A 115343-nucleotide genomic window follows, 5' to 3' on the forward strand; every position below is an offset into this window, starting at 1 on the left:
CTGCTTGGGGGTTGTATGAGTCTGGGTGCAATTGCCGGAGGAGCAGATGACCGAATCGTAAAGCTTTTCAGGGCTTTTGGTGAAAGTCTGGGGATCGGATTTCAATTGCAGGACGATCTGATGGATGCTTTTCCTCCCGAAGGTTTTGGGAAACAGGTAGGTGGTGATATTCTGGTAAATAAGAAAACCTTTCTTGTACTTAAAGCCCTTGAATTGGCAGAAGGGAAAGAAAAGACTGAGCTTGAATTTTTACTTTCTACCCCTGAAGATCATCCCGATAAAGTAGAAAAGGTCTTGACTATCTTCCGTAAGCTGGACATAGAAAATCATACCGCTATCCTGATCAAAAAGTACTTTGATGAAGCTCGAACCATGAGTAAAGAATTAGGCGATTTGACTGATTTTGAAGCCTTAAAAGAATATTTGCAGAGTATTTTCAAGCGCAAGCTCTAGTCCTTTATACAGAATATAAGCCTTTATTCCCACCTGATTTTTTGTGATAGGTTTAAATACTTATTGATTTCGGTAATATTACTGGATTGTTTTATTTGATGATTAAAATATTCCAGTAGCTTATGCCATATGAATACATTCTCTATGCTCCAGTTGCCCTGGTCATTTTTATCCTGACCATTGGTCTTAGTATTTGGGCATTATTGAATGAAGATTTTAAGGACAAACTTTTGCTCATTCCCTATGACATGCTCATGTATAAGGAGTACTGGAGGTTGTTGACAAGTGGTTTTATCCATGGAAACCCCCTCCACCTAAGCATGAATATTGTCAGTTTTTATTTCTTTGCTTTCATTCTGGAACATAGAATAGGACATTGGCAGTTTCTTGTGTTATATATCCTGGGAATGCTTATCAGTAATATAGCAACCAGCATTCGCTATAAGAACGATACTTCTTTTGAAGGGAGTTTAGGAGCATCAGGAGCTATTAGTGCCATTATCCTGAGTGCAGTCATCGTTAATCCTTACTTAAATTTTGGCCTACCTATTCTGACTGATCTATTCCCGGTTCTACAACTGCCTGGATATATTATTGCCATTATTTTCCTGATTTACAGTTTGGCCAACAGCTTTAGAACCACTCAAATGCAAATCAATCATGTTGCGCATTTCTGGGGAGCCTTTAGTGGGATTTTCTTGACTTTTATGATTAAACCCAAGGTTGTTGATATTCTCCACGGCTTTATCACCATGATGTAAAAAAGGCGCGGCCGCATCAGAAGATACGGCCGCTGTATATAATAAAACCGGGTAGAATTATTACTCAAGGAATAGTCGCTGAGCAGTCATTACCTCTCCACTATAGAGGTGTACATAGTACAGGCCTCTTCCCCATTTCTCCACATTTAACTGCAGCATACCGGAACGCTCATCGGAACCAGGTTTGTGTACATAGATGAGTTGTCCTACGTGATTGAGGATTCTAATCTCATCAACCTGAGAACCGGAGGTCCAGTCAAGGTTTAATTCATTGGCAACAGGATTCGGATATGCATTGAGGTAAACCGCATCAGTATCTTCTACTTTCAGCTCAGCTACCTGACTATATGCATGACTTCCATCTATGTCCACCATTTTGATACGATAGTAAACCGTATTGTACTCAAGGAGGGTAACATTCTCATCCAGATACTGATAAGCTCTTGGAGTGAGGCTGTTTCCTGCTGAAGCACTGATGCCTACTTGCTCGAAAGTTCCACCATCAGCAGAGCGCTCGATTTCGAAATACTTGCTGTTTACTTCCTGGCTGGTTGTCCAGATAAGTTTTGCATCCGGCCCGTTTTGTTCAACGGATAAACTGCTAACCAAATCAGCTGGACGATTAATAGGATTGGTGAATACTGTGATATAAACAGTTGCTCTTGAGCAACCCTGAGGATCACAGGCTTCATATACAAACTTATCCATACCCGTAAATCCAGGTGCAGGTGTATAAGAGAATAGGCCATTCTTCACATTGAAAGAATTCATCATTCCACTGAGAGGTGGTTCAACGAGATTATAAATAGCATTTCCTCCATTCGTATTTACGTCATTTATGGCTACACTCCAACGAACCTCCTGGGTCATACCGGTTACTACAGCATCATCCATAGCAATCGGTTGTCCATTGAGACCTGTATTGCTGGATCTTACATGTAGGATTACTTTGCCGATATCATATTTGGCAGGATTTCCATTGTCGAGGATTTTGTAAGAGAATTCATCTCTTCCTATAAATCCTCTGGCGGGTGTATATGTAACACTTCCATTATCATTGTAAACTACGCTGCCATGTAGCGGAGCCTGATTTGGTTCAGGATTGCTGAGAGGATTGCCGTTTACATCGAAATCATTGTTTGCTACAAAAAGATCGACTGACTTATTTTCCTCTACAGCCATTACATCAGCATTGGCTATCGGAGCAGCATTCTCTGTGAGATTTCCTTCTGCCAGTACTTCAATGAATACAATAGCTTCAGAACAGATAGGAGGACAGAGGTTGATGTTGCAAACTCTGTAAGTAAACTCATCTTCTCCTATGAATCCTGGATTAGGAATATAGGTATAAGAACCATCGGCAGCTATTGTTACTGTTCCATCAGAGGGTCCGTTAACCAGAACTGTATCTACTTCGAGGGTTCCTCCAAATGGGTCAGTATCATTGGTCAGTACATTGCCCGTTACACTGCTGTCTTGAACGACATTGTTGAAGTCATCCAAAGCCAGTGGACCTGGACACTGAGTTACCTGTGCCTGAACACCATTTGTGTTGAGGTCTCCACATACATTCAAGCCGATCAGGGCATCTACATCAGAAATAGTGCTAGTACCAAATATGATTGAACTCAAGTCGACATAGTCGGGGCTTGAAGGATTCGTATCAATCACCATTGAATGCATGGTGTAAACACCAATTTGAGAAGCCTGGAAGCTCGGACTTAAACTACTATCGATGACTACATTGCCAGGCAGGCTAGTCAGGAAGTAAACCACTGTGAATCCAGGAGGAACTACTTCTGTTCCATCCAACTCTGCAGTAATGTTTGCTGCGGTACCTACTATACAAATCTCAAGGCAGGTATCTCTCAATACCAGGTTTCCTGCATTTGCGCTACAATTAAATAAGTAGGTGCCTGCATCCCAGCTCAGGTCAGATACTCCAGAAGTAAAGGTATTCAAGATAGTTTCTCCTGTAGCTGGATCCGGATCAGAATCAATATTGTCATCGCTTCCCTGATCCTGGCGAGAGATTACAAAACCGCTCGGAAGGCTGGAAGAAACAAATCTTATACTATAATCTCCTCCACGAGCTGCAAACTCATAGAGGCCGTTGGGATCTGTTGTTTCTGTAGCGACTACTGCGCCACTGGCATCGAGCAACTCAACGTTTACTCCGGAGATTCCATTCTCTCCAATATCCTGTATGCCATTTCTATTTGCATCTTCAAACACATAGTCTCCAATGATGGCGCAGGCCTGGAAATTGACCTGAGCAGTATCAGAACTGCTACATCCATTGGTAGTATCCGTTACGACGAGGGTATATACACCATTTGCTGAAACAAATGGGCTTTGTGCGTTTGAAGTAAATCCAGCAGGACCTGTCCAGGAGAAACTTACACTATCTGTGGTGGTCGCGCCAATCAGTTGTACTGAATCAGCACAAACTACATTTACAACACTTGCTTCCACATCTTCTGGTATGGCAATGTCTTCCAATACATTGGTAGTTACTACTGTTGAACATCCTGTTGCAGGATTGGTAACTGTCAGGATATAGGTTCCTGCCTGAGTAGCGTTTGGATTCTGAGCGGTTGAAGTAAATCCATTTGGACCTGCCCATGAATATGCTGCATTTGGAGTGGAAGACGATCCTGTGAGCTGTACGCTTTGTACCGCACAGGTCAGCGTTCCACCTGTTGCAGAAGCATCCGGTAGGTTAATATCTTCTGTTACCTGGGCAGTATCGATTGATATACATCCATTCACAGGATTTACAATCGTCAGGATATAAGTTCCGGCTGTATTTACTGTGGGGTTTTGTGCCCTGGAGGTAAATCCGTTTGGCCCTGCCCAGAAGTAACTCACACCAGCTGTCGAAGAATTCCCCTGAAGTTGTACAGTATTTTGGGTACAAGTCAGGGTGGCTCCGGTTGCTTGAGCACCCGGAAGAGCACGGTCTTCGATCACAATCACATCCAGACTGGCAGTACATCCATTTACAGGATTTGTTACCGTAAGGGTATAAGTTCCTGCGGCAGATACTGTCGGATTTTGATCCGTGGAAGTAAATCCATTAGGACCGCTCCAACTGTAGCTTACGCCAGGCGTTGTAGAGTTTCCGCTCAATTGTGCTGTAGGACTGATACAGTTGATTGTGTCCGTAGCTGCACTAATATTGGGAGCGGTAATATCTTCTGTTACGGTCGCAGTTGCTGAAGAGCTACATCCTGTAGCAGGATTTATAACCGTTACAACATAAGCTCCTGCTGCACTTACGACAGGGTTTTGATCTGTTGAAGTAAAACCATTTGGACCTGTCCAGCTAAAGTTAACTCCATTTGTACCTGAACTCGCTCCAATTTGGACGTTTGTCAGAACACAAGTCAATTGTCCACCGTTAACCTGAACGCCGGGAGCAGCCGTGCTATCCAAAACGATTGCCGTGGCAGATGCTGTACAACCATTTGTAGGATTAGTTACTGTCAGCATATATGAGCCAGCAGCATTTACGCTTGGATTTTGCTGCGTTGAGCTAAAACCATTAGGCCCTGTCCAGCTATATGTTACCCCAGCAGTGGTAGAATTCCCACCTAGCTGTACATTAGGATTATCACAAGTGATGGCTCCTCCGGTCGCACTTACATCCGGTACATCCGCATCCTGAATGACCTGTGCTGTTGCAACAGATTCACATCCATTGTTAGGATCAATAACTGTCAGGTTATAAGTCCCCGGGGAATTTACAATTGGGTTCTGTTGTGAAGAACCAAAGCCATTAGGGCCGGTCCATCTAAACAGGACACCTGCAGTACCCGAATTGCCACTGATCTGGATGCTGGGATTATTACAGCTTAGGGTTCCTCCGATAGCAGTCGCACCGGGAGGAGTCAAATTCTCATCAACAGTAGCCGTATCCAAAGAAGTACAACCACTAATAGTATTGGTAACTAATAAGATATAACTACCGGGCAGGCTTACCTGAGGATCTTCATCTGTAGAAGTGAATCCATTAGGTCCTGTCCAACTATAGCTTACGCCAAATACTCCTGCAGAACCGTTCAGAGTAACTGTTGGGAAATCGCAATTGATTGTGCCACCAACAGCTAAAGCACCAGGCTCTGCAGTATCTTCTATAACAATTGCTGTTGCGGTAGAAGTACAGCCGCTAGCCGGATTTGTAACAGTCAATACATAAGTTCCTGAATCTGCAACCAGGGGACTTTGGATACTAGCAGTAAATCCATTAGGTCCTGTCCAGCTAAACTGAACACCTGGAAAAGGAGAATCTCCCATGATTTGAACGGCGCGATTTATACAAGAGGTGATAACATTTCCAATTGCTGTCGCTCCCGGAACGCTTGTATTCATATTTACCGTAGTCGAAGCGGATGAGCTACAACCATTGGCTGGATTTGTAACGATGAGCGTATACGTACCGGCAACACTCACTACTGGATTGGAAATACTGGAGGTAAATCCATTAGGTCCAGTCCAGCTATAGGTAATTCCAGTAGTCTGTGAATTTCCAACTAATTGAACCGTATTATTAATACAGGTGATGTCTCCTCCTGTAACTGTTACACCGGGGAGATTTGCATCTTCATCAACCAGAGCTGTATCCGAGGCAGTACAGATACCGGAAGCATCCGTTACTGTTAAGGTGTAAACCCCTGCGGTAGATACGCTTGGATTTTGTTGTGTGGAAGTGAATCCGCCAGGTCCAGCCCAACTATATGTTACGCCAGCTGCGGTGCTTGAACCACTGAGTTGAACGTTGCTCACTGTACAAGTGATCGTTCCTCCACTAGCTAAGGCATCAACATTTCCTCCCGATCCTTGTACCATGGCTGTATCAGTTGCGGTACATCCACTTTGAGGATTGGTAACAGTCAGGGTATAAGTTCCTGCCAGATTGACGATAGGGTTTTGTTGATTTGAAGTAAACCCATTAGGACCTGTCCAGGAATAGCTAACTCCAGCAGTCGTTGAACTTCCGCTGAGTTGCAAATTGCTTGTTCCACAATTTAGGTTCCCGCCTGTAGCAACAGCAACAGGAAGAGAAGTGTCTTCGCTTACCAGGGCAGTATCAGCACCGGTACAAACTCCTCCTGCCGCAGAGACAGTCAAGGTGTATATACCTGCTACACTTACACTTGGATTCTGTTGGGCAGAAGTGAAGCCATTAGGTCCTGTCCAGCTATAGCTTACTCCGCTGGAAGTACTGCTGCCGGAAAGCTGCACATTTGGACTGCTACAACTAATTGTGCCACCCATGGCAGTTGCATCCACGTTTCCTCCTGTTCCGCTTACCAGAGCGGTATCAGAAGAAGTACATCCATTTTGAGGATTGCTTACGGTCAGGGTATAAACGCCATTCGCAGAAACGCTTGGGTTTTGCTGATTAGAGGTAAAACCATTAGGACCCGTCCAGGAATAACTTACTCCCGCAGTATTAGAAGAGCCGGTAAGTTGAGCTGTTCCAGAAGTACAATTCAAAATGCCTCCACTTGCCATTGCTCCCGGAGGACTCACATCTTCCGAGACCAGGGCTGTATCCGATACGCTACAAAATCCACTTGCATCTGTTACAGTCAGGGTATAAATACCGGCTGTAGAAACTGTGGGGTTCTGCTGAGTAGAGCTAAAACCATTAGGTCCGCTCCAGTTATATCTAAGGCCAGTACCACTAGCTATTCCGTTCAACTGAACATTTGGATTGCTACAAGTAATACTACCACCATTTGCTATTGCTGTGATATTGTTTCCACTTCCACTTACTAAAGCAGTATCTGATGCGGTACATCCATTGGTTGTGTCTGTGATAACCAGGGTATAAATGCCTGGATCTGTTGCTGAAGGACCGGGGGAAGTAGAAGAAAATCCGTTAGGACCTGTCCAGTTATATAAGACAGATGCCGGAGTAACGATTGCTGAAAGATGTGCAGGGCCAGAAGCACAAGATACATGACCTCCATGGGCTTCAACCGTAGGATCTTTCTTTAACTCTAGTACACCAATCTGATCGCTTGATTGGCAACCTGTACGAGGATCGGTTACAGTAAGTACAAAGGTGCCTTCGTGGTAGGTGTAGGGATTTTGCTGATTTGAAGAATAGTTCCAGGGACCTGTCCATGAATAGGTAACGCCCGCAGTTGGGGAGCTTCCCATAAGTTGTACGCTATCCACTACACAGGTAATGATTCCTCCTCCTGATGCTGTGGCGCCAGGTAAAGGATTGACAGTTTTCGTGACTACATTGCTGGAATACCAGCTTGTACAGGTGGATCTTTTCGCCCTCCTTCTATACTCGGTGGTTTCGAGAATAGTACCGGGATTGTACCCCCGATTTATGGCTCCACTTATATCTGTCCATGCTCCTCCAGCAGTTCTGGACTGCCATTGGTACATGATATATCCTCCAGAGCCGCCATAGGCACTATTGGAATTGGAGATCCAGGTAGGATTGTAGCTTCCGCATTTTGTCTGATTCCCGGAAATATATCCTGCGCTACCGATATTGTAGCATTGGGAATAAGAAGCATTTGGAAACATAAACCCAAATAGACCCAGAAAAATAAGGCTTAGCTTGAAGCTGGACCTTATTGGAACGGAACTGGAAATTTGGAGCTTGGTTCTAAATAAACTAGGTAGAGTATAAAAGGTCATGTAAGAACTATTTTAACGCCAAATGATCCGGATGATTAAACCGGAAACAAGTAAACCTGGAGGCACGTATGCCTTCAAGTCATATCAATCGTGTTTGAATGGATTTGGGTTAAAAAAAAGGTGATCAAATACCCCTTCACAAATATTGTCAGATATTTTAGATATATCAAATATTTGAAAGAATTTAATTTCCCTATTATTCACATACATAAAACATGCCTAAATTGCCCCAAAATCAATAAAAATCTGGCTTTTTGTGTGCTTAGCTAAAATTAGTGTTTGAGTGGTGAAGGAAAATTTTTCGAACCAGAAAAGCGAAGTATTAGTTAAGTTTAATGAATACCATACAATTGTGAACCTTGAAGTACAAAAGTCTTAAATCCTGCGTCAATGATCTGGAAAAAAATGGTCACTTGATGCGAATAAAAGAAGAAATCGATCCCTATCTGGAAATGGCAGAAATACAGCGAAGGCTGTATGAAGTTCGTGGACCTGCCGTACTTTTCGAAAATGTAAAAGGAAGTCCTTTCCCTGCAGTCTGTAACTTATTTGGTACAGCTGAGCGATCAAACTTCATTTTTCGATCGACAATTAAACAGGTGAAACGTATCGTTGCAGCAAAAGCAGATCCCAAAAGTCTTCTGGCTTATCCCTGGGCCTTACCGGCTATTGGACTGGCGGCAAGTAAAGCTCTTCCGCTGAAATCCTGGTTCAAGGCTCCGGTGCTGCATGGGCAAACTCAATTGGATAAGTTGCCTCAACTGCATTCCTGGCCAATGGATGGAGGGGCTTATATAACCTTGCCCCAGGTTTATACTGAAGATCCGGATGCTCCTGGTGTTATGAAGTCAAATGTGGGGATGTACAGGATACAGATTTCAGGGAATGAGTTTATCCCGAATGAAGAACTAGGACTTCACTATCAGATTCATCGAGGGATAGGGGTTCATCATAGTCGAGCTGCTGCAAAAGGAGAAAGACTTAAGGTAAGTATATTCGTTGGGGGGCCACCAGCACACAGCTTTGGCGCGGTAATGCCTTTGCCTGAGGGGCTTTCTGAATTGATGTTCTCCGGCATGTTTGCCGGGCGGAATTTTCGCTATACCCGTAGAAATGGACATACTCTGTCTTCAGATGCAGACTTTTGTATAGTAGGGAGTATAGATCCTACAGAAACCAAAGGCGAAGGACCATTTGGAGATCACTTGGGTTACTATAGCCTTAAACATGATTTTCCTTTGATGAAAGTAGAAGCTGTCTATCATAGAAAGGATGCCATTTGGCCATTCACTGTAGTAGGCAGGCCTCCACAAGAAGATACCAGCTTTGGCGCACTTATTCACGAGGTAACTGAAGCCATGGTTCCGGTTTCTGTACCCGGACTCTCTGCTATGCATGCGGTAGATGCAGCAGGAGTGCATCCCTTGCTTCTTGCTATAGGACATGAAAGATATGTGCCTTATAAAAGCCGGGAACCCCAGGAAATCCTGACCGTCGCAAATGCCGTTCTCGGATTTGGTCAGGCTTCTTTAGCTAAATATCTTTTAATAGCAGCTAAGGAAGATAAGCCGAATCTGGACATTCACGATATCCCCGCTTTTCTGCAACATATCCTTGAAAGGATCGATCTGCGAAGAGACCTCCACTTTCAAACCCGAACTACTATGGATACTCTGGATTATTCGGGGATGGGCTTAAATCAAGGTTCGAAATTGGTGATAGCAGCTGCAGGTGAAAAGAAACGGAAACTTGGAAGTAATTTGCCTCAAAACTTTAGCTTACCCTCTTCCTTCTCTGATCCCCGTATCGTTATGCCTGGGATATTAGCTGTGAAAAGTGGAGCTTTTAGCAGCTATGAAGAAGCAGCCGTTGAAATGAAAAAGCTGGAAACCCATTTAGCTAATGTAGGAGAGATAGAGGGCCTTCCGCTGATTGTGGTTGTGGACGATAGCGAATTTACAGCAGCCAAACTCAACAATTTTCTCTGGGTTTGTTTTACCCGCTCCAATCCATCCCACGATATTTATGGAGTCAATCAATCCTTTATCCATAAACATTGGGGCTGTGATAATAACCTTATCATTGATGCTAGAATAAAGCCTCATCACGCTCCCCCTTTGATCGAAGATCCTGAAATCAGCCGAAAAGTAGATCAATTAGCTACTAAGGGAGGTCCATTTGAGGGTATTTTTTAAAGAAAATACCGGTTTTCCATGATTTTTTCAAGAAAAGGGAAAATTCGGAGAAAAGCCTTAAACAGAGTTCCAAAAAATAGGCTACTCGTTTTCTATAGTAGAGCATCTGAAAATCGATGGCTTATCCTCCTTTTTGGCTTTCTTATTCGGTCTTCTGAGTCATTGAGGTGATATTTTTACTTGGAATCCCATTTTTTTTCAATTCTCCGAAAAGAAATTCTTATGCGAAATATCTGGATTTTGTCTTTTTATTTTTCCCTCATTTTTATCCAAACAGCCTTCCAAAATACTTCATTTTTTTTACTTCATTTTTGAGCTATATCGAAAGGAGATATCCATGTTTTTCGAATGTATGCTTCAATGTATAATCTCAAAATGAGGAATATACACATGTGGAATATACCTCTTGTGAGAATGCTCGAATTCAGGGGGGGGGTAGTATCTTGGATAAATATTTATTATACTGATAATCAATGTTTTGTGCGTATTTTTATTTATATCTGTATTCCGTAGGAAGTAGTAGATCATTTTATGAAAAACAGGCCGAAATATTCGATTTTAGAATTAAATATGTGAGATTTTGGCCGGGCTTGTAAATTTCTTCCGCCCTGCGGGCTATTTGAAAATATATAGCGTAAATCGTAATATTGTGTATATCACATTATATAATTTTCGAACCAAATCATTTACTCCTGACTATGGAAAGGCAGGTTAATAAACCAGCATGGAATGCTCCTTCATTTGAGGAAAGTTTGCTTAGACTGAGAACTGTTCACTGGCATCAACAGGACTTTGTACGAAAGAGGTATAAACTTAAACCCGATGAATTCAATATCATCTTGCATTTGTTGAAAAACAAGGAGCAGAGAATGAGAGATCTGGGAGACAGATTTCAAATCAAACTAAGTACACTGACCAGCATGGTTGATAAAATTGAGCAAGCGAGATATGTCAAGAGGCAAAACTCTACCCAGGACCGCAGAGTAGTATATCTTCAATTGACTGAAAAAGGGAAAAGATTGTGCGATAACTATTTTACGTACTTAAAAGAAATCTCCTCCCAAATGAGAAAGGTGTTGAATGAAGATCAGCTCAGTGTATTTATAGAAGGTACCAAACGCCTCGAAGAATCTATCAAGTTATCCGGAGGTTTCTAACAGATAGAAGCCGGTAATCCTAGAAATTAAAAGCCGTGAACGATTATACGCTCGAAAGCAGTTTAAGCCTATTGCATCAAATTTTTAGAAACCGCAAATCCTTCATAGAAAAGAAGTATAAGATCAATGCCTTTGAAATGGACCTGATCATATTTCTGGAGTTTGTTGGGGTAGAGAAAATGAAAGAAATCGCTGAATATTTCAGGATGAAACTTTCTACCCTAACCAATGCGATAGATAAATCAGAACAAAAAGGTATTCTAAAAAGAAACTATTCCAGAACGGACCGCCGGATTGTCAAGCTAAAAGTGACTGCCAAAGGAAGGCGTCTGTATCAACAGTATCAGGAAGATCTTAAATTGATCGCGTCCCGGATGACTGAGAATTGGAGTGATAAAGAAATCGCTGATTTTGAAAGCTGCCTGAAAAGTATGCAAGACCTGGAGTATGAGATTGAGTAAGTGAATTTATCCCTTTTAGGCTATATTTCCTTTCCAAGCTTACCAATACACTTTGTCCCGCTCTCAATAACATGAAGAAAGCATTGAATTGTGATCTCTTGAGCAGTAGGTGTGTTACATAATCACTGCTTCATCGACTAGTTGTATCCTGCGAGTTCTCAATTGTAAGGTCTGGAAAGCAATTCAATATTTCCCCCTCCAGAACCTTAAAAAGATGTTCTTCTTTCCTGGATCAATCCTGATGCTACCTTCGACTTGATTTATTCGGTCCTCAAACTTCGCACAGGATTGATAGATGCTGCTTTAAGGATAGTCATGCTGGTGACGAATAGGCCCAGGAAACAAATGAATAGCGCTGGCAGGAAGACTGAGGAAAACCCAACAGAGATGTGATAGTTAAATGCTGCTGAGAGCATGGTTTCAGTCAGAAATGATCCTCCCAGAGCTCCTAAAATGGCTGAAATGCATAAGATGAGTGCAAATTCACGATTGATTAATGCAAGGATGTTTCCCATACTTGCCCCTAATACTTTTCGAACACCAATTTCCTTTATTCTCCTGGCTACATTAAGGCTGGCTAATGAAAAGATCCCCGATATAGATAAAATGATTCCTAAAAGGGAAAGGAAAAGGAAGATTTTTCCAAAAACTGTATTTCCATACTTAAGATCCTTAAGTATGATGTCATGCTGATACCTGCTTTCAAAAGGTATGTTGGGGAAATGTTTGTGCCAGCTTCTTTTCAATTGCGAATGGACTTCAGTCAGGTCATTAGCTTGTGTCCTGACCACCATCATCTTATAGTCGGCAGGATCTGAAAGGTAAAATATATAAGGCTCATCCATTTTTGCCTCGTCGGGATTCTCAAAGTGGTTATTGATAATCCCTACAATTTGTCTGTTGGTCTCTTGAAACTTTAGGGGTTGAGAAAAAGGATCTTTCATGCCCGTTTTCTCCAAAAAAGCTTCATTAACTAATAATGCCGTTTCTTTATCATATATGCTGTTTGTCTTTAAGCTCCTACCCTTTATCAGCTCAAAACCCATAGTTTCTACAAAATTTTCGCCTACATCCATTACCCGCACATCAAAGGGCTGGCTTCCTATTTCCACATGACTTTGCCAGGAGCTACCTATATTAGAAACAGTAGCTCCTACACTCTCTACCTTGGTAGATGTAATGATATCATTTGCTATGATTTCTAATTGTCTTTCCTCCTGAATAGGGAGGGTGATGATCTGATCTATGGGATACCCATAATCTATGTTTTCCTGAAACTGGATATTCTGAAAGAACATTATGCTTGCAATGAAAAAGATGACAGTTAAAGAAAACTGAGAACTAATTAAAATTCTATTCACCCAATTCGTTCCTTTTAGCTTGATAGAGCCTTTAAGTAAATCGGTGGGATGAAGGCGACTATTGTATAAAGCAGGATAAATTCCGGCTATCAAGGCGGCCAAAAATATGAGGATAATTAAGCTGATGAATAAGTTGAGTCCATTTAGGTCTTCTAATCCATAATTGAGATTCACTAAGCTGATGAATTCGGCTACAATCCAATAGGAAAATATCAGGCCGATGAGCAAGGAAATTATCATCGTTAGCCAGGTTTCAGCCAGAAACTGCCCCAAAATTTGATGTCGCATAGCACCTACGGATTTTCGGACTCCGATTTCCTTAAATCGTTTGCCTGTCATGGCTATAGAGGTATTTGTGAGGTTGAAACACGCGATGAGCAAAATCATCAGGGCCATAATCCCCAGAATGAGTAAGGGTAAGGGTCCATTCCTGAGAACAACATACCCACTACCTATCGCTTCGTCATTAAAGTCTGAATGGAAAGCTTCCAATTGATAAGCTTTAACCTCTACCTCTTTCATCGCTTGATTGCGAACAGCGATATATTTATTCAATTGCTCACTGAGCTGTGGAGCCATGTCATTAGAAACCAATTTTAGAAAAGTAGAGGGCTCCTGCTTGATAGACCAATCATTGGCTTGCAGGTCATATAAATCAAGGTAATTTTCAAAGGCTAGCAAGGCCTCAAAAACAAAGCTGCTATTGTCCGGTATTTTGTCTAAAATACCTCCTACCGTCAAGTCGATTTTTTTATTGTTTTGGAAATGAATGGTCAAGACTTGGCCCATAGCCGATGCATCTCCAAATAATTTCTGAGCAAGTTCATAAGAGAGGAAAATGCTATTTCGATCTTTAAAGTTTTTGGGATTTCCACTCAACAATGGAAAGTCAAATAGATCAAAGAAGCTCCTGTCAGCAAAGCTAATTCTCTCTCTAAAGCTATTGCCTTCTTCCGTCATTATATTTCCTCCGTCAAAAATATATCGGCAATACTGCTCAATTCCTGAAAGCTCTGCTGCTGCCTCGGAGGCCAAAGGGATGGGGGAATTAATGCTTTCTAGTCTGTTAGCTGTTTTAGTCTCAATATGCTTATGGATTTTAAAAACCCGATCCATCTTTTCGACATCATGGAAATCGTCAAATTCGGTATTGTAGGCAAGAAATAAATACGCACAAATACAGCAAGCCAGGGAGATGCCAAGCCCCATGGTATTGATGAAATAAGTGAATTTGTTTTTGGCGAAATGCCGAAACGCGATTTTTAGATAGGTTTTGTACATGGCAATGTGGAGGGGATAAATCTGTTGGACATTAATCAATGCAAATGGCCTGAGATAGAGAATTACCTGATACCAGTAATTGAGTATAGCCTTTGTACGAGTCGAATTTTCTAGCTTATAGCAGAACATTTCGTACAAATCGCCTTCTACCTCTTCGACTAGTTCCTCTTTTAGAAACCAGAGAAGGAATCTTTTCGCATACTTCGGAGGTTCAGCTTGATTTGATTTCGTTTTAGGATCCATGCTTATTCAATTACCCCATTGTAAATTATCGATAGTCAAAGGTGGATACCGTTTCCACAGAGATAATTTGAAATCCCGTGAGAGGATCAAGGCTTCTTGCCCTAAAGCTGTAATCGTATAAACTCTTTTTCTCCTTCCGCCCCTTTTTGCAGTAGCTCCACCTACTTCAGAGTTTAAAAAACCTTTCTTTTCCAATCTATTTAGGGTTGAATGCATAGCTCCAACTGATATGCTTCTTCCCATTTCCTCCTTTAGCTCTTTGACTAGGTTGAATGCATATGCTTCCTGACCAAGAATTCCTACTAGCAGAAGAGCTGTTTCTTCAAATTCTCCTAAACGTTTCATTTCTATTTATTCTATTTTGTAGAACAAATATAAATAGAAATTTTTTGATTTGCCTTATATGCATGTTTGCAAGGCATGAAGAGTGCCTAAGTATCCCCTATTTTGAGCCTTATAAATCGAGTATGCATTTTTCAAATAGATGTACTCTATATTTTAATTTATCTCATAAAAGCTGAGCATAATCCTGATTCAGGGGAGTTCAATTATGCAGCTTTAGGTATCATACAAGCTAAAAAGCCTGAATACTCAAAGTATTCAGGCTTTTTGCATTCAAATGCTGCTCACAAGGGCTTGAAAGTCGCTGATAGCGGAGTATTATCCTGGGCTAAGGAAATATTGTTGATAATACATTTAAGGATAAAAAAATATCAGAATAATTAATCCGTTTTAAGGGATACAAATTTCGGCAATGTATATTTAGAAGAATTTTGGTATATTTATGACGTTGAATTGAATAATTTATTCTTTTTTGAATAAAATATATTACGGAAATATGTAGTATATACGATTTCGTTGAATATTTTAGATTAAATTATTATTCAACAATTTAGTTCATTGATAGACAACTATTTAGAAGGAAACACAAGCTTTCTAGTCAAATTTAAACCGAATAGCGTCTGGCTTTCATAAACTGGTTTTTTATGTTGTGATCTATTTTCATAACATGAATTAGAAATCTGGCTATGCTCAGATTTTTAATGTGAGACATATTACGCTATTTGGGAATGCAAAAGAAAAATAATAGTCCATTAATTGGTATATTATATAAATAGAAATTTACAATTGTTTTGGTAATTAGGAATTTTTGAACGATATTTGTTTTGATAATAGTAAATTCAGCAAACAGTTATATTCTGTGAATGGATAAGTCAACCTAAGTAAAACAACCTAAGAATCACATTTAGTATGAAAACATAAGCTGTAATTGAATAAGTTTAATCCTAATGAATACTGTGAGTAAATTGTTTTCAGAGCCGAGCGCTATCCGATTGGAGCGCACGCTGAAAGAGCTGGTCCTAGCCTTTAACAACCAGCGCCTTGACATTCTTAACCGCTACAAAGTTGGTGAACTCGAAGTCGATATCATTCGTTTTCTGGAGGAGCACGAACAAAAGAAAATGAAAGAAGTCGGAGATTACTTTAAAATCAAACTGAGTACACTGACTAGCACCATCGATAAACTCGAAAAAAATCGACTGGTCAAAAGAAAAAGTTCTAAGGAGGACAGAAGGGTAATTTATATTAAACCTACCCCCAAAGGACAGGCATTGCTAAATGATTTGGTCAATTCCACGCATGATGTCGCAGAACAAGTGATACATGGCATTAAAGGACCAGAGTATGATGCTGCAATAAAAGTGCTTGACAAAACCCTTGATCTTATGAAAAAGTAGGGTTCTCTTTGGCGGATTCTATTCCCCCTTGAGTTTTTAAAAATTTAAGATTTATGCTTGAATGCTTGATCCCAATCTGGATCGGGCATTTTTTTTTATCCTTTATTTCTCCAGAATGAAACATTTAGGGAGTGCCTTGAGAATACCTATATAGGGAACGTAATTATATTTCGGACTTTCCCTTTAATAGAAAAAAAATCTGTAATTTGTTGAAAATTAAGGATAATGGACATTTTGTTATTAAATACAACTACCAACATCCTCTGGGGCTTAGCTGTCATAGCTGGCATAGCTTTATTGGCCCTCCTGTATTTCGTTCCTGTGGGCTTATGGATCACCGCTCAATTCTCTGGAGTACGGATAGGGATTTCCCAGTTGATTGGGATGAGGCTGAGAAGGGTACAACCGAAGGCAATCGTTGATGAACTTATAAAAGCGAATAAAGCCAATCTAAGTGATGTTCGCTTCAATGCTCTGGAGGCCCACTACCTGGCCAAAGGAAATATTAATCTGGTTATTGATGCATTGATATCTGCAAAATTTGCAGGTATTCCACTGACATTTGAACAGGCAACCGCTATTGACCTTGCTGGTCGAGATGTGCTGGAAGCTGTAAAGGATTCGGTAAATCCTAAAGTAATAGATTCGCCTGCGGTAGAGGCTGTGGCAAAAGATGGAATCCAGTTGATTGTTAAAAGCCGGATTACCGTGAGGGCTCAGTTGAATAAACTGGTAGGAGGAGCTGGAGAAGAAACGGTTGTTGCTCGGGTAGGGCAGGGGATTGTTGCAGCCATTGGTTCTGCAGAGTCTCATGAAGATATCCTCGAAGACCCAACCGTGATTTCTGAGTACATCATGAACCAGGGCTTTACCGCTGGTACGGCTTATCAGGTACTCTCTATTGATATCGCAGATATTGACATTGGTCGCAGTATTGGTGCGAAACTGAAGGCAGAAGAAGCTGATGCTGATCTTCAGGTTGCAAGAGCCAAAGCGGAAGAGAAGCGCGCAGATGCTGTGGCAGAGGAACAATATTATAAAGCACGAGTTCAGGAAATGAGAGCTAAACTCATAGAAGCCGAATCGCAGGTGCCTCTTGCAATTGCAGAAGCATTTCGATTAGGAAACCTAGGGGTTATGGACTATTACAAGTTGGAAAACCTGGATGCTGATACCAAAATGAGAAGATCATTCTCCGACCTTGAATCCGAATCTCAAGTAGATCCAAATGATAAGCCGGACACTCCTAAATCCTAGCTTCCTTTACGGATTGATTTTCCCTCTTCTATTCTTGCTACAACCAATAGAGCTACAGGCTCAGGAAATTGGCTACAATGAAGCTAAAATTGTCTTTGGTGATCAGAAGATTCTGAAGTTTAGAAAGTACTCTCTCGAGCTCCTGGATGAAAGTAAAGAAGAGTTACGGCTATTAGCCAAGATGATCAATACTACACCCGGATTGGTGAAAGACAATCTCCTCGTAATTCAAATCTTTAGTTGCGAAAAGGAACTCAATGTAAAACCGTATCTGGGGGTTTGCAGAGGACAGGTGATTGTTGACTATTTGGAACAACAAATTGGTATGCCCCGAAAGAAATGTCTCATTCAGGATGGAGGGCCAAATAGCTATGATAAGGAATGTCTGGCAGGGAGTGGAGCAAATATTTACCTCAAGCCTGGTTGGAAAGGCTAGGGGAGGAGACCTGGTCATTATTCGCTTTTTCTTTTTCCAATTTAATCAGGAATCTTTCTTCCAGCTATTCTTTTTCCCTTTCTGAGACTTTCAGAAAGGTCCCCTTTTCCAGCATCTTCAAGCTGATACTTGCATAATGGGTTGCATCGACCTCTATGACATCTCTTGGGCCCCTGAAATAAGGGTCTATTCATAGATCTCAATAAATAGTAGGAATATTAGCGCATGGCCGCCTTGGAAAAGCTGTAATAATGAAAGTGGCTTCAAAGCTGTTTAGGGCAAGATGTTAGACTTGCTCGCCTGATTGTGATTCTTATAGAATTCTAATTTTCAAAACCACATATTATTTTTATTTAGCGACAAAATGGGCAGGTGGAACCTATAAAAAACATGAGCCCTCTCGAGTATACGAGAGGGCTCATGTCTAAATATCAAATAAATTCGGATTGTATATGTATCCTGAATTTGCTTTTACTCCTGCAGCGCTGATCTTTCAACTCATAAGTTCAGATTCAACCCTAACTAATTTCATCAGGAGCCTGCCTCAGCTTCAGCTTCTTTCTTCTTGGAAGCTTTAGCTTTTTTGGGACTTTCCTCCCTGAGACCTTTAGCAACTAATACTTTGTGCTTGATCTCTTCCATAAGCTCGGGATTATCACCAAGGATATCTTTTACCTTATCCCTGCCTTGTCCAAGCTTGCTTCCATCGTAGCTAAACCAGGAACCTGCTTTTCCTACAATGTCGAGTTCGACAGCAAGGTCAAGCACTTCGCCTTCATGCGAAACTCCTTTACCAAACATGATGTCAAATTCAGCAATACGGAAAGGAGGAGAAACTTTGTTCTTGACAACTTTTACCTTCACACGGTTTCCGATGCTATCTGTACCATCTTTGATCTGAGCGATCCTTCTGATATCCAGTCTAACGGATGAGTAGAATTTGAGTGCATTACCACCGGTAGTGGTTTCGGGATTTCCGAACATAACTCCGATTTTCTCCCTCAACTGGTTAATGAAAATACATACACAGTTAGTTTTGGAGATGGCTGCAGTCAGTTTTCTAAGGGCTTGAGACATCAAACGAGCCTGAAGTCCCATTTTGGATTCTCCCATTTCTCCTTCAATCTCTGCCTTGGGAGTAAGAGCAGCTACTGAGTCAATGACGATAATGTCAATTGCACTGGAGCGAATGAGGTATTCTGTGATCTCTAATGCCTGCTCACCATAATCCGGCTGAGAAACATAGAGGTTTTCTGTATCGATTCCGAGTTTTTCCGCATAAGTACGGTCAAAGGCATGTTCTGCATCTATAAATGCAGCTAATCCTCCATTCTTTTGAGCTTCTGCTATCATGTGCATAGCCAAAGTCGTCTTACCGGAAGATTCTGGTCCGTAGATCTCAACGATACGTCCACGGGGAATTCCGCCTATACCGAGAGCGATATCCAGGTTCAAAGAACCTGTTGAGAGAGCAGCGACATCCACGATTGGGTCATCGCTAAGTTTCATTACTACTCCTTTGCCGTAGGTTTTTTCCAGTTTATCTACGGTCATCTGGAGTGATTTCAGCTTATCTGACATTGCATTTTGCGCCATTGCTTTGCTGTTAAAAGGGTTGAAAACTGATTAGGTTGAAATTGGTTGAAATTTCTTTTGATCTGAGTCTTTTCAGATCTTTGTGTTTCCAGGTAGCAAGGATTTATTAAAAATCCTTTCAGGTGCTTTATATTATGACTGTATTACTAAAGTACTTCAGCCGATAATATTCTGATCGTATCCTTAGGTACATTGTAGGTGCTGGTAGGCATTTTAGAGATATCCATAACGATATCCATTCCTTCAAGTACTTTCCCAAAAAGGGTATAAGTAAAGTCCAGATGAGGTGTTCCTCCCATTTGCATATATAATTGCTTTTGCTTGATGGGATAGGAGAAATCAGTGAAATTCTCTTTTTGGAGAAAATCCTGGAAACTTCCTGAAAAACTACTATCAGCAAGGCTTTGCTGGAATTTCGTATAAAAATTCCCTCTTCTGAATCCCGTTCCCACAGTTTCCATCGTATCAAGAACTGCTGCATTAACTGTTTTTCCTGTAACGATATAAAACTGACTCCCTGCCGACTTTCGCTCTTCATTCTCCTCATCAGATTTCCTCGCAGCGCCTATCATACCTCGGGTGTGTACTAACTCTTCTCTAAATTCAGCATCGAGTTCATAACCGGGGCCTGCTTCCCTGGAAGTATCTATACCTCCATTTCGATAGCGAGGATCACCACTCTGGATCATAAAATCATAAATGATTCTATTAAAACTAAGACTATCAAAGAACCCACTCCTTGCCAGTTTTAAAAAATTGGCCTTATGCCTGGGAGTTTCGTCGAATAGTTTCACATGGATATCCCCGAGATCGGTATGAAGGATGACATCCGCCTTTTCCGTGGGTGCTTTTGTCTCAGGGCTCTTTTCCCCACAGGCAATGAGGCTAAACCCTATCATCAAATAACAAAAGTAGCGGGGACATTTATCCAAAATGCTAACTACTTGTGCAAATAAAGAAATAAAATCCATAATTCCTAGCAAAAATCTGCAATTATGTTATTTTTATTAGTATGTTCTACGTATTTTTTAGCCAGACGCAATTATTTTTAGGAAAAGAGGGATTCGTCGCGCTCTAGCATTAATATCGAGTTTTGGGATACTATATAATACTTTTCCCCTTCATAGACGACTTCATAGGCTCCTTTCTGTAAGAATATCGCAAGATCTCCCTCTTTCGCCTGAAGGGGTATATATTTAGTAGGATCTTCAATCGCTTTCCATGCTTCATCCTCCGTAGGAACAGGAATCGGATAACCCGGCCCAACTTTCATCACGTATCCACTACGAACTTTCTCTTTTTCCAACACCCCCGGAGGTAAATAAAGTCCGGTTTCTGTTTTCTCCTGGGCAGAGCGGGGTTTTATAAGAATGCGATCCCCAATGATCACAAGTTTATTAAGTCCTTTTGATTCTTTATTATTCATTTCTGCTAAGGCAAAGAAAAAATTATCCTTTGACAAAGATAACAAAGCTGAGGACAAAGGAAGAAGAAATCCAATGTTTGGAATTTCTGAAAATGCCAGGCTGAAGAAGGCTATATATGCTTAATTCTATAAGCTCCCCTGTCTAAAGTGTTATGCATGCAGCATATATTTCACGAAATACAAAGAAATGAATGAAAAAACTCTATATTGAGAGTAAGGCATTGATTAACAGTTGATTACAAGGGGTTTTCTTGTCGGATGTTATCGATTTTATTTTGTCCGGCCAACGACAATCCCGCTTTTTTTGGATTTTTTTTAAACCTATAGCCTATGCATTCGTTCTTATAAATGTATAGGAAGTCGGATTGTATTTTGAATAATTATTCAAAATCAACAAAAACTTAGCGTTTTCTATTGCTTTATGACTAATTGTTAATATCTTTAGTCATTAGAAGTTCTTAAATCATACTTTTAGCTACTTGTTTAAATAACTTGAATAAAGTTCTGGCATTTTTAAATACTTGTATTAAATTTGCGTTATAACACAGAGTTTTATTAAATTCGTAGTTAATATAAGTCTTCGGACTTCACCAAATTAAGAAAATACGTCCTTCGGGATTTTAAGATATTGTGTTTTCATGGTTGTGCTGTAGGGACGGCTCTTATTGAGCCGCTCCCTATTCTTTTTTGGTGAAAATCTTACCTTTCAAGCCATATATAATTTTATTAGATCAATTACGTTTTCTTTGGAAAATACGGCCCGATTTTTGATCTTGTGGCTTCTGCCTTTTCAACCTTTCGTATTTCGTACAGAATGCTTTTGTAGTCCTGGACCATTTCTATAGCTGAAATGTACACCAGGATGATTGATCGTAAAAAATTTAGGAAAATCCCTATGATTGGTTTTAACAGAACATTAATTGTTCTGACCATCTTCTGTATGTCCTGGCAGACTTCTCTCCTTGCTCAAGATGCTGACTTAAATGATATTCATACACGTCGGTATCTTGAGGATATAGCTTACCAACAACGTGTGGATCAGATAGAAGCGTTTATTTATCGCAAGAAACTGAGTGGCATGGATGGTGAGAATATATCTGGGCGCGGTGTGTTAACTATACCTGTCGTCGTGCATATTATGCACAAGCCTAGCGACACCGTACCTAATAATTCCAGTTCCAACATTACAGACGACAGGGTAGTTCAGGCCATTGCTGACCTGAACGAGCTCTTTTCGAACTCTTCAACTTTTGGGGGATCTCCCCAATATACTGATGCAGGTATCTCCAGTGTGGATACAGAAATTCAATTCTGTCTGGCGGAATTTGATCCCCAGGGAAATCCTAGCACGGGAATTACGCGCACAGCTACTGACCTAAGTGATCTCAAAAGAGATGATGCTTGTCCCGGTCAGATTATTAATCAGGATGAATGCCTGAAATCTTTGAGCTTCTGGAATTCAAATGATTACCTCAATTTATGGGTAGTCAATAGCATTTGTACAAGTGCTAGCGGACTGAATGCAGAGTGTGGCCTGACTGGTTATTCCTATAGTGCTGCTGCACATGGACAGACCTATGATGGGCCCGTATTGATTTCAAGTGTTATGGGCGCTGCTTCTGAAGATGCTGCCTATGTCGCACATGAAGTTGGGCATTATCTCAATCTGCTGGATACATACTATGACCCTCCAGGTCCCAAACCACCCTGCACCAACAACAACTGTTTGTTGGATGGAGATAAGATTTGTGATACTCCTCCTGATTCAGATCCGGCCGCAGCTTCCTGCTTTGCAAATGAGCGTGTGAACTCCTGTTCGACGGATCTCGATGATCAAAGTGCCAACAATCCTTTTTCAACAGATGTCCAGGATATGTATGAAAATTACATGGACAATGCTGATGCGGGATGTCGCAACACGTTTACAGCCGGACAAAAAGACCGGATGAGGATCACCCTCTTAGGGGTGCGTTCCAGCCTGCTTAGTTCCAATGGTTGTGATCTTAGTATTACAAATGCTGCATTGGTAGCCGTAGAAAACCCGGGCGATATCTCCTGTGAGGCAAATTTGAGTCCTCGCGTAAGAGTAGCTAATACGGGTAGCAATGTGATCGGCTCTATCCTTTTCAGTGCGTTTCTGAACAATAATAATATTGGCTCATACACTTGGACAGGGAATCTCCCTGCAGGTGATACCCTGGGCATTACCCTCAATCCTTCCAGCCCGATAGCCGGAAGAAATGATCTGAGGATTGTAATTGATGAGGTGAATGGAAGTGCAGATCAGGATGAGCGGGATAATTTCTGGATCATGAATTTTATAAACGCCAATCATGGCCCGCTGATTCAGGAATTTCCATACTGTGTAGATTTTGAGGATCCAATTACGATAGAAGATTGGTTACCCGGAGATCTGGACGGAATCATTGGATTTGATTCTTTTGATGGATCAGTCTGTACAAATGCGGGAAACAATAGTTTACGCTACAATACAAATGGCCTCTGGAATAATGGTTCTGGACCGGTTGCTTCAGCAGGAGGGACTCGTGATTTCTTCATTGGGCCTCAGTTTGATTTGACAGGATATGAATCAGCATATATGGAATTTGATGTTGCCTTTAAGGAGTATCGCATAGAGAAAGCTCTGGCGCTGCGAGTTTGGGCGATTGATGATTGTGGGAATGCATATAACCTGATGTATGAAAAAAATCAGCAGGCCCTCCAAACTTCAAGTACTCCTTATGATCCTTTCATCCTTGGATGGGAACCCGCTTCCTGTGCTGACTGGCGAAGAGAGAGTATCTCTCTGGATGCTTTCACAGGAAAGGTGATAAGAATTGTTTTTGATGTGGTTCTGGAATCTGATTTTAGTCAAAACTTCTATCTGGATAATATTTGCCTGGATGCGATAAAAACTCAACGTTTTTGCACACTCCCTGAAAATATTCCTGATACACCTGGAAATTATGTTGCAACAGATGTCTGTACAGATGCTGAAGGATGGGTGCATTTTATCAAAAATGCAGCTGCCCAGCCTCGGACCACAGAAAATCTTTTATTGCTTTCCATCAAAAATCCTGAGGCTCTAGGGGTAGAACTTATCCCGGAACAGGTAAGAGTAAGTATTGCTCCGGAGCACGGAAGCAGTGCATATGATATGAGTGATGCTGATTATGCAGAAAATATGCATGGTTGGTTTGTGGGAAGTCGATATTTCCACATAGATACTAAGCATATACCATCTAGTCCCTTAGAGATAAGAAGCTATTACTCCGGAAAGGATTTTGAAGACCTCAATTTGAGTTTGGATAGCGAACGCAAAATGGAGGACGATCGTCGCTTGTCAATTTTTACCATTGGACCTACGGCTAATGCAAATCCTGAAGAAGGTCATGCTTCTGTAAATAATGATGTATTTAGAGCTTATCGTAAAGGACCAGAGGCTTCGGCTGAGACCTGGAAATGGGTAGACCATGGTAGGTACAGATCCGCCAGCTTCTTAGTGGAAGAACTCGGATTTGGGGGAATTGGTAGTGGAGGCGAAGGCCTTGGCTATGGCCCAGGATATCCGGTCGCTTTCAAGAACTTCTATTTCACCCAAAACCTGGGGAGTGTAGAATTGAAGTGGACCCTGAGTAAAGAAATAAATACAAAATTATTAGAGATATATCGTGCTGATGTGAATGGAAATGAGGAGAAGCTGCAGGAATTTCAGGCAGCAGGTGATAGCGATACGGAAACTAGCTATAACTATACGGATATACCCAATACAGACGAACCTGTGAAATACTACGTCAAAGTAGTTCACAATGACGAACTCGAGATTCTTTCAGAAACGATTACAGCTGGCCTTAACAGAGGCGATTTTGTAAAAGTTTATCCCAATCCTTCCAATGGTAAATTCAGTTTGGATGTGGTTGCTGAGGAAAATGATAAGATAGAGTTTATCGTATTAAATGCCTCCTGGCAGAGGTTGTATCACTTAGCATGGCCTTTCAATGGTTCCAATCCGGAAATCGATATATCCCACCTGCCTCCCGGAGTGTATTTTTATGATGTTTTGATTAGGGAAGAACGTTATATGGGAAAAATAGTATTGATGCCAGGAAAATAGAACTAGTATTGCTTTAACAATTGTTCAAGTTTCTTTCTTGACAATCCTTCTTGCATTCTTACATTTCCAGGGGAACCATTAGCTCTCATTTTTCATGTGGTACGTTATTTCTTATTAATTTGAATGTCGTTTATTTTCTTATTGGAGAAATTATTCATTCAAAGAAGAAAATTACATGTAATTAAATAAGAAATAGGTCTGCGCAGCTAATAAATTAATCTATGCACGGTAACTCTACAGTTCTGTATCGTATCATCCGTACCCTCTCTTTAGGTCTGATTATCCTTTTGATCACGTCCGGTAAGGCACGTGCTACGCACGCAATGGGCTCTGATCTTACATACCGTTGTTTGGGTGGAGATACATATGAAATCACCTTGACTATCTATAGGGACTGTGTAGGGTCTGCCTTGACACCGACCCAAAATATTGAAATTCAATCGGCCAGTTGTGGAGTTCCAAACTTTATTACCAGAGCCAACCGGGTGAGTATTGTAGAACTTTCTCCCCTTTGCCCGGCTCAGCAACCTTTGAGTACCTGTAATGGAGGCCCCCTGCCTGGTGTAGAGGAACATAAATATTCCTTTATTTATACTTTCCCTCAACAATGTACTGACTGGCAGATAAGCTGGCAATTGTGCTGTAGAAACTTTGCGATCACAAACTCTGTGATCAATACCAATACCAGGATGTACATCGAGTCTTTCCTCGATAACTCCAGCGTTACTTGTAATAGTTCTCCTACCTTCACCGTACCTCCCGTACCTTATCTTTGTGATGGAGAATTATTTTTTTACAACAATGGGGCAGTAGATCCAGATGGAGATTCTCTGGCTTTCGAATTGATCGACCCTTATGATTATATCTTTGGCGTTCCAACGATCATTCCATATCAGCCGGGTTTCAGTGCGACAGTACCCATGGCGACAGCCCCTGTCAATAACTTTAACTTCGATACCCAATCCGGCCAGATTTCCTTTACGCCTAATGGCCTGCAACAGGGAATCGTGGCTCTGTTGGTGAAAGAATACCGCAAAGGAATTCTCATTGGAACTACAATGCGGGACCTGCAAATGGTTGTAATTAATTGTTTCAACCAGGCGCCTACCATCACCCCTCCTTTTAATATAACGGGAGGACAATACAATGGTAATACCTTTTCTGTTTGTGCAGGGAGTACCCTGGAATTTGACCTGGTTGCGACAGACCCGGATCAATTTAATATCCTGACCTTTACTTCAACCCTGGCTCAGGCTATTCCGGGTGCAACAATAACTGTCGCAGGTACCAACCCTCTGCGAATTAATTTTAGCTGGCCGACCAGCATTGCTGATTTAGGCAACTACTTTTTTACCTCTACGATAGAGGACGATGGATGTCCTATAACAGCAAAATTGGTCATCGGTGCCAATATCATAGTTCAGGAAGGGGAAGTACTTCCTACGCAAGAACGAAAGATTTGTCCGGTAACTACGCAGAATATTCAGCTTACCAGTTCTATTCCCAACAATGGAGGAACTTATAGCTGGTCGCCAACTACGGGTCTTTCCAATCCTAATATCAGAAACCCGATAGCATCTGTAGATAGCTCGGCAACCTATACCGTTACTTATACTCCTGCATTTGGATGTCCGATCATAGAGCCTTTTGAAATTACTTCTGAAGGAACCCTGGAGGTGGATACTGATTCCCTCAGATTATGTCTGGGAGATTCCGCTCAATTGCAGGCTTCATTTAGGTTAAATGGTCCACCTGTTCCCGTTACTTTTTCCTGGGAACCGCTTGGAGCGATCAATGATCCTACTTTGAGAAACCCAACCGTTTCTCCTACTCAGACAACGATGTACTATGTCACAGCTTCTACCTTGACCTGTGATTTTACAGACTCTGTCCTGGTGATTGTAGATTCATTGCCGCAATTGAATCCCATCGCAGATGAAAGCATTTGTGAAGGAGACTCGGTGCAACTTCAGGCGACAGGATCTAATGTAGGACAGGCCGTTTACAGATGGAATCCGGTGATTGGATTGAGTGATCCTAATATCGCAGATCCTATTGCCAGTCCTATATCGACAACTACCTATCGAGTAATTGCAGATAATACCTGTTCTTCGGATACCCAATTTGTTACGGTAACGGTTTTTGATCCTTTATTTGCCACGACTTCTATAGTTGATGTGAGTTGCACTGGAGGATCTGATGGATCGGTTACAGCCGTATTGAATGGGGGAGGAGGTAACCCGACCTTTAACTGGCAACCTGGTGGAGCCAATAGTCAGAGAATTGACAATTTACCCGCAGGAACCTATACCTTGTTTGTATCGGATCAGGCAAATTGTAGAGATACCATTGTAAGCACGGTTGCTGAACCAAGTCCCGTCGTGATCAGTCTGGTAGATTCTATGGACATTGCCTGTACGGGTGATTTTAGTGGGATGATTGAAATTGCCGCAAGCGGAGGAACGCCGGATTATGAATACAGCATCGATGGAACCACCTGGTTCTCATCCGGGGTATTTATGAGTCTGGGTGCTGGGTCTTATACCTTCCAGGCCAGAGATGCCAATGATTGTATTGCGAACTTTGGTCCGGTTGTTTTAACTGAGCCGGCTTTGCCAGTTCTGGGAGTTCTGGTAAATCGAATCAATACGGATTGTATAACCTCGGCAGGGGAAATCACCCTGGGAGGAAGCGGAGGAGTTGGACCTTACACCTTCTCCCTGGATGGAATGATCTATACCGCTGATAGTACCTTTACGGGCTTACCTCCGGGTGCTTACCTGGGATGGGTACAGGACAGTCGGGGATGTACGGATACAATATCTGCAATTATTCAGGACATAGCTGATCCTTTCCTTCAAGTTGACTCGATAAGACAAGTTACTTGCTTCGGTGGAAATGATGGTTTTATAAGTGTGGTCGCCGGTGGAGGGATTCCTGCTTACCAATACGCAATCAATGGTGGCCCATTAGGAAATGCTACAAGCTTTCCCAACCTCGTTGCCGGTATCTATACTATTCGTTTGATTGATGCTAATAATTGTGAGTTCACCATTTCAGTTGAAATTTCCCAACCGGATTCTTTAATTCTTGATTTGGGGCTAAAGGAAGATATCGATTGTAATGGAAATAATAATGGATCTATCCGACTGAATGCTAGTGGAGGAACCATTCCTTATGAATTCAATATTAATGGGGGAACCTTTAATTCATCGGATCTCTTTGAAAACTTAAATGCAGGTACTTATAATCTGACGGTAAGAGATGATAATGCCTGTACAGCTGACCTTTCTGTAGATATTCTCGAGCCATTGCCCCTTCAGTTTGGAGGTCAGGGTAGAGATGTCTTGTGTTTTGGAGAAAGCTCAGGAGAAGTAAACTTGAATGCGAGTGGAGGTACTCAACCCTATCAATTCTCATTTGACAATATCAATTTCATCCAGCAGGACAGTTTTAGGAACCTACCTGCAGGATCATATGACTATTATATCAGAGATGATAATGGTTGTAAAGATAGCTTAAGCATTACCTTGACAGAGCCAACAGAGGTAGTTGCAACTTTGGTTGAAGCCGTGGATTTGCTATGTTTTGATGTGCCTTCCGGTAGCATTGAAATTGCTGCGAGTGGTGGTACGGCTCCCTATACTTATTCGAGAAACGCAGGTCAGACCTATGTAGTCTCTCCCTTATTCACCGAGTTAGGCGTTGGGAACTATACCTTATTAGCCAGGGATAACAATGGCTGTGTGGCAGAAGTGACTGCAGACCTTCAACAACCCCCGGATTTAGCGGGAGATGTAATGAAGCAGGACATTACCTGTTTTGGAGATAGTAATGGTGTGGCGGAAGCACTTGTTCAGGGGGGTACCCTGGGATACTCTTTCGAGTGGTCAACTGGAGCTACAGGTCCTCGTGTTCAGAACCTCGGACCGGGCAACTACATTGTGGCTGTTACTGATATGAATGGTTGCCAGATATCTCTAAGTACAGAGATATTCGAACCCCCTCTTCTGGAGTTTGATACCGCAATGATCGAAGACGTAACCTGCTTCGATGGAACGGATGGACGCCTGGAAGTAAGTGTGACGGGTGGTTTGCCTCCCTATAATTTTGATTGGTCTAATGGAGGTACGGATTCTATTCAAATGAATATCCCGGCAGGAGATTATACCCTGATGGTGTCTGATTCTAATAACTGTACCATCGACACCCTCCTGGTCGTCGCTCAGCCTGAACCGATTGTAATCAATCTGGTTGATGCAGAAGATTCCTTCTGTGATTTACCTAATGGTTCGATTACAATTATTGCTGAAGGAGGTACACCCGAGTATCAATACACCTGGTTGACATCTCCCCCAATACAGGGCAATATGCTGGTAGATGTATACGGAAGTCCTACAGCAGGACCTTATACCATGTTGGTGGTTGACGATAATGGCTGTAGAGATTCTGCAACCTTCGAAATAGATGCCCTCCCTGTTCCTATAGCAGATTTTACGACAGATTTTGCACCCCTGGATAGCATTATCATTCCCGGTACCATGGGAGTTAATTTTATAAACCTTTCTCAAAATGCAACATCCTATCTATGGGACTTTGGTGATGGGGGAGGTTCTACAGAAGAGAATCCCAATCATGTCTACGAATCAGAAGGAACCTATACGGTAACCTTGATTGCATATGATGATAATCTCGCTTGTCCGGATACCGCAAGCCTGACATTTACCCTCTTGCCTCCGGGCGCGATTTATGTCCCCAATGCCTTCTCTCCTAATGATGATGGAATAAATGACAACTTTTTTCCTAAAGGTGTAGGAGTAGTTCGGATGAAAATGGATATTTTTGACCGCTGGGGGAAACACCTGACGACCCTAAACAGTCTGGGAGATAGATGGCCTGGTACCAATGCAAATGGAAATCCTGTACAGGAAGGCGTGTATGTTTGGTATATTGAAGCTACCTTGAACGATGGGACTGTGTTTCGAAGGGCAGGTACAGTGACCCTCTTCAGGTAAGCTGATCATATGAAAAAACCCATAGATGCCTTCAAAAGGCATTATTCATCCAAAGAAGAGTTTGAAAGCTTTGATCGAGATGGGGATCATGGGGACGACAATCTCCATGAACACTATACCCTCATTGCTCAAAGTGGGCAAAAACCTGTTCGTGTAGATAAATTTCTGGCGAACCTTCTGCCCTTTACCTCACGTTCTCGCATCAAGAATGCCTCTCGTGCTGGCTCTATCAGTGTCAATGATCAGGAGGTGAAAGTATCTTATAAAGTAAAGCCCGGAGATACGGTAAAATTGATGTTGCCCTATCCTCCGAATCCCAAATTGGAGCCGGAAAATATTCCTTTGGATATCCGATACGAAGATGATTCCTTTATCATTTTGCATAAACCTCCCAAAATGGTCTGTCATCCCAGCTTTGGCCACCGAACGGGGACTTTGGTACATGGGCTTATCTATTACTTTGAGAACCTTCCGGTTTCGCCTAAAGAAAAAGAACATACCCGACCCGGTCTGGTGCATAGGCTGGATCGGGATACCAGTGGCATCATGGTGATTGCCAAGGAGGAATATGCCATGGCTCACCTTTCCAAACAATTCTTTGACCGCACATCCGATCGAACCTATCAAGCCCTTGTTTGGGGAGACGTGAAAGAAGATGAAGGAAGGATTGAGACCCATATCGGGCGACACCCCAAAAAGAGAAAATTGTGGTTTGCTTTTCCTGATGGAAGCGAAGGGAAACATGCAGTTACTCATTACAAAGTGCTGGAGCGCTATGGCATTGCTACTTTGGTCGAATGCAAACTGGAGACCGGTCGCACCCATCAGATCCGTGTACACATGAAATACCTGGGGCACACCCTTTTCATGGACATAGAATATGGGGGAGATAAAATTCTCAAAGGACCCCAGACCAAAAAGTATCAACAATTTATTCGAAACTGTTTTGATATCCTCTCACGGCAGGGACTCCATGCCAAAACCTTGAGTATTGATCATCCCTATAAAAAAGAGCGGATGCACTTCGAAAGTGAGCTTCCAGAAGACATGCAGGGAGTGATCAATAAACTACGTGCCTGGAGCCAAAACTCAACATTATAGGACGGGCTTCACTGTTTAAACACGAATTTTTAATTTTTTTTGCTACTATTTTTCTACTCGAAATGGTTTACGTAATCGATTTCGCTCTGGAAAGCTTGATTTTCAACTAAATAGCAGCTTGACACGCATTGAAAAATAAGCGAACTTTAAAGCTGTAGTTAGTATTTATATAGCAATTTTTGAGGAAAGTAGAGGTGCACGTGGTATTTTGCCTGTGTACCTCACCTTTTTTTTATTATGAATGTTTTTGCAAGCAAGAAGAGACCCAAGCTTCTCAAAAAATTAGCGAATACTACTTATGATCTGCTGGTGATAGGAGGAGGTGCAACTGGCTCCGGGATCGCTTTGGATGCTGCTTCAAGAGGGCTGAGTACGGCTCTGATTGACAAACAGGATTTTGCCGCAGGTACAAGCAGCCGTTCTACCAAACTCATTCATGGAGGTTTACGCTATCTCAAGCAATTTGAAGTTGCTTTGGTTAGAGAAGTCGGGAGAGAAAGAGCCATTGTACATAAACTGGCCCCTCATCTGGTAGTGTCTGAAAAGATGCTCCTTCCCTTGATCAAAGGTGGGACTTATGGAAAGCTTGCAACTTCTTTGGGCTTGATGGTTTATGATGTATTGGCTGGGGTAGAAAGTGTAGACCAGCGTGTGATGCTGAGCAAGGAAGAAAGCCAGGAATTGGAGCCTTTGTTGAATGAAGAATTGCTGGAAGGTTCCGGTTTTTATGCAGAATACAGAACAGATGATGCACGCCTGAGCCTGGAAGTGTTAAAGACCGCTGCCCTATACGGAGCTCATTCTGCCAACTATGTGGAGGCAAATGATTTCGTCTACGAAGATAAATTGGTTTGCGGTGCCAATTGTACGGATCTGCTTACCGGAGAAAGCTTTGAAATAAAGGCTAAGCAAGTAGTGAATGCAGCCGGGCCCTGGGTGGATGAGCTAAGAGAGAAAAACAATTCTTTGGAAGGCAAACATTTATTCCTCTCAAAAGGGGTGCATATCGTTTTGCCACACGAGAAATTTCCGATAAAAAATTCTATCTATTTTGATGTGCCCGACGGAAGGATGCTATTTGCCATTCCCCGTGGAAAGATCACTTATCTGGGGACGACTGATACTCCTTACAAAGGAAACAAGGAAAACCCTCGTACCTACAAGGAGGATGTAGAATATCTCATCAATGGACTTACCCATGTTTTCCCATCCATTCAGTTGAAAGTGGAGGATGTGATTTCCAGCTGGGCAGGTCTGAGGCCGCTGATCCACGAAGAAGGGAAATCAGCCTCCGAAATTTCGCGTAAGGATGAGATTTTTATTTCCGATTCAAATCTGGTTTCCATAGCTGGAGGAAAACTCACCGGCTATCGGAAAATGGCTGAAAGGGTAGTGGATGAAGTAGCTGATCGCTTGAAAAGGAAGTATAAAATAAAAAGTAAGAAATGTAAAACCCACAAGATCATCATTTCAGGTGGAGGTTATTCCAGTGATGAAGAGGTGAAATCTTATATAGAAAAGATTAGCGATCGTCTGGAATCCTTCAATTTTGATGTGTATGTTGCAGGGTATTTGGTCCACAATTATGGGAAACAAACAGATCGTATAATTGACCACTTTATCGAGCAGGAAAATCATACAGAGTTTGGACTTATTTCTTCAGAATTGTGGTACGGATTGAATTTTGAAATGGTAAACGCTGCTATGGATTTCTTTAGCAGAAGAACTGGAAGACTATATTTTAACATACAAAGCATAAAAGATCATAAAGAAGCACTTCTTGCTATAATGAGAGATCATCTTGGCTGGTCAGAAGAAAGATACCAGCAAGAACTCAAATGGGTTGATCAGGCGGTTGAAGAAGCTTCACATTTCCCCCCCGAACCCCAAACAACCTGAAATTCTCTCTAAAAGTCTTGTCAATTATCAAGAACAATTGGCGAGTGATTTTTAGATAGGATTGATAATTTAGCCCCGAGAATAAAGAAAAAACCGATTCGGTCTTTTTCTCGTTTGGGCATTTTTTTTGTCAGTAAAAAAGAATTCTAGCATACAATCCAAATATGAGTGGTAAATCGGTCGTAAAAAAACCTTCCTATTCTCCCGGCAACCTGATTTCATGGAGCCGTGATCAACAAACGTTTAATTTTTCTTGTGACAAAGGGGTTATTCTGCAGGTAATTGTCCTGGGAGATGATATGATTCGTTTCCGTTTCCAAACCCAGGGTTATATAGAAAAGGATTTTTCCTATGCCATTGATCCGGCTTTTGAACAGAGGCCTACAGAGATCCTGGCGGAGGAAAAGACTCAATATGTCGAATTGAAGACCTCTTTGCTGAAAGTGCAGGTTCACAAATCTGGCCTGAGGCATACTGTCAAAGATAAAAAAGGAAACATCCTCATGGATGACGACAAAGGCTTTCACTGGGAGGAAGATTCTTATGGAAGTGATATCGTAATGATGAGTAAGGTTTCGCACGAAGATGAGTATTATTTTGGCCTGGGAGATAAAAGCTGTGCCCTCAATCTTAGAGGGGAGCGCTTGAACAACTGGGCGACAGACAGTTTTGGCTATGGTCCGGAAACTGATCCGCTATATCGGGCGATTCCCTTTTACTTCAGCCTTTTTGATGGAAGGTCTTATGGAATCTTTTTCGACAATAGCTTTAGGTCCTATTTTGATTTTGCTGCCGAAAGGGAGGACGCTACCAGTTTTTGGGCGCATGGAGGAGAGATGAACTATTATTTCATCTATGGGCCTGAAATGATGCAGGTAGCAGAAAGATATACCGACCTGACAGGAAGACCCGAATTGCCCCCATTGTGGGCTTTAGGCTTTCATCAATGTAAGTGGAGTTATTATCCGGAAGCAGAGGTAAAATCTATTGCAGAAGAGTTTAGAAGCAGAAAAATTCCCTGTGATGCCATCTATCTCGATATCGACTATATGGATGGATATCGATGCTTTACCTGGAATCTGGATCATTTCCCCGATCCCCCCCGCATGATCGCTGAGTTGAAGGAACAGGGATTCGAAACGGTAGTCATGATCGATCCGGGAATCAAAGTTGACCCGGATTACTTTGTATACAAAGAAGGAATAGAAAATGATTATTTCGCCAGACGCATGGACGGTCCTTACCTCAAAGGAAAAGTCTGGCCGGGCGATTGTTATTTCCCGGATTATACTCGTCCGGAAGTGCGGGAATGGTGGGGAGGTCTTTACAAAGATCTGATCCGTAAAGTGGGGATCAGTGGATTCTGGAATGATATGAATGAACCTGCATTCTTTGGGGTGGATAGTAAAACCGCGCCTATGGATGCTCGATTTGATTATGACGGACATCCCGGTAGCCATAGAAAGGCACACAATATTTATGGCATGCAGATGTCTCGTGCTTCTTATGACGGTATCAAAGAACTGAGTTACCCCAAACGTCCTTTTCTGATTACCAGAGCTACCTATTCCGGAGGGCAACGTTTTGCTTCCGTTTGGACGGGTGATAATAATGCTACCTGGGAGCATTTGCAATTAGCCAATACTCAATCTCAGCGAATGAGTATTTCAGGATTCTCATTCATAGGTTCTGATATCGGAGGCTTCAACGGCGTTCCTGATGGAGAACTATTCACTCGCTGGGTACAGGTGGGCATGTTCCATCCTTTATTCCGGGTTCACTCCATCGGCTTCAATGATGTAGGAGATGATGAAATCGATGAAGAGGTTCTTGAGAAAAATAAAGCCAGTGAGCTGAACAGAGATCAGGAACCCTGGTCTTTTGGAGAACCCTATACTGCGGCAGTCAAGAAAGCCATTGAATTGCGCTACAAACTGCTTCCATATCTTTATACAGCATTCTATCAATATAGCAGCAAAGGAACTCCCATTCTGAGACCTGGTTCATTTCTGGATCAACATGATCCCGAAACCCTCGACCGCATGGAAGAATTTTGCTTTGGAGATCATATCCTGGCTTGTCCTATTTCGGAGAAAGGGGCCGAAGGTCGATATCTCTACTTACCCAAAGGTCAGTGGTATTGTTACCGCTCTGAAAAGCCCATTTTGGGAGAGCAGGAGATTTGGACAGATACGGCTTTGGATGAAATTCCGATGTACATTCGGGCAGGTGCAGTCATCCCAACGGCTCCCGTCATGCAGTATAGCAGCGAGAAAAAGATTGAGGTGCTTTCTCTGCATGTATATTATAAGAATGGTAAGGAAAGTAGTCAGCTGTATGCTGATGCAAATGAAGGCTATGATTATCAGGAAGGTGGCTATACCCTTCGAAACTTTCATACCAAGGGAGGCACGCTTTCTTTTGGTTTGAAACAGGAGATTGAAGGGAACTTTAAACCAGACTATGATAAGTTTAAAGTAGTTTTCCATGGCCTTCCGTTCAAAGCTGATAAGTGTATGGTGGATGGAAAGCCTGTAGAAATCAGCTTCACACCATTTACTACGGATGTGATCGTTGACCGCGACTTTACACAAATCGAAATCGCATAAATGAGTAGGGACAGAATATCATCTGTCCCTACCATTAGCTCTATATAAGTTATACAGGGGTCAGCCTTTTAAGCTGACCCATTTTTTATTCATACTTAAGGGCCTTGACCGGATCAGAAACCGCAGCCAAATAGGCTTGATGACTTACCGTAATCAAAGCAATAGTCAAGGCGATCATAGCTGCCATTACAAATGGCATCCAGGGCATATCGATTTGATAGGAGAAACCCGATAGCCAATTTCTCGCCAGTAGGAGAGAAGCAGGCCATGCAATGATATTTGCCAGCAGGACCAATCGGAGAAAGTCGCTGGAAAGCATTTGCATCAATTGTGGGATAGAAGCTCCCAGGACTTTGCGAATCCCAATTTCCTTGGTTCTTTGCTCTGCCGTAAATGCTGCCAATCCATAAAGCCCCATACAGGAAATGATAATAGCGAGAATGGTCAGGTAGAGAAACATGGTCCCAAAGTTTTTTTGCTGTTCAAAGAGTTCTCCAAAATCAGCATTTAGAAATGAATACCTGAAAGGATGAGAGGGCTCAAATTTGCTCCAGGTACTTTCAATATTTGCAATGGTTTCAGACATATTCTCCGGAGCGATCTTTATGGATGCCCAGAAAAGCCTATTGCGGGTAGACAAGACCATGGGCTTAATCTCCATATTGAATCCTTCAATATGAAAATCCTTTACCACACCTATGATCGGACCATAATTATTCTCTCCCGGAAAACCCAATTTTTTATTCAAGGGATCGCTAAGGCCGTATTTCTCTATAGCTGTCTCATTCAGGATATAGCGGGTGATTGAATCTGTATCCAATTCTTTTCTGAATGTCTCACCTTCCACCAATTCCAGGCCTAAGGTTTCTATAAAATTGTAATCCACTTCAAGATTCCATAGGGGCAAATGATCTTCGGTATTTTCGACATTGTACATATTCTGATTGGCACTCTGTCCCGGTAAGTAGGTAGAACGAGCTACATGCAGGACATTTGGTATTTGCTCAAATTCACTTACATAATCATCAAAGCTCGCTTCCATCTTATCTGTTTGAATAGGAGCGATCAGTACCTGATCCCCTTCAAATCCCAGATCTTTGTTTTGCATAAAGGAGATTTGAAGAAAAATAATACTCATGCCGATGATGAGGATGATGGAAGCCGCAAACTGAACAACTACCAGGCTCTTGCGGAAAAGGGCTCCTTCTTTGGTTTTGCTTAAGTCTCCTTTCAGAATCTTTATGGGTTGGAAGCCTGAGAGGAAAAGGGCGGGATAACTACCAGAGAAAAGTCCATAGATCAGGGTGACGATCAATGCAAATCCGAGGGTAGCCATAAAACCATCTCCCAACAGTTCTAAATCCGTATCCATTACCTGGTTGAAACCCGGAAGGAAGAATTCAACCATGATGAAGGCAATAAAAAGAGCCATGATGCTCTGGATGACCGATTCAATTAGAAATTGGGAGATCAACATGCCACGACTGGCACCTGATACTTTTCTAATGCCCACTTCCTTGGCTCTTTTGGAAGATCTAGCAGTGGAAAGGTTCATGAAATTGATGCCCGCAATCAGGAGTACGAGAAAGGCAATTGCTATGAAGGCATATACATAAATTGCATCTCCATTCTGTTCAATTTCCCATTCTCTGGCCGAGTGGAGGTGAATGCTTTCGATAGGGTGCATTTCATATTCGAAACTATTACCCTCCGCCATAAAATCTTCTATGGGCATTTGAATAAATTGCTCAACTTCCGGTCCCATATAGCCCATGAAAGTTTCTGCTGCCTTAGCGAGGAAATCATCAGGATTAGTCCCTTCCTGCAGTTTGACATAGGTATAATTATTATTGCTGGACCATTGATTGCGAATGCCATTATTGGAGATGAAGAAATTGAAATGGAAATGGGATTTTCCATTTGGCTCTTTAACAACTCCCCGGACAATGTAATCCGATCTGTCATCATAGCGAATCACCTTTCCCATAGGATTCTCAGAATCAAAGAATTTTTGTGCGGTTTCTTCCGTAAGTACAATCGCATTATCTTCTTTCAAGGCAGTTTCAGGATCACCATGGACAAATTCATAATTGAAAACCGTAAAGAACAAGGAATCTGCACGTGTTCCTTCTTCGATGTAGATTTTCTTCTCTTGCTCATAGGCCAGTAAAATTTCCTGATCGATGGGGCGAATTCTAGCCGCTGTGATCACTTCCGGAAATTCTGTTCGGAGAGAATTAGCCATAGGACTACAGGATACGGGAGCATCTATATTCATGCCCATCATATTGGCTTTTATCCCAAAACGATAAATCCGCTGGTAGTCATTTACATGCTTTTCGTAGCTGGTCTCATCTTTCACGTACAGAAAAACGATGATACTGACCATCAGTCCCAATGCGAGGCCTATGATATTAATTGCGGAATAGGCTTTATTTTTTAGAAGGGTTCGGAGGGCAACCTTCACATAATTCTTAAACATTGTGGAAGCTATTTAAGGTGAAAAGGTAGAGACAGAATAAAATCTGTCCCTACTGAAATGTGGTGAAATTATTATTCGTATTTCAGGGCTTTAACCGGATCAGATACGGCAGCCAGATAAGCTTGATGACTTACTGTAACCATAGCGATCAGCAAAGCGGCCAATGCTGCCAGGATGAAAGGCAGCCAGGGCATGTCGATTTGATAGGAGAATCCCGATAGCCAATTTCTCGCAAGCAAAAGGGAGGCAGGCCAGGCAATGATATTGGCCAGCAAAACCAGTTTCAAAAAATCACTGGACAGCATCTGCATGAGTTGAGGGATGGAAGCACCCAGAACTTTGCGTATGCCAATCTCCTTGGTCTTTTGTTCAGCAGTAAAAGCCGCCAATCCATAGAGTCCCATGCAGGAAATGATGATGGCCAGGATGGTTAAATAAAGGAACATGGTTCCAAAATTCTCCTGTTGCTCGAAGAGAGAACCAAAGCTTGCATCTAAAAAGGTGTAGCGGAAAGGATGAGAAGGCTCTACTGTCGTCCAGACTTTTTCTACTGAAGCTATCGTCTCACTCATATTTTCAGACTCCAACTTGAAGGAAGTCCACCAAAGATTGGAGCGAGTAGAAAGGATCATAGGTTTGATGTCGGAAGTAAATCCTTCAATGTGAAAATCCTTTACCACTCCTATCACCTTGCCATACTTTTTCTGACCATTGTCGAAAGGATTAACGACTCGTTTTCCTATAGGATTTTCTATGTTAAAACTTCTTACTGCAGCTTCATTAAAGATATAGGTTGTTGTTGAGTCATCTTCCAGTTCTTTTCGGAAGGCTTCCCCATCTGCCATTTCTAGTCCCAGGGTTTCAATAAAACCATAATCCACTTCCATATTCCATAAGGGAAGTTGTTCCTTTCGCCCTTCCAACTCAAACATATTCTGATTGGGGGTATCTCCGGGTAAATAAGAAGATCTCGCAACACCCAAAACCCCAGGAATCTTCTCAAATTGCCCTTTAACATCCTCGAAGGTTTCTGCCACCTTATTCGTCTGTATTGGAACTACCATTACCTGATCTCCTTCAAATCCCAGATTTTTATTATGCATAAAAGAGATTTGGAGGAAAATGACACTCATACCGATGATGAGGATAATGGAAGCAGCAAATTGAACCACAACCAGGGCTTTTCTAAAAAAGGCTCCTTCTTTGGTTTTGGTCATATCACCTTTCAAAATCTTGATTGGCTGAAAGCCGGAAAGAAATAGGGCTGGATAACTACCGGAGAATAATCCATAAATCAAGGTAACCAATAAGGCAAAACCCAGGGTAGTCCCAAAACTTTCGTTTAGTAGCACAAGGTCAGTATTCATCACCTGGTTGAAACCTGGTAAAAAGAATTCGACCATGATAAAAGCCAAAAACAGGGCAATGATGCTTTGGAGGATGGACTCAATCAAAAATTGAATTACCAACATAGCTCTACTGGCTCCGGAGACTTTTCGGATCCCTACTTCTTTCGCTCGTTTTGAAGAACGGGCGGTAGAAAGGTTCATGAAGTTGATACCTGCAATGAGCAAAACCAGAATAGCAACAGCAATAAATACATAGATATACATGATATCACTGTTTTGCTTAAGCTCCCAGTCTCTATGAGAGTGGAGGTGGATACTGGCAATGCTATGCATGTCATATTCAAAGCTATTCCCTCCCTCCAGAAATTCCTCCATGGTGATTTGTAGAAATTGCTCGACATTGGGCTTTATATAGCCCGTGAACTTTTCAGACATTTTATCTCGAAAAGCTATCTGATCAACTTCGGGCCTCAGCTTCACATAGGTATAAAAATTGTTGCTGATCCAGACGGGTTGTAGGTCATTCTGCGGAATGAAAAAGTCGAAATGAAAATGGCTTTTCCCTTCTGGTTCGGCAACTATCCCTGCCACGATGTAATCCTGGCGATCATCATAGCGAATGATCTTACCCATAGGATTTTCGTCCCCAAAGAATTTACGCGCAGTTTCTTCTGTGAGAACCATAGAATTGTCGTCCTTCAGGGCCGCCTCAGGATCTCCATGAAGGAAGGTGTAGTCAAAAATCTGAAAGAAAAAACTATCGGCTCTTGTACCATCCTGGATATAGATTTTCTTGTCTTCATGGGCCAGCATGATCTCCTGGCGCATGGGACGAGTTCGTGTAGCAGTAATAACTTCTGGAAATTCAGTTCGCAAGGAGTTGGCCATGGGATTACAGGATACCGGAGCATCCATATCCAGGCCCATCAGACTTGCTTTGATCCCTATGCGGTAGATTTGATCATAGTCCTTGATATGCTTCTCATAGCTGGTTTCATCTTGTACATAGAGGAAAACGATGATACTCACCATGAGTCCCAGGGCCAGGCCCAGGATATTTATCGCGGAATATGCTTTATTTTTGGTAAGGTTGCGAAAAGCTACCTTAAGATAATTTTTTAGCATGTTTGACTGTTGAAATAATCAGAGTAAAAGTTCAAGTTCAGGTGCAAGGATCAAGTTCAATTGAGCTTTGGAGCTATCAATCAGTTGAACTTGCTCTTGAAATTTGATCTTGCACTTTATATCGCCTGGGCCTTGGTCGCATTGCGCTCAGATACAATCTGGCCATCCAGTAAATTCACAATACGGCTGGAATAACTTGCATCATTGGCGGAGTGTGTAACCATGATGATGGTAGTTCCGGCTTCATTCAATTCGCAGAGGAGCTCCATGACTTCATTACCATTGGAACTATCCAGATTTCCCGTAGGCTCATCCGCCAGGATAACTTCAGGATTGGTTACCAAAGCTCTGGCTACCGCTACTCTTTGTTGCTGACCTCCCGAAAGTTGCTGAGGAAAATGATTGGAACGATGAGCAATACCTATTCTTTCCAAAATCTCATTTACTTTTTCCTTTCTTTCCTTTGCAGAAATCTTGTTGTAAATGAGAGGAAGCTCGACATTTTCAAAAACTGTCAGTTCGTCAATGAGGTTGAAGTTCTGAAAGACAAATCCGAAATGTTTTTTACGGACTTTTGATCTTTCTCTTTCGCTAAGGTTGGCCATTTCTTCACCAAGGAACCCATAGGAGCCTTTTTCTGGCTTGTCCAAAAGTCCAAGGATGTTGAGCATAGTAGATTTTCCACAACCCGAAGGTCCCATTACGGATACAAATTCGCCTTTTGAAATCTCGATACTGATCTCATTGAGGGCAGTAGTTTCGATTTCGTCGGTTCTGTAGATTTTGCTCAGGGCTTTTAAAGTAATCATATCAATGTTGAATTATTGGCTAAGGATGATCTTTTCATATTCTTTATAGGCTTCATAGGAGGAAGTGATTATTTCTTCACCTTCCTCAAGTCCTTCAAGAACCTCATAGTAACTGGGGTTCATGCGTCCGATACGTATTGTTCTTTTATATGCTTCTTTCTTTTGGGGCCCGACGACATATACAAACTGTCCTCCGGAACTATGGAAATAAGCCCCCCGAGGAATTTTGACGGCCATACTGGCTTCAGATAATTCAAGCCTGACCTGTACAGATAGGCCTGTCCGTATGGCTTCAGGTGCTTTTTCTACAAAAAGGAGGTCAATCTCAAAGTTGCCGGCTATCACCTCTGGGAGAACTTTTTTAACTTCTAATTCAACCAGATTTCCATCAAAGGAAAATCGAGCCCTTTGTCCAGGCTTTACCTGACTCAGATAAAATTCATTTACCTGTCCTTTTACTTTATATCCTTTGAGGACATCTATTTTAGCTATGGTTTGATTAGGGGAAAAAGATTCTCCTATGACTGGATCGAAGGAGGAAAGTCTACCACTAACAGGCGCTCTCACTTGCAGACGTTCCATATTTTCATGGATGACTTCCAGGTTTCTTTCCATGAGTACCAATGAACGATTGATTCGTCTGAGCTGCACTTCATTATTCTTACCGGTTACATTTACATTGTCCTGAAGGAAATCTTTTTTCTTCAGGCGGTATTCGTAATCCCCCTGGCTATCGAGAAAGTCATTCTCCGGAATGACGCCTCCCTCAAAAAGCTGAGTGTCTACCTGAAAGTCTCGCTCATCATTTTGGAGTTGATACTGGATATCGATCAGAGATTCCTGCAGGTTCCTCTGATCTTTATCCAAAGCCAGTTTCAGATTTTGGAGATTGTTCATCTGTTCTACAATAGCAGTCTCTTGGGTCATATATCCCAGCATCACAGAAGGATTGGCGAGTTTCAGAAGGGGAGTACCGGCCTTCACGACGACACCGTCCTCAATGAAGACCTTTTCAACGGTACCCCCTTCGGGTGTATTGACCAGGACGGAACTGATCGGTTCTAATGTTCCGTCAATTAATATGATATCTTGAAATTCTGCACGCTCGGCTGTGCGAATCGAGATGCCGGAGGAATCGAGATTTAGCTTATAAACCTTCTCACTCATGGCTGAGTATCCCCAGGCTGAAAGGGCCAGTACCATCAGGCCTCCCAGGAGATAGAAAGTCTTGCGCTGACTCCATTTTTTCTTTTCGATCTTTTTATCCATGTATCAGGTTTGTTTGTCTACTGGCTTGTGCCAATGACAATTAGAAGTACCAAGGACATACCAAAAGATTTTTTTTCGCTAAATGATTGAAATGCAACCATCTGAGGTTTGTATCGTCTTTCCTTTGTGTTCGCTATCGGACAATCGGGTGACCGATACCGGACAATTTGCAGTTTTTTAAGTGCGCTTTTAGATACGTCAAATGAAGAAAACTACTGCCACCATTTTGGTCATCGATGATGATGACGATGTTTTGTTGTCAGCCGAATTATTGCTGAAGCGAAACTACACCCGTATTCTCACGGACTCGCATCCGCGTGACCTTAACCGACTGATTTCCACCGAGAAACCGGATTTGATATTGCTCGATATGAACTATCGTGTCGGCTTTAATGATGGGGAAGAAGGCCTCTATTGGTTGAGCCATATTCATGATATAAATCCTGAAATTCCGGTGATCCTAATGACCGCTTATGGGGAGGTTGAACTGGCTGTTCAGGCTTTGAAAATGGGAGCCAATGATTTCATTTTAAAGCCCTGGAAAAACGAGCAGCTTCTGGAGAAAATTGAGAAAGCTTTGGAACAATCAGCTTCAAATAGTTCTCGATTGAAGAAAAAAAATAAAAATTTTCAGGAGCAAAGCCAGGAAGAATTTCGCTTTGTGATTGGGGAGTCTGATGCTATGAAAGAAGTCATGCAGGTAGTCGGAAAAGTGAGTGCAACTACTGCCAATGTACTGCTTCTCGGAGAGAGCGGAACGGGCAAGCAACACATTGCCCGGAAGATTCATGCGATGTCAGAACGAAAGGATAAAGCCTTTGTCCATGTGGATCTGGGTTCTCTTTCTGAAACCCTCTTTGAAAGCGAATTATTTGGTCATCGAAGAGGAGCTTTCACAGATGCAAAAGAAGATAAAAAAGGCCGCTTTGAAATGGCAGCCGGGGGCACCATATTCCTGGATGAAATTGGGAATTTACCCCTTAACCTCCAGGCAAAATTATTAGGTGTATTGCAGGATCGGAAAGTAAGCAGGATCGGGGAAGGGGAGGAAAGAAAGGTCGATGCGCGATTCATTTTTGCAACCAATGCACCCCTTGCTCAATGGGTCGATGAAGGTAAATTTCGCGAAGACTTGATGTATCGCATCAATACCATAGAAGTATCCCTGCCACCTTTGCGAGAGCGAAAGGATGATATTCGAGAATTCATCAAATACTACGTAAGATTTTATGCTGCCAAATATGATAAAGTAGGCTTGAAAGTAGAGAAAGGCGCTTGTCAATTGCTGAAAACCCATAATTGGCCTGGCAATATCCGTGAGCTGCAACATGCCATCGAAAGAGCAGTAATTATGTCTGAAGGGGATGAGATAAAGGTCAAGGATTTTAAACTGAAAAAAACAGCCTCGGGAAATGGAAGTATGGACTTGGAAAACTTAAACATTCAGGACATTGAAAAACTCCTGATTGATAAAGCCCTTTCCAAACATAGGGGGAATATCAGTAAGGCAGCCAAAGACCTGGGGCTGACACGCGCAGCACTCTACAGGCGCATGGAAAAATACAATCTCTAATTCGCTTTTTGTGATAAAACGATTCTCCATTCAGATCATCATACGGGTCATCATGCTCTTGGCAAGTTGTCTGGTACTGGCCTATTTTTATTCGAGTGGCTATTGGTTTAGCCTGGCAGGTTTGATGATCCTGATCGCTATACAGGTTTACACCCTCAATGATTATGTCAATGATACCAATCATTCCCTTTCCAAATTTCTGGATGCCCTGAAAAGTGAGGATTATTCTGTCTACTTTTCTCCATCTTCCAAAGGGAGTTCTTTCACCGAACTATATCGTGACTTTAACACCATCATTTCCATTTATAAAAAGAATAAAGTAGAGAAGGACGCCCAGCACAAGCATTTCCAGCAAATCCTGGAATACATACGACTCGGAGTGATTTCGATCAATCAGGAAGATCTGGAGGAAGAGCAGAGCATTCATGAGATCCTCTTTTTCAATACAGCTGCGGGCGAAATTTTGGGACAACCCAAGCATAAATACTGGCACAGACTGGAGAGACAAGTACCCTGGTTTGGCAAAGAAATCAGGCAATTGAAGGATGGTGGCAAGAAATTGCTGGACTTGGAAATGGGAGGGGAAAGGAAACAACTTTCCCTCAATGTGATCAAGGTCCGATTTATGGAGAAAGCCAATTTGATTATCAGTTTTCAAGACATCAATTCGGAAATTGAGCAAAAGGAAATAGAAGCCTGGCACAATGTGATCCGGGTATTGGCGCATGAAATGATGAATTCTTTTACTCCCGTAAGCTCTCTGGCCTCTACCATCAAATCCATGACGGAAAATGGCAATGGAAGGCTCATCGAGATGGATCATATCAATGAGGAAGCTATTCGGGATATCAATCTGGCTGCCAGCACAATCAATAAACGCTCAGAAGGCCTGATGGAATTTGTCAATGACTATCGAACCATTTCTCAGGTTCCGGTTCCGCGGATTGAGCCGGTCAATGTAAAAGAATTTCTGAAGGGCATTTATTTCCTGATGAAACCGAGCCTGAAGGAAAAATCCATCACCCTCATTCCTGCCAAAGTGCCCCCCAAAGCAACTTTGTACATAGATGAAAAAATGATCGAGCAGGTTCTGATCAACCTTATCGGGAATAGTATTCATGCCCTTTCCCATAAAGCCGATCGCTGTATCAAATTTAGTTATGAATTGAAACCGGGGCAGAGCATATTGAGCATAGAAGACAATGGGAAAGGAATTCCGGATGAGATCCTCAAGCAGGTATTTATCCCATTTTTTACTACCCGTAAAGATGGATCCGGTATCGGTCTGAGTTTATCCAAGACCATCATGCGCCAACACAAAGGACATTTGTTGATCAATTCTCAGGAAGGCCAGTTTACCCAGATTTCCCTGGTGTTTAATAATCCGGATTTTAGCTAAGCTTTCTCGCCATCATAAAAAAACTGCCATCCCAGCCTTAAACTAAGAGCCAGGATGAAATTTTTAACATAGAGACCAGGATTTATCTAATCCGATACTCAATCAAGCCCTCCAGGACATAGCGTTTTACTCCATCTGAATGGATGAGCACCTTGCCTTTAGCGGTAGTTCCCCACTTTAGTTTCCCATTCTTTTTGAAGTTTTTGAGTTTGGTTTTTTCTTTGATGTCAGGGGTATGGCCAACGAAAGGTCTGACCCAGAGCACCCTTTGTTTGTCTTCAGTAGGTTTGGTGGAAGGGTCATGGACAGAAAGTAAAGTGGCATCCGAATTCTTTAGATCTCCCTTGGTATTCAGGCCATAACCGACCACGGTAACATAGTGTCCGCCCGTTCTGTGGAATTCCTTTTTCTCTGCTTCATATCGTCCCCAAAGAAGAATGCAGATAGATTTAGGGTTGATGACTCGTTTTTTAAAAGCTTCAACATCCAGGGATTCCTGATTTGGCTTATAGGTCAGATAATCCAGATTTTTAAGGGAATTATGATCCGATGTCGCACTTATATGCTCAATGTATGCACCCTCCAATTTATAGCCTTTTTCTTCGATATAGCGCTTCACGGATCTGGTCATATCAAGCATGCTTGTTCCTCCTCCGAAAGCATCCATATAATCCTCACTTCCCAAAAGCTTAACCATCTCAATCTGTGAGTTTTTGTGCGCCAGTTTCGGATAGCCATTTTTGATCAAATACATCATACTATTGGAAACGGCGGTCGGCCCACAAAAGGAATTACTGGCAAACTCCAATTCCTTTTTCTGCTTCTTGGTGAATTTTCGTGAGTTTTTGTATTCCTCGATCTTGGGCATGTGCTGCCATATGTCTTCGGTTTCCTCAAACTTCCCGCTATAAAAATCGGGGGCATGAATGACTCCTTTTTCTGCAGAAATTTCTATATCTACCAATCTAACACCTTCTGTTTTTTTGAGGGCATCTCTTTGGGCCTTGAAACTATACCATACGAGATTACTCCAGAAAGACTCTTTGGGTGATTTACCTCCATTTTTATAGCTTCGGTAAATGGCCATGAAGTACTTTTTCCCTTTGTAGCTATATTTTTCATAGTCCATCATCCGTAGCCCACTTTTCCGCTTTTTTCTCCTATCACTATTGAAACTTTCCCATTTATCATAAGAAACCAATTGGGTAGATTTATCAGCTCCTTTGCTATAAATTGCCAGAAACTGAAACTTCGCATCCCTGGTTTTGAAGGGATCCATATCTGTGAGAAAGGCCTTCTTGTTTTTATATTTTTTTGCCTGACTAAATAAATCTGAGCGATTTTTGAATTTGTGGATGTACTGCTCTCGTTTCCCTTTGGCAAAAAGACCGATGTAGATTCGTTTACCATTTCGGTTGAGCATAGATTCAATATCATCCAGATAGTAGCCTTTCTTTGCTTCTTCTTCGAAGAGCTTGACAAATTCATTCCATCCTGATCTGCTTATGATTTTACTATGGACTTTGGTTTTCATCCAAATGCCCCAAAAGCGACCAGATTTGCCTTTTTTGACATGCTTGCCTTCAAAATCAGTCAATTGATAGCCTTTGGATCGTAGTTCTTTGTGCTTGGCGATAAAACTATCCCAACTGGCATTGTTCCAGTAAGTAACGGGAACGCTTACTTCCCGAAAGACGCCGGAAAAAGAAACTTGTGAAAAGCTGAGGGAAGAGCAAAGGAGGATAAAGAATAAAGAGAGTAAGCTGCGTTTCATGTAAATATTTATCTATTTAAAACTTAGTAAAATTTTTCGTTTGATGTAGATGGACAATTTTGAACCGTCAAAAAAATCACTTGAATTTCCTCTAGGGAAGCAGAAGGCCGTATTTATGCTCAATTCATGGCTTTCAGCTTTGAGCAATTCCCTGTAACTTATCCGGATGTTTAAAGATTTCTTTGCATGGGAAAGATTCTAAAAGAACCACTACTACACTTCCTGATTGTAGGTGCCTGCCTCTTTTTACTATACGAATGCAGCAATAAAAATACATCGGCTAATCGAGCTCAGATTATTCTTACGAATGCTGATCTGGAGCAGATGATTACAGCCTATGAAAATAATTGGAGCCAGGTCCCGGATACTCAGACTCTGAGAGGGCTGGTGGATGAGCATGTGCGGGGGGAAATCATGTATCAGGAAGCCTTACATCTTGGTCTTGAACACAATGATGAGATCATCAAAAGACGACTTCGTCAGAAGTATGAGTTTTTAGTAAAAGACCTGTCCAGTATTCAACAGCCTGAAACAGAAGAACTGGAACGATTTTATGAGGAGCATGCAGAATCCTATCAGTCTGCTCGAAAGATGAGTTTTTCCCACATCTACTTTAGCCCGGACAAAAGAAAAGAACCTCTGCTAGATGCACAGAAGCTATTGAAAGAGGTATCGAATAAAGACGTGAAGCCTGAAGCTTATGGAGATGATTTTCATTTGCAGCAGTTTTATGCTTCTCGCGACTATCGGGAGATTGTTCAGAATTATGGCAAGCAGTTTAGCGATACCCTTTTTAGCCAATCATCCACAGGTTGGCAAAAGCCTATCCTTTCTGGATATGGGGTACATCTTGTACATATTTCTTCCATAGAAGAACCCGAATCTATTCCTTTTCCTGAGGTCAAGAATCTGGTCTTACAGGATTGGAAAGCAGAGCAACTCAAGCGCTTCAATGATGAGCTTTACGAAAGCTTATTAGGCAATTATGAAGTGATTCATCAGCATGATTTCTTTTAATGAGTGTCATTTATTCCTATAAAGATTCAAGTTCAGCTAAGTCTAGCCCCAAAAAAACGAGCTGGGGATGGGACACAAATAAAGCGACTGGAAATGCGGGAGGCCTTGGTTTTTTCGTTCCGATTTTCCGGCACTTTGCTAAAAAGTGGCAAGAGAATTCTATTAGAGTTAAAAAAATAACTGTTTTCCTGATCCTGCTAATAGAGAGTAATCTATTGGTAGCCCACGAAATCAGACCGGCCTATCTAAGAATAGACCAAAAAACAGATTCGACCTACGAATTGACCTGGAAGATACCGACCCTTGAGAATATGGTGCCGATTATTGTACCTGTTTTTGAGGAAGGATTTGTCATGCAGGAGAAAGACTTTGATCGATTGGCTTCGGCTGCAATTCGGAAGTATGAATTGCTAGGGAAAGAAAGCTTAGCCGGAAAGAAGATTCGGATAGATCGTTTGGAGGAAACCCTGATTGATGCTTTGGTACAAATCCAGTTGCTCAATGGAAATAGTTATAGTTTTCTCCTCCAACCGGACAATCCTGAAAAAGTAATTCCGATTGAACCGAGTAGGGGAGAAGTGGCGATTTTGTATTTGACCTTGGGGGTGGAGCATATTTTGATTGGCTACGATCATTTGCTTTTTGTGCTGGGCTTATTGCTGCTTTTGTCTGGCTTTGGTACGCTATTGAAAACTATAACTTCTTTTACCATAGCGCATAGCATTACGCTCGGAATTGCGGCTATGGGTTGGTTTGCTCTGCCACAAGCACCGGTGGAGGCAGTGATTGCTTTGAGTATTCTCTTTTTGGCGAAAGAATATTTGCGCGTATTGAATGGAGAAAAAAGTCTGAGTGCCCAGTATCCCTGGTTGGTAGCTTTTGTTTTTGGACTGTTGCACGGCTTTGGTTTTGCAGGCGCTTTACAGGAAATCGGCTTTCCCCAGCAGGACGTTCCATTAGCGCTCTTTACCTTTAATGTGGGCGTCGAATTGGGGCAGATTCTTTTCGTAGCTTTTGTTTACCTCCTCCTTTTCCTCCTCAAGAAGATGAAGATTGTCTTTGCAAAATGGACCTATAAAGTACCTCCTTATGTGATGGGTTCAGTAGCTGCTTTTTGGCTGATCCAGCGGGTGTTGGGGTTTTGACTCACTGGAACTCTTTCGCGCGGCCCTGTTTCTCTTACAAGAGAACAACCCTCAGGCCGGCTTTCTATAGGAAAGATAAGGAGTCAATTCACCATTGGGCCTTGCGGGCATTCCCATTTTAAGGGGAATGGGGCTTGAGGCGAAGGAGTTCCCAGGGCGCTCTAATGACTCACCAATAACTTCTGCCTGAAAGTTGCCTCTCCTCTTTTCGCCACGACCAGGTAGAGGCCTGAAACCAAGTGAGTTGTAGGAATACCAAGGGAAGGTTCATAAGTATTTTGTGTATGGACAAGCTTTCCCTTTAGGTCATATAATTTTACGGAAGTATAACTTTCTATAGCCTGCTCCAGGAAAATGCTTTCATGGGTAGGATTGGGATATAGGTTTAGGGGAAATTCGCCACATAGCTGTCGAGCTTGCGGCAGAAGATTCTGCACTTCGCAATCATCGAGGCTTTGCAAGACTCTATCTGCCCGAACAGAATTTTGGTTTTCTGAAAAAGGACCATTGAATTTATTGCCTTTCTTTTTTAGGGGAACATTCAGTAAATCAAAAGCCCCGATTTTTACATAAGGACTACGGTATTCTCCGATTACATCCCATTCATTTTCGGCATATTTGATTTTTCTGGCTTCAAATAAAATGATGTCTCCTACCTCTCCCATAAACTCGATTTCGTAATCGAAGAGGGTGCCCGTGCAATTCCAGTCTGCCTGTTCAAACACCTTTACCTGACACCTGCTCTCCTCTCCTCTAAAGACTTCCTCGATTTCGATAAGGTAACCTCGATCAATTTTCTGCAGGATTTTCCCACTGGCAATCAGGTAATGGTTAAATTTTACAGCTTGGCAAAAAGTAGATGGAATTGCCCCGAGCGTACAGGCAATACTGTCAATTCCCAAAGCGAGTATGCATATACTTAGGAGTAAGGCTTTTTTCATGGATGATCAATTTATAAGGAAAAATATTAGCTCAAGATCTTAATGACTCACCAACAATTTCTGCCTGAAGCTAGCATCTCCTACTTCCGCTACAACAATGTAGAGACCTGAGGCCAATTGAGCGGTAGGAATCCCAGCCGAAGGATCGTAGCTGTTTTGGGTATGTACCAGATTTCCATTCAGGTCAAACAATTGCACACGTGTAAAGCTTTCCACGATCTGATCCAAAAAAACCCTCTCGTTGGCTGGATTGGGATATACCTTCAAGGGAAATTCACCGCAAATACGGCGCGGCTGTGGAAGGAGTTCAGGAACCTCGCAATTGTAAAGTTTTTCCCAAACCTTGTCTTCCCTGACGGATTGCTCTCCTTCCGCAAAGAAGCCTTTAAACTTATTACCATTTTTTTTCAGCGGAAGATTGGTGAAATCATAGTCAGCGATCTTTACATAAGGACTTCTGTACTCACCCGCTTCCTCCCAGGCTGTTTCGGCAGTCTCTATAGGAGTCGCGTGAAAAAGAATCACATCACCTACATCCCCCATGAATTCAATCTCATAATCAAAAGGAATCCCGGTACAATTCCAGTCTTCTCTTTCAAAGACCTTAACCTCACATCTTTCCTCTGATCCTCGGTATACCTCATGAATCTCAATGATATAACCGCGGTCGATCTTTTTTATGATCTTTCCACTAGCGATCATGTAGAGTTTATATTCACTTACCTCACAAAATGAGACATCCCTCACCGCCAGTGAGCAGGAGAACGCCTGAATTGTATAGATAAGAATGAGTATGCTGAAAAGTAAAGTTTTCTTCATGGGATTGATCTTTCTCAAGAAACGGAAGCATACCAGGATATGCTGCATAGCGTCTTGAGTGCTTTCAAATTTTTGTGGTCTATCAGCTGAAAACTTCACCTACTTCGGCGAATACCAAATGGGACTGGACCAGGCACGCTCCTGAACAGTCAAAGCTTCGGTATCTGGATAAATTGTACCGTAGCGGATTTTATCCCAAAGGGTATAGCGGGCTGTTGGATTTTCTAATACACGGAGATAATAAAAAGCCTTTTGATTAGGATTAAATTCAGGATCAGTCCATACGATTTTTAATTCTACCGCCCCCTTCTCTTTGTCCCAGGCTCCCGTTTCCATATTCACTGTGGCTGAATTGGGCTGAGTGCTACCATCTGAATTCATAGTCCGACCGTCAGACATAACGACATTGAAAATCTTTTCCTGCACCTCTTCTCCATTATACCAGGCTTTGATCACTTGCACTCTATCCAAATTAGCGCCCTCAGGATCTTTGCTCGCCCAAATGATAAACTGAGGGGACTTCCCATCTCTAGGCGCAATATCGCTGCCCATCGCAACCCCTTTCGCATATCCTTCTTCTACCATTTGATCATAAGAGCCATAACTTTCGTCAAAATCATATCCCCCAAAAAAACGAACTTTTATTCTACCCCCACTGGTCGCATAGGTTTCTCTCCTTTTCATGGCATCGTAGATATCTCCTCGTGTATTAGCTTCGGCCCAAACGGCTACTAATCCTCCCGGATTTACTGCATCATATACTTTTTTACCCGAACCACTCTCCAAAATCCAATCCCTTGTCCTGCGAGTTTCATTACTGACATCCAGTAAAGCATGATTCCCAATAAATTCACTCCATTCGTCGGTATTGCCCGCAGTTCCATTGTGGGTATCAGTACTACCGATCATACCGAACTTAAAAGGATTTACACCAAATTCGGCTTCATAGGCCAGTCCTCTTTTAAGCGCATCTCGTACATAGCTCTTTTCTGAAGGAGGATCGAAGGCGTAGTTTTCGAAATTGGCGAATTCATCATTCTGCCAGAAGCGGGCATGCACTTCCGAATTTCCTTTTGCCTGATGCACTTCGACCAAAGGTTCATATTTGTTTTGAAGTTGGGCGGATTCAGGAGTTTTGTCGAGGAAGGTATGTCCGATCGATAAATTGGAATTATGCGGGATCGCCATTACGGTCGATCCTCCTGCGCTAAACTCTTCCAATGCTGCCCAGAGGGCATTTTCATCTTTGGCTTCGATGGCACTTACCGGATAATCCGGAACTCGCATATCTCTAAAGAAAATATTTCGGTGAATATGCTTTGCCGCAGCGCCCAGGGTCCATTCATAGGCTGCTAAAGTCGTAAACTCACCCGGCTTATAATGTCTCTCTGCAGATTCGAGGATGACTGACCATGCATTTTTGGTGGTTTCAAATCCCTTAAAGAAAGGAAGATGCGTCCTTTTTCCTTCCTGGACACTAGCTGCAGCACGATTGAACATCTCCCGCATCTTGACCGTATCCAGACCGATAGAGCGAAAATATATAGCCATTGCAGCATAATAACCCGGAGCATCTGAATGTTGAACCGAGTATAGTTCTCCCATGAACTCCGAATGATCCGTAACAGCAGCGAAATCCAGGGGTCGCTCAATCTTTACATTCATCCCGTAAATCTCAATTTCCTTTCCCTGAGCAAATTCATATGCCTCATCAGGCGTCGTGCTGGCTCCCCCGATATAGGCATCAAATGACATATTGGTATGTACATGGAGATCTCCCCAATACAGATTTCTTTGAGGATTTCTTTCGATGCTGCTTTCATCCAGATCTTTAGATAAAGTAGCACGATCTCTAACTGGATTATCGACCGGATCGAGTATAGGTCCTGCAGGCACAAGAACCCGATAGATGAAAAATCCAAGAATACCAATAAGTACTAGAAGGGAAAGTCCGATGATTGCTTTTCGGGACATGAGTAGTAGGCTTAAAATAGATGTGGCGTTCAAGGTAAGGAAAAATTTCCAATGCGAAAGAGAAGGAGATTTCATCTTTAAATACCCGAAATGCGTATAAAAAGGGTCTTTTGAGGTGCAAATACCGTAAGTGTACCCTTCTAGCCTCCTATTTTTTGTTGGAGTTTCAGGCAGCAGTTTACTTGCTGTCCAATCAACAAATACATTTATATGAAGCGAAGAAGTTTATTGATCTTATGGTTTATCCTTCCCTTCCTGCCGGTTCAGGCACAGGACCAGGCCAAAACATTTAGTTTCAAAAAAGGAGAAGTGATGGACCTCATTTACCTGAGTTCAAGGCCTGATAGCGAGCAACTTTTTGAGCACTACAAAAAGACCGCCTTTCCGATTGCTTTTGAGTACAGCTATCAACCGCAGAGAGGATTTGCGGTAAAGGAATTGACCCTGGGAATGAATCTGTCCAAAAGTTTGATCGTAGGAAAATGGGCAAACAAAGAAAAACGAGAAGGATTCCTGAATAATATTGTGAAAAGGGTTCCTGACTTTCACCAGCAAAGAAGAAAACTCTTTGAGGAATTTGCCCTGACTTATTATGTGATGCCTGAAGATTTGGAGTTTTCTGTAGAGGGCTCGAACTTTCATGTGGCGACTTCTTTCTGGCAAAAAGACCGGCCTACTTTTACTCGCTTTATCCGTACATGGAAAAAGGAAGTCCAAAAGGCCGGAGGGAAATTCTTGCTGGAATTGACAGAAGGGAATTCACCCACCGGTTACTATTTCAATCCAGAGCTATTTCTAATCATTGAGTGGCCTGATCGTGCAGCATTTGATGCATTTGCGAAGGCTCATCCCTTGTCAACGTATGAGGCCTTAAAGCATGTACATCAGGTAGTGATTCAGTAATTTTCCGTCAAAATCCTTTTTATGCAAGTCATCCTGGATCAATTGGTCTATTTCGCATTCTTCCAAAGCCTGCTTTTGCTGGGGATCTATCTTTTTTCTCCCGGAAAAAGGAAGCATATCCACGGAACCATGGCCTTTTTGATTTTGGTGCTCTTTGTAGGACTTTGTGGAAAGGTATTGCATACGGCAGGGGTTTGGGATAGAAATTTTAGGCTCATTCTTTTATCAGAGCTTTCGGCCTTACTTTTTGGTCCTTGCATTTATCTCTTTTCCCGCTTTGTCATTAGTCGAAAGGATTTTGAACAAAAGGATATCGTTCATTATATCCCGGGCATTGCCTATTCATTATTCATCCTGATCTATTTTGTTCTTCCTGGCGATGAGGTCCATAGATCGAGGATAGCAACAGGAGAGACGATGCGGGTGGTATATGCATGTCATGCTTTAGGATTAGTGGTGAATATTACCTATTGGTTTTTGAGCTGGCGAATGCTGCAGGAAGTGCGAATGAAAATGAGGGATGAACTTTCCTTTGAGTTGCATGTTCGCTTTCTCCGAAATTTCCTCTTGCTGATCGGAGCCGTTTTGTTCATCTGGACGATTTTATTCCTGACCAGTTTTATGGGGTTTGATATGCTGGAGCGGAATGCCCGTCCTTATATATGGACCATCCTGAGCCTGATCATTTTATTCATCACCTATTTCGGCATGGTTTCTCCTCAGGTTTTACGCATGCTGCCAGAAGCAGCTTTACCCAAATACAGCCAATCCAAATTGAGTAGAACGGATCTGGATCGCCTGAAAAAGGAGCTGGATGAATTGATGATCCAAAAGAAACCCTATCTGAATAGCAAATTGCTCAAAGCTGAGCTGGCAGAAATGCTGGGACTTAGCAATCCGGAACTTGCCCGCCTTCTCAATGAAAACATCGGCATGAATTTCTTTGAATACGTGAATTACTACCGCATTAAAGAATTCGTCGAGCTCGCAAAAAAGGAAGGATCAGAGCAGTTCACCTTTTTCGGTCTCGCCCAGGAGGCCGGCTTTAATTCCAAAAGCACCTTTAACAAATCTTTTAAAAAACTGATGGGAGTCTCTCCCTCGGTTTATTTCAATCAAGTCAATATCTAATGAAAACCTATATTTCTCTTTTTATCCTGTGCTTGCTTTCACTTATAGCAAGCGCCCAGCTACGCACGCCCAGTCTCAGTCCGGTTTCTACCGTGAAACAAAAGCTCGGATTGACGGAAATCGAAATTCAATACTCTCGACCCAGCGCAAGGGATCGCAGCATTTTCGCCACAGAAGGATTGATTCCTTTTGGAGAATTCTGGCGAGCCGGAGCCAATGCTGCAACGAAAATCAGTTTTTCTTCTGAAGTCAGGCTGGGAGGGGAAAGCCTGGAGGCCGGAAGCTACAGCATACTTATTAAACCCTTTGCTACTTATTGGGAGCTATATTTTTATGTGTATGAAAGCGGGGACTGGAATAGCTATGTGAAAAAGGAAGCGGATCTCATTTTAAAGTCTTCAGTCAATAAAAGCGATTCGTTTATAGAAAGCTTTGAAATTCATATTCAGGATCTGGACCTGCATACTGCCTCTTTGGTTTTTGAATGGGAAAATAGCAGGATAAAGGTTCCGCTGGAAGTAAATGATAAGGAGCGAGTTCTGGCCTCTATAGATAGAACGCTGTCCGGTCCGGGCTCTTTCGACTACTACAATGCAGCGGTTTATCTCCATGCCTCACATACGGATTTGGAAAAAGCCCTGCAATACATTCAGGAAGTTACCTCTTCGGATAAGGCTTTATTCTTTCAGGTGAGTCGGGAGGCGCAAATACTGAAAGACCTGAATCGAAAAGAGGAAGCTTTGCTTTCTGCAAAACGAGCCTTAGCACTCGCCCAAAAAGCCAACAATCAGGATTTCATCAGAATCAATGAACAACTAATTGAAACGCTTGAATAAGGCAGGTAAAAAAACTGTTCTTAATGTCTCTTAACAATGGGAAAACCCCTATTCGGATTTTGTCGAATAGGGGCTTCCTTCTTTTAAATTAGTAACCAAATGTTTGTCATGCCGAGCGAAGTCGAGGCAGCTCATGGGATTTACAGCTACGCATTGAGATCTCTCCCTAAGGTCGGGAAGACAATTTGCTGGATTGTTTAGTAAGCTTTCGCAAACAAAACTCTCTGCGTACTTGGCTTTCCACTATACACACAAACTCCCTCTTCCAAAGGATTGTCAACCGGAATACAACGAATGGTCGCTTTGGTTTCGTCCTGGATCTTTTCCTCTGTTTCTGTGGTCCCGTCCCAATGTGCATAGATGAATCCGGGGATATCATCATGGATGGCTGATTTGAACTCTTCCCAGCTATCAACATTGCGGGTTTTCTCTTCGCGGAAATCTTTGGCTTTGTTGTAAATACTTTCCTGAACGGTATCCAGCAAAGTTTTGATCTCCTGAGAGAAATTATCTGTAAGATCGACTACTTCTTTTGTTTGGGTATCGCGGCGAGCCACTTCGATTTTGTTATTGGCCAAATCGCGTGGTCCGATTGCCAATCTTATGGGTACACCTTTGAGCTCCCATTCGGCAAATTTCCATCCGGGCTTCTTGGTGTCATCATTATCGACTTTTACCCGTATGCCCAAAGATTTGAGAGAAGCCTGGATTTCATCCGCTTTCGTCAGCACCATTTCTTTCTCCTCATCCTTTCTATATATAGGCACGATCACCACCTGAACCGGCGCAAGCACTGGAGGCAATACCAATCCCGCATCATCTGAATGTGTCATAATGAGGGCTCCCATCAAACGGGTACTTACCCCCCAACTGGTGGCCCATACATATTCTTCTTTGTTGTCGCGGGTCGCATATTTTACATCGAAGGCTTTGGCAAAATTTTGTCCCAAAAAGTGAGAAGTCCCGGATTGAAGGGCTTTCCCATCCTGCATCAATGCTTCTATCGTAAAGGTTTCCAAAGCTCCCGCAAATCTTTCTCTTTCTGTCTTCGAACCTCTGATTACTGGAATGGCCAGGGTTTGCTCAGCGAAATCTCCATATACATTGAGCATCAGACGAGCCTCTGCCATGGCTTCTTCTTCTGTCGCATGAGCAGTGTGTCCTTCCTGCCAGAGAAATTCAGCCGTACGCAAGAACATACGTGTCCGCAATTCCCAGCGAACCACATTGGCCCACTGATTGACCAAAATGGGCAGATCTCTATAAGATTGTATCCAGTTTCTATAAGTACTCCAGATAATGGTCTCTGAAGTTGGGCGAACGATCAGCTCTTCTTCCAGTTTCGCTTCTGGATCAACTATTACTCCTTTTCCATCCGGATCGTTTTTTAGTCTGTAATGGGTAACGACCGCACATTCCTTGGCAAATCCTTCTACATGATCGGCCTCTTTACTCAAAAAGCTTTTCGGGATAAATAGCGGGAAATAAGCGTTTACATGCCCGGTCTCCTTGAACATATCGTCCAGGATGCGCTGCATACGTTCCCAAATGGCATAGCCATAAGGTTTGATCACCATACATCCCCTCACATCCGAATTTTCAGCAAGGTCCGCCTTTTTTACGAGCTCATTGTACCATTCAGAATAATTTTCCGCTCTGCTGGTAAGCTTGTTTCCTTTAGCCATTGTTTTGATTGATTTAGGCACAGACAGATCATTTTCTTTGCAGGCTGCCTGTGATGATTCGAGGGGCAAAAATAATCGGAGGGCGTAGCAAAACAAAATTGAGCCTAAATTCCTTAAGATATTAGTAAGCGGACAAGAAAACTAAATGATGGTTTATCACGTTTGCTAAGTAAAGCGACACGCTTTTACAAGATCTTAGGTGAATTTTTGATTTATGCAGTATATTAGGTAAGGATTATTGCATGACCTGCAAGAAAAAATCCGTCCTAATTGTGTATATTTGAGAACACTGATAGAATGAATAGAAATAATTACCTTAATATGAAGCCGATAAAATTCACACTTTTTGCAGCTTTCGCCATCTTGGTTGCAAGTTGTGCCGGGCCTCGTTATGCTTCTACAACTGAGTATGATGATGTCTACTACTCCAAAAGTGATAATACAGAAGCGGTAGTTAAGGAATCTGCACAACCTGCAGAGGACTATACTTATCAAAGAACTACAAGAGTTGATGATTATACGGATGCCTATTATGACGAAGATGACTTTTACTTCTCTCGTCGCCTGAGAAGGTTCAATGAACCTGCAAGAGGAAACTGGCGTTATTATGATCCTTATTTTTCCAATGACCTTTATTTCGTTCTAGGTACTTCTTCATGGAATAGCTGGAATTCTTATGGATGGTATAATTGGAATAACCCAAGGTTTGGAGCATTCTCTCCTTACAATAACTCTTTGGCATTCGGTTATGATCCTTTCTTCAGAGCCAATCCTTTTTACAGAAACTCTTTCAACTATTATAATCCCTGGGTAGGTAGCTACTATGGCTATGGCGCAGGATTTGGTGGTTTCTACGGACGTTCCTTTGGTGGATTTGGTGGAGGATTCGGTGGCTTCGGAGGATTTGGTGGTGCAGGATTTGGTTCCAGTGCTTATTATTGTCCTCCTATAGCAGGAGGTGGATTCTTCAACAGATTTGGAGGAAACAATAGAACAAATACCGTATTTAATACGCGTAGAAGAGGAAGTACTTCTTCAACTACTTCCAATACTTCTTATACTCCGCGTACAAGCAGAAATTCTTCTACAAGAACAACTTCTTCCAGTAATGGTACCGTTCGTCGTCCTGGTCGTAGCACCAGCAGAACGACTGCCAGTTCCAGAACTACAGGAAGTACGGATTACCTGTCTCCTCGTTCAAATACTGCTACAAGCAGAACGAATGGACGTAGTGTAAACAGAAACAGAACTACCACAGGAACCAGAACTTATACAAGTCCTTCTTCCAGAAATGGAGTTAATAATGGCAGAAGAAGCCGTGTTAATACAAACAGAAGCACTAATTCTCGCGACTTCAATCGTTCTACCAGAACTAATAGAACCTACACGAACCCAGGTAGCAGATCTACTTCAAGACCTTCTTACTCTGCTCCAAGAAGTGGTTCAAGAAGCGGTTCTATGAACAGAAGCACGAGCAGACCTTCTTCTTCAGGTAGAAGCGTAAGTCGTCCTTCTTCCAGCAGCAGATCTTCTGGATCTTCTAGCAGCCGCAGAAGGAACAATTAATAAATGAAAAGACACTAATTTTCATTAGGGCGGGTATTTACCTGCCCTATTTTTTATCTTAGACTTATATTTATTGCTGCAAATGCGGATCCTTATTCGGATCCCTAAACATCGACTCTAGCTAAAATGAAGATATTCCGATCCTTGTTTCTAAGCCTTCTAATTACTTCAGGCTTTTATTCTCTCAATGGACAAAATGAAATGGATGCACTTAGGCATTCATATTATGGAATTACCGGTACGGCCCGTTCTCAGGGGATGGGAGGTGCTTTCTCCGCTGTAGGTGCTGATATGAGTGCAGCTACCTTAAATCCGGCGGGACTGGGCCTTTACAGGAGTTCCAGCTTTACCATCTCGCCAGGATTTGCCAGTACACGTACGGAAAGTGATTTTTTCAATCAAACGGCGGATGAAACCCTGACAAGTTTCTATGCTCCTAATATGGGGGTAGTCTTTCATGGGAAAAGCTATTATAATAATGGGAGAAGACGGGAAGAAAAAACCTATGGGCTCAAGTCTTTTGCCTTTGGTTTTGGATTCAATCAATTAGAACGCTACGATCGGAGAATAAATGTGCAGGCTTTCAATACGGAAAGCTCTATCACAGATATGTTTGCAGAACGTGCAAACAGTAGAAATGCAGAGCCTGATTTTTTGCCTGCAGATTCGTATGAAGCCTTAGCTTATGATGCCTTTGCTATTGACCTTTTAGCTAATTCAGCTACGCAGTATTTTCCTGCAGTTAATGGAGGAGATATTCAGCAAACCCTCAACTTTCGCGAAGAAGGTTATCGCAATGAGTGGTTCGTTTCTTTGGCAGGCAATATAGATGACTTTATTTACCTCGGCTTTACGCTGGGTTTCCAGACTGTTCGATATGAACAAAGCCTGTATTTCGAAGAAAATGATGTAGATAATCTGCATGAGTTTTTCGAAAATGATCCCAATTCTAATTTCCCCTTAGAGACTCCTATGAATCAGATTCGTTTTGATGACGAATTTTCCACGCGTGGATCTGGGGTAAATGGACAATTAGGGATTATTATCAGGCCGGCAGATCCATTACGCATAGGGATTTCCGTTAAAAGTCCTACCTACTTCAATTTAAGAGATCAGTTCAGTACGACCATAGGTCAGAACTTTACCATAGAACTAGACAATGGCCAATTGGCTGAGCAGGATGAATCTTTTTCTTCTACGCCTGGTGAGTTCCGTTATTCTCTCAATACACCTTTCCGTGCTACGGCTGGAATTATGTATCTTTTTGGGAAGAATGGCTTTATCAGTGCGGATGTTGATTTTACAGATTATAGTGCTGCTCAACTGGATTCTGATGTGGATGATTTCTTCGTGGAAAATAATCGCATAGAAAACCTTTTCAGACAAACCATCAACTATAGAGTAGGAGGGGAGTATAGAGTGGGGATCTTGCGTGTAAGAGCCGGAGCAGCTCTCTATGGAGATCCTTTGGAGGAAGAGGCAAAACAGTACCTCTCAGCCCAGGATTTTACGACAATAGAGCAAATTTCAGCCGAAAGGAAAATATTTACCCTGGGCCTGGGAATCAGGCAACCGAATTATTTCTTCGACGTTTCTTTTATAAATCAGCTACAAGAGGACAAATTTAATCCCTATACAGTAGCCGCTACAGAAATTTTTTCACCTACTGCAGCGAATTCATTAAATAGAACGTCTGTATTAATGACCCTGGGTTTTAACTTCTAAAGATACTACATGGAGCACGGATACCTTTTTTAGTATTAGTAAGAATGCAATAAAAGAGGAAGCTATGACCAATCCGATTCATCAGATCATTTCTGACGAGCTGTACAGCACGCTCGTCGAGTTAAATCTGTTAAACCAAAAAGTGCTCCGTGATTTTCAAATCAAACGTGCATATCAAAAATTGAGGGACGAGGGTATGCGTTCGGCAGATGCCATTGACGCTATCCTGGAAGAATATCCCTATTTGCAGTTTGATACCATCCGTAAAATCATATATAGTGTCAAACTACCCGAAGAACTCCAGGCCAGTTTTTGTGCCTGATGAGCCTTCTGTATGATTTCCTGCATTTCACTAATTTCCTCCAAATAGTTGGAGGTCAGGGAACTAGTTTTCCCTAAATTTTTGTATCCCCAAGAAATTGAAAAATATTCCTGAAAAGCTTAATGGTAAATTAGGCTAGGGAATATTTTTTTATTAATTTTGATGCCCTTTTGGGAGTTCTCACACATATATATTCAAGCCGAAAAAAATAAATCAAAACTTTTTTTAATTTTTTTCACTTAGGATTTGGATAATAAAAATAAGAGCTCGATATTTGCACTCGCTTTCGGAAAAACGATAGAGGAAAGAGGGAAAAAAGCGGAGAGAAAGCGAGCTAAAAAAGACATTATCTAAGGAGAAGCGGGGTCTTGATATTGAGGGAAAAAGATAGATAAGAGTTATTTGACATGATGTAAAATATAGGACCGCATATAAGCAATTAGGCTTATATACGGTTGGTTTCTTGAATCAGAAGATTTAACTATGGAGAGTTTGATCCTGGCTCAGGACGAACGCTAGCGGCAGGCCTAATACATGCAAGTCGAACGGTAAGGTCTCTTCGGAGATACACGAGTGGCGCACGGGTGCGTAACACGTATGCAACCTACCCTTTAGCGGAGGATAGTCATTGGAAACGATGAATAATACTCCATGTTATCATAATACCGCATGGTATAATGATCAAAGCTCCGGCGCTAAAGGATGGGCATGCGCCCCATTAGCTAGTTGGTGAAGTAATGGTTCACCAAGGCAACGATGGGTAGCTGGTCTGAGAGGATGATCAGCCACACGGGCACTGAGACACGGGCCCGACTCCTACGGGAGGCAGCAGTAAGGAATATTGGTCAATGGGGGCAACCCTGAACCAGCCATGCCGCGTGCAGGACGACGGCCCTCTGGGTTGTAAACTGCTTTTATCTGGGAATAATTCGCTCCTATACGGAGTTTTGTAGGTACCAGAAGAATAAGCACCGGCTAACTACGTGCCAGCAGCCGCGGTAATACGTAGGGTGCAAGCGTTGTCCGGATTTATTGGGTTTAAAGGGTGCGCAGGCGGCTTTTTAAGTTAGTGGTGAAAGCGTCCAGCTTAACTGGATACCCGCCATTGATACTGGAAAGCTTGAGTCCGTCTGAGGAGATTAGAATGCGTGGTGTAGCGGTGAAATGCATAGATATCACGCAGAATACCGATTGCGAAGGCAGATCTCTAAGGCGGAACTGACGCTGAGGCACGAAAGCGTGGGTAGCGAACAGGATTAGATACCCTGGTAGTCCACGCTGTAAACGATGATCACTAGATGTTCGGACTTCGGTCTGAGTGTCCAAGCGAAAGCGATAAGTGATCCACCTGGGGAGTACGTTCGCAAGAATGAAACTCAAAGGAATTGACGGGGGCCCGCACAAGCGGTGGAGCATGTGGTTTAATTCGATGATACGCGAGGAACCTTACCTGGGCTACAATGCCTCTGACAGATTGTGAAAGCAGTTTTTCCTTCGGGACAGAGTGCAAGGTGCTGCATGGTTGTCGTCAGCTCGTGCCGTGAGGTGTTGGGTTAAGTCCCGCAACGAGCGCAACCCCTATCGTTAGTTGCCAGCAGGTTAAGCTGGGGACTCTAACGAGACTGCCTCCGCAAGGAGTGAGGAAGGCGGGGATGACGTCAAATCATCATGGCCCTTACGCCCAGGGCGACACACGTGCTACAATGGACGGTACAACGGGTAGCGAACTTGCGAAAGCCAGCCAATCCCAAAAAGCCGTTCTCAGTTCGGATTGGAGTCTGCAACTCGACTCCATGAAGTCGGAATCGCTAGTAATCGCGGATCAGCCATGCCGCGGTGAATACGTTCCCGGGCCTTGTACACACCGCCCGTCAAGCCATGGAAGCCGGGGGTACCTGAAGTCGATGTCAAAACTCGCCTAGGGTAAAACTGGTAACTGGGGCTAAGTCGTAACAAGGTAGCCGTACCGGAAGGTGCGGCTGGATTACCTCCTTTCTAGAGAGTTTGCATCGAGAGATGCAGATCAAACAAAACGTCAGCGTGTGCTGACACATAAAATTACCTGGTTTAGTTTCTAACCGAGGTTCTATATTTTACTTATGTTATTAAGAGTCAAGAAGGACAAGGATAACACGGGCTTGTAGCTCAGGTGGTTAGAGCGCTACACTGATAATGTAGAGGTCCGTGGTTCGAGTCCACGCAGGCCCACGAATCAGCCGCGGGAAAAGAGGGAATACCAAAGAGAAGAGAGAGCGGTAAGTTATTCGAGGGGGATTAGCTCAGTTGGCTAGAGCACCTGCTTTGCAAGCAGGGGGTCGCCGGTTCGAATCCGGCATTCTCCACAAAAAGACTCTTAATAAAAAGTATCAGCCTATAAGCAAGAGACGACCGGATTTTTGTGTCCCGGCCCTTTTGTAGATGATGCTTAAGCTTGTTAGGAGCGCGAAGATATTTGACATGTTGAAAGGAAGACACAGTAGCGAGAAAAGTAAAAGACGGACTTTATACGTGCGTATAAAAGAAGTCAAATAACAATTTTACTTGCAGCAATTCTTAGGAAGAAAAAAAAGAAGGATACACGGGGAATGCCTAGGCATCTAAAGGCGATGAAGGACGTGGCAAGCTGCGATAAGCTCCGGGTAGAGGCAAGCACTCCAAGATCCGGAGATTTCCGAATGGGGCAACCCAATAATCTCGAAAGAGAGGCTAACCCAGGGAACTGAAACATCTAAGTACCTGGAGGAAGAGAAAACAATAGTGATTCCCTAAGTAGTGGCGAGCGAACGGGGAATAGCCCAAACCATGGCTGTTAAGGCAGCTATGGGGTTGTAGGACCACATAATGAGAATCTGATCGAAGTCGAAGACTGTTGGAAAGCAGCACCGTAGCGGGTGATAGTCCCGTAGGCGTAATTGAAGTAGTATCAGGTGGTATCCTGAGTAGGGCGAGGCCGGTGAAACCTTGTCTGAATCTGGCGGCACCATCCGCCAAGGCTAAATACTCTTAGATGACCGATAGTGAACAAGTACCGTGAGGGAAAGGTGAAAAGTACCCTGCATAAGGGAGTGAAAAAGTACCTGAAACCGTGTATCTACAAACGGTCGGAGCCACTTAGTGTGGTAACGGCGTGCCTTTTGCATAATGAGCCTACGAGTTGCTCCTCAGTAGCAAGGTTAAGGTATTCAGTACCGAAGCCGCAGCGAAAGCGAGTGCGAATAGCGCGTATAGTTACTGGGGGCAGACGCGAAACCCGGTGATCTACCCATGGGCAGGATGAAGTCCCTGTAACAGGGGATGGAGGTCCGAACCAGTTGACGTTGAAAAGTCTTTGGATGACCTGTGGGTAGGGGTGAAAGGCCAATCAAACCGGGAGATAGCTCGTACTCCCCGAAATGTTTTTTGGAACAGCGTCGCGGTGAGTCTTATGGAGGTAGAGCTACTGATAGGGCTAGGGGGAGTCACATCCTACCAAACTCTGATAAACTCCGAATGCCATAAGATATACGCGGCAGTGAGGGCTAGGGTGCTAAGGTCCTGGTCCGAAAGGGAAAGAACCCAGACCATCAGCTAAGGTCCCTAAATGTATGTTAAGTTGAACTAACGAGGTTTGAGCGCTAAGACAGCTAGGATGTTGGCTTGGAAGCAGCCATTCATTTAAAGAGTGCGTAACAGCTCACTAGTCGAGCGCTTGAGCGTGGATAATAATCGGGCATCAAACATACTACCGAAGCTATGGATTTGCAGTTTACTGCAAGTGGTAGGGGAGCATTCTATGTGCGCGGAAGTTGGGGCGTGAGCCCTGGTGGAGCGCATAGAAAAGCAAATGTAGGCATAAGTAACGATAAAAGAGGTGAGAAACCTCTTCACCGAAAGACTAAGGTTTCCTATTCAATGCTAATCAGAATAGGGTTAGTCGGGACCTAAGGCGAACCCGAAAGGGGTAGTCGATGGCAAATCGGTTAATATTCCGATACTCATTTACACTGCGATGGGGTGACGCAGGCTTGAAACCACCGCGTGCTGACGGAATAGCACGTTAAAGGGTGTAGATATAGGGACGGTAGGCAAATCCGCCGACCCTGTCGAACCTGACAGTACTACAAGACTACGGTTGCGTAGAAAGTGTGGGTAAAGACTGCCGAGAAAATCCTCTAAGCTTCAGGTGTAAAAGACCCGTACCGTAAACCGACACAGGTAGTCGGGGTGAGAATCCTAAGGTGCTCGAGTGATCCGTGGCTAAGGAACTAGGCAAATTAGTCCTGTAACTTCGGGAGAAGGGACGCCCCTTTCGGGGGGCCGCAGAGAAATGGCCCAGGCGACTGTTTATCAAAAACACAGGGCTTTGCAAAGTCGAAAGACGCAGTATAAGGCCTGACACCTGCCCGGTGCTGGAAGGTTAAAAGGAGGGGTGCAAGCTCTGAATTGAAGCCCCAGTAAACGGCGGCCGTAACTATAACGGTCCTAAGGTAGCGAAATTCCTTGTCGGGTAAGTTCCGACCTGCACGAATGGTGCAACGATCTGGGCACTGTCTCGGCCACGAGCTCGGTGAAATTGTAGTTCCGGTGAAGATGCCGGATACCCGCTACGGGACGAAAAGACCCCGTGAACCTTTACTACAGCTTCACATTGACAATGGTTAAAGGATGTGTAGGATAGGTGGGAGGCTATGAACCGGGCACGCCAGTGTTCGGGGAGCCGTTGTTGAAATACCACCCTTTCTTTAATAGTTGCCTAACTTCTACGGAAGGACATTGTGTGGTGGGTAGTTTGACTGGGGTGGTCGCCTCCAAAAGTGTAACGGAGGCTTCCAAAGGTACACTCAGTATGGTTGGTAATCATACGTAGAGCGCAATAGCAGAAGTGTGCTTGACTGAGAGACAGACAAGTCGACCAGGAACGAAAGTTGGGTATAGTGATCCGGCGGTTCTGTATGGAAGGGCCGTCGCTCAAAGGATAAAAGGTACTCCGGGGATAACAGGCTGATCTCCCCCAAGAGCTCATATCGACGGGGAGGTTTGGCACCTCGATGTCGGCTCGTCACATCCTGGGGCTGGAGAAGGTCCCAAGGGTTGGGCTGTTCGCCCATTAAAGTGGCACGCGAGCTGGGTTCAGAACGTCGTGAGACAGTTCGGTCTCTATCTGTAGCGGGCGTAGGAAAATTGAATGGAGCTGACTCTAGTACGAGAGGACCGAGTTGGACTGACCGCTAGTGTACCTGTTGTGACGCCAGTTGCATTGCAGGGTAGCTATGTCGGGAAGGGATAAGCGCTGAAAGCATCTAAGCGCGAAGCCCACCATGAGATGAATTTTCCCTTGAGGGTCGTAGAAGATGACTACGTTGATAGGCGGTAAGTGTACGCATGGTAACATGTTCAGCTGAGCCGTACTAATTACCCGATAGATTTTCTTCCAGTGTTCCTACTCTTCGGAGTGGAATACTTCTACAAGATTGCTATTGCTACTGTGTTCTTCCTTCGACAAGTCAATAAGAACCAGACTTGTAAGACTGATGACAAAGGTTCGGGACTGCGAAAGCAGAGGGACTTTGACAAAAGAAGATCGAAAAATCTGAAAACAGCTTACAAGTACAAAGAATTGGTGTCCATAGCGCAGGGGTCCACCTCTTCCCATCCCGAACAGAGAAGTTAAGCCCTGCCACGCCGATGGTACTGCGGTAGAACGCGGAAGAGTAGGTAGACGCCTCCCTTTATAAGATACAAGCCCTCAGTGAAAGCTGAGGGCTTTGTCGTTTTAGAACTTTAGGGAAAAGAAAGAGAGAAATAGAAGATCGTAGCAGTAGGGACAGATTATAATCTGTCCCTACTACTAAATACAAAGGGCAGCTAATAAGCTGCCCTTTTCAATTATATATCAGGTACGATTACAGAATAATATTCAGAAGTACATCCATTCGCTTACCTCACCCACAATTTCCCCATCTCCTGATCAATGAGTGAACGGATAGAATAGAAATACATGCCGGGATTTAATTCTTCAGTATTCAACTCAAATCTATGATCCCCGGTTTTGAGCTCTCCCTTATAAAGTTTTCTCACCAGTTGCCCATTGATATCCATGATATCAATTTGGTACTCAGAACTGCGATACAGAATAAACTCCAGCGTAGTGAGTCCTTCTGAGGGATTGGGATAAGCCCGATGATAGACTTGTTCTTCTTTGCCTATTTCGACTTCTTTGATCGAACTATAAGCGAAAGTACCATCGTGATCGATTTGCTTTAACCTCAGGTAATGAACACCTGGGAAAGCATGACGAACTTTAAAAGAATAAGATTGAACCTCCGTAGAGTTTCCTTTCCCTGCTATAAAACCTAATTTTTGAAAGTCCTTAGCTGAATCTGAACGAATTTCAATTTCAAATCCGCTATTATTGATCTCCTGAGCTGTTGCCCAGTTCAGGGATATCTCCTGATCTTTGGCTTCTACCTGCCAGTCCTGGTAGATGACAGGGAATGAAACCAATTGATCACTCATTCCCGATACCAGGCAAGAAGAACGTGTCAAGGCAAAAGCATTATTACTGGGCTGCGAGTTTCCTATCGATACGCCCATAGGATCCCCATTGTAGTCCTGATCTGGATTGGACCAATAAGGAATCCTACTGCAATAAAAGCCAAAGGCATCACTACAATTATCATTATAGGCCATGACAGTACGCCAACGCTTATTATTGGCTGCCTGGGCATTTTGATTTACATATCCATGATGATGGCTACAGGGGCGAGTTGAACTACTCACATAATAATCGTGATGCAATCCCATATTATGTCCACACTCATGAGCAAGAGTAAGGTTGCCTGTCATGCAGTTTACTCCTGTGATGCTGAAGCCTGAACTCGCATCAAAATAGGTCTTACTGTTTGGGACATAGCCGATTCCGCAATAGCTGGATGAAGAAATCATCGCCACTAGATCTGCCCGGTGGATATAGCGCAATTGATGTACATTATCGCCTTTTCCATCCGTCTGAGACCTCAATGCACCCAGATCGGTACTTGAACTTCCAGATTCGGTGAAGTTTATCTCTTCAGTATGGACTAGGTTGTAATCATGTGGAACGCCACTGTTATCATTCACCGTATTCATTTCGGATACTGCGCTGGCGATGGCAGCTTCGATAGCTGCCTGGCCTCCCATTTCATCCTTGGCAGCGGGCGTATATACAATCAGTATATCTATGGTAGCCGCAGGGCAAGAATAACTTTGTTCGCAAATGCCTTCATCCCCTTCTATTTCATCCGCTGCCTCCAAAATGACCTGATCCTCTTCATCCAGGGGGATATTTGAGGGTTCAATCTCATAAATGGCGTAAACAGAAGAACCTTTGTAAATAAGTTGAAAGCTCCGCATGTCGGCGTCTACTATTTTTCCATAGTAAATTCCTTCCTGTTCTGAGATGATCACATAAGCGGCATCATCACCCGGTACATGCCCCTTCCATGTTTTTCTTTCCTCCCCCAGATCGATTTCCTCTACATAAGAAAGGACCTCAGTATCTGGAAAAAGGGAAAGACTCAACTGGGGACCCATGGTCCAGTCTTTCAGGCTTACATAACGTTTTCTCAGGATTTCGGGTCTGGAATCATCGGAACTCACATCCAAATCATAAGCGGATGGATCTACAGGGTCTCCGATTAATTGGGCTTGGGTTTGGAGGGGGAATAATAGAATACAGGCAAGTACAAGTAAAGAACCTAAATATTTCAAAAGATCGAATGCTTTATTTAGTGAGCATTATTCAGTTTATAACTGATAGGCAAGAAAATAAAAAGCCTGCAATCTAGTGTTGATGCTTTACGTAATCTAGTGTTGATGCTTTACGTAATATTGAAGTATACCTGGCTCGTATTTGCCCAAAGTACTTATAATCATTTGATTAAAAGCGGCTTCCTGCGTATTTTATTTAACACCAACTGGAAAGCATGCGCCCTATAATACTACTAAGCCTACTTCTGCTTCTTCGGAGCCCAAGTCCCGCTCAAACATTTCCTTCGGATAGTTTGAAAGAAGTGCTGATTTCTACCCAAAATGATTCTTTGAAGAGTGATGCTTATCATCGTCTTTTTCAGGCTTCAATGGCACAAAGTTTTGATAGTGCCAGCAAGTATAGCCAGGCTTTTGTAGCATTCGCAGAAGCGCATGCCTACCTTCCTGGAAAATTGACTGCTTACCTGGATTTGGCAACGACCTATGCTATTCGGGGTTCCTTTGATACGGCGATTCATCATTTTCACCGGGCAAGACCACTTGCCATACAACTGGAAAAGAAATCCGAGCTTGCCAAATCTCACATGAGTTTAGGCAACTGTTTTTTGAGGTTGGGCAAACTGGATAGTTCGCTGAACTACTTTCAATTGGCTCGGGAGACTTATGAGGAAATCGAAAATGTGGATGGGCAAGCAGCGGTAAACAACAATATGGGCTTTTTGTACGAAAGCCAGGAAGAGTTTTCTAAAGCATTGGCTCATTATCTCCATTCCCTGTCTCTTCGGAAAACCCACGGCCCGGAAGCTAAACTCTCATTTAATTTCAGCCGAATAGGCAACATCCACTTGCGTCAAGGAAAGCTGGATTCTGCGCTATTTTATTATAGGAAGTACCTCGCCAATGCACAGAAATACGAACAGCAAAAGGAAATCGCAGCTGCAGAAAGTAATTTGGGAAATGTCTACCTGGAGCAAGGAGATTTTGCAAAAGCCCTGAGGCATTACCAATCTTCACTTAAACTATTCGAGGCCTTTGGGGACAAATACCACATTGCTTACCTCCATAATAATCTGGCAAAAGCTTTTGTAAACCTTGGCCAATACGAGCAAGCCCTTTTTCATAGTGAGCGTGCTTTGTCCATGGCAAAAGAACAGGATGTACTTTCCTTGCAAAAGGAGGCGTACGAAACTCGCCTGGCTGTATTTGGAAAGCGCAAGGATTACCGTTCCCAATTGGCTGCTTTGGAGGCTCTTACCCAGGTCAAGGACAGCATGATCCTGAGAGAGAATACCGAAAACCTCTCTGAATTGGAGCTTAAATACGAAACCAAGGAGAAAGAGGCTCAACTTTCGGCTCAGAAACTGGCATTACTGGAAGAGGAATTGCTGAGGAATCGCATATTAATTTTCAGCTCCTTAATCCTTCTGCTTTTTCTGGCTCTCATCGGTTGGCTGATTTTCCGCTATCGAAATCGGAGAAGGAAAATGGAGCACATCATGGAATTGAAGCAAACAGAAAGCGAAAACCTCCGAATTCTCAATCAATTGAAATCTCGCTTTTTCGCAAACATCTCTCACGAATTCAGAACGCCGCTTACCCTGATCATGGGACCTGTTTCGCAATTATTGAAAGAGTATAGAAAAGGGGAATTGGGCCAGGAGCTTTCTCTGGTGCAAAAAAATGCCCGCCGCCTTGAAGTTCTGGTCGGTCAATTGATGGACCTGGCTAAACTTGAGTCAGGGAAGATGGTGCTCAGGCTGCAAAGCGGGGATATTTTTGCCTTTATTCGAGGCATAGCTCATTCCTTTTCGTCCATGGCTGATTTGAAGGAAATTCACTTTGACATCCATGTGCCGGAAGGGGAATGCATTACCGCTTTTGATCCTGACAAATTGCAAAGCATACTGTCAAATTTGCTCAGCAATGCAATTAAATATACCGGCGAAGAAGGCAGGGTGGAAATGGAAGTTCAGCTAAAAGATCCGGACCAATTAGCCATAGAGGTAAAAGACAATGGAATCGGAATAAAAGCTACAGATCTCCCCCAGATATTTGATCGATTTTATCGGGTAGAAGGCTCCGAAATCGAAGGTTCGGGCATTGGACTTGCCCTGACCCGCGAGTTGGTGCATCTGATGGGTGGGGAAATTGAAGTGGAAAGTGAATGGAACCAGGGAAGCAGCTTTAGGGTAGCAATTCCTCTACAAGATGTCGAAGGAGAAATTCCTGTTTACAAATTCCCACAAGAATTCACTGAAGCAGAAGCAAGTATACTTCCGCTCATTCCCCAAACAGCAGCCGAAAGAGCCTCGATTTTACTGGTTGAGGATAATGCTGATGTCAGAAGATTTATTAAGCAGCAATTGGAGCAAGCCTATCAGGTATGGGAGGTCGAAAATGGAGTCGAAGGTCTTGCTTTCCTCGATAAAAAACTCCCCGACCTGATCCTTTCCGATGTCATGATGCCCAGGATGGATGGCATCACCTTTATCCATAAAGTTAAGACCCAGGAAATAAGTAGCCACATCCCGGTCATCATGTTAACTGCCAAAGGAGATCGCAGCAGTAAGTTGGAAGGATTGGAGACCGGAGCGGATGATTACCTGAGCAAACCCTTTGATGCAGATGAATTGAAGTTACGAATCCGCAACCTTATCGAACAAAGGAGAAAGTTAAGGGAACACTTTCAGAAGCCAGGAATTTTGGGCTGGGAAGCGACTAAGGAGAATTCGCTGGACGAAGCATTTTTAAACCGTTTGAGCGCACTCATTGAAGCCGAGATTGGAAATGAGGAACTCTCGATCGAATCCTTGAGTGAAGGCCTGGGAATAAGCCGGGGACATCTGCACAAAAAGCTAAAAGCATTGACAAATATGTCTCCCTCTGTTTTTGTAAGGACCCTGAGGTTGCAAAAGGCAAAGCGGATGTTGGAGCAGGGAGTAGGGACAGCTGCAGAAATTTCCTTTCGATGTGGGTTTTCGAGTCCCGCATACTTTAGCAAATGCTTTAAAGACCAGTACGGCCTTGCCCCCGGAATGGTGAAGCCTAATTCTCTGAGTTGAAAATTCCTGATAATCAGTGTTTTATGCTCAATGATACATAAGTGTAAGCATTGGATACATAGCTGATAGGTAAGAAGAAGTTTGTTTGACGTCTTTTGACAGAGAACATCAAACATTCACTTTTAACCATTATCAATATGTATCATTCACACAAATCACTGGCCATCTTCTGTGTAATTATCTTCAGCTGTTTGCTGGCTTCTGCCCAGATAAAGCTGGAAAAAACACAGATAAAGATTCCTGAAAATTCAGAAGAACTGCAGACGCTTGGGCTGGATTTTATAGGCAAGCTTGTACAAGGGGAGTTGGATCAGGCTGGATCATTAATTTCCGACGAATTCCTGTATTTCAATTCAGATAAACCTCTGGATAAAGATGCTTTTCTGGCACTATGGAAATCCTATCACGCAGATGCAAGTGAGTTGGGAATAAAGGAAGGGGGCATCATGAGCCTTGAGATCGTTGAAGGCTCTGAAAAGGGGCAATATGTGCTCATCTATGGTTTGCAAAGCTGGACGCCCAATAGCACAAAAAAGCCGGTAAATAGCTGGGGACATCTGATGATCAAAATCCAGCAGGAGAAAATCAGCCAGGTATACGAATTTCAAGATAATCTGAGCATCATGATGCAAATGGGATTCAGCCTTAACCCTCCTGCAAATCCATCGGGCGGACGCTAACACAGTTTATTGCGCCTTGTCTGCCTTCCCAAGTCAAGATTATGGAATGCGCTAAGTTGAACTTAATGAGACATTCCCATGAAACTATTTCCCAGGCTTTTAGGCCTGTTCCTTCTGCTCCTGACGCATCAGCTTCTACTGGCAGGACCAGATCGAATTCTGGCAAAGAAAGAAAACTACACGCTCTATCAATCTGAGCTTAGTCGCTATCAGCAAATCCTGAGCTTCATGATCGACAACGGATTGACACAAGCTGAAAAAGAAGAAATCAAAGAAGAAGTAATTCAGGCCTTTCTTAAAAATCCCCGGCAGATAAAGGAAGAATGCTGGGCCCTGAAAGAAACCCTCAATTACCTCCAAATGCATAAGGATGCACCTGCACAAGAAGAGGTTCGCTCAATTCTCTTTGAGACCCTTTTCGAGTTCGAAAAAAAAGGGGGAAAGAATGCTTTTATCAGAATCATTGATCGTCACGGACTCCGTGATCATTAACCTAAGAAACATCCACAAAAATGAAAAAGATCCTAAAATACCTGGGCATAACCCTTGCATCCCTCCTGGGGTTGGTGCTATTGTTAGTTCTATTCATCAATTTCAAGCCCTTACCCAATTATCAACTGGAAGTTCCTCTTGGGAATCTTGAGGTTGAAATAAATCCCGAGCGGGTCTCGAATGGGGCAGAATTGTCTTCGGTCTTATGTAACCATTGCCACGGAAATAAAGGAAGACTGGAAGGAAAGCTCATTGCTGAGGAAGAGGGCTTTGGGAAAATTTATGCACCCAATATTACCCAGGACGAGCAATACGGCATTGGCTCTTATACAGATGCTGAATTGTACCGCTTGCTGAGAACCGGTGTAAAGAAGGATGGAGGCCTTAGTCTTCCCATGATGATGAGGTTTCCTACAGCTGCCGAAAAAGACATTTACAGCATAATTGCATTCCTCCGTTCAAATGAAGCTGCAGTTCAAGCCTCTTCAAACCAGCTAGCTGAATACGAGCCCACTTTTCTGGTTAAGTTGCTGTATACGATTGCTTTTAAGCCCTTGCCACTTCCTCTGGAAGAAATTTCAAAACCCGGGCCTGCAGATAAACACTTTGGACAATACCTGGCCAATAGTTTGTATGCTTGCTATAACTGCCATTCAGCTTCCTTTGAAAGCAACAATTTTATGGAACCTGAGAAGTCGGCGGGTTTTCTGGGAGGAGGAAACCCGATTGCAGTAGGAGATATGAAACCGGTGGAATCTGCCAATATCACCATGCATGAAACGGATGGAATCGGTAGCTGGACCCAGGATGATTTCTTTCAGGCATTGAAATTTGGAAAGCATCCGGAAGGAAGGAAGTTGAGCTATCCCATGCTCCCCTATGCCTTTCTGGATTCAACAGAAATATTCGCCATCCATGATTACCTGAAAACAGTACCTCAACTGGCTGATACCAAAAATCTGGCAAAAATTAATGAGTAGTTTCGCCATAAATGGACTCCGGAAATTTCCGGAGTTTATTTTTTCTGTACCTTTATTATTGAAAACACAATAATAGCAGCGTGCAAGAACACAAACTACACCTTCTGGCGCTCTCGCTAACCAAAGGTCTTGGACCGGTTAGTGTCAGAAATATGATCGCCTTTTGCGGCTCCGCCAAAGCCGTATTCTCCACTCCCAGGTCTAAACTTATGCGAGCTCCCGGTATCGGGGCTCATGCCATTGCGCTCCTGAAAAAGGAACAAAGCATGCAGCGAGCAGAAGAAGAATGGGCCTTTTGTGAAAAAGCGGGCATAGAAATCCTGACTTACCTTGATCCCGCTTATCCTGAACTTTTGAAAAGCATTTATGATGCCCCTTTAATCCTCTATAAAAAAGGGGAACTTAACCTCAATGCGCAGGAAAATCTGGCAATTGTAGGTACGAGGAAGGCTACCGAATATGGGCTGGAACTAAGTGCTGATTTTGCCAGCTTCTATGCCCGACAGGGTATCAATGTAGTCAGCGGTTTGGCTTTCGGGATAGATATAGCTGCGCATAAGGCTGTTTTGCGGGCTAGGGGAAAGACTACAGCTGTATTGGCACATGGACTCCATACGATTTATCCAGCTCTTCACAGAAGGAAGGCGGAAGAGATCACCGAAGCTGGGGCCTTGCTAACAGAATATTTGGGAGGTACAGAACCCGAGGCTCCTTATTTCCCGGCAAGAAATCGCATCATCTCAGGAATTTCGCGTGCTGTATTGGTAGTAGAGGCTGGAAGAAAAGGAGGCGCACTGATTACCGCTCGTTTTGCTTTTGAGCAGAATCGCCTGGTGTATGCGATACCGGGAAGAGTAGGGGATGTCTGGTCGGAGGGCTGTAATCGATTGATTCGTGAGAATATAGCCAAGCTGGTAAGTCACCCTTCTGAAATTCTGGAGGATTTGGATATCCAGTGGCAGCTCCATGAGGATAAAAGCAAGCAATTGGAACTGATGTTAAAAAGGCCGGAAATAAGCCTGAGCCCCAATGAAAAAAAGTTGCTACACTTATTGGATAAAGAAGACTTACTGCTTGATAAACTGAGTCTGTTGAGTGGAATTCCTATTCCCAGCCTGAATCCTCTTATGCTCAATATGGAGTTTAAAGATTTGGTACGGCAATTACCGGGTAAAAAGTATAGAAAAAAATAAGGGGAAACAGCGATTTGTTTCCCCTTCCGTAGTATGTTTTCTAATTATGCCATTGTAGGGATCTTTGGGCCAGCCGCAACGATTTCTTTGCTGGCCTGATCTTCGTATTTTTTAAAGTTTACAATGAAAAGCTCTGCGAGGTTAGCAGCAACTTTATCGTAATCCTCTTCATTTCTCCAGGTATCTCTGGGATTCAGAACGGCATTGGGCACATCCGGGCAGGAAGTTGGAATCTGAAGACCGAAAATTTCTTGTGTACGGTATTCTACTTCATCCAATTCTCCGGTCAGTGCAGCTTTTACCATGGCGCGGGTATAAGAGAGCTCCATTCTACTACCTTCTCCATAAGATCCTCCAGTCCATCCGGTATTTACCAGCCAGACATTGATTTTACCATCTCCACTCTTACTCCCTTTGCGGAGCTTTTTACCGAGCAGATCAGCATAAACAGTGGGATGCAGGGGAAGGAAAGGGGCTCCAAAGCAAGTTGAAAATGTCGCTTCGGGTTCAGTTACTCCCTCTTCTGTACCTGCAATTTTTGCAGTGTATCCAGCAAGGAAGTGATACATGGCCTGTTCAACAGTTAGTTTAGATATAGGAGGTAGTACTCCAAAGGCATCACAGGTAAGAAAGAATATATTTTGTGGAAGATCCCCGCGAGAATTATACATGATGTTGGGGATGTGGTATATCGGATAACTCACACGGGTGTTTTGCGTGATAGAAGAATCCTGATAATCTACGGAATTGCCGTCTTCCTTGAATTTTACATTTTCGAGTAGGGCGCCAAATTTGATGGCATCCCAAATTTGAGGCTCTTTGTTGGGCGAAAGGTCAATGGTCTTTGCATAGCATCCTCCTTCAAAGTTGAAGATACTTTCCTTTGACCATCCATGCTCATCATCTCCGATCAACCGTCTTTCCGGATCATTTGACAAAGTGGTTTTGCCCGTACCAGAAAGTCCAAAGAAAAGAGAGGTGTCTCCATTGCTGCCCACATTTGCGGAACAGTGCATAGGAAGTACATTTCTTTCGGTTGGGAGAATGAAATTCAGGGCTGAGAAAATCCCCTTTTTAATTTCACCCGTATAAGCAGTTCCCCCAATGATGATGGTCTTTTCGCTGAAATTGATGATGGAGAAATTTTCCTGACGAGTCCCATCGACTTTAGGATCAGCACTCAATCCAGGAAAGGAATAAACCGTCCAATCTTCAATGAAAGTACTCAATTCCTTTTCCGTTGGGCGAAGGAACATATTGTAGACAAAGATGTTTTGCCAGGGATATTCTGTATAAACTTTGATTGCCAGTTTATAGTTGGGATTGGCGCAGGCGAAAACTTTGCGAGCATAGATTTCGTCCAGTCCATCCATATAGCCTTTGATCTTGCCAAAGAGCTGAGAGTAACTTTCTTGTGAAATAGGCAGATTGATATCTCCCCAATCCACGCTATTTTCCGTAATGGCATCTTTTACAATGAAGCGATCCTTAGGAGAGCGACCTGTAAATTTGCCCGTTTTTACTACCAGAGCACCTGTGCTGCTGAGATGGCCCTGACCTTTGATAATGGTCTTCTCAACCAAAGCAGCAGGAGTAAGATTGGTACTGATTAACTTAGCCATAGTATTTAGTATAAATTTTTGAGTAAATAACTAGGTATATATATATAAGATTGATAATTGACTTTCTGCTAAGAAATTAAATTGCCGGATGCAAAGAACACGAGCTAAGGAGGGCAAAAAAACAAGTGGAAAGACAATATGAACATATCTAGCAATGCTAAAATATGCTGATTATGAGGTTTTTCAGGATGTATTTCTCCCAAAACCTTTCTCTTTTCCAACTTGTAGTAGTAAGACCCCGTCCTTAAAGTGTGTAAAACTAATAAATAGTCCTTCGATTTCATATCAAAGAAGCCTATTAAAATGGATTAAATCACAGCCGTTAATAAGCTGTTAATGAAGGCCTAAAAAATTTAAAACATTTATAAATAACCCTTAAAACAATTATTAAACATGGAACCCAGAAGTGATAAAAGTTTTCTCCTCACCCTCCTCCTTTGCTTTTTTGTAGGAGCTTTGGGAATACATCGCTTTTATGCGGGAAAACTTCTTACGGGAATACTAATGTTGATCACTGCAGGTGGATTTGGAATTTGGGTATTGATTGACCTGATCATGATTTTACTCGGAAATTTTACCGATAGCGGTGGCAGATATATAAAGAATTAGTCATAGTTTCTTTAGCATACAGAAGGCAGGCCGTTTAGAATTTTTCTAACGGCCTTTTTTATTCTCTCCCGATCTCAAATAATTGCTAACTTGGCCTTCGATCATGGAGAGAAAAACTAATAGAGAACAGTTTTATCAGGCAAGTCTGAGGCTTTTTTTCGAAAAAGGCTATAAGGCAACCTCTATGCGAAATATCGCAGATAAGCTGGATATTCAGGCTCCTACGCTTTACAATTATGTAAAGTCCAAACATGATATCCTCGAAAACATCCTCTTCGATATCGCTGGCAGATTTCATAAAGGGATGAAGGATATTTATGATTCCTCTTATTCTCCTACAGAAAAATTAAAAGCAGTTGTGGCCCTCAATGTGCGCCTTACAACTGACTATCCTTATCATGTCTATTTACTGGTGGCGGAGTGGAAACATCTGAATGAAGACAGGCGGGATGACTTTCTCCAAAATCGTAAAGAATATGAAGGAATGCTTCGAAATATCATTTCTGAGGGCATTGAGAAGGGGGATTTTCGATCCATGAATCTTGAGATCGCTATGGAAGCGATCCTTTCTTCTATTCGTTGGCTCTTTCACTGGTATTCCCGTGATAAGGAAGATGTCCTGAATCCTATTGAGCTGGAAAAACAAATGCTGGATTTTATTCTCTATGGGGTCAGCACTCAAAATTCCTAATCTATATCTATGTTTTCACTTGCTCCTGAATTTCAAATTCTATGGTATGAATGGGCCATGGTTCTTTTTGCAGCTCTTTTGATTGGTTTTTCTAAAGCGGGCATAAAAGGAATTGCAGTTGTATCTGTAACATTGCTGGCACTGGTTTATGGAGCAAAAGCTTCAACAGGGATATTGATGCCCATGCTCATAGCCGCAGATATTTATGCAATTATATATTATAGAAATGATGTAATCTGGAAGCATATATATCGATTGATGCCCTGGATGGTTGCCGGGGTTTTATTGGGTACATGGATAGGTAAAGATTTGCCGGAAGATATATTTCGGCAAGGAATGGCAATAATCATATTACTTACCGTGGGAATGATGTACTGGTGGGATCGACAGAAAGAAGTAAAGGTGCCTGAGGGCTTATGGTTCTCAAGTATTATGGGCTTAGCTGCCGGTTTTACAACGATGATCGGAAATCTGGCAGGTCCTTTTTCCAATCTTTACTTCCTGGCTATGCGGCTTCCTAAAAATGAATTTATCGGTACGGCAGCCTGGCTTTTCTTCTTCATTAATCTTTTCAAATTACCTTTCCACATTTTTGTATGGGAAACCATTAGTCTGGAGTCTTTCAAAGTGAATCTTTTCATTTATCCGGCTCTATTTTTCGGACTTATTATTGGGGTAAAATTGATAAGGATGATTAAAGATGATTTATTCAGAAAAATGGTCATACTCCTTACAGCTATTGGTGCTATTGCGATCTTTTTCAAATAGATTTTTATCCATTTTTCAATAAATCAGGAAGCAACTCCTTTTTCACCCATAAGAAATTGGGTGCTACTTTGAGGGCCTTTTCGTAAGCTTGTTTGGCTTTTTCCCTTTCATCTTCCTCTTCATATGCTTTCCCCAACCAGGCCAAAGCATGTAGGTATTGCCAACTATTTGCCCTGAGAGCTGGCTTTGCTTCATATAGAGATATGGCCTTTTTAAAACATTCGATGGCTTCTTCCATATCTCCTCCAAAAAGACGGGGTGCATGATATTTGAGGTTCCCTTTTTCTACCCAGGCTGTAGGGTTTTGACTGTCCATATCTACAGACTCTGAAATATGACTGCTGCATTTAGGGCCTAAAAACATCATTTGTGCAGGCTTCTGTTCTATTTCCATGGCGATCAAGCCTCCCATTAGCGCTGAGTACTGAGAGCTCTCTCCTTTTTCCTTAACGATTTTCTTCAGGAGTTTTTGAGAATCCTCGATTAGATCTACCAAATCTCCACAGGTATTGGTGGTATTGCAAAAACCGATTTTGCCATATTCAGCAAGCAAATACTCATAAGCCAATTCAAGATTGCCGGGATTATTTTTAAGGGCAGATTTTAGAAGATCAATGCCTTCTGACCATTGACTTTCATTACCAGAAATATAGCCTTGATATGCGCGGGCTTTGCCCATATCCCAGGGCTTTTGTTGAGCATATATAGATAGGCTGAGGAGAAGGGAGATAATTAAACTAAGATAAGTTTTCATACATATATATTCTCCCTTTGAACTAATTTCCCCAAATTAGGTTCAAAGATTATTCAAAAGAGAAGAAAAACTATGTCAAACTTTTCAGGCAAAACTGTATTTATCACCGGTGCCAGTCGAGGAATCGGAAAAGCTATTGCTGTCAAACTGGCTTCTGAAGGCGCAAATATTATTGTAGCTGCCAAAACTGCCAGTCCGCATCCAAAACTAAAAGGAACCATCTATACGGCAGCAGAGGAAATTGAAGCGGCTGGAGGAAAAGCTTTGCCTTTGGTAGTAGACATTCGTCTGGAAGAATTGGTGGATGAAGCGATTCAAAGAGGGATTGAGAAGTTTGGCGGAATAGATATCCTCATCAATAATGCCAGTGCAATCATGCTCAGCGGGACGCTGCAAACTTCGATGAAGCGTTTTGATCTCATGAACAGTGTAAATTATAGAGGTACGTTTATGTGTTCGCAAAAAGCTATACCTCACTTGCAAAAATCGGAAAACCCCCATATCCTCAATCTTTCTCCTCCGCTCAATATTGAGAAGAGATGGTTTGCCCCTCATTTAGCTTACACCTATGCCAAATACGGCATGAGTTTCTGTACCTATGCCATGTCAGAGGAATTCAAAAAAGCGGGTATAGCGGTAAATAGTCTCTGGCCCAGAACTGCGATTGCAACGGCTGCGGTAAACATGCTAGGAGGGGAGCAAATGATGAATGCTTCGAGAAAAGTAGAGATCATGGCGGATGCAGCATATTATATCCTGAAAAGAAACAGTAGAGAATGTACAGGTAACTTTTTCATAGATGATGAGGTCCTTAATGAAGAGGGAATTACCGATATGGAGCAATATGCAGTAAAGCCGGGAACCAAGCTCGCCCCGGATTTCTTTATCTAACATTTGACCATAGCTGAAAGAGATACGAGAGGTATTTTCGGCACGTTATTGTGATACAAATTTTTCCCTAAGTTTGTGCCGAAAATTCCTGTAAATTCACGACGTGAAAAAGATCGCACTAGGTTTATGCATTCTTGCGCTGCTATGTCTGACTGAAGTATCAGCTCAGATTGGAGGTCGGCATGTTTATGATTTCCTGACCTTGAGTCCTTCTGCCCGTGTAGTTTCTCTGGGGGGAGTCAATATTTCTACCCTCGATGATGATGTGAATCTGGCTGCCCAAAACCCGGGCTTGCTAAATGATTCTATGCATCGACAAGCAACTCTGTCCTGGTCAAACTATCTGACCGATATCAAATATGGATATGCTGCCTATGCGCATCATTTTGATAAGATTGGAACGCTTCACATGGGAGTTCAGTTTTTGGACTATGGGACTTTTCAAGGAGCTGATGTCTTTGGCAATCTGACCGGGGAGTTTTCTGCAGGGGAATATGCCGTTTATATCGGAGCAGCAAGGTCCTGGAATCAATTTAGTTATGGGGCCAATCTGAAATTTATCAGCTCAACACTTGGGCCCGGATATACCAGTGCTGGGATCGCCCTGGATTTAGGGGGGAGTTATTATAGCAAAAGCCGACTCTTCTCGGCGGGTCTGGTTGTAAAGAATATTGGCACGCAGCTAAGTACCTATATAGGAAATGCCAACAGAGAACCTCTGCCTTTCGAAATACAGGCCGGGATTTCAAATAAATTGAAATATATGCCTCTGCGCTTTTCTATAACTGCTTCAAACCTGGATCAGTTTGATTTGATTTATGAAGATCCCAATGCGGAACCTGTATTTGATTTGGCTGGTAATGAGATTCCTCCCAAGGATCAGACGATAGATGGTATTTTTCGCCATTTTGTATTTGGAACAGAATTTTTGCTGGGCCGGAATCTTCGCCTAAGAGGCGGCTACAATCATCTGAGAAGGAGAGAGCTGGCCTCTGAAAATAGAGGAGGATTGACGGGTTTTTCCATGGGAATAGGGATACGGGTAAGAAGGATTGCCTTTGATTATGGCTTTAGTAGTTATGGGGTAAATTCTCGTTTTCAGGCACATCAATTCAGTCTGGCTTACAATCTCAAAAAAGCAGAAGAAGGATAAATTGGACTTTAGGGATTTTTAGCCCATTTTTGTGGGACAAAGCATAACCCGATGCTTAATACCTTATTCTTACTGCTAATCGCAGGTCTTGTAATTTTCTTGCTACTGTCTCCGAGAAAGGAAGTTCCCTTTATCGTGCTCCTGCACGCCTCGATCCAGTACATGATGACCCTGATTTATTGGTTGTTTGAAATGAATACCTACTATGCAGGTATTCTTTGGTGTTTTATACTCTTTAGCAGTTTGGTGTTGATTTGGGCGAGAGGGATGAATTATTCTCGAGAGATGCATCGGGTAGAGATGTTTTTTTCCGTAAGTCAATGGGGAATCCTTATCGCAGTTTTGGCATTTATTGGATTAAATTCTCCCTACTACCACATGATCCCTTCCGCTTCCTGGAGTTCTCAGATTCATCCCAGTCCGGTCTCTATTCATCCGGTTGCCAAATTGAGCGGGAATGTTCTGATGTTCACCAGTTTTTTTCAACTAATACTGGGTTGGGGAAGACGCTGGAATTTGCGGAAGTCTGTTGTTGAACTAGGACCTATTATTTTATATTTCGTACTCATGGGTGTTTTACGTGTCTATGAGGACGACGCACAATTGTTCCCCTTTACTTAAAACCTGCAAAACGAAATGAAATCTTCCATCTAAAATGCTTGCTGAAGTATGAAGAAACAGAGAGAATGAGAAGGATACTGATGATATTAAAATCTTGTATTTCAGCTTGTTGGCACTTGAGAAGGAATATTTTGATTAATTTGTACATTTAGCCCGATTATCTTTCAAAGGATAGAATCTTTCAGGCTAACATCTACAAATCAAAAAGTATTTTCCTAGGTTAGTCAAAATCGTTCGGGATATTTCCCCTTCGGTACATTCAATATAGATTGAGGAGTGTTTTGAGCTTACTGCTTAATTCAACCCAAACGACACAGAATTTGGTAGACACTCAGCATAACTCAAGGAAGTAATTTTCAAGGTACATGGGTACCTGTTTGGCCTAAAAACATTGACGCATCAAAATTGAATACATTTATCCATATGCAATTAAAGCAGCTTGTTTTAGCACTGGTTCTCTTTGCATTTCTATTGCCGGAGAATGCCCATGCTCAGCTGACAGCAGATTTTTCTGCTAATAATACGCGGGGCTGTAGCCCATTCTCACTGGTTGCCCAGTTTCAGAATTTATCTACGGGTAACCCTAGCAGTTATTTATGGCGGTTTGGGGATGCTGCAAATACCACCAGTACCCTGGCTACTCCGACTTTTGTTTACCAGGATCCGGGTTGCTATGATGTGACCCTTGTCGTTACAGATGCCGGAGGTGCGCAGGATTCTATTACCCGAAGCTGTTTTATAGAGATCCTTCCGGCACCTGTGGTGGATTTTACAGTTAGCCAAACAGAAGGTTGTGTTCCGCTTGATATATGTTTTACAGATAATTCAACCTCTGCTGGCGGAGCCATTGTGGATTGGGAATGGACGCTGTCTGATGGACAGCCTGGGGTTGGAGCAAACCCTTGTTTCAATTTTACCGCGGCTCCTGATACGATAGGAGTGATTTTAAGGGTAACGGATGCCAATGGGTGTTCTTCTACTCAGATTTTTCAAGATGTAATCGAATTAGCAGAGCCTCCCGTTCTGGATTTTGATGTGGATGTTAATTCGTCCTGTAATCCTCCTCTGACTGTTAATTTCTTGAATAATACCCAGCTAAACGGTGGTGTTAATCCTACCTATACCTGGAACTTTCCCGGAGGTACTACCAATACAGGTGCAAGCACTGCAACAGGTCAAACACCTCCCCCGGTTACCTATAATGCCGATGGCCAGTATGATGCTCAATTGATCGTATCAACTTCAAATGGTTGTGCTGATACCTTGATTAGAAATGCAATCGTAGGGATAGGAGGGGTTACGGCCAGTTTTACAAACAGTGCTACCATCATATGCTTAGGTGATACCATTACTTTTGAAAGTACCTCCATGGGAGGTGTTAGTGATCTTGCATGGAACTTTGGAGAAACTGCCGGGGTAAATTCTACAGATCAGATTGTCCAGTATGTTTATTCTACGCCTGGAACTTATACAGTAACGCTCCAGGCAAATAATCCTGTATGTGGTGATACCATAATCCAGGTTGATTTAATTACAGTAAATCAGAGCCCAACGGCGAGTTTCACTGTAGACCGAATGGAAGATTGTCAACCAGGCATTCCTTTTAATTTTACGGATGGATCTTCTCCGGATGTAACGACCTGGACCTGGGACTTTGGAGATGGAAATACTTCCAATCAGCAAAATCCGAATCACACCTATACAGCCTTTGGCACCTATGTAGTTTGTCTGACTGTCGAAAATGGCCTTTCCTGTCCAGATGTGTTTTGTGATACCCTTACTGTTGCTCCTCCCAATGTAAATTTCCAAAGGAGTATTTCGGAAGGATGTGCACCGCTTACGGTTGACTTTACAGATATTTCTACCTCGATAGATCCAATTGTTTCCTGGGAATGGGATTTTGGAAGTGCGACTAATGCAGTCCCACCTACCTCTACAGACCAAAATCCTGCAGGAGTACAATTTACAGCCACAGGTAACTATACAGTTCAGCTGATTATAACGACGGTGAATGGATGTACGGATACCCTCAATTTTGTTAATGCCATCATGGCTGGGGATGCTCCTATTGTGGACTTCACCGTTGATAAGGATACCATTTGTATCAATGAGGATATTACTTTCCGAAGTTTGAATACAGATCCTGATTGGGAATACTTCTGGGACTTCCAGTATGTTGATCCTGGTAACTTCGTTATGCTGGATGATACAGCGACAACGGTTTATCCTGATTCAGGCACCTTTGATGTTGCCCTGGTAATCAATGATAATGGATGTAGGGATACCCTGGTGCAGGAAGACCTGGTATTTGTTTCTCCACCTAAGGCTCAATTTGCCTTGAGCGATTCTGTGGTATGTACCGTTCCTTCGACGATTCAAATTGCTGACTCTTCTATTGGGCCGGCAGATATCTATACCTGGTTCCTGAATGGAGCATTATATTCCAATCTTCAGGATCCTCCGCCTCTTACTGTTACAACCCCTGGTGCTTATGTATTGACTCAGGCGATCGAAAACAGTCTGACGGGTTGTACAGATACCTTTAGCGCGGTGATCTTTGCTGGTGATCCTGTTGCGGACTTTACCCTGGATGTAAATGATGGTTGTCGGCCACTTACCGTCACGCCTACTCCCAATGTCCAGAATGTCAATGGTCTGCTTTGGTTTTTTGACTATGACACTGGAGGAGGGGTTGTACCTGGATCTGCCCCCCAATTTACGTATGCAGATACAGGGCTTTATTCAGTGGCATTGATAGTAACAGATGCCTTTGGCTGTGCGGATACCATGATTCGAACGGATGATGTTACGGTATATGGAACCTATCCGGTTATAGACATAGATCCTGGTTTGGGATGCCCTCCCTTGGATGTTGACTTTACAGAAAACACGGCAGTTTTCTCCCTCAGCACGCCTACCCTTTACACCTGGGATTTTGGAGATGGAAATACTTCCAATCAGCAAAATCCTACGCACACCTATGTGAATAGAGGATTGTTTGATATAACCCTGGCAGTTACAGAAGATCATGGATGTGTAGATTCGGTAACTATACCGGGAGGAGTCGTAGTGACACAACCTATTCCTGACTTTTCAGTTGTTGATTCCAGTACTTGTGCAGGGGCCATGGTACAATTTACCAACACAACAGGAGGAGTAAATCCTACCTATGTTTGGGATTTTGGAGATGGCAATACCAGCACAGATCCTGATCCTACACATGTGTATGCTGATACGGGTTTTTATGATGTTACCCTTACTGCTACTGACCAGAATGGTTGTAGCGCAACAATTACCCGTACAAATGCAGTTTATATAGAATCATTTGCTGCTGATTTTACCGCTGTTGATACACTGGCTTTCTGTCCAATTTTGACCACCCAGTTTACAGATGCATCTTCTGGCAATGTGAATGGATGGCGCTGGACATTTGGAGATGGCTTTGGTTTCAGTACCCTGCAAAATCCTCAGCATGTGTATTTCCTAGCAGGAGATTTTGATGTCACCCTGATAGCGACCCATGAAGACGGCTGTCAGGATACCACAACAAAAAATAATTTTATTCAAATTGGCGGACCTCTCGCTCAATTTAGTATTGACAAAACAGAAGTTTGTTTGGGAGATACGGTTGAGATTACCGTGATCACCCAGGGAGCTATAGGTATTGTGCCGGTATCCTGGCAGGATGGAGGTGCTGACTTTATTAATAACCTTCCTGGTGGATTTGACACTACGGTTGTCTCACACGTTTACCTGAATTCCGGTGTTTTCTATCCTACTGTCTCCGTTATTGACGGAACCTGTCAGGTCGATCTTCCGGCTCAGGACAGTGTCATTGTACATGCGCCTCCTACAGCTGCGTTATCACCTGTTGATACCCTGGGTTGTGCTCCTTTGAATATCAACTATACCGACCTTTCGACAGAAGGAGATACGGCAATTGCAAGCTGGCAATGGTCTTTCGGGAATGGAGATAGCTCGACTTTGCAAAATCCGCCCTATACCTATCTGGTTAATGGGAACTATGATGTAGATTTAGTTGTTACTGACTTCTTTGGTTGTGTAGATTCTGTAAGTACAACCACCTCAGTACTACCAGGAGTCATTGCAGATTTCACTACACCTGATACTTTGGGTTGTGCGCCTGCAGCGGTTACCTTTACGGACCTATCTACCTTTGGACCTCCTACTTCCTACGTATGGGCATTTGGAGACGGAGATACGCTTTTCGGCAATCCTAATCCTACCCATATTTACCAAAATGATGGAGTATATGATGTAACCTTGATTGTTTCGGATGGATTGGGCTGTGAAGATACCCTGACCAAACCCGCTTACATCCGTTTGCAGCACCCCGATGCAGTAGTTTATTCAGATATTAGCCAGGGATGTAATCCACTGACGGTTACTTTCTTCGCAGATAGTTCCTCCTCTACTTTTCCGATTACCCAGTATGAATGGTGTCTGGTTGAAATCAATACAGGGCAGATAGTTTGTGCAACAACTCCTGCTGGCAGAGATAGTTTGGAGATTCCGTTTTCTGAACCTGGAAACTATATCATGACCGTTGCGATCACAGATTCACTGGGATGTGCAGATACCTCTGCAGCCGTAACGATTGATGTGGATACTCGAATCGTTCCACAACCCGTTGTACTGGAGAATGTCACAGTTGTAGACGATAATACCGTAGATATTACCTGGCTTCCCTATGCAGGAAATGATTTCGTGGCTTATGAAGTTCATAGGATAAATGGTCCGCTTGCAGGGCCTATTGCGACCATTACCGATCAGAATACAACTAACTTCACAGAAACGAATCCGCTCCTGGATGTACGGAACGGTTCTTTCTGCTATAAGATACTTGTACAAAATACCTGTCTGGAATTCTCGGATATAGATGCGACACAGGAACATTGTACCGTTGATCTGGAGACGACTCCTCTCGTAGATGCGATTCAATTGGACTGGTCTTCCTATGTAGGATACATAGTTGGACAATATGAGATTTATAGGGCGATCAATTATGATCCGAATACCCTGGTGTTGGTCGATGTGGTAGCAGGAAATACCTTGACCTATACGGATACTGCACAATTCTGTAGAGATTCTGTGACCTACAGAGTACTTGCGATTGGATTTGGTAATACTAATCAAAGAAGTTTCTCCGACCTGAGTGAAGAGGCTCCTATTCATCCACAACCTACCGAGTCCAGTGATATCATTACTGCTACGGTAGTAGACGATGATTATATAGATATAAGTTGGAATACCTATCTGGGGACACAACCGGGAGATTATGTTTTCCAGCGTTCTACCGATGGGACCAATTACACGACAATAGATACCCTCCCATTTGGTACCACTACCTATCAGGATACCAGCGTTCTGGTCGATGAACAATCCTATTATTATCGAATATTCAATATCGATCAATGTGGGGATCTCTCGGCAGACGGATTATTTGGACGAAGTATTTTACTGGGAGTAAGCTTTGCTGCTAATGGTACAACACCCGTTCTTAATTGGAATAATTATCAGAACTGGGCTGGAGGTGTACTCAACTATGAGATTCAGATTTTTAATACTGTGAATGGTGTTTTTGAAACGGTAGGTATAGTTCCTGGAAACCAAACTACCTTCGAAGACGATCTGTCTGATTTGAATCAGGCAGAATATTGCTACCGAATTGTAGCCTATGAAAGTGGAGGTAATGGAGCAACATCAACTTCCAATGAGGATTGTGTAATTTTTGCTCCTAAAGTTTACGTGCCTAGTGCCTTTACCCCGAACAATGATGGGAACAATGATGTTTTCAGAGCCTTTGTTCCGAATTTGGGGAATGGTGAAATGCTTATCTATGACAGATGGGGGGAACTTCTCTATCGTACCCTTGATCCAAATAATGAAGGATGGGATGGTACCTTCAAAGGCCAAGCGGTTCAGGAAGGAGTATATGTCTTCCTGATTTCCGGGCAAGGTGTTGATGGAACCGACTTTAGAAGATCTGGGACTGTTACCTTATTCAGATAAGTTATCTAAGATAAAAATAAAAGGCCCCGATGATATTTTTCATCGGGGCCTCTTGCTTATAGAGTAATTTTTTGATGAAGCTAATATTAGAAAATCCTTTTCAGCAATTGCCTCCTTTGGGTAGATAGATGTGTAAATCTCAGCGAATGAAATGATGGCTTCTCTTTCAGATTCTAAGGAAATAACGAACCTTAGAATGTAAGGCTAGCTTGACAAATCTGTGAACCATGAGTAAACGGTCTTTCCGCTTGCGAAACTGATTGAGGTCAAACTGGAGGGAGTGTTTTCTCTCAGGATTTGATTGGGAGATACTCCCTTAGTGCTAAGTTTGGGTGAATTTGCCGACGGTGCTATGCATATAGCAAGAAGCAGAGGGACCAACAAGCTTGATGCCTCTGCTTCTTAATTCCTATAGTTAATTATGTTCTGCCTTTTTAGCTTTGACAGCTAAATCAGGTCTTTCTTTTCTTCTTTCTGGCTGCGGGGAAAAGTATATTATTGAGGATCAAACGATATCCTGGAGAACTAGGATGCAAAGAAAGATCGGTGGGATCTTCTCCAACAAAATGTTTATAGTCTTCCGGATCATGTCCTCCATAATAGGTCCACATGCCTTTACCCAAATTTCCATGAATATAACGGGCCTCATTATACGCTTTCAACTCTCCCATAATCAGAACCTCACTTTTCAAGAGCCTCTTGCTGAAGGCGGTGGTCTGTCCCATAAAACCTTTTACCGTACGGGTATGGTTTTGGGTAAGCATGGTCGGAACGGGATCCCATTTTGCTGAGAAATCGAATAGGGTAAAATAATCCATATGCTCAGGCACCCTGCGACCTAAATTCGCATCAATATCTGAAAACTCATACTGATAAGGGCTACGTACCAGGGTGAAATCCTTAAATGCCAGGGCCTTTTCATAATCCAGTTTCTGTTGTGCTGCCGGATCGGCACCGTCCCCATCAAACATAGCCTGACAAATATCAATTCCTTCAGCACTAAGGGCGATGTCATAGGTGTCTGTAGCAGAACACATGGCAAACAGGAAACCACCATCTGTAAGGTATTGCTTGATCCGCTTGGATACTTCCAGCTTCATCTCACTCACTTTGGTATATCCATATATTTTCGCAGTACTCTGTTGAGCTTTAACCTCATCCTGATACCACTTTTGATTCCGATAAGAACCATAAAATTTCCCGAACTGGCCGGTAAAATCTTCATGATGGAGGTGAAGCCAGTCAAAATCACTGAGTTTCCCATCCAGTACATCCGGATCGTATATAACCTCATAAGGAATTTCTGCATAGGTGAGAGCTAAAGTTACAGCATCATCCCAGGGTTGTTTGTTTTTAGGAGAATAAACGGCAATCTCCGGAGCTTTCTCCAACTTAACAGCATCCATATTTACCTGATCCGAGGTAATATAGGCCAGAATTTCGGTATAGCGGCTGTCCCCAATCCTTTCATATGCAATTCCTCTAATCTGAAGTTCCTGTTCAAAAACACTGCTGTGTTTAAAGGCAAAACTTCCTCCTCTGTAGTTAAGTAACCAATCTACTACTACCTGATATTCCAGCACCCAATAAGCAATGCCATAGGCTTTGAGATGTTCAGATTGTGCATAGTCCATAGGAACCAGCAAATAATCTGCTCTGGAGGTAAGGCTTGATAGGCAGAGTAAGGCAATGATCAGAAATTTCTTCATAATATCGGCTTATAAGCAACTAATAAGTCCAGGATAGGACCTTGTGCGGATCTAAGGGTTTCAAAAGCTATTTAACGAAGAGATATAAAAATTACGAAAATTTCGCAGATTATATATGTTCTTTTAACGACAAATATATCTTTGGTGTTCGCAATTTTGTATTTTAGCAAGATATGAATGGACTCCAATTCATCTGGGAAGGTTTTCGTATAGCTATAAATGCTATCGGAGCCAACCGTATGCGCTCCTTTTTGACCATGCTTGGTGTGGCTACAGGGATTTTTGTGATCACAAGTATCCTTACGATGGTCAACACCTTGCAGGAAACCACTACCAAAAGTATTGCAGAACTGGGAAATACAACCATGTTTGTGCATCACTTCCCCTGGGACGAGCGTGGTGAAGATTGGAAGAAATTCTTCAACCGACCCAAAGTAAGCTATAAAGACTATCAATTTCTCAAGAAATCTTTACGTGGGGTAGATGCAATAGCCTACCAGATAACTGCGTCAGGACAAACGATCAAACAAAAAGGACAATCTGCAAATGGAGTAGAAGTTCTTGGTATCACGGAAGATGCCGCAAAGATTGGAAAACTTGAATTGGTAGAGGGAAGGTATTTTTCCGGAGTAGAGTTTTTCTCGGGTACGCCCGTTTGTGTAATTGGGTTTTCGATTGCTGAAAACCTCTTTCCTGATACCAATCCTATTGGGAAATACGTGCAGATAAAGAGCAAAAGGCTGAAAGTGGTTGGTGTATTGGAGAAAAAAGGCAAGGCTATCATTCCCGGCATGGCCAGTGATGATGAACGAGTCCTTGTTCCCTGGCGCATGATGGCCAGCATTTTCAATCTGAATGATCGCCGAATTGATAAAACCATCGTATTACAAGGTTCTGATTATGAGAACTTAGGGGTGGTAGAAAGTGACGCTATTGGTATCCTCCGAGCTGCCAGAGGCCTTAGCCCTAAAATTGAAAATAACTTTGCCATCAATAAACAAGAGATGTTGATGAATCGTTTTGATAACGCATTTGGATATCTCGAAACGGGTGGTTGGATAATTAGTGCATTTTCAATTTTGATTGGTGTATTTAGTATAGGAATGATCATGTATATCTCCGTACGCGAAAGAACCAATGAAATTGGGGTCCAGAAAGCCCTGGGATCCACCCGAAGTTTCATCCTCTATCAATTTGTCATGGAGGCAATTCTGATTTGTCTGATTGGTGGCATGATCGGTTTGGGAATCGTCTTTGGCCTTGGAGCTCTGGTCGAAGTGGGTTTGCAGGCCATGGAATTGGATATTGAAGTTATCACGGCCCAGTCAACCATCATGATCGCTGTATTCCTTTCGGCTGGAATTGGACTTACCGCTGGATTTATTCCCGCCTTGATTGCGGCATTGATGGATCCAGTGGAGGCGATTAGGTTTAATTGAGCCCCCTTAACCCACCGCCACAGACCCCACTCCCTTCTCCTTGCAGGATTAAGGAGTGCGCGCGAAGCCAATTATTGAAAGATTCCATTTTACTCATACTGATGGTGACTTGCAGTTGATAGGTGCTTCCTAACCCACCGCCACAGACCCCACTCCCTTCTCCTTGCAGGATTAAGGAGTGCGCGCGAAGCCGATTATTGAAAGATTCCATTTTACTCATTGATGGTGCCTTGCAGTTGATAGGTGCTTCCTAACCCACCGCCACAGGCCCCACTCCCTTCTCCTTGCAGGATTAAGGAGCGCGCACAAAGCCATTACCATTCTCAATTCCTTATGTGTGCCCTCCTTATATAAGGATGGCTTTACTTTGTGTGGGTGAGTTTTCTTGCATTTTTCCCCTTTTTCTAAGGAGGATTGCTATTATAGGCCAAAACCAGTCCCTGATCTAAAGACTTTCCCTATATTTGCAGCGGATCTTTTGAGTAATCCTTTATGAGACTTATAGAGCACTTAACACAAACCAAAAACCCTTCCGTAAGCATTGAGATCATTCCCCCGAAAAGAGGCCGAGATATTCAGAAATTGCATGATGCTATAGAATCGGTCATCCCTTACAGTCCTCCTTTTATTGATGTTACCAGCCATGCTGCAGAAGTAGCCTGGGAAGAACAGAAAGACGGATCTTTTAAGCGGAAAGTGAAACGGAAAAGTCCGGGGACTTTTGGCTTATGTGCTGCCATAAAATATAAATATAATCTCGAGCCGGTTCCGCATATCCTCTGTGGAGGATTTACGCGAGAAGAAACGGAAGATGCCCTTATAGAGCTTAATTACCTGGGGATTGAAAATATCCTGGCAATCCGTGGTGATAAAACCAATCACCGACCCGTTCCTACAGACCGCAGCACCAATCAGTATGCAGTCGATCTGGTCAAACAAGTTTCAGCCATGAATAAAGGTTGCTATATCGATGACTTAATTGATGCTGCGAAAACCAACTTCTGCATAGGAGTCGCTTGTTATCCCGAAAAGAACTACGAATCCCCTAATAAGGATTTCGATATGCAGATTCTTCTTGACAAGCAGAATAGTGGAGCTCATTATGCGGTTACGCAGATGTTTTATGATACGAAGAAGTTTCTGGATTATGTAGAAGAGGCAAAAGCGGCAGGAGTAAGCATGCCCATCATTCCCGGTATGAAGATCATGACTTCCAAAAAACATCTGACACGTATTCCCAGCATCTTTCACATAGACATCCCTAATGAGCTTTGTGATAAAATGATGGCGGCCAAGAGCCGTGCGGAAGAAATTCAGGTAGGAGTTGACTGGGCTTATAAGCAGTCTATGGAACTTTTGGATGCGGGCCACAATTTCCTGCATTATTACATTATGCAAAACACCAGTCCTTTTCTAAAGCTTATGGATAGGCTGAAGAAGAAGATATAAAGAGGTGCGCGAGTGTTCTAGTATTCTTGGGTTATAGTTTTTTATCTAACTATGACACCATCTCAAACTACTTTAACACGAAAACACCAGAACACGTCCCTATGCCCTGGACTAACTACCATAGTCATAGCCATTTTTGCGATGGAGTGGCCCCTCCCGAGGACCATATCCTGGCTGCCATTGAGAAAGGCTTTTTGGCTTTTGGATGCAGTTCACATGCTTATGTCCCTTTTGAACAATCCTGGTCTATTAAAGAGGAACGTTTGCCTGAATATGCTCCTGAAATTCTGAGACTCAAAGAAAAATATGCGGATCAAATAGAAGTTTACCTATCTCTCGAGGTAGACTATATTCCCGGGATGATTGGTCCAAATGAAACGAAGAAGGAATTTGGGCTGGACTATACGGTAGGTTCTGTACACTTTGCGGATCGTTGGGAAAATGGGATGCCCTGGGGAATAGACGGTACTCGTGAAGAATTTACCTCCGGGATTGAAAAGCTTTTCGACCAAAGTCCTCAAAAAGCAGTTAGTCGATATTATGAAGTAATCCGACAAATGCTGGAAGAAGATTGCCCGGATATTTTGGGGCACATGGATAAGGTGAAAATGCACAATTCGAAGGGGGGCATATTTGAGGAGACAGAAAAATGGTATCGTGAGGCTGTTATGGCGACATTGGAAACCGCAGGATCAACCGACGTAATCATTGAGCTGAATACACGTGGGATTTACAAAAAGAAAAGCTTTGAGCCCTATCCTAGTAGATGGATTCTGGAAGAAATCTACAAAATGGGCATTCCTTTAATGATCAATTCTGATTCCCACCATCCACGTGAAATAGACGAGAATTTTTCTGATTGTGCCAAAATCTTGCGGGAAATCGGATTTCGCGAATTACGAATCTTATTGGACGGAGAATGGCAGGACAGGGCCTTCAATGAAAGAGGTTTTCTCAAATAGTCAGCTTTTTACCTAAAGCTAGTCTTCTGTACCTGGACCTTGTGAATATTATTCAAATTTGTGTAATATGTAGTTCAAGCTTTAAGCAAACACGAGCCCTAATTTATTGACATGAAACTCGCACACTACTTATTTTTGGCCATTCTGTATCTGGTCGGTTCTTTTGATATAGTCCATGCTCAAGAATCTCAGGACACCAAAGTCTCAATCATCGACCCCACTCAACAAAGTGATAGCGATGCTATAGAGCGATTCACCTCGGAGTTTAAGTATTACTATCAAATTCGAAATGATGATACTTCCCAGCTCGATGATATATACATCATTACTTCTCCCTTTATCAGTAACAGCAATGGAGAAAGAGCAGCTATCCATTTACTATCCGAAAAAGAAGTGGAAGCAGGAATGACAAAGAAGAGGGCGGCTACAGATAGTTCGAAAACAGCATCTGTCCCAGATGTCCGGAAAAATTCTCTAAAAGCGAAATATGGCCCCTTTAGCTTAAAAGCCAAGGAACGCATGGGGATTCAGTTAAATGCAGAACTCCTGGAACCGGGCACCTATTTCGGGGAACTTAGCATTTGGACGGATGGAAAAGAGAAAGTTCATGGCCTAAAAGTGATATTAAAAAGTGATAGTTCTAAAGCATTTACTTTATCCGACCCGGCCACTTCTCGTAATACAAATGGGATTTTGTTATCCAATAGCAAACTGAATTTCTCGGTTGAAAACGATTCGAAATTTACCCAGTATATCCAATTACCCACTGTCAAAAATATGGTGAAGGTAATCGCTGAGGATGAAAACATTGATCCCAAGTTTAGTAGCATAATTTTTAAGGGAGAAGATGATAAAGTATTGACTGAAGAGGGCTTTACTTTGGCTCCGGGTCAAAGTAAAAGGATAAAAATGGAAGTAGATGGATTGAAGTCCTCGGGTAAATACACAGGGACTTTAAGACTGAGTTCAAAATTTGGAGCTACAGTAAAGCAAACGACCTTTACACTCCTGGTAAAGCATAGCTGGTTTTTGGCAAGTCTCATGATATTGTTGGGGGTTGTTGCTTCTACCTATTTGAAAAACTATTTATCTAAAATTCGACCTAAACTGGAGGTGAATAGAGGAATAGGAAAGGTGGATAAGTCTTTGAAAGAATTAACCACAAAATTTGGTGGAGAGGAGGCAGATGGGAAAAGCCGAAAGATACTCGCCTTTATGAATACCCAAATGGGAACTGCCAAAGAAGCTGCTGAAAGCTCACAAAATACAGAGGTTCAATCTATTTTGAATGTCCTCAGACGCAAGATTGCCATATTCCCGGAGTGGAAAGAAGGAGTGGCTCTGGCCGCTGATGAACATATCGAGTCTATTGTTCCGGCAGCTACTACTTCCAGCCTTGATGCCGTAGAAAAAATTCTGCTAAAGGATAAACCAGCGAAACTGGACTTTGATAATGCAGAAATATCCTTAAATGAAGTTGAAACAAGTCTCAATAAACTGATCAGCCAGCTTCCTTACCACAATCGATTAGAGAAAGTTGAGCAGGCATTTAAAGATGCCATGAAGGTAGAGGGAATAGATACGACTAAAGTAGAGAGTTTGGAAGTCAGCAATATGACAAGCATAAAGGCTGCGATAGAATCCATGGATTTACAGGCAGCCGCAAAGAAAATGTCTGAAACAGAAAGAGAACTGGCAGCTTTGGTTTTGGCTCCTATGAGTTCCAAAATTGAAGATAGAATCAGGGAGTATAAATCAAATCTTTCAAAAGGAATAAGACCCGATGGTAAAAAAGCGGCAAAAGAGGATCAGGAAACTATGTCCACCACGCTTGCAGAATTAGGGAAAGAATTGAAAAAGGCCAGGCAAACTATCGTTTCCGGTTCCTCTTCAGATGCAGAGGAAATGATGGAAGATATCATGGGGAAGTTGGATAAAATGGAGGGTAAAGCAAATGCACTGGAGTCTACCAGAAGTATTAGCATGAGTAGAGAAGCCATGGTTCTTGGAAATCTGGATGCACCTAAAGCTATGGAAGCGGGTTTGGAAAAACTCATCCTCAAGCCGGGAAATTATGACCTGGAGTCCATAGATCGAAGGATCCGAAATAATGATATTATTGTTTCCGTGATTATTTCGACTGTTGCATTGATTTTTGGACTGAGTTTGTTGTGGGCCAATGACCAAACCTGGGGGAGTGGTATGGATTATATGACAGCTCTTCTCTGGGGATTGGGACTACACCAGGTAGGTAGCGGAGGTGTGTTCGGAGGATTGGGCTCAATCCAAAACCAATTGGTTGGTGGAGGCACCCAAAACAATATTTCCGGGGATAATCCAGAAGATTCTGAAGAAGTTGTTGAAGAGGAATAAACCGATAAACAAAAAGAGCCCAGGTTTTTGACAAAACAAGCGTACTTAAGACAGTTGGCATTGCGAGCCCAAATGTTGGGCGAAGCAATCTCCTTGATTCCAACCAGACTTATTTGAGTCTAGGAGATTGCTTCGCCGAAGGTATCGGCTCGCAATGACAAAGGTGTTTAGAAGTTGGGATTTGTCAAAAACTCAGGTTCCTTTATTTAATTATTCATGGCTGCATATTTGGCAGCGATTTCTTTGAGACTTGCATCCAGCTCTTCTCTTGGCATCCATTTCCCTCTCACCATCACTCCCAGATTGTCTCGTATCGTTGCGGGTTGGTCCAGCGGGTTTGCAGTAGTCAGAATTAGATCGGCAGAAGCCCCTTCCTTTACTACTCCATATTCTCCTTCCTGCTTGAAGTATTTTGCAGGGTTAATCGTACCGGATTTCAAGACTTCATAGGGCGAAATTCCCGCATCAATAATACTTTGGATCTCATGGTGAATAGAGAAACCGGGTACATTGAAAACCTGAGGGGCATCAGAACCAAGCAGAAAGAGGACATCTGCCTCATGCAAACTTTTCAGGATATGATGGCGGACCTCTATATATTTTTCATAACGTTCTTCGCTATAGGCTTCATTTGACAAGACGCCAAACTTCCCTTTTTTCCAGGAATCCATGGTCCGGGGATTCATGTATTTCATTTCGGGCTCAGCCGCCATTTCTTCGGGCGATGCAGGAGATAGCCAGCGGGTAAAAAGAGTTTGGGTAGGAACAACAGCTACATTTTTTTCTGCTGTCAGTTGTGCCAGCTCAGTCATCATACTTTTATCCACCAGTTCAGTAAAGTTGAATCCAAAGAATCCATTTGCATTGGGATTTACTCCCGCAGATGCTGGCACCAAACCTTCCAGATAGCCATCCAAATGATCTACAGAAGCATAATCATTCTTCAAAGCATGGCGTATGCCTACGTCCACTGAAACATGACCAGCATACTTTATTCCAACCTCTTTGGCAGTAGCCACCACTTCATCAAATACTTCCATCTTCAAACCCGGATGTAGTTTTAGGAAATCATAGCCCGCTTCTCTTTGGGCGCGGATATTCTCATCAGCAACTTCTATAGAAGGAACGGTATTTCCATTTACAGAAGTTCCGGAAGTATAAATGCGTGGACTCAAAATCTCATCTGCTGCTACCTGTTCCTTGAGCGTGAGGTGATAGGGATTTCCCAGCATTCCTCTGATCGTAGTGATTCCATTTGCGAGGTAGAGGAAAAGGGTTTCTCTAACCAGAGCATCATCTTCTCCTTTTGCAACCGGAATATGCGCATGCATTTCAGAAATACCTGGCATGAGAAATTTACCTTCGGCCTGTATGACTTTTGCTCCGGCAGGAACCTCCAGGTCTTTGCCAATCTTGTGGATTTTACCTGCTTTTACCCATACATCCTGATCCTTCAATATGGTTTCACTATCCATCGGCAAAACGCTGGCACTTGTGAAAACAATGTCATCACTGCTTCCCTCTGTTGAGCTTGAATTGGCAGAAGTTTTACTCACACTATTGCAGGAGTAGAGCAAAAACAGCACAATAAGAGAGAGCCAAAATTGGGGCTGTAGTAGTTTTTTCATAATTTATTGTAGTAAGATTACACGCTTTTTCAAGATATTAACACGAATACTAATTTCTGCTGTTAATTCTGTAGGGTTTATCTGTTCTTGAATTTAAGTTTTTTCCAATAAGAGAAGCACTTAAGCTATCGAATGATATGCTACCTGCAAGTTCTTTTCTACCAATGATTGGAAGATTGCTTCATTTGGTCATAAGCCCTGGACTATATTTCGGATCAATTTACAAACACGATACCGCATGACTAAAAAATTACCTTTTTCTACAATCGTACTTACAACTTTATTAGTGCTGGGCTGCTTTTCCCAAAGCTTTGCTCAGGATTGGATGTATGACTTCGGCATGAATTATTCCCGCTCTCTCGGAGAATTTAGAGAAGATGGATATAAAGACGGCTTTGGATTTCATACAGGATTGTATTCAAGTCCTATCAGGGCAAACAATGGATTTGTCAACCTAAGACTGGGTATGAGAATGGATTTTGACTTTGCTGGTAAAAGTCAAAATGAACTGATTGCCCAAGCTCCAGAAACAGATTACATCGGCGCTATGCAACTGGAAAATTCTTCTTTAGGTTTGCACGGCGTTTTCCGTATAGAAAGTACGCGCAATTTCCCGGTTCAACTATATGTTGAAGGTTTATTGGGAGCTCGTTCTCTTTCTACAAGCGAAGCCTTCGATGAAAATTCTGATTGGCAAGAAGACCATTGTGAAGATTTTTCCATTGAAAGAGATTGGAGCCTATCCTATGGGGCATCAGCTGGAACCCTAATTCGACTTAATGATCGCACCCGGCTCAATCTAAGAGCTTCTTATATGACAAGTAGACCTTCAACTTTTGTTGCGCTCTCAACCGCTCAGCAAGTAGAAGATAACTTATATACCTATGAGCTTCGTACGGCTCCTGCCACCCAATTTAGAATGGAAGCAGGAATAAGTGTCGATCTCGATATGGAATGTACGCCCTCTCGCTCTTCATTGATGGGAGGACGTCAATAGTAATACCTTTGCTTGGGTTCAAAGCAACTAAAGCATGGTGTTACCTTATTTTTAGCTAATGGATACACGTTATCGAAAACCTTATATACTGGACCGTGAAACACAATACTTTCTGTCGATGGGGAATTCCTCATTGACAGAAAGATTTTTTTTATGCCTCTGGGATACGATTAATTTGCTGAAAAAGAGAGGCTTATGTTAATTTATTGTTAATCAGAATATGCATAGGCAACCTATCTTGTACTTTTGGACGTTCTGATTATGAATTAGACTCAAGGAATAAGATCTATTTAATGCATTATTAAATATTCGCAGACAATCCCCTGCATCACAAATTCGCTACCTGGAGAAGTTCTTAGATTAATGAAATCAATAGAAAAGAAGGAGAGTTCTCCAATTTAACACTAAACGAGAAGGAGAACTGAAAAGAATTTTGCGATAAGATTGAAAACACAATAGAACCCTGATTATTGAGACGATTATTAATCGTCTCTTTTTGTTTTTAAGAATTCTTCGCAGCTTCGGACATGATTAGGAAATCTTTCATTTTTGTACTACTTCTTTTCTTTTTGGGGAATGGAATCCTGGCCCAGGATGTATTTACCCTGGTATCCTGGAACATTCAGCATATGGGTAAGAGCAAGGATGATCGAGAGATAGAGGTGATGGCCCGTAGCCTGAAAGATGCAGACCTGGTAGCAATACAGGAAGTGGTGGCAGGATATGGAGGATCACAAGCCATAGCACGACTCGCAGAAGCCCTCAACCGAAAAGGAGAACGCTGGGATTATAGAATCAGTGATCCTACGAGCAGCACTCCTCAAACCCGTGAGAAATATGCCTTCCTTTGGAAAAGCAGACGCGTAAAATTGCTGGGAAGACCAGGATTGGAAAAGAGTTTTGAAGAAGAGATCAATAGAGAGCCCTATATGGCCCGTTTTCTGGTCCAGGGAGTAGCATTGAGTGTGATCAGTTTTCATGCACGTCCCAAACAAAGCCAACCGGAAAGAGAAATCAAGTATTTTAAGTTCTACCCCAACATATATCCAGAAGCCAATTTGATCTTTTTGGGGGACTTCAATGTGCCCCAGAAGCATACGGTTTTTAATCCCCTGAAAAAGATGGGCTATCTCCCCGCTTTAATCAACCAAAAGACCAGCCTCAAAAGAAAGTTTGCTGAAAATGGACAATACCTCGCCAATCCCCTCGACAATATATTTTTCCACCAGGAGGAATTGGAACTCGTCGAAAGCGGAGTCATAGATTTTACCCGTGGCATGGAGGACTTAAGTACAGCCAATGGAGTTTCTAACCATTTGCCGGTTTTTTTAAGCTTTAGGGTAGTGGAAGAATGAGCCGTCTTGGGGTCTTAGGTTCTGAACGGCTCAAAAAAAAGGGGCCGACAATGTCGACCCCGGTATCCAAATTTCCTGATAAATAGGTTTACCAGAATGTTACATAAAGTAATGTGGTCAAAATTACAATCCCTGTAGCAGCTGCCACAAAGATATTATCCTTTTCTCTTACAATCTCCCCGTGATCAATTCCTTTCGGATGATCTTCTCCTTTACCCTGGATCAAAGAGATCGCAACGATAAGTCCCACAGAAATCAGGAATACTATACCCATCCGATTCATAAATGGAATGGAAGGCAGGAATTCATTGATGCCGAAAGAAAGAGGTACACTCAATAAGGCTGAAGAAAGCGCTGCAACCGGTGTCGACTTCTTCCAGAACAGTCCCATGATAAATACTGCCAGAACTCCCGGACTCACAAGGCCGGTCCAATTCTGGATGCTTTGGAACACCTGATCATCTCCACCAAGTAGGGGATAGGCGGCGACTCCAGCGACTGCCATAGAAGCAAGCGCTACAAGTCTACCCACGTTTACCAATTCCTTTTCTGAAGCATCTTTATTGATAAAGGGTTTGTAAAGGTCCATGGTGAAAATCGTAGAGGTACTATTCATCATGGAAGCCAGGGATGAAACAATGGCTGCTGCCAAAGCTGCAAACGCAAGTCCTTTCAAACCGGTCGGTACAAAGTTGCCCAATAACCAGGGATAAGCTTCATCCGCTTTGGTAATATCTACAGCGGTAGGATCTTCCAATTGCATGGCATAAGCCACGATTCCGGGAATAACCACAATCAGCGGTAGCAAGAGTTTCAGATAACCTGCGAAAGCTACCCCTCTTTGAGCCTCCTTGATGCTTTTTGCGGCAAGTGCTCTCTGAATGATATATTGATTACATCCCCAATAGTAGAGATTGGCGATCCACATACCTCCGATCAAAACACTGAGGCCGGGGAGGAGATTGTAAGCATCTTCGGTTTCGCCTTTATCATTTTGAAATAAAAGTTCTTCTTCGAAAAGGATCATATTGAAACGATCTCCGACATCTCCCATCAATTTGCCAAGGCCTCCATAGGCGTCGAGGGCCAGGTATGTCGTTACCAGCCCTCCTCCGATGAGGAAAACGACTTGCACTACATCAGTCCAGGCCACAGCTTTTAGTCCTCCATAAACGGAATATACGATGGCAAAGATGGCTAGACCCGCCATGCCTATTCCCAGACGAACTCCCATGATATTTTCCATGGCTAGAGCTCCCAGATAAAGTACTGATGTGAGGTTTACAAAAATGAATACTGCCAACCAGAATACTGCCAATAAGGTCCGTACCCGACTGTCATACCTTTCTTCCAGAAACTGAGGCATGGTAAAAATGCCTTTTTGCAGGAAGATGGGTAGGAAAAACCAGGCGACCACCAGGAGGGTGATTGCAGCCATCCATTCATAGGTAGCAATCGCTAGTCCCAGGCGAAAGCCTGAGCCAGACATCCCGATAAATTGCTCGGCAGAAATGTTGGAGGCGATGAGGGAGGCACCAATGGCCCACCAGGGGAGTGATTTACTTGCTAGGAAATAGTCTTTGGAGTCTTTCTCTTTGCCACCTTTTTCGCGGGAAACCCAGAGGCCCACTCCCACAATCAAAAGGGCATACAACCCAAAAACAATATAATCCAGCGTTTCGAATCCGGTATTGTTCATGTAGTAGATTTAGTAGTTCAGGCTTAAAGGTAAAAGGAATTTTTAAAATAGCCCTACTTAATTACTACTCATTTTCCGATAGAAAGAGATGGAGTGCTGCTAATTCGTCTGTATTGATCAAATCTATACCTGCTTCTCGAAGTTGCTCCCAACAAAGTTTACTTTCCGGTGATGCCCAGAGTCTAAGCATTTTGCCTTCCTCATGGCAGGTATTGGCCAGGGCCTGTAAAACAGCAAATTGTTCGGGCGAAATGGGTGATTTGCCATTCCACTTGATGATTTTGGAAAATCGCTGACTGATGACCGGCATAAATGCTGGAGAATAACCTTTTTTCAAATCATCCGGGCGTCCATCTATACCCACCAGAGGATCGGTCTCAACTTTTACTAACTCAATAGGGCGATTGCCGGAAAGAAAAATCAGGAGGGGCGGCTTATCTCCACTGAGGATTGGGCGGTATGCCTGCAGTTTGTCTTTGAGTACTTTATAGGTAGAAGCTGCATCCGATTTGATATCGATCATCAGGAAAAAGGGACGGTCCAGGTTTTCATAGAGGCCGCTTTGCCTTTCTTCGAAAATTTGGGAAAGGGGTTGAAGATAAAGTTCTTCTAAGGTAGGCGTTGCGGAAAGATTCAAGGGCTTGTTGTGCTTCACGTATAGCTCACCTTTGATCAACCATACATCTGCCTCTACACTGCTAAAGCCTTGTTCGAGGGCATCAAACAAAGGTCTTTTATGCTCATAATCATTGTGGGCATGAGCTTCCGGATGTCCCTGATGGGGTATCTTGTTCTGCGCCTTGAGAGCGCTCGAAAGAGAAAAAAATGGGAATAGGAGTATCCCTAAGCAAAGAATTTGCTTTTGAATAAATTGGGAAAAATATATGCAGCTCAATGGGGGATGATTGACTTTACTTCTTAATTCTGAATCTGCCTTTGGTCTTTTTCTTTAATTGAAAGTGTACGGGGATATTCACCCAATACATGGTAGGCTTTCTATTATTGTCGATGGCAGGTGTAAAGACGATCTTGTGAATATTTTTATTCACGGCATCAGATAAAAATCGATGGGGAGTACTTAATATCTTGTGTTTGACGTAGTCTCCTTCTTCATCCACAAGAATTCTAACATGTACAGTTCCATCAATCCCCAATTCCTGGGCCTTTCTGGGATAGCCAATCATGGCTTTTACTTCATCCAGGTTAATCGTTTGGGGAGGGATCATCACAGGGACTACTTCATCGATCAAGGGTGCATTACCCCGGGTATTTTGACCTTGAAGCGGCTGATAAGCCAGTAAAAGTCCCCAAAACATAGTAAGAACGAGTAAGACTCTTTGCATGATTTTAATAGTTTGGGATACTGTGTAGTTTTAGTCCGAAATTTAGAATGCTTACGAAGATAAGGTAAGCCTTCTCTACCAAAGTCCCAAACTATTTTGATGATCTATATTATTTCTGCGTGAATACTCTTCATTTTGCGCAAAATATCAGCTATTCGGTCTTTTTTTATTGATTAAATATGCATGCTAAATACCTGAAAATTAAAGATTTGCAAGGTCGAGAAATTCTTCGTGGCTAAAGCTTAATTCAGGAGAATAGCTATGCGGAATATCGAAATAGAAACAACTTCCAAAGCCAAATTCAGAAGTCAATCCGATCTCTCCTTCATGTTGCTCGACGATCATTTTACAGGTCGCCAAACCGATCCCAAAGCCTTCAATATCTATGTCGCTATGTAAGCGATTGAAGAGAAGGAAAATCTTCTTTTGGTATTCTTCCTTGATGCCGATTCCATTGTCTTTTACCCAAAAACGACTGTAATTCTCCCGTTTTTCTGAATAAATATGGATTTCCGGCTTCACTCCTGCTTTAGAGAATTTGAGGGCATTGCTGATCAGGTTTTGAAATAGCTGACGCATCTTGATCTTATCTGCGACTATGCTTTCTCTGATAGCCCCAATTTCTATAGAAGCCTCTTTTTCCTTTATCACAACCTGCATTTCTTCCAATATACTTCCCAGTAAAGGCCGGAGTTCTACCTGCTCCAGTTTTACTTTGCTGGTATTTACCCTGGAAAAAGAAAGGATATCATTTACCAGCGTCATCATATTCTTGGATGCTCGTATGATAAAATTCATGTATTCAGTTTCCTCGCTACCCAACATGCCATCTGTTCTTCGTTTAAGGAGTTGGGTGAAACTAACCAGTGTCCGAATAGGGGTCCTCAAGTCATGAGATGCCAGATAGGCAAACTGTTCGAGGTGGCTATTGGATTCAATGTATTTTTTTAGCTCGACATTTTTTTCATTGAGGTCCTGCATTTGTTGCTTGATCAGGCGATCCTTAGCCAGCTTTTCTGTCTGATCTCTACCTACAAACAAGATTCCGATCTTATTTTCATCTTTATCTTTAAGGGCAGTTTGATATACATCCAGATCGATTCGTTTACCGTCCAAAGCTTTAAATGCAACTGCCTCATTAAAGGCTTTTCCTTCAAGTAGCATTGGGACCTTGTCTGCCCAATGTGAATTAATATGTTCGGGAAACTGACTGATCCAATTGGGCTGGTCAAAATCCATTTTGCCAAATATCCGATTCATATAGGTCGGAAAGGCTTTGTTGAATATTTGCCACTTATTCTCAATGCCCAGGACAAATACCGGATCTGGCAGGGTATTGATAATGGAATTGAGAATCATCTCCCTTTCTTCCATCGATTTCTTTGCCTTGACTTTCTCCGTTACATCTCCTCCCACCGTGAGTATTCCAATAATCTCATGTTTATCATTATAAATGGGTTTCATGATGACATCGAAATACTTTTCTATTCCATCTGCATTTTTCATAGGGGTAGAACTACTGAAGATGGTTTCGCCTGTTAAGACTTCATCCTTTATTGCATCCCATTTCTCTTTTTCAAGATTCATGGATTCATAGTTCTTGAATTGTTTCCCAATGATCTCTTCTCTTTTCATCCCAAATAGATCCAAAGAATACTGATTCGCATAGGTAATTCTGGAATCAAGGTCCTTGGTGATGAGGATGGCTGGATTTATATCCGATATAGTTTTGAGGAAATCCTGGTTCTTCTGAAGTTCCTCTCTTATAATATGGGCATGTGTATTAGAAAAGTATCTGATGGCTACCACTGCTATAGTACATGCAATCCCGGTTATGGCTTCCAGTCCGATAGAGTTAATGTCCACACTTTTTCCTACCGCTTGCAGGAAATAGAGGTAAACAACGAAGGATATAAAGAGGAGAGAAAGATTGAGTATGTACTGCAAAGGTTTTTCCGCCAGATAATTTAGGGTGAGATAAATGGTAATCAGGGCTAAAAAACCTGTATACAGCGGTCCTACTAAAGGAGGAAATACAATCACCATCAGATAGCCGGTAGAAATAAAAAGCCAGAATACCTGATTTATCCGATCTTTATTGACATACAAACCCAGGCCTCCCAGTAAGCATAAGCAGCAGCTGGCAACAACCATCCCACTGATACTGTTTAACATGAATAAATACAAAATGGTGATGGCCGTAATCAGCACCATCATTAAGGAGGATTGCTTAATAAATTTTACTTTCAACTCTGCTTCAATTTCCCCCAGAGCTTCATCCAGGATTACATTGGTAAAAAGAGGTTTTTGGCGAAAGCTAACCAGTCCTAGAATGATGGTGAGTAAAAGGATAAACAAAATGAAGCCATAGACTTTACTAAGATTTATGATCTCATTCTCCTGGCTGCTCTTTAGCCTTTCTGCTAAATTTTTCGCCTGTTCCTCTTTTATGTTCTGCCTCCCTATTGCTAACTCATCTTTATAATTTTCCAATACCTTATTTGCCTCAATTCCCAGGCTTTGATATTCAAAAGCTTTCTCAAAATTTTTCTTGCTCAAATACAATTCCTGCAATCGCTGATAAGAGGAAACAAGCTTTTCGGGGCTATTTAGATATTTGGCAAGTTTCTGGGTGTTTTCAGCATATTGAATTGCGAGTTCAAATTCGGTGAGTTCCTGATAAATCATACTCAGGCTTTCACTGGCTTCCAATTCAAGAAATTTAGCATTGGTACGATCTGCGAGATCTCTTGCCCGGTTTCCTGCCTTAATAGCTTCCGGATATCTATTTGCCTTGAGTAAAATTCGACTATAGACCACATAAGACTCTCCTGCTATGAAAAAGTATCGATTCCGTTCTTCTGAAATCTCCAGGGCCTTCTTCACATAAAATTCAGCAGAATCCACCTGGTCGAGGAGCAAAAACAAATTGCCTAGATCTTTGCAGATATAGCCGAGTATAGGATCTATATCTACTTTTTTTGTCCGTGTAAAAGCCTCTTTTTTCAGTTCTAAGGCCTCTTCAAATTTTTCCTCTTGAGTATAGACCTTGGCGATCAGGCCCAATACACTCACAGCCATTCTTTCATTGTTGAGGCTATCGCTCAATCTTACCACCTGATTGAATTGATCGTAGGCCTCATCATAGGCATGGAGTTGTTGAAAAGCCAGGCCCATGCTATAATGAAATTTTACGAGGATACTATCACCGCTTTCTATTACATCCGGTAAATGTTTATCAAGGATTCGTATAGCATTGAGATAGTTTCCCGAAAGAATCGCCATGTTTGCCAGGCGTTCGTGAAAGTAGAAACGATCACTTTGGCTTCCCTGCTTTTCCGCAAGCTCAAGTGCTGCCTGATAATGTTTTCTGGCCCGTTCTACATCAAGGAGTTTGTAGGATTCACCGATTTCCAGATTGATCCACATCTTTGAAACAGGATCAGATTCTTGTGCAAGTCTTTCTAATTGCTGTGCATAGGTAGTGGTGTCCTTGTCTAAATAAGGTTGGGCATCGGTGTGTGTGTAGAGTATGATTAAAGCAAAAGCAAGGAGAACGATAGATCGCTTTCCTAAAAGTTTCATGGAGAGTTATTCACGTATTCTTGAATACAGACTCACTTAGGTTTTTGTCGTATTAGCCTAGGATCAACAATTTATAAAATTATTCGGAAAATTTCAGTTGCTGGGATTTAACGGTCATTTTAATACTTAATTCGGATGTAAAATAGCGATGAGTTATTCACCTTTGATTCTCCATGATTGACTTTGTTCCTATATAAATACCACTTTTACCCCTTATTTCATCTCGGGCTCTCCCTCTTCAATCTTCTGAATGCTTGAGAAAGGATGTAATGGAAGGGCATAAATTTGTCATCATTTTTTTTGAGCTAATGCCGCGAGGGATAATCTAACTCCCCATGAATTTCTTTGTGCTTTACTTATCACCCAAAACCCTACGGGCGATTGAATTTTAATTTTCGAATAATTATTCGATTGTCTTATCAGATCTATGGAAATATATTATTTGTTAAAATATAATTTAACTACCTGATCCTTAATCCCTTCTTTATTTCTGGCATCGACTTCTGAGTCAGAGCAGAGCTTAGCCCTTCACCTCTCTTTTTCCGCTTTCTCAGCAAGTTTTGCAATTGGCCACATTTTATTTGGTCAGTCGCCCAATTCAAATATTACACAGGTTGGATTTTATTACTATTGTATTTTATAATTGTCCGCCATATCCCCATATTTGTATTGTAACAAGAAGGAAACGCAGCCACAAAACGAAAAGAAGCAACTGATGAAAACATGAAGAATAGGTTAATTTGGGTTGTGTTTTTGTTTGTGTTTTAGTCCCCTCTCTCGAGGGGACTTTCTTTTTATGGAGTTTTTAAAAAGAAAGGGAATAAAAGCTATTGCTTGCTGAAAATAGTTTTCCCACTATCTCCATAGCTAGTACGCCAGTTTAGCTCAATGCGTCCATCTCCTCGCAAAACTGCCTCTCCGCTAAACTCATCATCAAACTGGTCAATAAAGGAAGGAAATTCGAGTTCGCGGCAATTTTCGATCAGACGAGCTTTCTCAGCCTTGGCGGCCCAGATTTCTTTGAAAACTCCTCCCGTTGCATCGCTGATTTCAAATTCGAAGTCTGAAAGGGCTTTTATTTCGACAGAAGAACTGATGTCGTTAAATTTTCCCCCACCTCCTGGTCCGGAAGTTCCAGAGCTTATGGATACATAGATTCCTGCAAGCCCGGGTTCGGGACATTGAGTCGCTAAGAGAAATTGGGCAGTATGAGGTTCTTCGCCCTGATCAGCTTCTTTCACGAGAAAATTGAGCTTGATACTGCTGCCACGATTCATGTCACCCAGCTCAGTATCTGCTATAGCCTCAACTGCTTCTCGGAGGCTTATGGCAATACGCGCAGGAAACTGGTTGACTTTTTTAAACTCAAAGCTTCTACCATCTTCCAGCGCCACCATAATTTTTACATAATCCACTTTAGTCCCTTCTCTAGGGTTCTCCCGTATTTCTACAAAATATTTGCTGTCATCAGGAGAGAAAAGGAGGAATTCCCCCTGGGGAGCAGGAATGGAAATAAGTTCATCCGGGGAAATATTTTCAGGTCTGCAGGCCATGAGAGAAATAAAGAGGAAGAAGATTCCCCAATTTCTCATACTTATTGATCCGAATAGCTGCATTTGTCCTGTTATATGGGACAAAGATACGATTTTTGAACAAGACCTAAAGCATATCGAACCTAAAGATCATCCATTCACACCTTAGATAGGCTGTGGAAAGCTTTTCTTCTATTATTTTAGAATTTCTGTATCTTTATATAAGGTTTTGGAGTAACTTCGCCCCCTTAAACAAAGAATGACGATTCATGAGTTGGTTTAAAAGAGTCAAGGATAACATTCTCACAAAAACTGAGGATAAGAATAACACGCCTGATGGGCTTTGGACCAAATGTCCAAATTGTAAGAAAGCCCTTCAGTCCAAGACACTGAAGAAACACGCATACGTATGCGAATATTGTGATCACCATCTCCGCATTGGTAGTTTGGAGTATTTTGATCTCATTTTTGATGAGGGGAAATTTACCGAACTGGGGGAAAACATTGTTTCTGCGGATCCTCTTGAATTTACAGATACCAAAAATTATCCTGATCGCGTAAAAGCCAGTCAGGAAAAGACTGGTTTAAAGGATGCCCTACGCACCGGATACGGCGAGATCAATGGAATGCAATTGGTTATCAGCGCTATGGATTTCCGTTTTATCGGAGGATCTATGGGAAGTGTGGTAGGAGAAAAGATCTCTATGGGGATCGATTATGCCTTGAAGAATAAATTACCCTTCCTGATTATCTCCAAAAGTGGAGGTGCCCGTATGATGGAAGGAGCCCTAAGCCTTATGCAAATGGCAAAGATCAGTGCCAAGCTGTCCCTTTTAGGTCAGGCAGGGCTTCCCTTTATTTCTTTTTTAACTGATCCTACTACTGGTGGGGTAACGGCTAGCTTTGCTATGTTGGGGGATCTTAACATTGCAGAACCCAATGCACTTATTGGATTCGCAGGCCCAAGAGTTATCAAAGAGACGATCGGGAGAGATTTGCCAGAAGGCTTCCAACGCTCCGAATTCCTGCTAGAGCACGGATTCCTGGATTTTATCGTACATCGCAAAGATCTGAAGGAAAAACTCTACAGTGTGATTTCCATGTTGAGCCAAAAAGCTCCTCAGGAAGTTAAATAATCTCTTTCCCTAAATACTTTTCCATATAAATAGGAAAAGTCGCTGGCAGCAGTATGCTTACAGCGACTCTCCCCGGACTATGGTATGTCCTTAATTAAGCGTGGGCAGCCATCTTGGCAGCAATCACAGACTTGGGAACCAGTCCAACCTGTCTGTCAACCACTTCTCCTCCTTTGAAGAACAATAGTGTCGGAATGCTCATCACCTTATATTTTTGAGCAACCATCTGATTGTTGTCAACATCAAGTTTTCCAACTACACCATTTTCGCCGAACTCACCAGCCAATTCCTCTATAATAGGAGCAATCGCACGACAAGGTCCGCACCAGGTAGCCCAAAAATCCACTAAAACAGGCTTGTCCGAATTTAATACAAGCTCTTCAAAGTTGGCATCCGTTATTTCAACTGGTTTTGACATATATATTTAGTTAATGTATGATTCAAATTATTCTCAATCTACGCAGATAGATGTAATTCGTTTTCAAAAATACATCTTTCCCTTCTTATTGACAATCTATACAAAGATAGTCACATCTTAAAGCCAGATTTATCGGCTGAAAGACAATCTGAGAGCCTAGGAAAAGCCTGACATTTTCAGCCTAAATGTAACATCCTGGATAATTATCCCCTGATTCCCAAAGCGAGGCACAGGATTTGTTTTATTTCAGTATCAATCAATTTCTTCCCACACTAAAGAGAACTCGTATGAAACCAATTAACAAAAACAATCAGGAGGGAATAAAGGAAAGGGACATTATTATTTGGCCCTTTTAATAAGATTTTATTCCCAATTTACAGGCGCTTGTGCTATCTCGATGGTACAGGCGCCTTTTTTGTTCGGAAATGATCAAAATACTGCAAATTGAGTTTTCAAGATTCGGAAATACAATACTTTAAGGGCTTTCAGACGATTTCATGAATAAATAGTTAGATTGTAGCGAAAATCTAACATATAAAATGCACATGTCTGGCCTAAGAATTCCTGGCAAATATTTCTTTATTTATCTCACAATCCTTATGGGAGGAACTTCAAATCTTTTTGCCCAAAACTCTGTTTTGGGGGATTGGGAAGGTATGCTGGAAGTACCGGGTGCAAAACTCAGGATTGTCTTTCATATCCTTGAGGAAGAAGATCAATTGACAGCTAGTTGGGATAGTCCGGATCAAGGGGCATTTGGATTAAAGGTAGATGAGATCAGCATGCAAGATGGCTTGTTGAAGCTGAGTATGAAATCTGCTTTTGCTTCTTATGAAGGAAGGTATCAGCAAGAAGCTGATATGCTGGAGGGAAAGTTTATGCAAGGGGGGATGAATTTGGACCTGAATCTAAACCGACAAAAGGAAGAAGAGAGAAAGTTGGCAGAAAATCCCAGCACTCCTGTCACGGGAGACTGGTATGGAAAACTGGAGACCCCCAGTGGCAATTTGCGGATTGTCTTTCACATCAATGAATATGAAAATGGCGAACTCTCAGCGAGTCTGGATAGCCCGGATCAGGGTGCCAGAGGACTGGCTGCAAGTTCGATAAATTATGAAGAAGGAGTGCTTAAATTGGAAATGATGGGAGGTGCTGCCAAATATGAAGGCAGTTATATCGCAGATGGAGAAAAGATTGAGGGGACGTTTAAGCAAGGGGGAGGAGAACTTCCCTTACTCATGGAACGAGAGAAACCAGCAGCGCCTCGCAGGCCTCAAACTCCACAGGAACCTTTCCCCTACAAAATAGAGGATGTAAAATACCCCAATGAATCCGCAGCCATTGAATTGGGAGCAACCTTAACATTACCTGAAGGTAAGGGTCCCCATCCCGTAGTCATTATGATCTCAGGTTCTGGAGCGCAAGATCGGGACGAAACGCTCTTGGGACATAAGCCTTTTTGGGTTATCGCAGATTATATGAGCAGGAGAGGACTGGCCGTCCTGAGGTTTGATGATAGGGGAGTAGGGGAATCCGGAGGAGATCCCACAAGCGCAACTTCCAAGGATTTTGCTACTGATGTGGAAGCGGGCCTGAAATACCTGCTTAGCCGTTCAGATATAGATCCTGCAAAGATTGGCCTTATGGGGCATAGCGAAGGAGGCATGATTGCACCTATTCTCGCTTCCCGATCTGAGGAAGTTGCTTTTATTGTGCTGCTTGCCGGGCCTGGAATGAAGGGAGATGAATTATTGAGTTTGCAGCAGGAAGAAATCATGCTGGTACAAGGGCTGTCAAAAGAAACAGTAGGAAAATGGATCAGGGTAAATGAAAATATTTACAATATCCTTGAAAAATATCCAGATTCAGAAGCTTTCAGTGATTTTGTTAAAAAGAATGCGGAAAGTCTATTGCAAGAGCTGACAGAGGAAGAAATGGCTGCTCTGGATGTGAATAAAGAAAACCTATCTAATAAAGTCGCCCTCTTCAGCTCTCCCTGGTTCCGATATTTCCTTTCATACGAACCTGCCGAATTCCTTCAAAAAGTCAGCTGCTCTGTTTTGGCTGTCAATGGAGATAAAGATTTGCAGGTGATCAGTAAAGACAATTTAGAAGGGATAGAGGCTGCCTTAAAAGCAGGGGGAAACAAAGACTATGAAATCAAAGAATTTCCAAACCTCAACCATCTTTTTCAAAAAACAGAAACAGGGAATCCTTCTGAATATGCTCAATTGGAGGAAACCTTTTCTGAAGAGGTTTTAGCCTATGTCCACAAATGGATCATGGAGAGAGTACAGAAATAAATTTCCCTTTTTACAGGATAGCACTAACTTAGCCCTGGATTAATCTAAACTAACTACTACATGACTTTATCAAATCTCGATTGGGCCATCATTGCAGCCTTTTTTGCTGTATCATTGATCACAGGCCTCCTGGTTTCTAAGCGAGCAGGTAGCAGTACAACCGAATTTTTCCTTTCCGGAAGAAATATGCCCTGGTGGTTACTGGGGGTCTCTATGGTTGCGACTACCTTCTCCACCGATACCCCTAATCTCGTGGCAGATTTAGTTCGGCAAAACGGAGTCTCAGGGAACTGGGTCTGGTGGGCCTTTCTATTGACGGGTATGCTGACCGTTTTTGTCTACGCTAAACTCTGGCGACGGTCGCAGGTCATGACAGATATAGAGTTTTATGAACTCAGATATAGTGGCCCTGCAGCCCGCTTTTTACGGGGATTTCGGGCCTTGTATCTCGGTTTGATTTTTAATACGCTCGTTATCGGTTCTGTAGCATTGGCTGCGGTGAAATTTGGTGAGGTAGTATTGGGAATTCCCGGTTGGCAGATTCTTCTGGTTGCGGGTTCAATTACCCTTGTATATAGTGCTATGGGAGGATTAAAGGCCGTAATTATTACTGACTTTATTCTCTTTGTCTTGGCAATGATTGGCTCTGTCTGGGCCGCTATTTATATTCTGAATCTGGATCAGGTAGGGGGACTGGATAACCTCCTCGCACAACCTGCAGTTCAAGCGAAAATGAACATCCTCCCGGATTTTAGTGATCCCTCGGTTTGGATTCCCTTATTATTTGTGCCTTTGGCTGTTCAGTGGTGGGCCTCTTATTATCCTGGAGCTGAGCCCGGTGGGGGAGGATACATCGCCCAGCGTATGTTCTCTGCTAAAAATGAACGCAATGCAATAGGAGCTACTTTACTTTTCAATATTGCCCATTATGCCTTGAGACCCTGGCCCTGGATTTTGATAGCTTTAGCTTCAATCATCGTATTTCCGGAGGTTTCGGATATCCAATCCGCTTTCCCTAGTCTCTCTGCAGATAAATTAGGAAATGATGTAGCCTACCCGGCTATGTTGACCTTTTTGCCTTCTGGATTGTTGGGACTGGTCGCAGCATCTTTGATTGCTGCTTTCATGTCCACCATGTCCACCCAGCTCAATCTCGGAGCCTCTTATCTGGTCAATGATTTTTACAAAAGATTTATAAAACCAGAAGCGAGTGAGAAAGAATTGGTGTGGGCAGGCCGCTTGTTTACCGTTGTCTCTACGGTTCTGGGTCTTGCCTTAGGACTCATGCTGACCAATGCTGCTCAGGCATTTGATCTCTTATTACTATTAGGAGCTGGAACCGGGGCGATCTATTTGCTTCGTTGGTTCTGGTGGAGGATAAATGCTTATACAGAAATTGTGGCAATGATTGCTTCTCTGGTAATCGCAGGTTATTTGACCTTCATCCATGATGATCTGGGGATCTTTGAATTGGCAGGATGGGAAAAAGTAATTTATGGAGCTATCCTGACCACCGCAACCTGGGTAATTGCTACCTATTTTACCCCTCCGGATGATGATGAAACTCTAAGAAGCTTTTATATCAAAATTCGTCCAGGCGGCCCCGGTTGGAATGCTGTAATCGAAAGAGCCGAAGCCGAAGGGGTTTCCATCAAGCGTCATCCCGGTCAGTTGCCTTTGGAAATTCTTTCCATGTTTGTGGGAGTATTTACTGTTTATGCAGCCCTTTTTGCAACAGGATTCTGGATTTATGGGGAAACCAGTAACGGAATTCTCTGTACTTGCTTGACAGTTCTGGGAGGAGCTTTGTTATTTAGAAACTTCAATCGGATCGAGGCCGATACGGAATAGGGGGGACTCTTCCACTGTAAGCCCGTTTCTCTTAACAGAGAAACAACTCTCTGACCAGACCATAAGTCATCTCGAAGTTTGGCTGTGGGTAGGAATGTGGGCTGAGAGATCTTGTATTATGTGAGCGACCGGAATGCAAGATCCCTCTGCGCGCAGGAGCCAAGGCGCATTCAAGCCTCGAGATGACACGGATATGTGAGGGGTAAATGCTTTTTCAACCGCCGCTGTCACCCTGACCGAAGTGGAAGGGTCTAAGCCTTTTCCTCTCACCTTTTCACGCTTCTTTTGAGATAGTGGAAAATTGCTGGTGAGAAGATGTAGGTCCCTCGACAGGGCTCGGGATGACACGATCATCCATAAAAAAAGCTCTGCTAGAAGTAGCGGAGCTTTTTTTTATAGAGTTTAGTTTCACCTACTTTCCTGCCACCTTCGATATATCGAAAGTAAAAAACCAAAGACCAGGATAAAGGTCCCTAACCAAAGCAGGTTGATGAAGGGTTTTTGAATCGCTTTGATCGTTACGTGATCGGAGAAAGGATCGACGTACTTGGCCTGGATGGTCAGTCTGTCATTTTCGGGATCAACTCCCACAAAAGCTAGCTCCAATCCCAATTGCGGAATCTCATCTTCTTTCATATCCGGAATTTTTCCATCAATGAGGAAAACG

71 protein-coding genes, 2 tRNA genes, 3 rRNA genes and 1 pseudogene (2 of these 77 running past the window's edge) are annotated in these 115343 nt (G+C 42.6%); 49 read left to right on the top strand and 28 right to left on the bottom strand.

Going from position 1 to position 115343, the window contains the following annotated elements; all coding sequences use genetic code 11:
• Both R8P61_02495 and R8P61_02500 read left to right on the top strand, forming a co-directional pair.
• Positions 1–453, top strand: partial view of a polyprenyl synthetase family protein gene (locus R8P61_02495; protein MDW3645912.1) — the 3' end only. 540 nt of this gene lie to the left of the window's left edge; only the last 453 of its 993 coding nucleotides appear in the window; its start codon lies off the left edge, out of view; the stop codon is at positions 451–453.
• Positions 454–575: 122 nt separating this feature from the next.
• Entirely contained in the window at positions 576–1214 is a 639-nt protein-coding gene (locus R8P61_02500) for a rhomboid family intramembrane serine protease (GenBank protein ID MDW3645913.1), read from the top strand.
• A gap of 60 nt (positions 1215–1274) precedes the next feature.
• On the opposite strand, the gene R8P61_02505 is transcribed toward R8P61_02500, so the two are convergent.
• Positions 1275–7886, bottom strand: coding sequence for an Ig-like domain-containing protein (locus R8P61_02505; GenBank protein ID MDW3645914.1), 6612 nt, complete (start codon positions 7884–7886; stop codon positions 1275–1277).
• Between the two features lie 359 nt (positions 7887–8245).
• On the opposite strand from R8P61_02505, the gene R8P61_02510 reads away from it, so the two are divergent.
• The 3 genes from R8P61_02510 (at position 8246) to R8P61_02520 (ending at position 11699) form a co-directional block, all read left to right on the top strand.
• Complete coding sequence (locus R8P61_02510) at positions 8246–10081, top strand: UbiD family decarboxylase (protein MDW3645915.1); 1836 nt, start codon at positions 8246–8248, stop codon at positions 10079–10081.
• A 698-nt stretch (positions 10082–10779) separates the two neighbouring features.
• Positions 10780–11238, top strand: a complete 459-nt coding sequence (locus R8P61_02515) for a MarR family winged helix-turn-helix transcriptional regulator (protein MDW3645916.1) — start codon at positions 10780–10782, stop codon at positions 11236–11238.
• Positions 11239–11273: 35 nt separating this feature from the next.
• Positions 11274–11699: a MarR family winged helix-turn-helix transcriptional regulator gene (locus R8P61_02520; protein MDW3645917.1), complete on the top strand. Its 426-nt coding sequence runs from the start codon at positions 11274–11276 to the stop codon at positions 11697–11699.
• A gap of 260 nt (positions 11700–11959) precedes the next feature.
• Here the strand turns inward: R8P61_02520 and R8P61_02525 are convergent, their stop codons facing one another.
• Positions 11960–14584 (bottom strand): FtsX-like permease family protein, encoded by a 2625-nt coding sequence (locus R8P61_02525; GenBank protein MDW3645918.1) that lies wholly within the window; start codon positions 14582–14584, stop codon positions 11960–11962.
• A 6-nt stretch (positions 14585–14590) separates the two neighbouring features.
• The gene (locus R8P61_02530; protein MDW3645919.1) at positions 14591–14929 is read right to left on the bottom strand and encodes a helix-turn-helix transcriptional regulator; all 339 of its coding nucleotides are present in this window, start codon (positions 14927–14929) and stop codon (positions 14591–14593) included.
• A 944-nt stretch (positions 14930–15873) separates the two neighbouring features.
• Here R8P61_02530 and R8P61_02535 point away from each other — a divergent pair.
• The 3 genes from R8P61_02535 to R8P61_02545 all read left to right on the top strand — a co-directional run bounded on the left by R8P61_02535 (position 15874) and on the right by R8P61_02545 (position 18016).
• Positions 15874–16323 (top strand): MarR family transcriptional regulator, encoded by a 450-nt coding sequence (locus R8P61_02535; protein MDW3645920.1) that lies wholly within the window; start codon positions 15874–15876, stop codon positions 16321–16323.
• A gap of 225 nt (positions 16324–16548) precedes the next feature.
• The gene (gene floA / locus R8P61_02540; protein MDW3645921.1) at positions 16549–17580 is read left to right on the top strand and encodes a flotillin-like protein FloA; all 1032 of its coding nucleotides are present in this window, start codon (positions 16549–16551) and stop codon (positions 17578–17580) included.
• Positions 17581–17614: 34 nt separating this feature from the next.
• A complete protein-coding gene (locus R8P61_02545; GenBank protein MDW3645922.1) occupies positions 17615–18016 on the top strand; it encodes a hypothetical protein in 402 nt (133 codons plus the stop codon).
• Positions 18017–18547: 531 nt separating this feature from the next.
• Here the strand turns inward: R8P61_02545 and recA are convergent.
• From recA to R8P61_02560, 3 genes are all read right to left on the bottom strand, one after another.
• Positions 18548–19612 (bottom strand): recombinase RecA, encoded by a 1065-nt coding sequence (gene recA / locus R8P61_02550; protein MDW3645923.1) that lies wholly within the window; start codon positions 19610–19612, stop codon positions 18548–18550.
• 146 nt (positions 19613–19758) lie between these two features.
• Positions 19759–20583 carry a peptidylprolyl isomerase gene (locus tag R8P61_02555; GenBank protein ID MDW3645924.1) on the bottom strand — a complete coding sequence of 275 codons (825 nt, stop codon included), beginning with the start codon at positions 20581–20583 and terminating at the stop codon, positions 19759–19761.
• A gap of 77 nt (positions 20584–20660) precedes the next feature.
• Positions 20661–21038 (bottom strand): co-chaperone GroES family protein, encoded by a 378-nt coding sequence (locus tag R8P61_02560; protein ID MDW3645925.1) that lies wholly within the window; start codon positions 21036–21038, stop codon positions 20661–20663.
• 895 nt (positions 21039–21933) lie between these two features.
• Between R8P61_02560 and R8P61_02565 the strand changes: the two genes are divergently transcribed.
• The 5 genes from R8P61_02565 (at position 21934) to R8P61_02585 (ending at position 35776) form a co-directional block, all read left to right on the top strand.
• The gene (locus tag R8P61_02565) at positions 21934–25152 is read left to right on the top strand and encodes a zinc-dependent metalloprotease (protein ID MDW3645926.1); all 3219 of its coding nucleotides are present in this window, start codon (positions 21934–21936) and stop codon (positions 25150–25152) included.
• 221 nt (positions 25153–25373) lie between these two features.
• Entirely contained in the window at positions 25374–30167 is a 4794-nt protein-coding gene (locus R8P61_02570; GenBank protein ID MDW3645927.1) for a PKD domain-containing protein, read from the top strand.
• A 9-nt stretch (positions 30168–30176) separates the two neighbouring features.
• Positions 30177–31268, top strand: a complete 1092-nt coding sequence (locus tag R8P61_02575; protein ID MDW3645928.1) for an RluA family pseudouridine synthase — start codon at positions 30177–30179, stop codon at positions 31266–31268.
• A gap of 237 nt (positions 31269–31505) precedes the next feature.
• Positions 31506–33167: a glycerol-3-phosphate dehydrogenase/oxidase gene (locus R8P61_02580; GenBank protein MDW3645929.1), complete on the top strand. Its 1662-nt coding sequence runs from the start codon at positions 31506–31508 to the stop codon at positions 33165–33167.
• Positions 33168–33331: 164 nt separating this feature from the next.
• Positions 33332–35776: a glycoside hydrolase family 31 protein gene (locus R8P61_02585; protein MDW3645930.1), complete on the top strand. Its 2445-nt coding sequence runs from the start codon at positions 33332–33334 to the stop codon at positions 35774–35776.
• 85 nt (positions 35777–35861) lie between these two features.
• Here the strand turns inward: R8P61_02585 and R8P61_02590 are convergent, their stop codons facing one another.
• The 4 genes from R8P61_02590 to R8P61_02605 form a co-directional block, all read right to left on the bottom strand.
• Complete coding sequence (locus R8P61_02590) at positions 35862–38258, bottom strand: ABC transporter permease (protein ID MDW3645931.1); 2397 nt, start codon at positions 38256–38258, stop codon at positions 35862–35864.
• A gap of 71 nt (positions 38259–38329) precedes the next feature.
• Positions 38330–40732 (bottom strand): ABC transporter permease, encoded by a 2403-nt coding sequence (locus tag R8P61_02595; GenBank protein MDW3645932.1) that lies wholly within the window; start codon positions 40730–40732, stop codon positions 38330–38332.
• A gap of 116 nt (positions 40733–40848) precedes the next feature.
• The gene (locus tag R8P61_02600) at positions 40849–41541 is read right to left on the bottom strand and encodes an ABC transporter ATP-binding protein (protein MDW3645933.1); all 693 of its coding nucleotides are present in this window, start codon (positions 41539–41541) and stop codon (positions 40849–40851) included.
• 12 nt (positions 41542–41553) lie between these two features.
• A complete protein-coding gene (locus tag R8P61_02605) occupies positions 41554–42810 on the bottom strand; it encodes an HlyD family efflux transporter periplasmic adaptor subunit (GenBank protein MDW3645934.1) in 1257 nt (418 codons plus the stop codon).
• Positions 42811–43012: 202 nt separating this feature from the next.
• Here R8P61_02605 and R8P61_02610 point away from each other — a divergent pair, with 202 nt between their 5' ends.
• Positions 43013–44383, top strand: a complete 1371-nt coding sequence (locus tag R8P61_02610; protein ID MDW3645935.1) for a sigma-54 dependent transcriptional regulator — start codon at positions 43013–43015, stop codon at positions 44381–44383.
• A gap of 10 nt (positions 44384–44393) precedes the next feature.
• On the top strand, positions 44394–45782 hold the full coding sequence (locus R8P61_02615) for an ATP-binding protein (GenBank protein ID MDW3645936.1): 1389 nt from the start codon (positions 44394–44396) through the stop codon (positions 45780–45782).
• An 82-nt stretch (positions 45783–45864) separates the two neighbouring features.
• Here the strand turns inward: R8P61_02615 and R8P61_02620 are convergent, their stop codons facing one another.
• Entirely contained in the window at positions 45865–47556 is a 1692-nt protein-coding gene (locus tag R8P61_02620) for a hypothetical protein (protein ID MDW3645937.1), read from the bottom strand.
• Between the two features lie 186 nt (positions 47557–47742).
• Between R8P61_02620 and R8P61_02625 the strand changes: the two genes are divergently transcribed.
• The gene (locus R8P61_02625; protein ID MDW3645938.1) at positions 47743–48573 is read left to right on the top strand and encodes a peptidylprolyl isomerase; all 831 of its coding nucleotides are present in this window, start codon (positions 47743–47745) and stop codon (positions 48571–48573) included.
• Complete coding sequence (locus R8P61_02630) at positions 48573–49718, top strand: HupE/UreJ family protein (protein ID MDW3645939.1); 1146 nt, start codon at positions 48573–48575, stop codon at positions 49716–49718. Before R8P61_02625 ends, R8P61_02630 begins: the two co-directional genes overlap by 1 nt.
• 161 nt (positions 49719–49879) lie before the next feature.
• Here the strand turns inward: R8P61_02630 and R8P61_02635 are convergent, their stop codons facing one another.
• The 3 genes from R8P61_02635 to R8P61_02645 all read right to left on the bottom strand — a co-directional run bounded on the left by R8P61_02635 (position 49880) and on the right by R8P61_02645 (position 53452).
• A complete protein-coding gene (locus R8P61_02635; protein MDW3645940.1) occupies positions 49880–50659 on the bottom strand; it encodes a T9SS type A sorting domain-containing protein in 780 nt (259 codons plus the stop codon).
• 39 nt (positions 50660–50698) lie between these two features.
• On the bottom strand, positions 50699–51478 hold the full coding sequence (locus R8P61_02640; protein ID MDW3645941.1) for a T9SS type A sorting domain-containing protein: 780 nt from the start codon (positions 51476–51478) through the stop codon (positions 50699–50701).
• A 99-nt stretch (positions 51479–51577) separates the two neighbouring features.
• Positions 51578–53452, bottom strand: a complete 1875-nt coding sequence (locus tag R8P61_02645; protein MDW3645942.1) for a DUF3604 domain-containing protein — start codon at positions 53450–53452, stop codon at positions 51578–51580.
• 210 nt (positions 53453–53662) lie between these two features.
• Between R8P61_02645 and R8P61_02650 the strand changes: the two genes are divergently transcribed.
• The 3 genes from R8P61_02650 to R8P61_02660 are packed head-to-tail and all read left to right on the top strand — an operon-like array spanning position 53663 to position 56322.
• On the top strand, positions 53663–54355 hold the full coding sequence (locus R8P61_02650) for a hypothetical protein (GenBank protein MDW3645943.1): 693 nt from the start codon (positions 53663–53665) through the stop codon (positions 54353–54355).
• Positions 54356–54376: 21 nt separating this feature from the next.
• Positions 54377–55486, top strand: coding sequence for a helix-turn-helix domain-containing protein (locus tag R8P61_02655; protein ID MDW3645944.1), 1110 nt, complete (start codon positions 54377–54379; stop codon positions 55484–55486).
• On the top strand, positions 55486–56322 hold the full coding sequence (locus R8P61_02660) for a DUF2911 domain-containing protein (GenBank protein MDW3645945.1): 837 nt from the start codon (positions 55486–55488) through the stop codon (positions 56320–56322). The genes R8P61_02655 and R8P61_02660 overlap by 1 nt, the downstream gene beginning before the upstream one ends.
• A gap of 197 nt (positions 56323–56519) precedes the next feature.
• Here R8P61_02660 and proS read toward each other — a convergent pair whose 3' ends face one another.
• Complete coding sequence (gene proS / locus R8P61_02665) at positions 56520–58007, bottom strand: proline--tRNA ligase (GenBank protein MDW3645946.1); 1488 nt, start codon at positions 58005–58007, stop codon at positions 56520–56522.
• A gap of 321 nt (positions 58008–58328) precedes the next feature.
• On the opposite strand from proS, the gene R8P61_02670 reads away from it, so the two are divergent.
• The 8 genes from R8P61_02670 to rrf all read left to right on the top strand — a co-directional run bounded on the left by R8P61_02670 (position 58329) and on the right by rrf (position 67327).
• Positions 58329–59573: a hypothetical protein gene (locus tag R8P61_02670; protein ID MDW3645947.1), complete on the top strand. Its 1245-nt coding sequence runs from the start codon at positions 58329–58331 to the stop codon at positions 59571–59573.
• Between the two features lie 126 nt (positions 59574–59699).
• A complete protein-coding gene (locus tag R8P61_02675; GenBank protein MDW3645948.1) occupies positions 59700–61298 on the top strand; it encodes a hypothetical protein in 1599 nt (532 codons plus the stop codon).
• 64 nt (positions 61299–61362) lie between these two features.
• The gene (locus tag R8P61_02680) at positions 61363–61620 is read left to right on the top strand and encodes a hypothetical protein (GenBank protein ID MDW3645949.1); all 258 of its coding nucleotides are present in this window, start codon (positions 61363–61365) and stop codon (positions 61618–61620) included.
• A 480-nt stretch (positions 61621–62100) separates the two neighbouring features.
• Positions 62101–63615, top strand: a 16S ribosomal RNA gene (locus R8P61_02685).
• A gap of 139 nt (positions 63616–63754) precedes the next feature.
• Positions 63755–63828: transfer RNA gene (locus R8P61_02690), tRNA-Ile, on the top strand.
• Between the two features lie 60 nt (positions 63829–63888).
• Positions 63889–63962 (top strand) — tRNA-Ala (locus tag R8P61_02695).
• Positions 63963–64178: 216 nt separating this feature from the next.
• A 23S ribosomal RNA gene (locus R8P61_02700) occupies positions 64179–67032 on the top strand.
• Positions 67033–67215: 183 nt separating this feature from the next.
• Positions 67216–67327: ribosomal RNA gene (rrf, locus tag R8P61_02705) — 5S ribosomal RNA — on the top strand.
• The 16S, 23S and 5S rRNA genes sit together here with 2 tRNA genes alongside, the layout of an rRNA operon.
• A 209-nt stretch (positions 67328–67536) precedes the next feature.
• Here the strand turns inward: rrf and R8P61_02710 are convergent.
• A complete protein-coding gene (locus tag R8P61_02710; GenBank protein ID MDW3645950.1) occupies positions 67537–69348 on the bottom strand; it encodes a zinc-dependent metalloprotease in 1812 nt (603 codons plus the stop codon).
• Positions 69349–69563: 215 nt separating this feature from the next.
• Between R8P61_02710 and R8P61_02715 the strand changes: the two genes are divergently transcribed.
• From R8P61_02715 to dprA, 5 genes are all read left to right on the top strand, one after another.
• A complete protein-coding gene (locus tag R8P61_02715; protein MDW3645951.1) occupies positions 69564–72410 on the top strand; it encodes a tetratricopeptide repeat protein in 2847 nt (948 codons plus the stop codon).
• A 137-nt stretch (positions 72411–72547) separates the two neighbouring features.
• Complete coding sequence (locus tag R8P61_02720; GenBank protein MDW3645952.1) at positions 72548–73090, top strand: hypothetical protein; 543 nt, start codon at positions 72548–72550, stop codon at positions 73088–73090.
• A 78-nt stretch (positions 73091–73168) separates the two neighbouring features.
• Entirely contained in the window at positions 73169–73582 is a 414-nt protein-coding gene (locus tag R8P61_02725; protein ID MDW3645953.1) for a hypothetical protein, read from the top strand.
• 20 nt (positions 73583–73602) lie between these two features.
• Positions 73603–74562, top strand: a complete 960-nt coding sequence (locus tag R8P61_02730) for a cytochrome c (GenBank protein ID MDW3645954.1) — start codon at positions 73603–73605, stop codon at positions 74560–74562.
• An 80-nt stretch (positions 74563–74642) separates the two neighbouring features.
• Positions 74643–75755, top strand: coding sequence for a DNA-processing protein DprA (gene dprA / locus R8P61_02735; protein ID MDW3645955.1), 1113 nt, complete (start codon positions 74643–74645; stop codon positions 75753–75755).
• A gap of 44 nt (positions 75756–75799) precedes the next feature.
• Here the strand turns inward: dprA and pckA are convergent, their stop codons facing one another.
• Positions 75800–77377, bottom strand: coding sequence for a phosphoenolpyruvate carboxykinase (ATP) (pckA, locus tag R8P61_02740; GenBank protein MDW3645956.1), 1578 nt, complete (start codon positions 77375–77377; stop codon positions 75800–75802).
• Positions 77378–77791: 414 nt separating this feature from the next.
• On the opposite strand from pckA, the pseudogene R8P61_02745 reads away from it, so the two are divergent.
• The 3 genes and pseudogenes from R8P61_02745 to R8P61_02755 all read left to right on the top strand — a co-directional run bounded on the left by R8P61_02745 (position 77792) and on the right by R8P61_02755 (position 79445).
• Positions 77792–77986, top strand: a pseudogene (locus tag R8P61_02745) (TM2 domain-containing protein).
• A 103-nt stretch (positions 77987–78089) separates the two neighbouring features.
• On the top strand, positions 78090–78677 hold the full coding sequence (locus tag R8P61_02750; protein MDW3645957.1) for a TetR/AcrR family transcriptional regulator: 588 nt from the start codon (positions 78090–78092) through the stop codon (positions 78675–78677).
• Positions 78678–78686: 9 nt separating this feature from the next.
• On the top strand, positions 78687–79445 hold the full coding sequence (locus R8P61_02755) for a sulfite exporter TauE/SafE family protein (protein MDW3645958.1): 759 nt from the start codon (positions 78687–78689) through the stop codon (positions 79443–79445).
• A gap of 4 nt (positions 79446–79449) precedes the next feature.
• Here R8P61_02755 and R8P61_02760 read toward each other — a convergent pair whose 3' ends face one another.
• Positions 79450–80199 carry a tetratricopeptide repeat protein gene (locus R8P61_02760; protein ID MDW3645959.1) on the bottom strand — a complete coding sequence of 250 codons (750 nt, stop codon included), beginning with the start codon at positions 80197–80199 and terminating at the stop codon, positions 79450–79452.
• A 72-nt stretch (positions 80200–80271) separates the two neighbouring features.
• On the opposite strand from R8P61_02760, the gene R8P61_02765 reads away from it, so the two are divergent.
• The 4 genes from R8P61_02765 (at position 80272) to R8P61_02780 (ending at position 88897) form a co-directional block, all read left to right on the top strand.
• Positions 80272–81090, top strand: coding sequence for an NAD(P)-dependent oxidoreductase (locus R8P61_02765; protein ID MDW3645960.1), 819 nt, complete (start codon positions 80272–80274; stop codon positions 81088–81090).
• 103 nt (positions 81091–81193) lie between these two features.
• Positions 81194–82243, top strand: a complete 1050-nt coding sequence (gene porQ, locus R8P61_02770; protein MDW3645961.1) for a type IX secretion system protein PorQ — start codon at positions 81194–81196, stop codon at positions 82241–82243.
• A gap of 51 nt (positions 82244–82294) precedes the next feature.
• On the top strand, positions 82295–82864 hold the full coding sequence (locus tag R8P61_02775; protein MDW3645962.1) for a hypothetical protein: 570 nt from the start codon (positions 82295–82297) through the stop codon (positions 82862–82864).
• Positions 82865–83287: 423 nt separating this feature from the next.
• On the top strand, positions 83288–88897 hold the full coding sequence (locus R8P61_02780) for a PKD domain-containing protein (GenBank protein MDW3645963.1): 5610 nt from the start codon (positions 83288–83290) through the stop codon (positions 88895–88897).
• A gap of 452 nt (positions 88898–89349) precedes the next feature.
• Here R8P61_02780 and R8P61_02785 read toward each other — a convergent pair whose 3' ends face one another.
• The gene (locus R8P61_02785) at positions 89350–90606 is read right to left on the bottom strand and encodes an asparagine synthetase B (protein MDW3645964.1); all 1257 of its coding nucleotides are present in this window, start codon (positions 90604–90606) and stop codon (positions 89350–89352) included.
• 173 nt (positions 90607–90779) lie between these two features.
• Between R8P61_02785 and R8P61_02790 the strand changes: the two genes are divergently transcribed.
• Positions 90780–92045, top strand: coding sequence for an ABC transporter permease (locus R8P61_02790; GenBank protein MDW3645965.1), 1266 nt, complete (start codon positions 90780–90782; stop codon positions 92043–92045).
• Here the strand turns inward: R8P61_02790 and R8P61_02795 are convergent.
• Positions 92038–92265, bottom strand: coding sequence for a hypothetical protein (locus R8P61_02795; GenBank protein ID MDW3645966.1), 228 nt, complete (start codon positions 92263–92265; stop codon positions 92038–92040). The two genes, R8P61_02790 and R8P61_02795, sit on opposite strands and share 8 nt — an antisense overlap.
• Before the next feature lie 272 nt (positions 92266–92537).
• On the opposite strand from R8P61_02795, the gene R8P61_02800 reads away from it, so the two are divergent.
• The 3 genes from R8P61_02800 to R8P61_02810 all read left to right on the top strand — a co-directional run bounded on the left by R8P61_02800 (position 92538) and on the right by R8P61_02810 (position 96829).
• On the top strand, positions 92538–93494 hold the full coding sequence (locus tag R8P61_02800; GenBank protein MDW3645967.1) for a methylenetetrahydrofolate reductase: 957 nt from the start codon (positions 92538–92540) through the stop codon (positions 93492–93494).
• Positions 93495–93595: 101 nt separating this feature from the next.
• Positions 93596–94456: a histidinol-phosphatase gene (locus tag R8P61_02805; GenBank protein ID MDW3645968.1), complete on the top strand. Its 861-nt coding sequence runs from the start codon at positions 93596–93598 to the stop codon at positions 94454–94456.
• A 111-nt stretch (positions 94457–94567) separates the two neighbouring features.
• Positions 94568–96829 carry a hypothetical protein gene (locus R8P61_02810; GenBank protein MDW3645969.1) on the top strand — a complete coding sequence of 754 codons (2262 nt, stop codon included), beginning with the start codon at positions 94568–94570 and terminating at the stop codon, positions 96827–96829.
• Between the two features lie 206 nt (positions 96830–97035).
• On the opposite strand, the gene R8P61_02815 is transcribed toward R8P61_02810, so the two are convergent.
• Complete coding sequence (locus tag R8P61_02815; GenBank protein ID MDW3645970.1) at positions 97036–98457, bottom strand: amidohydrolase family protein; 1422 nt, start codon at positions 98455–98457, stop codon at positions 97036–97038.
• A gap of 238 nt (positions 98458–98695) precedes the next feature.
• On the opposite strand from R8P61_02815, the gene R8P61_02820 reads away from it, so the two are divergent.
• Both R8P61_02820 and R8P61_02825 read left to right on the top strand, forming a co-directional pair.
• Positions 98696–99454: a hypothetical protein gene (locus R8P61_02820; protein ID MDW3645971.1), complete on the top strand. Its 759-nt coding sequence runs from the start codon at positions 98696–98698 to the stop codon at positions 99452–99454.
• A 527-nt stretch (positions 99455–99981) separates the two neighbouring features.
• Positions 99982–100809 (top strand): endonuclease/exonuclease/phosphatase family protein, encoded by an 828-nt coding sequence (locus R8P61_02825; protein ID MDW3645972.1) that lies wholly within the window; start codon positions 99982–99984, stop codon positions 100807–100809.
• A gap of 88 nt (positions 100810–100897) precedes the next feature.
• On the opposite strand, the gene R8P61_02830 is transcribed toward R8P61_02825, so the two are convergent.
• From R8P61_02830 to R8P61_02850, 5 genes are all read right to left on the bottom strand, one after another.
• Positions 100898–102508 (bottom strand): sodium/sugar symporter, encoded by a 1611-nt coding sequence (locus R8P61_02830; GenBank protein MDW3645973.1) that lies wholly within the window; start codon positions 102506–102508, stop codon positions 100898–100900.
• Between the two features lie 64 nt (positions 102509–102572).
• Entirely contained in the window at positions 102573–103403 is an 831-nt protein-coding gene (locus R8P61_02835; GenBank protein MDW3645974.1) for a phosphatidylinositol-specific phospholipase C/glycerophosphodiester phosphodiesterase family protein, read from the bottom strand.
• A 16-nt stretch (positions 103404–103419) separates the two neighbouring features.
• Complete coding sequence (locus tag R8P61_02840; GenBank protein ID MDW3645975.1) at positions 103420–103851, bottom strand: energy transducer TonB; 432 nt, start codon at positions 103849–103851, stop codon at positions 103420–103422.
• 201 nt (positions 103852–104052) lie between these two features.
• Complete coding sequence (locus tag R8P61_02845) at positions 104053–107436, bottom strand: ATP-binding protein (GenBank protein MDW3645976.1); 3384 nt, start codon at positions 107434–107436, stop codon at positions 104053–104055.
• 827 nt (positions 107437–108263) lie between these two features.
• A complete protein-coding gene (locus R8P61_02850; protein MDW3645977.1) occupies positions 108264–109073 on the bottom strand; it encodes a hypothetical protein in 810 nt (269 codons plus the stop codon).
• A 164-nt stretch (positions 109074–109237) separates the two neighbouring features.
• On the opposite strand from R8P61_02850, the gene accD reads away from it, so the two are divergent.
• Positions 109238–110104, top strand: a complete 867-nt coding sequence (gene accD / locus R8P61_02855; protein ID MDW3645978.1) for an acetyl-CoA carboxylase, carboxyltransferase subunit beta — start codon at positions 109238–109240, stop codon at positions 110102–110104.
• Between the two features lie 94 nt (positions 110105–110198).
• On the opposite strand, the gene trxA is transcribed toward accD, so the two are convergent.
• Entirely contained in the window at positions 110199–110522 is a 324-nt protein-coding gene (gene trxA, locus R8P61_02860; GenBank protein ID MDW3645979.1) for a thioredoxin, read from the bottom strand.
• Positions 110523–111067: 545 nt separating this feature from the next.
• On the opposite strand from trxA, the gene R8P61_02865 reads away from it, so the two are divergent.
• Both R8P61_02865 and R8P61_02870 read left to right on the top strand, forming a co-directional pair.
• Positions 111068–112825, top strand: coding sequence for an alpha/beta fold hydrolase (locus R8P61_02865; protein ID MDW3645980.1), 1758 nt, complete (start codon positions 111068–111070; stop codon positions 112823–112825).
• Positions 112826–112885: 60 nt separating this feature from the next.
• The gene (locus R8P61_02870; protein ID MDW3645981.1) at positions 112886–114676 is read left to right on the top strand and encodes a sodium:solute symporter family protein; all 1791 of its coding nucleotides are present in this window, start codon (positions 112886–112888) and stop codon (positions 114674–114676) included.
• A gap of 408 nt (positions 114677–115084) precedes the next feature.
• Here R8P61_02870 and ccsA read toward each other — a convergent pair whose 3' ends face one another.
• On the bottom strand, positions 115085–115343 hold the final stretch of the coding sequence (ccsA, locus tag R8P61_02875) for a cytochrome c biogenesis protein CcsA (GenBank protein MDW3645982.1). The gene runs 2519 nt beyond the window's last position; only the last 259 of its 2778 coding nucleotides appear in the window; the start codon falls outside the window, past its right edge; the stop codon is at positions 115085–115087.

The organism is Bacteroidia bacterium, from assembly GCA_033391075.1.
Classification (GTDB): domain Bacteria; phylum Bacteroidota; class Bacteroidia; order J057; family J057; genus JAWPMV01.

What these genes read in the sequence shown, in the direction of transcription:
- R8P61_02715 (MDW3645951.1), top strand. Translation starts at nt 69,564, where the DNA reads ATGCGCCCTATAATACTACTAAGCCTACTTCTGCTTCTTCGGAGCCCA.
- R8P61_02725 (MDW3645953.1), top strand. Translation starts at nt 73,169, where the DNA reads ATGAAACTATTTCCCAGGCTTTTAGGCCTGTTCCTTCTGCTCCTGACG.
- R8P61_02595 (MDW3645932.1), bottom strand. Translation starts at nt 40,732, where the DNA reads ATGCTAAAAAATTATCTTAAGGTAGCTTTTCGCAACCTTACCAAAAAT.
- R8P61_02655 (MDW3645944.1), top strand. Translation starts at nt 54,377, where the DNA reads ATGCAAGTCATCCTGGATCAATTGGTCTATTTCGCATTCTTCCAAAGC.
- R8P61_02680 (MDW3645949.1), top strand. Translation starts at nt 61,363, where the DNA reads ATGACCAATCCGATTCATCAGATCATTTCTGACGAGCTGTACAGCACG.
- R8P61_02650 (MDW3645943.1), top strand. Translation starts at nt 53,663, where the DNA reads ATGAAGCGAAGAAGTTTATTGATCTTATGGTTTATCCTTCCCTTCCTG.
- accD (MDW3645978.1), top strand. Translation starts at nt 109,238, where the DNA reads ATGAGTTGGTTTAAAAGAGTCAAGGATAACATTCTCACAAAAACTGAG.
- R8P61_02530 (MDW3645919.1), bottom strand. Translation starts at nt 14,929, where the DNA reads ATGAAACGTTTAGGAGAATTTGAAGAAACAGCTCTTCTGCTAGTAGGA.
- R8P61_02500 (MDW3645913.1), top strand. Translation starts at nt 576, where the DNA reads ATGCCATATGAATACATTCTCTATGCTCCAGTTGCCCTGGTCATTTTT.
- R8P61_02570 (MDW3645927.1), top strand. Translation starts at nt 25,374, where the DNA reads ATGCACGGTAACTCTACAGTTCTGTATCGTATCATCCGTACCCTCTCT.
- R8P61_02575 (MDW3645928.1), top strand. Translation starts at nt 30,177, where the DNA reads ATGAAAAAACCCATAGATGCCTTCAAAAGGCATTATTCATCCAAAGAA.
- R8P61_02580 (MDW3645929.1), top strand. Translation starts at nt 31,506, where the DNA reads ATGAATGTTTTTGCAAGCAAGAAGAGACCCAAGCTTCTCAAAAAATTA.
- R8P61_02810 (MDW3645969.1), top strand. Translation starts at nt 94,568, where the DNA reads ATGAAACTCGCACACTACTTATTTTTGGCCATTCTGTATCTGGTCGGT.
- R8P61_02750 (MDW3645957.1), top strand. Translation starts at nt 78,090, where the DNA reads ATGGAGAGAAAAACTAATAGAGAACAGTTTTATCAGGCAAGTCTGAGG.
- R8P61_02645 (MDW3645942.1), bottom strand. Translation starts at nt 53,452, where the DNA reads ATGTCCCGAAAAGCAATCATCGGACTTTCCCTTCTAGTACTTATTGGT.
- recA (MDW3645923.1), bottom strand. Translation starts at nt 19,612, where the DNA reads ATGGCGCAAAATGCAATGTCAGATAAGCTGAAATCACTCCAGATGACC.
- R8P61_02515 (MDW3645916.1), top strand. Translation starts at nt 10,780, where the DNA reads ATGGAAAGGCAGGTTAATAAACCAGCATGGAATGCTCCTTCATTTGAG.
- R8P61_02625 (MDW3645938.1), top strand. Translation starts at nt 47,743, where the DNA reads ATGGGAAAGATTCTAAAAGAACCACTACTACACTTCCTGATTGTAGGT.
- R8P61_02730 (MDW3645954.1), top strand. Translation starts at nt 73,603, where the DNA reads ATGAAAAAGATCCTAAAATACCTGGGCATAACCCTTGCATCCCTCCTG.
- R8P61_02505 (MDW3645914.1), bottom strand. Translation starts at nt 7,886, where the DNA reads ATGACCTTTTATACTCTACCTAGTTTATTTAGAACCAAGCTCCAAATT.
- R8P61_02755 (MDW3645958.1), top strand. Translation starts at nt 78,687, where the DNA reads ATGTTTTCACTTGCTCCTGAATTTCAAATTCTATGGTATGAATGGGCC.
- R8P61_02840 (MDW3645975.1), bottom strand. Translation starts at nt 103,851, where the DNA reads ATGCAAAGAGTCTTACTCGTTCTTACTATGTTTTGGGGACTTTTACTG.
- R8P61_02800 (MDW3645967.1), top strand. Translation starts at nt 92,538, where the DNA reads ATGAGACTTATAGAGCACTTAACACAAACCAAAAACCCTTCCGTAAGC.
- R8P61_02805 (MDW3645968.1), top strand. Translation starts at nt 93,596, where the DNA reads ATGCCCTGGACTAACTACCATAGTCATAGCCATTTTTGCGATGGAGTG.
- R8P61_02585 (MDW3645930.1), top strand. Translation starts at nt 33,332, where the DNA reads ATGAGTGGTAAATCGGTCGTAAAAAAACCTTCCTATTCTCCCGGCAAC.
- R8P61_02560 (MDW3645925.1), bottom strand. Translation starts at nt 21,038, where the DNA reads ATGAATAATAAAGAATCAAAAGGACTTAATAAACTTGTGATCATTGGG.
- R8P61_02660 (MDW3645945.1), top strand. Translation starts at nt 55,486, where the DNA reads ATGAAAACCTATATTTCTCTTTTTATCCTGTGCTTGCTTTCACTTATA.
- R8P61_02760 (MDW3645959.1), bottom strand. Translation starts at nt 80,199, where the DNA reads ATGAAAACTTATCTTAGTTTAATTATCTCCCTTCTCCTCAGCCTATCT.
- R8P61_02670 (MDW3645947.1), top strand. Translation starts at nt 58,329, where the DNA reads ATGAAGCCGATAAAATTCACACTTTTTGCAGCTTTCGCCATCTTGGTT.
- R8P61_02630 (MDW3645939.1), top strand. Translation starts at nt 48,573, where the DNA reads ATGAGTGTCATTTATTCCTATAAAGATTCAAGTTCAGCTAAGTCTAGC.
- R8P61_02640 (MDW3645941.1), bottom strand. Translation starts at nt 51,478, where the DNA reads ATGAAGAAAACTTTACTTTTCAGCATACTCATTCTTATCTATACAATT.
- R8P61_02775 (MDW3645962.1), top strand. Translation starts at nt 82,295, where the DNA reads ATGCTTAATACCTTATTCTTACTGCTAATCGCAGGTCTTGTAATTTTC.
- trxA (MDW3645979.1), bottom strand. Translation starts at nt 110,522, where the DNA reads ATGTCAAAACCAGTTGAAATAACGGATGCCAACTTTGAAGAGCTTGTA.
- R8P61_02590 (MDW3645931.1), bottom strand. Translation starts at nt 38,258, where the DNA reads ATGTTTAAGAATTATGTGAAGGTTGCCCTCCGAACCCTTCTAAAAAAT.
- proS (MDW3645946.1), bottom strand. Translation starts at nt 58,007, where the DNA reads ATGGCTAAAGGAAACAAGCTTACCAGCAGAGCGGAAAATTATTCTGAA.
- R8P61_02635 (MDW3645940.1), bottom strand. Translation starts at nt 50,659, where the DNA reads ATGAAAAAAGCCTTACTCCTAAGTATATGCATACTCGCTTTGGGAATT.
- floA (MDW3645921.1), top strand. Translation starts at nt 16,549, where the DNA reads ATGGACATTTTGTTATTAAATACAACTACCAACATCCTCTGGGGCTTA.
- R8P61_02610 (MDW3645935.1), top strand. Translation starts at nt 43,013, where the DNA reads ATGAAGAAAACTACTGCCACCATTTTGGTCATCGATGATGATGACGAT.
- R8P61_02795 (MDW3645966.1), bottom strand. Translation starts at nt 92,265, where the DNA reads ATGAGTAAAATGGAATCTTTCAATAATCGGCTTCGCGCGCACTCCTTA.
- R8P61_02675 (MDW3645948.1), top strand. Translation starts at nt 59,700, where the DNA reads ATGAAGATATTCCGATCCTTGTTTCTAAGCCTTCTAATTACTTCAGGC.
- R8P61_02535 (MDW3645920.1), top strand. Translation starts at nt 15,874, where the DNA reads ATGAATACTGTGAGTAAATTGTTTTCAGAGCCGAGCGCTATCCGATTG.
- R8P61_02565 (MDW3645926.1), top strand. Translation starts at nt 21,934, where the DNA reads ATGATTGGTTTTAACAGAACATTAATTGTTCTGACCATCTTCTGTATG.
- R8P61_02870 (MDW3645981.1), top strand. Translation starts at nt 112,886, where the DNA reads ATGACTTTATCAAATCTCGATTGGGCCATCATTGCAGCCTTTTTTGCT.
- R8P61_02620 (MDW3645937.1), bottom strand. Translation starts at nt 47,556, where the DNA reads ATGAAACGCAGCTTACTCTCTTTATTCTTTATCCTCCTTTGCTCTTCC.
- R8P61_02525 (MDW3645918.1), bottom strand. Translation starts at nt 14,584, where the DNA reads ATGGATCCTAAAACGAAATCAAATCAAGCTGAACCTCCGAAGTATGCG.
- R8P61_02790 (MDW3645965.1), top strand. Translation starts at nt 90,780, where the DNA reads ATGAATGGACTCCAATTCATCTGGGAAGGTTTTCGTATAGCTATAAAT.
- R8P61_02555 (MDW3645924.1), bottom strand. Translation starts at nt 20,583, where the DNA reads ATGGATTTTATTTCTTTATTTGCACAAGTAGTTAGCATTTTGGATAAA.
- R8P61_02820 (MDW3645971.1), top strand. Translation starts at nt 98,696, where the DNA reads ATGACTAAAAAATTACCTTTTTCTACAATCGTACTTACAACTTTATTA.
- R8P61_02765 (MDW3645960.1), top strand. Translation starts at nt 80,272, where the DNA reads ATGTCAAACTTTTCAGGCAAAACTGTATTTATCACCGGTGCCAGTCGA.
- R8P61_02780 (MDW3645963.1), top strand. Translation starts at nt 83,288, where the DNA reads ATGCAATTAAAGCAGCTTGTTTTAGCACTGGTTCTCTTTGCATTTCTA.
- R8P61_02600 (MDW3645933.1), bottom strand. Translation starts at nt 41,541, where the DNA reads ATGATTACTTTAAAAGCCCTGAGCAAAATCTACAGAACCGACGAAATC.
- R8P61_02720 (MDW3645952.1), top strand. Translation starts at nt 72,548, where the DNA reads ATGTATCATTCACACAAATCACTGGCCATCTTCTGTGTAATTATCTTC.
- R8P61_02785 (MDW3645964.1), bottom strand. Translation starts at nt 90,606, where the DNA reads ATGAAGAAATTTCTGATCATTGCCTTACTCTGCCTATCAAGCCTTACC.
- R8P61_02865 (MDW3645980.1), top strand. Translation starts at nt 111,068, where the DNA reads ATGTCTGGCCTAAGAATTCCTGGCAAATATTTCTTTATTTATCTCACA.
- R8P61_02815 (MDW3645970.1), bottom strand. Translation starts at nt 98,457, where the DNA reads ATGAAAAAACTACTACAGCCCCAATTTTGGCTCTCTCTTATTGTGCTG.
- R8P61_02825 (MDW3645972.1), top strand. Translation starts at nt 99,982, where the DNA reads ATGATTAGGAAATCTTTCATTTTTGTACTACTTCTTTTCTTTTTGGGG.
- R8P61_02845 (MDW3645976.1), bottom strand. Translation starts at nt 107,436, where the DNA reads ATGAAACTTTTAGGAAAGCGATCTATCGTTCTCCTTGCTTTTGCTTTA.
- pckA (MDW3645956.1), bottom strand. Translation starts at nt 77,377, where the DNA reads ATGGCTAAGTTAATCAGTACCAATCTTACTCCTGCTGCTTTGGTTGAG.
- R8P61_02605 (MDW3645934.1), bottom strand. Translation starts at nt 42,810, where the DNA reads ATGGATAAAAAGATCGAAAAGAAAAAATGGAGTCAGCGCAAGACTTTC.
- R8P61_02830 (MDW3645973.1), bottom strand. Translation starts at nt 102,508, where the DNA reads ATGAACAATACCGGATTCGAAACGCTGGATTATATTGTTTTTGGGTTG.